The 115,343-nt window shown below is 52.9% G+C and carries 106 protein-coding genes, 4 tRNA genes, 1 riboswitch and 1 other annotated feature (2 of these 112 only partly in view); of the genes, 87 read left to right on the forward strand and 23 right to left on the reverse strand.

Going from position 1 to position 115,343, the window contains the following annotated elements; translation table 11 throughout:
- The 3 genes from MUB23_RS09260 to MUB23_RS09270 all read right to left on the reverse strand — a co-directional run.
- A protein-coding gene (locus tag MUB23_RS09260; RefSeq protein ID WP_244800209.1) for an aminotransferase class I/II-fold pyridoxal phosphate-dependent enzyme crosses the window boundary here: on the reverse strand, positions 1–101 show its 5' portion. Its footprint begins 1,378 nt before the window's first position; only the first 101 of its 1,479 coding nucleotides appear in the window; it begins with the start codon at positions 99–101; the stop codon falls past the left edge of the window.
- 19 nt (positions 102–120) lie between these two features.
- The gene (gene speD / locus MUB23_RS09265; protein ID WP_244800210.1) at positions 121–867 is read right to left on the reverse strand and encodes an adenosylmethionine decarboxylase; all 747 of its coding nucleotides are present in this window, start codon (positions 865–867) and stop codon (positions 121–123) included.
- Between the two features lie 576 nt (positions 868–1,443).
- On the reverse strand, positions 1,444–2,256 hold the full coding sequence (locus MUB23_RS09270) for an amidohydrolase family protein (protein ID WP_244800211.1): 813 nt from the start codon (positions 2,254–2,256) through the stop codon (positions 1,444–1,446).
- Positions 2,257–2,324: 68 nt separating this feature from the next.
- Between MUB23_RS09270 and MUB23_RS09275 the strand changes: the two genes are divergently transcribed.
- The 6 genes from MUB23_RS09275 (at position 2,325) to MUB23_RS09300 (ending at position 8,785) form a co-directional block, all read left to right on the forward strand.
- Positions 2,325–2,483 carry a hypothetical protein gene (locus MUB23_RS09275; protein WP_244800212.1) on the forward strand — a complete coding sequence of 53 codons (159 nt, stop codon included), beginning with the start codon at positions 2,325–2,327 and terminating at the stop codon, positions 2,481–2,483.
- On the forward strand, positions 2,480–3,463 hold the full coding sequence (locus MUB23_RS09280) for a diaminopimelate dehydrogenase (protein ID WP_244800213.1): 984 nt from the start codon (positions 2,480–2,482) through the stop codon (positions 3,461–3,463). Before MUB23_RS09275 ends, MUB23_RS09280 begins: the two co-directional genes overlap by 4 nt.
- Before the next feature lie 181 nt (positions 3,464–3,644).
- Positions 3,645–5,336, forward strand: a complete 1,692-nt coding sequence (locus MUB23_RS09285; protein ID WP_330641839.1) for a putative manganese-dependent inorganic diphosphatase — start codon at positions 3,645–3,647, stop codon at positions 5,334–5,336.
- Between the two features lie 174 nt (positions 5,337–5,510).
- Positions 5,511–6,836: an amidohydrolase gene (locus MUB23_RS09290; protein WP_244800214.1), complete on the forward strand. Its 1,326-nt coding sequence runs from the start codon at positions 5,511–5,513 to the stop codon at positions 6,834–6,836.
- Positions 6,837–6,924: 88 nt separating this feature from the next.
- The gene (gene vanR, locus MUB23_RS09295) at positions 6,925–7,620 is read left to right on the forward strand and encodes a VanR-ABDEGLN family response regulator transcription factor (protein WP_244801176.1); all 696 of its coding nucleotides are present in this window, start codon (positions 6,925–6,927) and stop codon (positions 7,618–7,620) included.
- Entirely contained in the window at positions 7,610–8,785 is a 1,176-nt protein-coding gene (locus tag MUB23_RS09300) for a sensor histidine kinase (RefSeq protein WP_244800215.1), read from the forward strand. The genes vanR and MUB23_RS09300 overlap by 11 nt, the downstream gene beginning before the upstream one ends.
- Here MUB23_RS09300 and MUB23_RS09305 read toward each other — a convergent pair.
- On the reverse strand, positions 8,676–9,548 hold the full coding sequence (locus tag MUB23_RS09305; RefSeq protein WP_244800216.1) for a YihY/virulence factor BrkB family protein: 873 nt from the start codon (positions 9,546–9,548) through the stop codon (positions 8,676–8,678). The genes MUB23_RS09300 and MUB23_RS09305 overlap by 110 nt on opposite strands.
- A gap of 493 nt (positions 9,549–10,041) precedes the next feature.
- Here MUB23_RS09305 and MUB23_RS09310 point away from each other — a divergent pair, with 493 nt between their 5' ends.
- The 5 genes from MUB23_RS09310 (at position 10,042) to pheT (ending at position 19,621) form a co-directional block, all read left to right on the forward strand.
- Positions 10,042–11,586: an extracellular solute-binding protein gene (locus MUB23_RS09310; RefSeq protein ID WP_244800217.1), complete on the forward strand. Its 1,545-nt coding sequence runs from the start codon at positions 10,042–10,044 to the stop codon at positions 11,584–11,586.
- A gap of 78 nt (positions 11,587–11,664) precedes the next feature.
- The gene (locus MUB23_RS09315) at positions 11,665–15,597 is read left to right on the forward strand and encodes an ATP-binding protein (RefSeq protein WP_244800218.1); all 3,933 of its coding nucleotides are present in this window, start codon (positions 11,665–11,667) and stop codon (positions 15,595–15,597) included.
- A 124-nt stretch (positions 15,598–15,721) separates the two neighbouring features.
- Positions 15,722–15,795: transfer RNA gene (locus MUB23_RS09320), tRNA-Arg, on the forward strand.
- A gap of 46 nt (positions 15,796–15,841) precedes the next feature.
- Positions 15,842–16,057, forward strand: a binding site (T-box leader).
- A gap of 99 nt (positions 16,058–16,156) precedes the next feature.
- The gene (gene pheS, locus MUB23_RS09325; RefSeq protein WP_244800219.1) at positions 16,157–17,176 is read left to right on the forward strand and encodes a phenylalanine--tRNA ligase subunit alpha; all 1,020 of its coding nucleotides are present in this window, start codon (positions 16,157–16,159) and stop codon (positions 17,174–17,176) included.
- Positions 17,177–17,200: 24 nt separating this feature from the next.
- On the forward strand, positions 17,201–19,621 hold the full coding sequence (pheT, locus tag MUB23_RS09330; protein ID WP_244800220.1) for a phenylalanine--tRNA ligase subunit beta: 2,421 nt from the start codon (positions 17,201–17,203) through the stop codon (positions 19,619–19,621).
- Between the two features lie 110 nt (positions 19,622–19,731).
- Here pheT and MUB23_RS09335 read toward each other — a convergent pair whose 3' ends face one another.
- Together MUB23_RS09335 and MUB23_RS09340 are read right to left on the reverse strand one after the other, a co-directional pair.
- Positions 19,732–20,286, reverse strand: coding sequence for a chromate transporter (locus tag MUB23_RS09335; RefSeq protein WP_244800221.1), 555 nt, complete (start codon positions 20,284–20,286; stop codon positions 19,732–19,734).
- Entirely contained in the window at positions 20,280–20,876 is a 597-nt protein-coding gene (locus MUB23_RS09340) for a chromate transporter (RefSeq protein WP_244800222.1), read from the reverse strand. Before MUB23_RS09340 ends, MUB23_RS09335 begins: the two co-directional genes overlap by 7 nt.
- 176 nt (positions 20,877–21,052) lie before the next feature.
- Here MUB23_RS09340 and MUB23_RS09345 point away from each other — a divergent pair, with 176 nt between their 5' ends.
- The 6 genes from MUB23_RS09345 (at position 21,053) to MUB23_RS09370 (ending at position 27,311) form a co-directional block, all read left to right on the forward strand.
- A complete protein-coding gene (locus MUB23_RS09345) occupies positions 21,053–21,964 on the forward strand; it encodes a LysR family transcriptional regulator (RefSeq protein ID WP_244800223.1) in 912 nt (303 codons plus the stop codon).
- 84 nt (positions 21,965–22,048) lie between these two features.
- Positions 22,049–22,291, forward strand: a complete 243-nt coding sequence (gene secG / locus MUB23_RS09350) for a preprotein translocase subunit SecG (protein ID WP_244800224.1) — start codon at positions 22,049–22,051, stop codon at positions 22,289–22,291.
- A 71-nt stretch (positions 22,292–22,362) separates the two neighbouring features.
- Positions 22,363–23,124, forward strand: coding sequence for an EFR1 family ferrodoxin (locus MUB23_RS09355; RefSeq protein ID WP_244800225.1), 762 nt, complete (start codon positions 22,363–22,365; stop codon positions 23,122–23,124).
- Between the two features lie 71 nt (positions 23,125–23,195).
- Positions 23,196–25,322 carry a ribonuclease R gene (gene rnr / locus MUB23_RS09360; protein ID WP_244800226.1) on the forward strand — a complete coding sequence of 709 codons (2,127 nt, stop codon included), beginning with the start codon at positions 23,196–23,198 and terminating at the stop codon, positions 25,320–25,322.
- Between the two features lie 2 nt (positions 25,323–25,324).
- Positions 25,325–25,789 carry an SsrA-binding protein SmpB gene (smpB, locus tag MUB23_RS09365; protein WP_244800227.1) on the forward strand — a complete coding sequence of 155 codons (465 nt, stop codon included), beginning with the start codon at positions 25,325–25,327 and terminating at the stop codon, positions 25,787–25,789.
- Between the two features lie 76 nt (positions 25,790–25,865).
- A complete protein-coding gene (locus MUB23_RS09370) occupies positions 25,866–27,311 on the forward strand; it encodes a spore germination protein (RefSeq protein WP_330641840.1) in 1,446 nt (481 codons plus the stop codon).
- 25 nt (positions 27,312–27,336) lie between these two features.
- Here MUB23_RS09370 and MUB23_RS09375 read toward each other — a convergent pair whose 3' ends face one another.
- Positions 27,337–28,230, reverse strand: a complete 894-nt coding sequence (locus MUB23_RS09375; protein ID WP_244800228.1) for a LysR family transcriptional regulator — start codon at positions 28,228–28,230, stop codon at positions 27,337–27,339.
- A 220-nt stretch (positions 28,231–28,450) separates the two neighbouring features.
- Here MUB23_RS09375 and MUB23_RS09380 point away from each other — a divergent pair, with 220 nt between their 5' ends.
- From MUB23_RS09380 to feoB, 6 genes are all read left to right on the forward strand, one after another.
- Positions 28,451–28,690, forward strand: coding sequence for a hypothetical protein (locus MUB23_RS09380; protein WP_244800229.1), 240 nt, complete (start codon positions 28,451–28,453; stop codon positions 28,688–28,690).
- Positions 28,691–28,714: 24 nt separating this feature from the next.
- Positions 28,715–29,587 carry a DUF3737 family protein gene (locus MUB23_RS09385; RefSeq protein WP_244800230.1) on the forward strand — a complete coding sequence of 291 codons (873 nt, stop codon included), beginning with the start codon at positions 28,715–28,717 and terminating at the stop codon, positions 29,585–29,587.
- Positions 29,588–29,726: 139 nt separating this feature from the next.
- Positions 29,727–29,900 carry a hypothetical protein gene (locus MUB23_RS09390; protein ID WP_244800231.1) on the forward strand — a complete coding sequence of 58 codons (174 nt, stop codon included), beginning with the start codon at positions 29,727–29,729 and terminating at the stop codon, positions 29,898–29,900.
- Positions 29,901–29,921: 21 nt separating this feature from the next.
- Positions 29,922–30,482: a cyclophilin-like fold protein gene (locus MUB23_RS09395; protein WP_244800232.1), complete on the forward strand. Its 561-nt coding sequence runs from the start codon at positions 29,922–29,924 to the stop codon at positions 30,480–30,482.
- Positions 30,483–30,801: 319 nt separating this feature from the next.
- Positions 30,802–31,029: a FeoA family protein gene (locus MUB23_RS09400; RefSeq protein WP_244800233.1), complete on the forward strand. Its 228-nt coding sequence runs from the start codon at positions 30,802–30,804 to the stop codon at positions 31,027–31,029.
- Entirely contained in the window at positions 31,026–33,020 is a 1,995-nt protein-coding gene (feoB, locus tag MUB23_RS09405; protein ID WP_244800234.1) for a ferrous iron transport protein B, read from the forward strand. The genes MUB23_RS09400 and feoB overlap by 4 nt, the downstream gene beginning before the upstream one ends.
- A 17-nt stretch (positions 33,021–33,037) precedes the next feature.
- Here the strand turns inward: feoB and MUB23_RS09410 are convergent, their stop codons facing one another.
- Positions 33,038–33,853, reverse strand: a complete 816-nt coding sequence (locus MUB23_RS09410) for a prolipoprotein diacylglyceryl transferase (RefSeq protein ID WP_280515720.1) — start codon at positions 33,851–33,853, stop codon at positions 33,038–33,040.
- Between the two features lie 6 nt (positions 33,854–33,859).
- Positions 33,860–34,210 carry a DUF4190 domain-containing protein gene (locus MUB23_RS09415; RefSeq protein WP_244800236.1) on the reverse strand — a complete coding sequence of 117 codons (351 nt, stop codon included), beginning with the start codon at positions 34,208–34,210 and terminating at the stop codon, positions 33,860–33,862.
- 170 nt (positions 34,211–34,380) lie between these two features.
- Here MUB23_RS09415 and MUB23_RS09420 point away from each other — a divergent pair, with 170 nt between their 5' ends.
- The 6 genes from MUB23_RS09420 to MUB23_RS09445 all read left to right on the forward strand — a co-directional run bounded on the left by MUB23_RS09420 (position 34,381) and on the right by MUB23_RS09445 (position 40,822).
- Positions 34,381–34,809, forward strand: coding sequence for a DMT family transporter (locus MUB23_RS09420; protein WP_244800237.1), 429 nt, complete (start codon positions 34,381–34,383; stop codon positions 34,807–34,809).
- An 83-nt stretch (positions 34,810–34,892) separates the two neighbouring features.
- Positions 34,893–35,501 (forward strand): helix-hairpin-helix domain-containing protein, encoded by a 609-nt coding sequence (locus tag MUB23_RS09425; RefSeq protein WP_244800238.1) that lies wholly within the window; start codon positions 34,893–34,895, stop codon positions 35,499–35,501.
- Complete coding sequence (locus tag MUB23_RS09430; protein ID WP_244800239.1) at positions 35,494–36,186, forward strand: response regulator transcription factor; 693 nt, start codon at positions 35,494–35,496, stop codon at positions 36,184–36,186. Before MUB23_RS09425 ends, MUB23_RS09430 begins: the two co-directional genes overlap by 8 nt.
- The gene (locus tag MUB23_RS09435) at positions 36,143–37,669 is read left to right on the forward strand and encodes a sensor histidine kinase (RefSeq protein ID WP_244800240.1); all 1,527 of its coding nucleotides are present in this window, start codon (positions 36,143–36,145) and stop codon (positions 37,667–37,669) included. Before MUB23_RS09430 ends, MUB23_RS09435 begins: the two co-directional genes overlap by 44 nt.
- Positions 37,670–37,671: 2 nt before the next feature.
- Positions 37,672–38,592, forward strand: coding sequence for a GerMN domain-containing protein (locus MUB23_RS09440; protein WP_244800241.1), 921 nt, complete (start codon positions 37,672–37,674; stop codon positions 38,590–38,592).
- A 19-nt stretch (positions 38,593–38,611) separates the two neighbouring features.
- Positions 38,612–40,822, forward strand: a complete 2,211-nt coding sequence (locus MUB23_RS09445; protein ID WP_244800242.1) for a DNA internalization-related competence protein ComEC/Rec2 — start codon at positions 38,612–38,614, stop codon at positions 40,820–40,822.
- Between the two features lie 20 nt (positions 40,823–40,842).
- Here MUB23_RS09445 and MUB23_RS09450 read toward each other — a convergent pair whose 3' ends face one another.
- Positions 40,843–41,595 (reverse strand): glycerophosphodiester phosphodiesterase family protein, encoded by a 753-nt coding sequence (locus tag MUB23_RS09450; RefSeq protein ID WP_244800243.1) that lies wholly within the window; start codon positions 41,593–41,595, stop codon positions 40,843–40,845.
- A 111-nt stretch (positions 41,596–41,706) separates the two neighbouring features.
- On the opposite strand from MUB23_RS09450, the gene MUB23_RS09455 reads away from it, so the two are divergent.
- Both MUB23_RS09455 and MUB23_RS09460 read left to right on the forward strand, forming a co-directional pair.
- Entirely contained in the window at positions 41,707–42,366 is a 660-nt protein-coding gene (locus MUB23_RS09455; protein ID WP_244800244.1) for a polysaccharide deacetylase family protein, read from the forward strand.
- Between the two features lie 156 nt (positions 42,367–42,522).
- Positions 42,523–42,605, forward strand: a tRNA-Leu gene (locus MUB23_RS09460).
- 156 nt (positions 42,606–42,761) lie between these two features.
- On the opposite strand, the gene MUB23_RS09465 is transcribed toward MUB23_RS09460, so the two are convergent.
- Positions 42,762–43,622: a GHKL domain-containing protein gene (locus MUB23_RS09465; protein ID WP_244800245.1), complete on the reverse strand. Its 861-nt coding sequence runs from the start codon at positions 43,620–43,622 to the stop codon at positions 42,762–42,764.
- Positions 43,619–44,230 carry a LytR/AlgR family response regulator transcription factor gene (locus MUB23_RS09470; RefSeq protein ID WP_244800246.1) on the reverse strand — a complete coding sequence of 204 codons (612 nt, stop codon included), beginning with the start codon at positions 44,228–44,230 and terminating at the stop codon, positions 43,619–43,621. Before MUB23_RS09470 ends, MUB23_RS09465 begins: the two co-directional genes overlap by 4 nt.
- Before the next feature lie 137 nt (positions 44,231–44,367).
- Between MUB23_RS09470 and MUB23_RS09475 the strand changes: the two genes are divergently transcribed.
- The 3 genes from MUB23_RS09475 (at position 44,368) to MUB23_RS09480 (ending at position 46,132) form a co-directional block, all read left to right on the forward strand.
- Complete coding sequence (locus MUB23_RS09475; RefSeq protein WP_244800247.1) at positions 44,368–44,661, forward strand: hypothetical protein; 294 nt, start codon at positions 44,368–44,370, stop codon at positions 44,659–44,661.
- Between the two features lie 112 nt (positions 44,662–44,773).
- Positions 44,774–44,896, forward strand: a complete 123-nt coding sequence (locus tag MUB23_RS19680; RefSeq protein ID WP_280515723.1) for a hypothetical protein — start codon at positions 44,774–44,776, stop codon at positions 44,894–44,896.
- Positions 44,897–45,031: 135 nt separating this feature from the next.
- Entirely contained in the window at positions 45,032–46,132 is a 1,101-nt protein-coding gene (locus MUB23_RS09480) for an ornithine cyclodeaminase family domain (protein ID WP_244800248.1), read from the forward strand.
- Positions 46,133–46,198: 66 nt separating this feature from the next.
- Here MUB23_RS09480 and MUB23_RS09485 read toward each other — a convergent pair whose 3' ends face one another.
- Positions 46,199–47,455, reverse strand: a complete 1,257-nt coding sequence (locus MUB23_RS09485) for a helix-turn-helix domain-containing protein (protein WP_244800249.1) — start codon at positions 47,453–47,455, stop codon at positions 46,199–46,201.
- 62 nt (positions 47,456–47,517) lie between these two features.
- The gene (locus MUB23_RS09490; protein WP_244800250.1) at positions 47,518–48,372 is read right to left on the reverse strand and encodes an AraC family transcriptional regulator; all 855 of its coding nucleotides are present in this window, start codon (positions 48,370–48,372) and stop codon (positions 47,518–47,520) included.
- Positions 48,373–48,573: 201 nt separating this feature from the next.
- Between MUB23_RS09490 and MUB23_RS09495 the strand changes: the two genes are divergently transcribed.
- The 18 genes from MUB23_RS09495 to MUB23_RS09580 all read left to right on the forward strand — a co-directional run bounded on the left by MUB23_RS09495 (position 48,574) and on the right by MUB23_RS09580 (position 64,305).
- Positions 48,574–49,377 (forward strand): gluconate 5-dehydrogenase, encoded by an 804-nt coding sequence (locus tag MUB23_RS09495; RefSeq protein WP_244800251.1) that lies wholly within the window; start codon positions 48,574–48,576, stop codon positions 49,375–49,377.
- Between the two features lie 87 nt (positions 49,378–49,464).
- Positions 49,465–50,106: an RpiB/LacA/LacB family sugar-phosphate isomerase gene (locus tag MUB23_RS09500; RefSeq protein WP_244800252.1), complete on the forward strand. Its 642-nt coding sequence runs from the start codon at positions 49,465–49,467 to the stop codon at positions 50,104–50,106.
- 159 nt (positions 50,107–50,265) lie between these two features.
- The gene (locus MUB23_RS09505; RefSeq protein WP_244800253.1) at positions 50,266–51,045 is read left to right on the forward strand and encodes a CehA/McbA family metallohydrolase; all 780 of its coding nucleotides are present in this window, start codon (positions 50,266–50,268) and stop codon (positions 51,043–51,045) included.
- A gap of 217 nt (positions 51,046–51,262) precedes the next feature.
- A complete protein-coding gene (locus MUB23_RS09510; RefSeq protein WP_244800254.1) occupies positions 51,263–51,946 on the forward strand; it encodes an ABC transporter ATP-binding protein in 684 nt (227 codons plus the stop codon).
- A complete protein-coding gene (locus MUB23_RS09515) occupies positions 51,943–54,543 on the forward strand; it encodes an ABC transporter permease (RefSeq protein WP_244800255.1) in 2,601 nt (866 codons plus the stop codon). The genes MUB23_RS09510 and MUB23_RS09515 overlap by 4 nt, the downstream gene beginning before the upstream one ends.
- A 126-nt stretch (positions 54,544–54,669) precedes the next feature.
- Positions 54,670–54,754: transfer RNA gene (locus tag MUB23_RS09520), tRNA-Leu, on the forward strand.
- Positions 54,755–55,059: 305 nt separating this feature from the next.
- A complete protein-coding gene (locus MUB23_RS09525) occupies positions 55,060–55,233 on the forward strand; it encodes a hypothetical protein (protein ID WP_244800256.1) in 174 nt (57 codons plus the stop codon).
- A 244-nt stretch (positions 55,234–55,477) separates the two neighbouring features.
- Positions 55,478–55,562 (forward strand) — tRNA-Leu (locus MUB23_RS09530).
- Between the two features lie 208 nt (positions 55,563–55,770).
- Entirely contained in the window at positions 55,771–56,346 is a 576-nt protein-coding gene (locus MUB23_RS09535; protein ID WP_244800257.1) for a xanthine phosphoribosyltransferase, read from the forward strand.
- 395 nt (positions 56,347–56,741) lie between these two features.
- Positions 56,742–57,431 carry a YggS family pyridoxal phosphate-dependent enzyme gene (locus MUB23_RS09540; protein WP_244800258.1) on the forward strand — a complete coding sequence of 230 codons (690 nt, stop codon included), beginning with the start codon at positions 56,742–56,744 and terminating at the stop codon, positions 57,429–57,431.
- 135 nt (positions 57,432–57,566) lie between these two features.
- Positions 57,567–58,016: an Lrp/AsnC family transcriptional regulator gene (locus MUB23_RS09545; RefSeq protein WP_244800259.1), complete on the forward strand. Its 450-nt coding sequence runs from the start codon at positions 57,567–57,569 to the stop codon at positions 58,014–58,016.
- A 241-nt stretch (positions 58,017–58,257) separates the two neighbouring features.
- Positions 58,258–58,710: an NUDIX hydrolase gene (locus MUB23_RS09550; RefSeq protein ID WP_244800260.1), complete on the forward strand. Its 453-nt coding sequence runs from the start codon at positions 58,258–58,260 to the stop codon at positions 58,708–58,710.
- 10 nt (positions 58,711–58,720) lie between these two features.
- Entirely contained in the window at positions 58,721–60,232 is a 1,512-nt protein-coding gene (locus tag MUB23_RS09555; protein ID WP_244800261.1) for a carboxypeptidase M32, read from the forward strand.
- A 54-nt stretch (positions 60,233–60,286) separates the two neighbouring features.
- Positions 60,287–60,835 carry a hypothetical protein gene (locus MUB23_RS09560; protein ID WP_244800262.1) on the forward strand — a complete coding sequence of 183 codons (549 nt, stop codon included), beginning with the start codon at positions 60,287–60,289 and terminating at the stop codon, positions 60,833–60,835.
- Between the two features lie 9 nt (positions 60,836–60,844).
- Positions 60,845–61,597, forward strand: coding sequence for a nickel pincer cofactor biosynthesis protein LarB (gene larB / locus MUB23_RS09565; protein ID WP_244801178.1), 753 nt, complete (start codon positions 60,845–60,847; stop codon positions 61,595–61,597).
- Positions 61,590–62,762 carry a nickel pincer cofactor biosynthesis protein LarC gene (larC, locus tag MUB23_RS09570; protein ID WP_244800263.1) on the forward strand — a complete coding sequence of 391 codons (1,173 nt, stop codon included), beginning with the start codon at positions 61,590–61,592 and terminating at the stop codon, positions 62,760–62,762. Before larB ends, larC begins: the two co-directional genes overlap by 8 nt.
- Positions 62,759–63,571 (forward strand): ATP-dependent sacrificial sulfur transferase LarE, encoded by an 813-nt coding sequence (larE, locus tag MUB23_RS09575; protein ID WP_244800264.1) that lies wholly within the window; start codon positions 62,759–62,761, stop codon positions 63,569–63,571. The genes larC and larE overlap by 4 nt, the downstream gene beginning before the upstream one ends.
- Positions 63,572–63,582: 11 nt before the next feature.
- Positions 63,583–64,305 carry an MBL fold metallo-hydrolase gene (locus MUB23_RS09580; RefSeq protein WP_244800265.1) on the forward strand — a complete coding sequence of 241 codons (723 nt, stop codon included), beginning with the start codon at positions 63,583–63,585 and terminating at the stop codon, positions 64,303–64,305.
- Positions 64,306–64,354: 49 nt separating this feature from the next.
- Here the strand turns inward: MUB23_RS09580 and hdhA are convergent, their stop codons facing one another.
- The gene (gene hdhA / locus MUB23_RS09585) at positions 64,355–65,167 is read right to left on the reverse strand and encodes a 7alpha-hydroxysteroid dehydrogenase (RefSeq protein ID WP_244800266.1); all 813 of its coding nucleotides are present in this window, start codon (positions 65,165–65,167) and stop codon (positions 64,355–64,357) included.
- Positions 65,168–65,453: 286 nt separating this feature from the next.
- Here hdhA and MUB23_RS09590 point away from each other — a divergent pair, with 286 nt between their 5' ends.
- Positions 65,454–66,713, forward strand: coding sequence for an MFS transporter (locus MUB23_RS09590; RefSeq protein WP_244800267.1), 1,260 nt, complete (start codon positions 65,454–65,456; stop codon positions 66,711–66,713).
- Positions 66,714–66,721: 8 nt separating this feature from the next.
- Here the strand turns inward: MUB23_RS09590 and MUB23_RS09595 are convergent, their stop codons facing one another.
- The 4 genes from MUB23_RS09595 to MUB23_RS09610 all read right to left on the reverse strand — a co-directional run bounded on the left by MUB23_RS09595 (position 66,722) and on the right by MUB23_RS09610 (position 70,388).
- Positions 66,722–67,612, reverse strand: coding sequence for a serine hydrolase domain-containing protein (locus MUB23_RS09595; protein ID WP_244800268.1), 891 nt, complete (start codon positions 67,610–67,612; stop codon positions 66,722–66,724).
- Between the two features lie 16 nt (positions 67,613–67,628).
- Positions 67,629–67,838: a hypothetical protein gene (locus tag MUB23_RS09600; RefSeq protein WP_244800269.1), complete on the reverse strand. Its 210-nt coding sequence runs from the start codon at positions 67,836–67,838 to the stop codon at positions 67,629–67,631.
- Positions 67,839–68,015: 177 nt separating this feature from the next.
- On the reverse strand, positions 68,016–69,125 hold the full coding sequence (locus MUB23_RS09605; RefSeq protein WP_244800270.1) for a 4Fe-4S dicluster-binding protein: 1,110 nt from the start codon (positions 69,123–69,125) through the stop codon (positions 68,016–68,018).
- Positions 69,126–69,392: 267 nt separating this feature from the next.
- A complete protein-coding gene (locus tag MUB23_RS09610; protein WP_244800271.1) occupies positions 69,393–70,388 on the reverse strand; it encodes an ABC transporter substrate-binding protein in 996 nt (331 codons plus the stop codon).
- A 174-nt stretch (positions 70,389–70,562) separates the two neighbouring features.
- Here MUB23_RS09610 and MUB23_RS09615 point away from each other — a divergent pair, with 174 nt between their 5' ends.
- From MUB23_RS09615 to MUB23_RS19685, 14 genes are all read left to right on the forward strand, one after another.
- Positions 70,563–72,248 carry a DUF975 family protein gene (locus MUB23_RS09615; RefSeq protein ID WP_244800272.1) on the forward strand — a complete coding sequence of 562 codons (1,686 nt, stop codon included), beginning with the start codon at positions 70,563–70,565 and terminating at the stop codon, positions 72,246–72,248.
- Between the two features lie 315 nt (positions 72,249–72,563).
- Positions 72,564–73,289, forward strand: a complete 726-nt coding sequence (gene nagB, locus MUB23_RS09620) for a glucosamine-6-phosphate deaminase (RefSeq protein ID WP_244800273.1) — start codon at positions 72,564–72,566, stop codon at positions 73,287–73,289.
- A 14-nt stretch (positions 73,290–73,303) separates the two neighbouring features.
- A complete protein-coding gene (nagA, locus tag MUB23_RS09625) occupies positions 73,304–74,404 on the forward strand; it encodes an N-acetylglucosamine-6-phosphate deacetylase (protein ID WP_244800274.1) in 1,101 nt (366 codons plus the stop codon).
- 239 nt (positions 74,405–74,643) lie between these two features.
- Complete coding sequence (locus MUB23_RS09630; RefSeq protein WP_244800275.1) at positions 74,644–74,946, forward strand: YerC/YecD family TrpR-related protein; 303 nt, start codon at positions 74,644–74,646, stop codon at positions 74,944–74,946.
- A 475-nt stretch (positions 74,947–75,421) separates the two neighbouring features.
- Positions 75,422–76,183: a formate/nitrite transporter family protein gene (locus MUB23_RS09635; protein ID WP_244800276.1), complete on the forward strand. Its 762-nt coding sequence runs from the start codon at positions 75,422–75,424 to the stop codon at positions 76,181–76,183.
- Between the two features lie 44 nt (positions 76,184–76,227).
- Positions 76,228–76,327: riboswitch (TPP riboswitch) on the forward strand.
- Positions 76,328–76,441: 114 nt separating this feature from the next.
- Positions 76,442–77,485, forward strand: coding sequence for an ABC transporter substrate-binding protein (locus MUB23_RS09640; protein WP_244800277.1), 1,044 nt, complete (start codon positions 76,442–76,444; stop codon positions 77,483–77,485).
- Positions 77,486–77,493: 8 nt separating this feature from the next.
- Entirely contained in the window at positions 77,494–78,681 is a 1,188-nt protein-coding gene (locus MUB23_RS09645) for a M20/M25/M40 family metallo-hydrolase (protein ID WP_244800278.1), read from the forward strand.
- Positions 78,678–79,346 (forward strand): thiaminase II, encoded by a 669-nt coding sequence (tenA, locus tag MUB23_RS09650; RefSeq protein ID WP_244800279.1) that lies wholly within the window; start codon positions 78,678–78,680, stop codon positions 79,344–79,346. The genes MUB23_RS09645 and tenA overlap by 4 nt, the downstream gene beginning before the upstream one ends.
- 13 nt (positions 79,347–79,359) lie before the next feature.
- Complete coding sequence (locus MUB23_RS09655; RefSeq protein ID WP_244800280.1) at positions 79,360–80,196, forward strand: deoxyribonuclease IV; 837 nt, start codon at positions 79,360–79,362, stop codon at positions 80,194–80,196.
- Positions 80,189–80,899: a DNA alkylation repair protein gene (locus tag MUB23_RS09660; protein WP_244800281.1), complete on the forward strand. Its 711-nt coding sequence runs from the start codon at positions 80,189–80,191 to the stop codon at positions 80,897–80,899. Before MUB23_RS09655 ends, MUB23_RS09660 begins: the two co-directional genes overlap by 8 nt.
- A gap of 112 nt (positions 80,900–81,011) precedes the next feature.
- Complete coding sequence (locus MUB23_RS09665; RefSeq protein ID WP_244800282.1) at positions 81,012–85,073, forward strand: efflux RND transporter permease subunit; 4,062 nt, start codon at positions 81,012–81,014, stop codon at positions 85,071–85,073.
- A 458-nt stretch (positions 85,074–85,531) separates the two neighbouring features.
- The gene (locus MUB23_RS09670; RefSeq protein ID WP_244800283.1) at positions 85,532–85,783 is read left to right on the forward strand and encodes a hypothetical protein; all 252 of its coding nucleotides are present in this window, start codon (positions 85,532–85,534) and stop codon (positions 85,781–85,783) included.
- Entirely contained in the window at positions 85,770–86,747 is a 978-nt protein-coding gene (holA, locus tag MUB23_RS09675) for a DNA polymerase III subunit delta (protein ID WP_244800284.1), read from the forward strand. Before MUB23_RS09670 ends, holA begins: the two co-directional genes overlap by 14 nt.
- Positions 86,748–86,813: 66 nt before the next feature.
- Positions 86,814–86,936: a hypothetical protein gene (locus MUB23_RS19685; RefSeq protein WP_280515725.1), complete on the forward strand. Its 123-nt coding sequence runs from the start codon at positions 86,814–86,816 to the stop codon at positions 86,934–86,936.
- Here MUB23_RS19685 and MUB23_RS09680 read toward each other — a convergent pair.
- Positions 86,923–87,201 (reverse strand): helix-turn-helix domain-containing protein, encoded by a 279-nt coding sequence (locus MUB23_RS09680; protein ID WP_244800285.1) that lies wholly within the window; start codon positions 87,199–87,201, stop codon positions 86,923–86,925. The two genes, MUB23_RS19685 and MUB23_RS09680, sit on opposite strands and share 14 nt — an antisense overlap.
- 102 nt (positions 87,202–87,303) lie before the next feature.
- Here MUB23_RS09680 and MUB23_RS09685 point away from each other — a divergent pair, with 102 nt between their 5' ends.
- A complete protein-coding gene (locus MUB23_RS09685; RefSeq protein WP_244800286.1) occupies positions 87,304–87,804 on the forward strand; it encodes a hypothetical protein in 501 nt (166 codons plus the stop codon).
- A 59-nt stretch (positions 87,805–87,863) separates the two neighbouring features.
- Here MUB23_RS09685 and rpsT read toward each other — a convergent pair whose 3' ends face one another.
- A complete protein-coding gene (rpsT, locus tag MUB23_RS09690) occupies positions 87,864–88,127 on the reverse strand; it encodes a 30S ribosomal protein S20 (RefSeq protein WP_244800287.1) in 264 nt (87 codons plus the stop codon).
- Positions 88,128–88,351: 224 nt separating this feature from the next.
- Between rpsT and gpr the strand changes: the two genes are divergently transcribed.
- The 8 genes from gpr to ppdK all read left to right on the forward strand — a co-directional run bounded on the left by gpr (position 88,352) and on the right by ppdK (position 103,118).
- A complete protein-coding gene (gene gpr, locus MUB23_RS09695) occupies positions 88,352–89,257 on the forward strand; it encodes a GPR endopeptidase (protein WP_244800288.1) in 906 nt (301 codons plus the stop codon).
- 11 nt (positions 89,258–89,268) lie between these two features.
- Entirely contained in the window at positions 89,269–90,450 is a 1,182-nt protein-coding gene (spoIIP, locus tag MUB23_RS09700) for a stage II sporulation protein P (protein ID WP_244800289.1), read from the forward strand.
- Positions 90,451–90,570: 120 nt separating this feature from the next.
- Positions 90,571–92,382, forward strand: coding sequence for a translation elongation factor 4 (gene lepA, locus MUB23_RS09705; protein ID WP_244800290.1), 1,812 nt, complete (start codon positions 90,571–90,573; stop codon positions 92,380–92,382).
- 11 nt (positions 92,383–92,393) lie between these two features.
- Complete coding sequence (gene hemW / locus MUB23_RS09710) at positions 92,394–93,542, forward strand: radical SAM family heme chaperone HemW (RefSeq protein WP_244800291.1); 1,149 nt, start codon at positions 92,394–92,396, stop codon at positions 93,540–93,542.
- A gap of 94 nt (positions 93,543–93,636) precedes the next feature.
- Positions 93,637–94,461, forward strand: a complete 825-nt coding sequence (locus MUB23_RS09715; RefSeq protein ID WP_244800292.1) for a sigma-70 domain-containing protein — start codon at positions 93,637–93,639, stop codon at positions 94,459–94,461.
- 40 nt (positions 94,462–94,501) lie between these two features.
- The gene (locus MUB23_RS09720) at positions 94,502–98,257 is read left to right on the forward strand and encodes a phosphoribosylformylglycinamidine synthase (protein ID WP_244800293.1); all 3,756 of its coding nucleotides are present in this window, start codon (positions 94,502–94,504) and stop codon (positions 98,255–98,257) included.
- A gap of 146 nt (positions 98,258–98,403) precedes the next feature.
- Positions 98,404–100,023, forward strand: a complete 1,620-nt coding sequence (locus tag MUB23_RS09725) for a CvpA family protein (protein ID WP_244801179.1) — start codon at positions 98,404–98,406, stop codon at positions 100,021–100,023.
- Positions 100,024–100,496: 473 nt separating this feature from the next.
- Positions 100,497–103,118 carry a pyruvate, phosphate dikinase gene (gene ppdK, locus MUB23_RS09730; protein ID WP_244800294.1) on the forward strand — a complete coding sequence of 874 codons (2,622 nt, stop codon included), beginning with the start codon at positions 100,497–100,499 and terminating at the stop codon, positions 103,116–103,118.
- A 250-nt stretch (positions 103,119–103,368) separates the two neighbouring features.
- Here the strand turns inward: ppdK and MUB23_RS09735 are convergent, their stop codons facing one another.
- Positions 103,369–104,568 carry an ATP-binding protein gene (locus MUB23_RS09735; RefSeq protein ID WP_244800295.1) on the reverse strand — a complete coding sequence of 400 codons (1,200 nt, stop codon included), beginning with the start codon at positions 104,566–104,568 and terminating at the stop codon, positions 103,369–103,371.
- 342 nt (positions 104,569–104,910) lie between these two features.
- On the opposite strand from MUB23_RS09735, the gene MUB23_RS09740 reads away from it, so the two are divergent.
- From MUB23_RS09740 to MUB23_RS09775, 8 genes are all read left to right on the forward strand, one after another.
- Positions 104,911–105,768: an SAM-dependent methyltransferase gene (locus MUB23_RS09740; protein ID WP_244800296.1), complete on the forward strand. Its 858-nt coding sequence runs from the start codon at positions 104,911–104,913 to the stop codon at positions 105,766–105,768.
- Positions 105,769–105,814: 46 nt separating this feature from the next.
- Positions 105,815–106,960, forward strand: coding sequence for an iron ABC transporter substrate-binding protein (locus MUB23_RS09745; protein WP_244800297.1), 1,146 nt, complete (start codon positions 105,815–105,817; stop codon positions 106,958–106,960).
- Complete coding sequence (locus MUB23_RS09750) at positions 106,929–107,984, forward strand: FecCD family ABC transporter permease (protein ID WP_244800298.1); 1,056 nt, start codon at positions 106,929–106,931, stop codon at positions 107,982–107,984. Before MUB23_RS09745 ends, MUB23_RS09750 begins: the two co-directional genes overlap by 32 nt.
- Positions 107,981–108,739 carry an ABC transporter ATP-binding protein gene (locus MUB23_RS09755; RefSeq protein ID WP_244800299.1) on the forward strand — a complete coding sequence of 253 codons (759 nt, stop codon included), beginning with the start codon at positions 107,981–107,983 and terminating at the stop codon, positions 108,737–108,739. The genes MUB23_RS09750 and MUB23_RS09755 overlap by 4 nt, the downstream gene beginning before the upstream one ends.
- A 14-nt stretch (positions 108,740–108,753) precedes the next feature.
- A complete protein-coding gene (locus tag MUB23_RS09760) occupies positions 108,754–109,284 on the forward strand; it encodes an FmdE family protein (protein ID WP_244800300.1) in 531 nt (176 codons plus the stop codon).
- A 207-nt stretch (positions 109,285–109,491) separates the two neighbouring features.
- Entirely contained in the window at positions 109,492–109,695 is a 204-nt protein-coding gene (locus MUB23_RS09765) for a tautomerase family protein (RefSeq protein WP_244800301.1), read from the forward strand.
- 121 nt (positions 109,696–109,816) lie between these two features.
- Complete coding sequence (locus tag MUB23_RS09770) at positions 109,817–111,025, forward strand: MFS transporter (protein WP_244800302.1); 1,209 nt, start codon at positions 109,817–109,819, stop codon at positions 111,023–111,025.
- Positions 111,026–111,073: 48 nt separating this feature from the next.
- Complete coding sequence (locus MUB23_RS09775) at positions 111,074–112,597, forward strand: carboxylesterase/lipase family protein (protein ID WP_244800303.1); 1,524 nt, start codon at positions 111,074–111,076, stop codon at positions 112,595–112,597.
- 30 nt (positions 112,598–112,627) lie between these two features.
- Here MUB23_RS09775 and MUB23_RS09780 read toward each other — a convergent pair whose 3' ends face one another.
- On the reverse strand, positions 112,628–113,494 hold the full coding sequence (locus tag MUB23_RS09780; RefSeq protein ID WP_244800304.1) for a prepilin-type N-terminal cleavage/methylation domain-containing protein: 867 nt from the start codon (positions 113,492–113,494) through the stop codon (positions 112,628–112,630).
- A gap of 260 nt (positions 113,495–113,754) precedes the next feature.
- Here MUB23_RS09780 and MUB23_RS09785 point away from each other — a divergent pair, with 260 nt between their 5' ends.
- The 3 genes in view from MUB23_RS09785 to moaA are tightly spaced (at most 3 nt apart) and all read left to right on the forward strand, a layout consistent with a single transcriptional unit that may run on beyond the window.
- Positions 113,755–114,780, forward strand: coding sequence for a molybdopterin-binding protein (locus tag MUB23_RS09785; RefSeq protein WP_244800305.1), 1,026 nt, complete (start codon positions 113,755–113,757; stop codon positions 114,778–114,780).
- Positions 114,781–114,783: 3 nt separating this feature from the next.
- On the forward strand, positions 114,784–115,278 hold the full coding sequence (gene moaC / locus MUB23_RS09790) for a cyclic pyranopterin monophosphate synthase MoaC (protein WP_244800306.1): 495 nt from the start codon (positions 114,784–114,786) through the stop codon (positions 115,276–115,278).
- Positions 115,271–115,343 carry the start of a GTP 3',8-cyclase MoaA gene (gene moaA, locus MUB23_RS09795; protein ID WP_244800307.1) on the forward strand. Its footprint extends 893 nt past the window's final position, so only the first 73 of its 966 coding nucleotides appear in the window; it begins with the start codon at positions 115,271–115,273; the stop codon falls past the right edge of the window. The genes moaC and moaA overlap by 8 nt, the downstream gene beginning before the upstream one ends.

Here is a 115,343-nt window from a genome sequence, read left to right on the forward strand (position 1 = left end):
CCGCGTTTGTGGCCGGGGACGTCGAAGGGGACGATCCGCATCCGTTTCAGATTCTCCAGGGCTTCGTAGATGGGAGCTCTTTCCTGCGTCAAAGCAGTCATCGCAGTACCTCCTTTTTGGTCAGCCGTTGAAAATTTCGATCATCTCACGGCGCAGGTTCGTCATGATTTCAAGCCTGGTCTGAGGCGGAAGTTCATAGACGTCGGTTTTAAACAGGTAATTTTGCAGATCGATCTCCTTGATCATCATCCTGGTGTGAAACAGGTTGGCGCTGTAGACATTCAGGTCCATGGCGTCGTACCGCCGCAGGGTAGCGGGATCGATATAGTTTTGGATCGAAGAGATCTTGTGATCCATGAAGAGCTTCTGCCCGTCTTCCGCACGGGTGAATCCCCGAACGCGGTAGTCGATGGTAATGATATCGGAGTCAAAGGATCCGATCAGATAATCCAACGTAGAGAGCGGCGTGATTTCTCCGCAGGTCGCCACGTCGATGTCGACCCGGAAGGTGGCCAGGCTGGTCTTCGGATGAAATTCCGGGTATGTGTGGACCGTGACATGGCTCTTATCGAGGTGGCCCAGCTGGACCTCTCCGCGGGGAAGCATCGGGGCTTCTGCGATCAGGAGCGTAACGGACGCGCCCTGGGGTTCATAGTCCTGACGGGCGATGTTCAGCACCTGAGCGCCGATTTGATCCGTCAGCGCGGTCAGAATATGGGTGAGGCGCTCGGAATTGTACTGTTCGTCGATGTAAGCAATGTAGTCTTGCTGTTCGCGGGCCGACTTGGCATAGCAGACATCGTAAATGTTAAAGCTGAGTGACTTGGTCAGGTTGTTGAAGCCATAGAGTTTTAATCTCTCCCCCATATTCGTTTCATCCTCTCTGTCGGTGTTGCGGTAGTCGGTAATGCGTCGCGTGGACGGCATTTCCTTGAAATAAAAAGCAAGCAAAGTGCCGGGCACTTTGCTTGCAAAAAATCAATTTTATTATGAAATAACCCATTGATGCCGCCTGCGCTTCGAAAAGCCGGCCGCAAAAAACGATCGAATAGCCGATAAATCAATTGGGATCGCAAAATGAGCTTCTCATCAGAGTCTATATAGCAAATACTTACTTTTACCACTCTTATTGACCGTTTTACAAGTTGATGTGTGCACATGCACCGGTTGTAAAGTAACCAACTTATAAAATTGAGCTTTTAACTCAATCAATAATGGCGGCTGCTGCACCGCCGATCGGCAGTTGACCCGGCTGTCCGTATGGCCTTAACCCCTGGGGTGGTCAGAGAAAATATTTGCATGGATACTCTGTGAAAACTCATATCTCATGACGTGTATCAGTATAGCTCAGGAACGGTGGTCTGTCAAGAAAAATCGCGCGGGATGCAGCCGCACGGGAACGCCGGGCCCAAGTTTAAGACCGTCGCTTTTAAAGTGCGGCCGTCAGTCTTTTAGCTGATAGATCCGGCGCGCATTTTCACAGAAGACTGCCTCCCAATATTTTTCCGGTATGATTGCCTTTGTGAAGGCCACGGTATCCCTTTCATTGGCGAGAGGCCAGTCCGTACCGTACATCAGCCGGTCGTAGGCTTCCGCATATTGGAGCCAGGTGCGGATGTGGGCCAGGTACCCCTCCTTTTCTTTTAGGAAGAGATCCATATCCTGCTTCCCCTCCAGAATGCCGGATAGATCCGCCGCCACATTGGGATTTTTGTCCATGACGGCCACGGCGTCGACGATCCACGGGTTCCCCAGATGGCAGAGGACGAACTGGACGCGGGGATGTTCCGCCGCCACATCGTCCATGGTCAGAGGATGGCTGTATTTCAGCCGCGCGCCGCTGGTTGCTGTGGCGCCCATATGAACAGCCACCGGTTTCTGGTATTGCTCCGCCAGTTGGTAGAAGGGAGAGTAGATTGGATCATTCAGATAAAAGGGACTGTAGCCGGGGTATAATTTAATTCCGACGCAGGAGTCCTTCCTCAGATTCTCTTCCACAAGGGCAATGGCTTCCTTGGGGTTCATTTCTGACAAGGTGCTTCCGTCCAGCCCGATACAGTAGTTCAGAAAATCCGGGTACTCATGGTCTTCCGGATACAGGCTCCGGTTCCCCATCACGATACCACGGCAGACTCCGGCATCCGCAAAATTTTTCCGAAGCCCTTCCTCCGTATTTTCATACCCAGCTTCTACGGCAATCTGGTTGAAATGTGGGTGATTCATGGTAAAATGGATATGAGCGTCAATGATTTTCATGGAAAATTCGCCTCCAGCCAATGTTCTTCTACCAAAGTCTATCACAAAACAGAAGAATAAGAGGCGAAATGCTTGAATACGAGAGAAAAGCAAGAGGCCGCTTACTTTTTGAAATTAAAATAAAGAAAAATTTAATAAAATTAGGGGTGGAAATTTCTAGTCGGATGGGTTACAATATGGCACAGAAGAAATGGCAGCAGAACTGCCGAAGGAGGAATGCAGAATGAAATCCATTCGAATTGGAATTGCAGGCTACGGAAATTTAGGCCGCGGCGTGGAGCTGGCGGTTCAGAAGAATAGCGACATGGAGCTGGCCGGGATTTTTACCCGCCGGGACCCGTCGGATGTAAAGCCGGCGACCGCCGGGGCAAAGGTTTATGCGCTGAAGGACGCGGCTGCTCACAAAGATGAGATTGACGTGATGATTCTCTGCGGCGGCAGTGCGACGGATCTGCCGGAGCAGACTCCGCAGATGGCTCAGTTGTTTTCCGTGATCGACAGTTTTGACACCCATGCGCGGATTCCGGAGCACTTTGCCGCGGTGGATGCAGCCTGCCGGAAGGCCGGTACCGTAGGCGTGATTTCCGTGGGCTGGGATCCGGGCCTGTTTTCCTTAAACCGCCTGTACGCAGAATCCATTTTGACGGAAGGCGGCACCTACACGTTCTGGGGCCGGGGCGTCAGCCAGGGGCATTCCGATGCGATCCGCCGGATTCCGGGAGTAAAACGCGCGATCCAATACACCGTGCCGGTGGAGGCTGCGATGGATGCGGTCCGCGCCGGAAAGAATCCGGAGCTGTCCACCAGAGAAAAGCATTTGAGAGAATGCTACGTGGTGGCGGAGGAAGGGGCGGATCAAGAAGCGATCCGCGAAGCGATTGTGACCATGCCCAACTATTTTTCGGACTATGACACCACGGTCACGTTTATGGAAGAAGAGGAATTTGTAAAAGAGCACAATCAGATGCCCCACGGCGGTTTTGTGATGCGCAGCGGCGTGACCGGTGAGGGCACTCATCAGATGATAGAATATTCGTTAAAATTGGGTTCCAACCCGGAATTCACGGCCAGTGTGCTGGTTGCCTATGCGAGAGCGGTTTCCCGGCTCAGCGCGGAAGGGCAGACCGGCGCGAGAACCGTCTTTGACATAGCGCCGGCCTATCTGTCGCCGCTTACCGGGGAGGAGCTGCGCAGCCACCTGCTGTAAGAAGGGAACGTTCCTATTATAAAGGCAGACGGGCTGCTCTTTGCCGTGAAGTCAGAATTTATCGGGACTGCTGGACAATCGCAGGGCCTGTCCAGGGGCTGTCCCCTGGGGTACAGCGGTATGAAAGATTTGGCGAGATCTTTTGGCAAATCAGGGAATGACCGAGAAGGAGGAGACTGACGTGAAAAAAGAAAATCCTGCCGCAGCAGCGGAGGAAACGGAAGAGAAAGTGCGGCCCGTCTATGTGGTAGGGCATATGAATCCGGACACAGATTCGATCTGTTCGGCCATCGCATATGCGAAGCTGAAAGAAAAATTGACCGGGAATCCTTATTATCCCAAGCGCGCGGGGCAGCTGAACCTGGAGACCCAATATGTGCTCCAGCGGTTCGGTTTCCCGCAGCCGTTCTTTATCAGCGATGTGCGGCGGCAGGTGAAGGATATGGACATCCGCCGGTTTAAGCGGGTCTTAAGCTGCCTGTCTCTGAAAAAGGCGTGGGAATGGATGGCGGACATGAATGTGGTGACGCTGCCGATCGTGGATGAGGAAGGGTATTTGACCGGGATCATCACCGAGGGCGATATCGCCGAATCCTACATGGGAATGTACGACAGCAAGGTGGTCTCCCAGGCCGGGACTTCCTACAAAAATCTGGTGGAAACCCTGGGCGGCGAGCTGGTGGTCGGAGACAAGGACCATGAGCTGACCGAGGGAAAAGTATTGATCGCGGCGGCGAACCCGGATACCATGGAGGAGTTCATCGACGATGGGGACATTGTGATCACCGGAAACCGCTATGAGTCTCAGCTCTGCGCCATCGAGATGAATGCCGCCTGTGTGATCGTGACCGGAGGCTCCAAGGTATCCCGGACCATCACCAAGCTGGCCCAGGAAAAGAACTGTTCGATCATTGAAACTCCCTACGATACGTTTACGGCGGCCCGCCTGATCAATCAGAGTATTCCGATTGACTTTTATATGAAGAAAGACAACCTGATCTCCTTCCACCCCAATGATTTTATCGACGACGTCAAAGACACAATGACCAAGCACCGGCACCGGGATTTTCCCGTGGTGGACAAGGACGGAAAACTCCTCGGTATGATCTCCCGCAGAAAGCTGCTGGGCGCAAAGAAAAAGCAGGTGATTCTCGTGGATCACAATGAGCGCTCCCAGGCTGTGGACGGCATCGAGGATGCGGAGATCCTGGAGATTATCGACCACCACCGGCTGGGCAGTTTGGAAACCATCAATCCGGTCTTTTTCCGGAATCAGCCCCTTGGCTGCACGGCGACGATTGTCTATCAGATGTACCGGGAAAATCAGGTGGAGGTGGAGCCGGGCATCGCGGGACTTTTGTGTTCGGCGATCCTCTCAGATACGTTGGTCTACCGTTCTCCGACCTGCACGCCCATGGACCGGCAGGCCGCCGAGGAGCTGGCTGCGATCGCCGGGATTTCCGTGGAGGAACACGCTCAGGCAATGTTTGCCGCCGGAAGTAATTTTGGAAGCCGGACCGCTGAGGAAATCTTCTATCAGGACTACAAGAAATTCAATGTCGGAGAGAGGACTCTTGGCATCGGCCAGGTGAACATGATGTCCCGGAAAGAGATGGAGGAGCTGGAAGTGCGTTTGCTGCCTTATATGAGCAAGGTGCTGAAAGAAAAAGCCGTGGATATGGTATTTTTTATGCTGACCAATATCATGGACGAGAGCACATTACTGCTTTGTCAGGGAGAAGGGGCCGCGGAGGTGGCCGCCGGAGCCTTCCACCAGGAACCCCAGGAGAGTATGTTCCTGCCTGGCGTGGTATCGAGGAAGAAACAGGTGGTGCCGTCCATCATGTCGGCGATGCAGAATGAAAATATTTGATGTGCCAGACGCGGCAGGCCTTATCCCGGACAAGAGAGATGTTGTCCGGGATAAGGCCTGCCGCGTTTTTGTCTTCTGGGAGACAAAGCGGCCCAGTGAAGTTTACACCATTGTAATTGCTTTCCGGTAGAATTACCTGGATATTTGTGATAAAATAAAAAACGATGGTAAAATATGAAGAAGGATGTTGGATCTTCCAAAAGAAAAATGACGAAAAAAATCGAAGAACTGGCCCGGACTTATTTCCCGGAGGCGGTTTCCCTGCGCCGCCTGCTCCACGAGAAGCCGGAATTGGGCTGGTGCGAATATGTTGCAACGTCGGTCGTTGCCGCTCAGCTGAAAGCGCTGGGCTACCAAGTGCAGACCGGGCCTTCCGTGTGCAAAGCGGATGCTCGGATGGGAGTTCCCTCCGAAGCGATCCTGGAGAGGGAATGGCTGAGAGCCCGATCCGAGGGCATTCCGGAACGGGAGCTGGAGCCGATGCGGGGAGGTTTTACCGGGTTAATTGCCGTGCTTCACCAGGGGCCCGGCCCGGTGGCTGCCCTGCGCCTGGACCTGGACGCGCTGCCGCTCACGGAGAAGACCGGGCTCCCCTTCGCCTCCTCACATCCTGGCGTCATGCACGCCTGCGGTCATGACGGTCATACGGCGATGGGCGTGGGAATCGCCCGTATCATGAAGGCGATGGGGGATCAGTGGCAGGGAACCTTGAAACTGATCTTTCAGCCGGCGGAGGAAGGCGTGCGCGGCGGCAGGGCGGTAGCCGAAGCCGGTCACGTGGACGATGTGGATTTTCTGCTGGGCGCGCATATTTTCGGCCGCTCCCGCCCGGAAGGAGACTGTGATCTGGTTCCCGGCGCGTCCGGTTCCTTCGCCACGACAAAGCTGGATGCGGAATTTACCGGCCGCGCCGCCCATGCCGGAAGTTTTCCGGAGAAAGGCCTCAGCGTAATGCCGGCCATGGCCGCCGCGGTCACGGCCCTCTACGGAATCCCGCGCCACAGCAAAGGGGCGACCCGGATCAACGTGGGGCGAATGGAAGCCGGAGGCGGCCGGAATGTGGTGGCGGATCACGGGATACTGGAATTGGAGATCCGCGGGGCTGGCACGGAGATCAATTCCTATATGGAAGAACAGGCTCGCCGGATTTTGCTGGGCGCGGCCAAGATGCACGGTGTGTCCTGCCGGATTCAAACCGCGGGCGGCGCGCCGTCGGTGGTGAGTAGCCTGTCCCTTTGTGAACGGATCCGGACTCTTTGCCTGGAACAGTTTCCACAAATCCGGCCGACCTCCTACCTGCAAGGGCCGTCCGAGGGAAGTGAAGATTTTTCCTGGCTGATGGAACGGGTAAAAGCACGCGGCGGCCAAGCGGCGTTTCCCCTGCTGTTAACGGATACGGCGGCGCCGGGCCATACCCCGGAATTTGACTTTCCGGAGACCGTGCTCCACACGGGAATGACGGTACTTAGCGGCGTACTCTTTGATATTTTGAAAAAGTAAGCGGGAACGTTTACAAATCTGATACAAAAATAGCGTATCCTATCCGTGGGAGGTGAGGCGGATGCGGAAACGCATGGGAGAACGAAAAATGAATGACCATATTTTAGTTGTGGACGATGAAAAGGAAATTGCAGATCTGATCGAGCTTTATCTGATGAACGAAGGTTTCACGATCCATAAATGCTATGACGGAAAAAGCGCCCTCAAAGTCATTGAGGAACAGCGCCTGGATCTTGCCATTTTGGATGTGATGCTGCCAGATACCGACGGATTTTCGATTTGCCGCACGATTCGCGAAAAGTTTAATTATCCGATTATTATGCTGACGGCAAAGATCGAGGATGTGGACAAAATCCGGGGCCTTACCATCGGGGCCGATGATTATATCACAAAACCTTTTAACCCGCTGGAAGTGATCGCGCGCGTAAAGGCTCAGCTTCGCCGGTATAAGAATTATAATGATATTTCTCAGGAGGAAGAACGGGACGTCTATGAAATCGGCGGGCTGGTGATCGACAATGAACGCCATGAGTGCACGCTCTATGGAAAACCCGTATCGCTGACTCCGATTGAGTTTAAAATTCTGTGGACACTTTGTGAGAATGATGGGAAGGTGGTTTCTTCCGAACAGCTTTTTGAGACGGTCTGGGGGGAAGAGTATTTGGACTGCAATAATACGGTGATGGTCCATATCAGACGTTTAAGGGAAAAGCTGGGAGAGCGGCCAAGAAACCCCAAGTACATCAAGACCGTTTGGGGAGTAGGGTATAAAATTGAAAAATAAGAAGGAAGATTTCCGGCTGGTCAAGCGCCGGTCCTTGAGCCGGATTCTGCGAAATCTGCTGATCTATACCTTATTTATGCTGCTTTTGATGGCAGGTTATTACCTGTTTTACCGGGGATCCATCTCGATCTGGGTTCAGGAACAACTGGGTTCCCAAACCATGCAGCTCTTAAGAGGAAAAAAAGAGCTCCTGTTTTCCATTGTCTATCTGGCGGGGGCTTTGATCATCTGTGTCCGGACGGCCCGGAGAAATCTGCGATATTTGGAGCTGGTGATCCATTCCTTGACTGCGCTGGTGGATGAAGGCGCGGCGATCGAGGCTTTTCCCGCGGATTTGAAAGAAGTGGAGATGGCGTTGGTGCGGCTGCGGGAGCAGCTGCAAAAGCGGGAGCAGGAGGCGAGGGAAGCGGAGCAGCAGAAAAATGATCTGCTGGCTTATCTGGCCCACGATTTGAAGACCCCGCTGACTTCGGTTATCGGATACCTCTCTTTGCTCCAGGAAAATCCGGCGCTGCCGGCGGAGCAAAGGGCAAAATACATTGATATTTCCGTGGAAAAAGCTTACCGGCTGGAACAGCTGATCAATGAATTTTTCGATATCACGCGGTTTAATACGCAGGGAATGGTGCTGGAAAAGAATCGGGTCGATTTGACCATGATGCTTTATCAGATTGCCGACGAGTTCTTCCCGGTCTTAGCGGAGAAAGGGATGACGGCTGTGATGGATATCGAAGCAGGGCTGAAGCTGGATGCCGATTCCGACAAGCTGGCCCGTGTCTTTGACAACCTGCTGCGGAATGCGGTGGGATATGGCTATGAAAATACTTGTCTGTGCATTGAGGCGGCGCGGGAACTGGGGGGAATCCGGGTCAGCGTACATAACCAAGGAGATCCGATTCCGCCGGAAAAACTGTCCATGATCTTTGAAAAGTTTTACCGGGCCGACAGTTCCCGCGGCACCAAGAACGGCGGAGCCGGTCTGGGACTTGCCATTGCTAAGGAGATCGTAGAGCTCCACGGCGGTACAATCCAGGTGACGAGCGAAGGGCACGAGATCACGTTTTTGATCCATCTTCCGGCTCATGAACCGCGGGAAGATGAGATTTATGATCCGGAGAGTGAGACTCTAAAAAAACGTTCAGCTCGGCGCCGGCGAGCAAAATAAGGATACAGAAGTACAGCCACAGCATCATCAGGATGATGGCGCCCAAGCTGCCGTAAATATACGTATAATTGGAAAAGTTCGTGATGTAATAAGCGTATCCCAAAGAGAAGATGGTCCAGCCCGCGGTGGAGAACAAAACACCGGGAAGCACCTGGAAAAAGCGGCGCTTAGCGCCGGAGAGCACCATATAAATTCCGCTGAACCCGGCGACGAAGACGGCAGTGGACATCAAAGAGCGGAGTCCGAAGATCAGCGGCGCGATTTTATTGAGCATCGGAAAATGCGCGCTGGCCGCCGCCTGGATTGAGTTACCGAAAACCAGCAGGCCCAAGGCCATGACCAGGACGACCAGGAAAAACAGGGTATAGAGAACCGCCCGCAGGCGCCTCAGGATAAAGTTCTGATGATCCGTGACCCGGTAGATGACGTGAAGGCAGCGCTCCAGGGCCAGCACGCCCTTTGAGGCACTCCAGACCGCCACCAGCAGCGAGATCGAGACGATGGACGGCGCCGAGTTGGTGAACAGGTCATCAATGGCGGATTCGACCGGCTGGCTCAAAGAGGCAGGAAGCAGATTCACCACATAGGATAACGCCTCCATCTTGCTGGCCGGAATGAAAAATTGAATCAAGGAGACCAACGCCATCGCAAAAGGGATGACGGAAACGACAATGAAAAAGGAAGCCTGGGCGCCGTAGACCGGAATCTGGTCCCCGCTGACTTTTTTCGATACTTCAAAAATTCTTTTCTGCCAGTCCTTCATGGCGTCCTCCTTTCTTGTGGTTTTCCCATCTTATCACGACTGGAAATATTTTTCAACGGGGCTTTTCAATAGCCAACCTTTTATTCTTTATTTTACATCAAACATCTTCCAATTAAAACGGAAATCACAAATTTTTCGGATTTTGTTCTGAAACGAATAGTAAAAGAGGATTTCTCGGCAATAGAAAAGGAGGGAAGCCATTGTTTCACGGCATCCTTCCTTTTTCGTGGGAGCAGAACCCTTTTATTCCTTGTTGGTTTCACAGATATGCTTATCATAGTGGCTGAACAGCAATTTCTGAACAGCGTCGTTGTCATGGGCCTTCCCTGCTGTAAGCAGGGCCATGGCCGCGATGAAGCTGTACTTGCATTGGGTGCGTCAGGTCTTTTTCACTTGGGGCGGTTGGCCTATATGTAAAATAGCCCAAGAATCAGGTTTTACTTGCAGGATTCGCGGAACTAGTATAAGATACAAGGAAAGAGGAGGAAAAATTATGAAAAAAACGATTGCGATGTTTCTGTCTGCCCTGCTGCTGTTTAGTGGCTGCTCTTCCCCGCAGACAAATGGTGAGAGCACTTCGGAAACGGCGGCCCAAGGGATGGAATCTCAGGGCGCGGAAACAACTGCCGCCACCGGGACAACGGCGGGAGAAAAGACAGCCGCTTCGGTGAAGCTGGATCCGAAAAACCCGGTGACGATTACGGTATGGCATTATTATAATGGTTCCCAGAAATCTGCCTTCGACGAGATGGTCAGCGAATTCAATCAGACCAAAGGCGCGGAAGAGGGGGTTTTTGTAGAAAGTTATAATCAGGGAAACGTGACACAGCTGGAGGACAGCGTGAAAGCGTCGATCAGCAAGGAGGTCGGCAGCAGCGAGGTACCGAATATCTTTGCCTCCTATGCGGATACGGCTTACGAAGTGGAAAAGATGGGATATCTCGTGGATCTCGGCCAGTATATGACTGAGGCGGAGATTGCCGAATATGTAGATTCTTATATAGAAGAAGGACGAATCGGCACAGGCGGAGAGCTGAAGATTTTTCCGACAGCCAAATCTTCGGAAATTTTCATGCTGAACAAGACCGAGTGGGATACCTTTTCCGCTGAGACGGGCGCTTCGATGGACGATTTGAAAACAAAAGAAGGCTTGGTGAAAGTGGCGGAACAGTATTATAACTGGACCGACGCCAAGACGCCGGAGCCTGGCGATGGGAAGGCTTTCTATGGCCGCGACGCCATGGCGAACCTGTTTATCGTCGGATCCATGCAGCTGGGCCATGAGATCTTCCATGTGGAAAATCAGACCGTGACTTTGGATGTGGACCGGGACGTCATGAAAAAGATCTGGGATTTCTACTATGTTCCCTATGTGAAAGGATATTTCTCAGCATATGCCAAGTTCCGCTCCGATGACGTGAAGATCGGAGAAATCATTGCGCTGACCGGTTCTACGACTTCTGCGACATATTTTCCGGATACTGTGGAAATGGAGGACGGTAGCAGCCATCCCATCGAGGCGGTCAGCTTGCCGACGCCTGTTTTTGAGGGCGGCGCCAATTATGAGGTGCAGCAGGGCGCGGGAATGGTAGTGACGAAGAGCACGCCGGAACAGGAATATGCGTCGGTCGTGTTCTTAAAGTGGTTTACCGAGGCGGACCGGAATCTGGAGTTTTCCAGCGGTTCGGGATACCTGCCTGTGAAAAAGGGCGTGGCGACCAAGGAAAACCTGGATCGTATTCTGGAAGAAAAGAAGATTGAGATCGGGCCCAAAGCCTATGATGCGTTATTGATCAGCTATGATCGGAGCAGCGAGGCGGCGCTCTATACCAACAAGGCGTTTGACGGCGGGGTGAAGGCCAGAAAGGTGCTGGAGTATAACCTTTCCGACAAAGCGGCTGCCGACCGGGAAGCCGTGCTCGCGGATCTTGCCGCCGGAAAGTCCGTGGAGGAGGCGCTGGCCCCCTATCTGACCGAGGAAAACTTTGAAACTTGGTTTGTCCAGTTTCAACAGGCCCTTGAGGATGCGGTAAAATAAATTTGTGATTTGGAAACTCTGCTCTGCATCCCGTTTGGGGAACCGGGATGCAGAGCCTTTGCCATAGAAGGAGCGTATATGCTTCACAGAAAAACCTCGATTTACCGGCGGTTGGTGTTGCCGCTGACCGTGCTGATCTTACTGCAGGCCCTTTTTTCCTACGCCAGCGTGTATGTCAGCGGAACGGCGGATATGATCAACCAAAATGCGGTGCATGTGCTGAATCAGACGGCAGAAAACCGGAAGATTATCCTGGAAAATGAAATGATTCAGCAGTGGTCGAATTTCCAGCTGGTGACCGGAACCATCAACCAAAAACTGACTTATTTTTTAAATGAAAAGAACGTGCAGATATCCGCTTTTCTGGAAGAAGACCGTTTACAGACAGAATTTGCCTCTCTGATCTCCGAGCAGGTAATCTCGGTTTTGCGAACCAATTCTGTTACTGGAGCGTTTCTTTTTTTGAGCGGCAGGACAGAGACAGACGGCAGTCTGGCTTTGCCGGGTGTTTATTTTCGTGATCCCAATCCAAAAAATAACCCTATGGATTATTCCGATTTGGTGATGGTGAGAGGAAATAAGAAAATATCTCATGATTTGGACATCCCCTTTGATGTGTTTTGGTCCACGGATCAGGAAGGAAATCAGGACAGCGAGTCCATGCGTTTTTTCAGTTACCCCTATCAGGAGGCATTGAAAGCGCCGGGCCTTGATTATCGGAATCTGGGATACTGGAGCCGCCCCTTTTCCCTGGGAGGGGAAGGGGATCCCTACCGGATGATTACGTATTCCGTTCCTTTGATCTACGACGATCAAACGGTCTATGGTGTATTAGGAATCGATATTTCCCAGGAATATCTTCAGGATTTGATTCCGGCAAAGGAATTGGAAGTAGAAGAAAAGGATCAGAGCGGCTATATCATGGCTTTGGAGCGCGAAGACGGCGTGTATGAACCCTTGCTGGCTTTCGGAGCCGCCGCCAGCCAGCTGTCCCAGGACAATACCAGACTGACTTTGCAGAAAGAAGAAAATGAATTATATCTCATTTCCGGCGCAGAGCTCTTTGGCAGCAAGGCTTATGCCACAGTGCAGGAATTTTCCCTCTACAATACCAACACTCCGTTCAGCGGGGACCGCTGGGTGCTGCTGGCCGTGACCAATTATCACCAGGTCTTCGGGCTCGGAGAGCGCCTCTTGTTCTTGGTCGGCATCGCCGTATGCCTGACTCTGGCAGTCGGCCTGTTGCTGACGAGCCTGACGGCGTCCTTTGTCACGAGGCCGATCCGCCGTTTGGCCCAGAATATCCAGGGCGGGCTTCCGGATGTGGAGGGGATGAAGGAAACCCGGATCGAGGAGATCGACAATTTAAGAAGGGTTCTGCAAAATCTGTTGGAGCAGCAAAAGAAAGCGGAAGAGCAGTTGTTGGAGGAGAAGGAACGCTATCTGGCGGCCCTGGACAGCAGCACCGGAATTTTATTTGAGTATGAGTATTCCTCTGATATGGTACGGTTTTATAATGTGCGGACAGAAGGAAACGAGGAAGCGGAAGAGGGACGGCTGACCCAGACAATCCATGGGTTTGAATCGTTTTTTGACAACGACGAGATTATCTATCAGCCCGATCGGGACCGCCTGACCGAGATCATCAAATCTGAGGAACAGTATAAGCGCTGCGAGTTTCGAAGCAGCATTTTCAGCCCCGGACAGTTCCGGTGGGTGGAGATGCGTGCCAAGCTGGTGCAAAATGCCGCCGGACAGGCGACCAAGATGATCGGAAGCCTCAGCGATATTGAAGAGCGTAAGAATAAGGAACTGGAGGAGCAGGAGAACGCCAAGCGGGACAGCCTGACCGGATTGTACAACCGGGAGGAAGGCTGGAACATTCTGCTGGAGGCGACCAGACGCGGCGGCTGTCTTTTGTTCTTTGACATCGACAATTTCCAGAGTGTCAACGATACGCTGGGCGTGATGGCAGGGAATGTTGTGCTGGAGGAAGCCGGACGCCTTTTCCGTTCTTTGATGAGGGAGCAGGATCTCGCCGTTCGCTACGGCGGAGATGAATTCGTCGTCTGGCTGCCGGAAGTCGGCCGGGAGGAAGGGAAGGCCTTTGGCCGGAAATTGGCGGAGGCGTTCGCACGGAACTGCGGAAGCGTAATGCCGGATATCGGGATCAGCATCGGCTGTATTGAGACCGAGGGAAATCAGCCCCTGCCGCTTTTGATTGAGCGGGCTGGTAACGCTTTGCAGGAAGCCAAACAAAAAGGCGGCCATATCATTGCTTACCGAGATATGGGCATGCAGAGAAAGGCAGAAGGCTCCATGGCGGGAAATGTGACGCCGATCACTGGCATCCCCTATGAGTCTAATCTCAGCATTGTGTCCATCGTGTTTCATATGTTTGAAAAAGCAGAGGACATGCGCCGGGTGATGCCTGTGCTGCTGATGAAGCTGGGCGCTTATTTTCAGCTCAGCGATTTGGTGATGACCACGGCGGAACGGGATTTCTATACGACGTATGTATACTGTCAGTGGCACCGGGATGGAGAGCCTGTATCGGATCAGGTTCAGCGGTATTCGGAGGCAGTCTACGACCATTGCGTGAATCGGATCCGGGAGAGCCGGATTTTGGAAACAGGCGGATCCAAGGGGGACTTGAGCGGGGAAGAAAAGCTCTTTTTCGCGGTTCCTGCCGGCCGGTGCGGACTTTGCATCCCGCTCTGGGCGCACGGGGATTATATCGGAAGCATCGGCTTTTTCGATCAGGATGAAGCGCGCGTTTGGACGCTGGAGGAGAAGTCCAGTCTCTCCGAGGTGGCGAAAATTATTGAGACCAATCTCAGCAAAGCGCGTTCGGATTCCGCGAGCCGCGCCAAGAGCGATTTCCTTTCGCGGATGTCCCATGAGATCCGGACGCCCATGAATGCCATCATTGGAATGACGGAGGTGGCGAAATCAGCTCCTGAACTTCCAGAGAAAGCGGCGGACTGTCTGGGCAAAATCGAGATTTCTTCCCGCTATCTCCTGTCTTTGATCAATGACATCCTGGATATGTCCCGGATTGAAAGCGGAAAAATGCAGCTGGCGGAGACGGATTTCGATCTGGATCAACAGTTATTGGAGATTGAAACCGTGATCCGTACCCAGGCGGAGGCAAAAAAACAGAATTTTCAGCTGGAAAAAGACCTGCCGCATCCCTGGGTGGTTGGGGATGGAATGCGCCTGAGCCAGGTTCTGGTGAACCTGCTCAGCAATGCCGTCAAGTTTACACCGGAAGGCGGAAGGGTTCGTCTTGTGGTGCGGCAGGAAATCCAAGCAGCAAAATGCAGTCTTTATTTCTCCGTCAAAGATAACGGAATCGGAGTCAGCGAGGCCAACCGGGAACGGATTTTCCACGCTTTTGAGCAGGAAAGCGACACGACAGCCAGCCAGTTCGGAGGGACCGGACTGGGCCTTGCGATCAGCAACAGCCTGGTTCAGATGATGGGCGGTAATCCCATTCATCTGGAAAGCGAGGAGGGAAAGGGAAGCGAATTCACCTTCTCCCTGCGGCTGAATCTTGCGGAGGGGGTCCGAAAATCCGCTCATGTGGAGGAAACGATCTTCCACTTTGACGGACGGCGGGTTCTTTTGGTCGAGGACAATGATCTGAACGTGGAGATTGCCAAGACACTTTTAGAGATGCACGGATTTCAGGTGGAGACGGCGGAAAACGGCAAGGTCGCTGTGGAACGGTTTGGATCGTCTCCGGCCGGTTACTATGATGCGGTGCTGATGGATATCCGGATGCCGGTTATGGATGGGTTGGAAGCGACCAGAAGGATTCGAAAACTGAACCGGGAGGACGCCCGGCAGGTGCCGATTATCGCCATGACGGCCAATGCCTTCGACGAGGACATGAAAAAGTCGGTGGAAAGCGGAATGAACGGCCACCTGACAAAGCCGGTGGATTTTGAAAAACTGAGCCGGATGCTTCAGGAGCTGTTTGAAAAAAGAGAAAGACGAGATACATAAGAGCATAGGAATCTTGCCGCTCAAAAATATGCGGCAAGATTCCATACTTTTTTTCGAAAGCCCTTGACTTTATATGAAAAGTGATGTAAAATCTAGTTTCAGATGCGGGAAGTTCCCGTGATAAGTGCGTGTAGCTCAGCTGGATAGAGCGTCTGACTACGGATCAGAAGGCCGGGAGTTCGAATCTTCTCACGCACGTTTTACCGTGAATCAAACAGTTTCCAGAATTTATAATCTATCAAAGAAAAAGGCGCAGATGGCGCACAGTAGCATTGGAATTTCCGACAGAGAGGGAGAATCACCGGCTGTAAGTTTTCCCAGGTTCCTTTCCAAGAGCGAATTTCCCGCCGGAGCCGCGTCCCCGAACTAGAATTAAGGGGCGACGTATCTGCACGTTACGCAGCGAGAGAGCCTGTGAGAACAGGAATTAGGGTGGTACCGCGATGACCTCGTCCCTTTTGGGATGGAGGTTTTTTTATTTCCTATTATATCAAAAATTGAGACGGTAAGAATTTTTCTGGGAAGGCGCTGCTTCCCAAAAATCCTAAAGGAGGAAGTCATGAAGGAAAAATTAGAAAAAATACGGCAGGAAGCGCTGGCAAAGATGGAGGACCTGGGCAACATGGAGGCCCTCAATGAGATCCGCGTCGCCTACCTGGGCAAAAAAGGACAGCTGACCGAACTCTTAAAGAGTATGAAGGAAGTCGCGCCGGAAGACCGCCCGAAGGTGGGTCAGATGGTAAACGAAGCCCGCGCCGAGCTGGAGGGAAAGCTGGAGGCAAAAAAGGCGGAGCTGGCGGCCAAGGCCAGAGAGCTGCAGCTTCGCTCCGAAGTCATTGATGTGACCCTGCCTGCGAAGAGAAACCGCGTCGGCCACCGTCACCCCAACACCATCGCCCTCGAAGAGGTGGAGCGGATCTTTATCGGCATGGGCTACGAGGTCGTGGAAGGCCCGGAGGTGGAGTACGATTACTATAACTTTGAAGCGCTGAACATTCCTGCCAATCATCCGGCCAAAGATGAGCAGGATACCTTCTATATTAATAAGGATATTGTTCTGCGGACCCAGACGTCGCCGGTGCAGGTGCGTGTGATGGAGCAGCAAAAGCCCCCGATTCGTGTGATTGCGCCGGGCCGCGTGTTCCGTTCCGATGAGGTGGACGCCACCCACTCCCCTTCATTTCATCAGATCGAGGGCTTGGTCATCGACAAGGGGATTACCTTCTCCGACTTGAAGGGAACGCTGCAGCAGTTCGCCCGCGAGCTGTTCGGGCCGGAAACCCGCGTGAAATTCCGCCCTCACCATTTCCCGTTCACCGAGCCGTCTGCGGAGGTGGATGTCTCCTGCTTTAAGTGCGGCGGTAAGGGCTGCCGGATGTGCAAGGGTTCCGGCTGGATCGAGATCCTAGGCTGCGGCATGGTGCATCCGAAGGTGCTGCGGATGAGCGGAATTGATCCCGACGTTTATTCCGGCTTTGCCTTTGGCGTAGGCCTGGAGCGGATCGCCCTGCTGAAATATGAGATTGACGACATGAGACTTCTCTATGAGAACGACGACCGCTTCTTAAAGCAGTTCTAACACCGGAAAAGAAAGGAAACGGAAATGAATACAGCATATTCTTGGATTAAAGCATATATTCCGGATCTGGACGTGGCACCGCAGGAGTATACGGATGCGATGACGCTGACCGGAACGAAGGTAGAAGGATTTACCAAACTGGACAAGAACCTGGAGAAAATTGTGGCCGGCGAGATTACCTCGATCGAGCCTCACCCTGACGCTGATAAGCTGATCATTTGCCGGGTGGATGTTGGAAATGAGATTCTCCAGATCGTCACGGGCGCAAAGAATATAAAAGTCGGCGACAAGGTGCCGGTGGTTCAAGACGGCGGCCGTGTGGCCGGCGGCCATGACGGCGGCCCGATGCCGGAAGAAGGAATTAAGATTAAAAAAGGAAAGCTCCGCGGAGTCATGTCCTACGGTATGCTCTGCTCCATCGAGGAGCTGGGCTCTTCCCGTGACATGTATCCGGACGCGCCGGAGGAAGGGATCTACATCCTTCCGGAGGATGTGGAGGTAGGCGCTGATGCTGTGGAAATCCTGGGGCTCCACGATACGGTATTTGAATATGAAATCACCTCCAACCGGGTGGACTGCTACAGCGTGCTTGGAATCGCCAGGGAAGCGGCGGCCACGTTCCGCAAAGAATTTGTTCCTCCGGAAGTCCGTGAAGTCGGAAATAAGGAAGATGTGAACGACTATATCAAGGTGGAAGTAAAAGACGGTAATCTCTGCCCCCGCTACTGCGCCAGGGTCGTGAAAAACATCAAGCTGGGGCCGTCGCCCGAATGGATGCAGCGCCGTCTGGCGGCCAGCGGCATCCGGCCGATCAACAATATCGTGGATATCACCAACTATGTGATGGAAGAATACGGCCAGCCGATGCACGCCTATGATCTGGATCAGGTGGCGGATCACAAGATCGTGGTAAAGCGCGCCGAGGACGGCCAGGAATTCCAGACGCTGGACGGCCAGATCCGGAAATTGGATCACAATATTTTAACCATATGCGACGGGGAGAAGGCTGTCGGCATCGCCGGAATCATGGGCGGGGAAAATTCCAAGATCACCGACGACGTGCAGACCATGCTCTTTGAGGCGGCCTGCTTCGACGGGACCAACATCCGGCTCTCGGCCAAACGTCTGGGCCTTCGGACCGAAGCATCCGGCAAATTTGAAAAGGGACTGGATCCCAACAACGCCGAAGCGGCGATCAACCGCGCCTGCCAGCTGATCGAGGAGCTGGGCTGCGGGGAAGTGGTCGGCGGCATCGTAGACGTTTACACGACGGCTCTGGGGCCGAAGCGCATTGCCTTCCGCCCGGACTGGGCCAATGAATTCCTGGGAACGCAGATTTCCAAGGGAGAGATGCTGAAATATTTTGAGAAAATTGATCTGGAATACGATGATATCACCGAGGAGGTCATTGTTCCTTCGTTCCGCCAGGACCTGGAATGCGAAGCGGATCTGGCCGAGGAAGTGGCCCGTTTCTATGGATACGATAAAATTCCGACCACTCTGCCCCGCGGCGAGGCGACCACCGGAAAGCTTTCCTTCAAGCTCCGGATCGAGGAAGTGGCCAGGGATGTGGCCGAATTCTGCGGATTCAGTCAGGGGATGACGTATTCTTTTGAGAGCCCGAAGGTATTTGACAAGCTGCTTTTGCCGGAAGATTCGCCTCTGCGCCGGACCGTGACGATTTTAAATCCGCTGGGCGAGGATTTCAGCATCATGCGGACGCTGCCCTTGAACGGAATGCTGACGTCCCTCTCCACCAACTATAACCGGAGAAATAAAGATGTCCGTCTGTATGAGCTGGCCAACATCTATCTGCCGAAGGCGCTGCCCCTGACCGAGCTGCCGGAGGAGCGGATGCAGTTTACCCTTGGTTTTTACGGGGACGGCGATTTCTTTACGATGAAGGGCGTCATCGAGGAGTTTTTTGAGAAGATCGGCCTGCACGAAAAGATTCATTATAATCCGGAAGGCGGCAAGCCGTTCCTGCATCCGGGACGTCAGGCAGAGCTTTCCTACGGGGATATCGTGGTCGGCTATATGGGCGAGCTTCATCCCCAGGCGGCGGATAACTACGGCATCGGAGAGCGGACTTATGTGGCGGTCATCGATATGCCGGCCGTGATTCCGATGGCGACCTTTGACCGGAAATACGATGGGATCGCCAAATTCCCGGCTGTGACCCGCGATATCAGCATGGTGATGAAGAAGGACATCAGAGTCGGGCAGATCGAAGAGATCCTGGAGAAGAAGGGAGGCAAGCTTCTGGAGAGCTATCGAATGTTCGATCTCTACGAGGGAGCTCAGATCAAGGCGGGCTACAAATCCGTGGCCTACAGCGTCACCTTCCGGGCGAAGGACCGGACCCTGGAAGATAAGGATGTCAATGAGGTGATGAATAAGATTCTGGGCGCTCTGAAAGATTTGGGGGTAGAGCTTCGCTCCTGATTTTGAACGAAAACGGCATCCCAGCGCGAAAGTCTGGATACCGGAGATGAATGGAGAATAGAAAAACGCTTTGGCATAGAAGATATCTTCTGTCAAAGCGTTTTTTTCGATTAAATCAAGGAGAGCAGTCCTCCGGCCGCTCCGCACAACGTCATCAGCAAAATGGGATTGGCGCGGAATTTCCTTAGACAAAAGAAGGTCCCGGAGAACAGCAGTACGGCGGGAAGATCCAGCTGGGAGAGAACCGGAAGCCCATCGCTCCCAAAAAAGGTTAAGAGCAGAATGGTTCCGGCTGCGGAGGCAATCAGGCCCAGGGAGGCTGATTTCAGGCCGCACAGCAATTCAAAAATTATTTTGGAATCCCGGTGTCTCTGAAAAAAGCGGTACAGAGACAGGGAGATCACAATACCGCAGATGACGCACCCGGCCGTGGCTGCCACGGCTCCGGCGACTCCGGCCATCCGCATGCCGACAAAGGTGGACGTATTGACTGCCAGGGGGCCGGGCGTCATCTGGGAGATGGCAATGATGTCGGTAAAGGCCTGCTCAGAAAGCCAGCCTTGATTTTTTACGATTTCGGTCTGAATCATCGGAATGATGGCATAGCCGCCTCCGATACTGAGAAGGCCGATTCGGACGAAGAGGAAAAATAAGGTGATCAGCATTTCGGGATCTTTTCCTCCTTTTTCATTTTTTGTGCCCGGATGTTCCGCCCCCAGGTCCGCAGAAGACAGAGAGCGCAGGAAAACAGCAGAATCCAGACCGCTCCAATCTCAAAAATAAAATTGGCGGCAAAGCAGGCGGGTGCCAGCAATGTCAGAAAGCGGGAGTGTTCTCCGGTGATGATCCGGTACATATCCACAACGTAATCCACCATCAAAGCCGCGGCCCCGGCCTGCATCCCGGCCAATACCGCGGAGACCACCGGGTTCGAGGCAAAGGCGTCATACCAGACCGAGACGGCGGAAAGGATGAGGAGGGGAGGGAGCACGGCAGACACACAGCTGACCGCGGCTCCGGCGGCCCCGGCTGTCCGGTAACCGGCCAGGGCGGACAGATTGATGGCGATGGCTCCGGGGGAAGACTGGGCGGTGGCAGCCATCTCCACCAGCTCTTCCTCGGAAAAAAGTTCCTTTTTCCGGACAAAATATTTCCGCACCATGGGAACGACCACGTAACCGCCTCCAAAGGTAAAGGCGCTCAAGAAAAAATTGATGCCGAACAGCCAGGCGCAGAGCTTCCATTTTTTTGGCATGGGAAATCCTCCGTTTAGAAATCATATTCCGCAGAGAGTCCCCGTTTTGATCTGTCTGCGGGCCGCCTCCCTGCCGGTTTGCCTGCCTGTGATTATACCTCTTGCCATGCCATATGTAAAATGATATAATTTTGTATAAACCATGAATAAAACTAATGACAAAGGCGGTTGTCACCATGAATCTCAGGCACTACGAGGTATTCCAGGCTGTGGCGGAAACAGGAAGCCTCACCCAGGCGGCCGAGCGTCTGGCCGTCACCCAATCGGCGGTTTCCCATGCGATCCGGGAGCTGGAGGAGGGGGCCGGCACCATTTTGGTGGAGCGGCGCCCCAGAGGGATCCGGCTGACCCGCGCGGGAATTTTGCTTTTGGAGGATGCGGTTCCTTTTCTCGCATCCTGGGAAAGGCTGTCGGAAAAACTGCCGAAGCTGGAGCAGCAGGCTCCGCTGCGGCTTGCATCCAGCATCACGATAGCAGTGCATTTTTCCCCCTATTTCTTAAAACAGTTTGCCCGGATCTTTCCAGAGACGCCGGTGGAAACCCAGGTGGTCAGCGCTTCCTGCGCGGCGGATCTGTTGAGAGAAGGAAAAGCAGACTTGGCGCTGCTGGAAGGAGTGATGCCGGAGGGGCCGTTTATCGGGAGGGTGTTTGGCTCCTATGGGATCCGGGCCTTTGGCTCGCCGGAGTTTTTTACGCGGACTGAACCGATGTCCATGGAGGAACTCTGCCGGCAGCCGCTGCTTCTCCGGGAGACCGGGAGCGCAATCAGGGATACGGTGGACAGCGCTCTCTTATTAAAAGGGTTTACCGTGCGCCCGAAGATCACAAGCGTCAATTCCCAGGCGCTGATCGAGGCCGCCAAGGCAGGGCTTGGCATCACGGTGCTGCCGGAGCTTCTGGTTCAGAAGGAGTTGAGCGAGGGAACCTTGGCGTCTGTGGAGGCGGAAGGCTTTCCTCTGTCAAACGCCATGTCGGCGGTTTACCGGTCCGATAGCCGGGTGACTGCGGTTTTGGAGGGCTTTTTGCAGGTGATCGGACGGTTGGGGGAGAAACGGGAAGAAGGATGGAGCGGCGAAAGCGTGCAATAGAGAATAGATTTTAATGGAAAAAGCTTGTATTTCACTGCTGTTTATGCTATAATCTTTAACGTATGACCATTAGGAGGAACGGACATGGACGTGTTGAAAATTATTCTGACCCTGGTTTTAGTTGTCGTTTGCATTGTTATGACTGTAGTGATCTTAGCGCAGGAGGGGAGATCCTCCGGCCTCAGCGGCTCCATCGCAGGCAGCTCTTCGGAGACCTATGTGAGCAAGAACAAAGGCCGCACGCCGGAAGGAAAGATGGAAAAGTGGACGAAGATTATGATTGCCGCTTTTATGATCCTGGCGTTGTTGTTAAATATTTTAAACTGAGAGAATACAGCCCATGGTTTTGCAAAAGAATAAACCATGGGCTCCTTTTTATCCTTTTGGAGGTGGTTGCGATGATTTTTTACTTTACCGGCACAGGGAATTCTTTGGCGGCGGCGGAATATCTGGCGGAAGAGACTGGGGAGCGGCTGATTGATATGGCGCAGGCTCTGCGGGACCGGGACTTTCAGTATCAGGCCGGAGCAGGGGAAAGCGTAGGGTTTGTCTTTCCCGTTTACTATTGGGGAATTCCGACTCTGGTCGGAAGCTTTTTAAAGCATCTTCAGGTGAACACTGAGGAAAATGGGTATTTCTGGGCGGTGATCACCTGCGGCGGCAGCATTGGGGGAGCGGATCAGCAGCTGCGCTCGCTGATGAGTCAGAAGGGATATCCGCTTAAAGCCGTTTATCCGCTGGTGATGCCGGAAAATTATATCTTAATGCCGAAGGTGATGCCGCTTTCCACCCCGGAAGAGGAAAAAAAGATCCTGGAGCAGGCGGAATCCACCCTGGAAGAGATCGGCGCTGCGATCCGCGGGCGGGAAGAACGAAAATTCTCAGGACCGAAAGCGCGGATTGCCAGCAAGCTGGCCTGGACCGTTTACCGGAAGGGCAGAAAAACCGCGCCTTTTTGGGCGGATGAGGGCTGTATTGGCTGCGGCCGCTGCGAACGGATCTGCCCGGTCGGAGCAATCGAATGTAAGGAAGGAAAGCCAGTGTGGGTCAAGGAGAGGTGCGTCCTGTGTTTGGCCTGCATCAACCGCTGTCCGGTCCAGGCGATCCAATATGGAAGCCGGACGAAAGACTGCGGCCGGTATCATCATCCTTCCTTGTAACGTGGGAAAGTCCGGGCTTTCCCAATGTCTTAAAATAGGAAAGAACGAAAAGCGTTTAACAGAAAGGTTTTATGGAAGAAAAGGAACTGGAAATAAAAAAGAAACATGTGGAGGCGTTGATTTTTGACCCCCACTATCATCCCATGAAGGTGAAGGAGCTGGCGATTTTGCTGGGTGTTCCGAGGGAGCAGCGAGATGAGCTGAAAACCGTCCTCGACTCGCTGCTGACGGAAGGCCGGATCGGCCTCTCAAAGCGGGGAAAATACGGGCGGCCGGAGGAGACTGCGCTGACCGGTATTTTTTCCGGTACTTCGCGGGGATTTGGATTCGTGACCGTGGATGGCTGGCCGGAAGATATTTATATTCCGGAAAAGAATGTGAACGGGGCCATTCACGGAGATAAGGTGAAAATCGCCGCCCTGGAGGGCCGCCGCGGCCGGAGAGCGGAAGGGACGGTGTTAAAGGTTCTGGAACGGAACACCACAACTGTGGTGGGGATGTACCAGAAAAAGAAGCATTTTGGTTTTGTGATCCCGGACAACAGCCGGATGACGGAGGATGTGTTTATCCCGGAAGGAAAAGATCTGGGCGCGGTCTCCGGCCATAAGGTTGTGGCGGAGCTGACGAAATACGGAGAAAAGGGGCATCAGCCCGAAGGAAAAATCACCGAAATCCTAGGGCATCGGAGCGATCCCGGCGTAGATGTGCTCTCCGTGCTGCGGGCCTACGGGATTCCGGAAGAGTTCCCGCCGGAAGTGATGGAACAGGCGGCTTCGGTCGGGGAGACGGTGGATCCCTCCTTGTTTCCGAATCGTGTGGATCTTCGGGACCTGCAAACCGTCACCATCGACGGGGAGGACGCCAAGGATCTGGACGATGCGGTTACTCTTACCCGGACGGAAAATGGGTACCGTCTGGGAGTGCATATCGCGGATGTCAGCCATTATGTGACTGAGGGATCCCCGATGGATCAGGAGGCGAAAAAGCGGGGAACCAGCGTCTATGTTACGGACCGTGTGGTGCCGATGCTGCCGAGGCGCCTCTCCAACGGTATCTGCTCCCTGAATCAGGGGGAGGACCGGCTGGCTCTCAGCTGTCTGATGGAGTTTGATCCATCGGGAACCGTGACCGGGCATCGGATCGAAGAGACCTTGATCCGGGTGGATCGTAGAATGACTTATACAGCGGTGGAGGCCGTTTTGACCGGCGATGAGGCGGCCCTTGCGGAACACGCCGAATTTGTGGAGCTGTTCCGGCTGATGAAAGAGCTGGCCGAAAAACTCCGCGCAAAGAGGCGCAGGCGGGGCTCCGTGGACTTTGATCTGCCGGAGACGAAAATCCGGCTGGATGAGAAAGGGCATCCGGTGGAAATTTGTCCCTACACGCGGAATACGGCCACCGATATCATCGAAGATTTTATGCTGATCGCCAATGAAACCGTGGCGGAGGACGCCTTTTGGCAGGAGCTCCCCTTTGTCTACCGGGTTCACGAGGAGCCGGATCCGGACAAGATCCTGGAGCTGACCGCTCTGATCCGGGGGATGGGGGGAAGGCTTCGCAGCGAGAACGGGAAAGTCCACCCCAAGGATCTCCAGAAGATGCTGGCGGCCATGGAAGATTCCCCGGAAGAAGCCTTTGTCAGCCGGCTGGCCCTGCGTTCGATGAAGCAGGCCCGCTACAGTCCGGTCTGCACTGGGCATTTCGGACTGGCGGCGAAGTATTACTGCCACTTTACTTCACCGATCCGCCGCTACCCGGATCTTGAGATTCACCGGATTTTGAAAGAAAACCGGAACGGAAGACTTGACGAGAACCGGATTGCCCATTATCATAGTATCTTACAGGAGGTGGCAAGCCTCTCCTCCTTGACAGAGCGGCGGGCTACAGATGCGGAGCGCGCCGTGAACAAGCAGAAAATGGCCCAGTTTATGCGGGGGCATATCGGGGAAGTTTTTGACGGACTGGTTTCCGGCGTCACCCGCTGGGGGCTCTATGTGGAGCTGCCCAATACGGTGGAGGGGCTTGTCCATGTGAACCAGATGGACCGCGATTATTTCCGGCTGGATGAGAAGAATCATCAGCTGACCGGTGAGAGGACCGGGCGTGTTTACCGGATGGGACAGCCGGTTCGGGTCTCTGTCACCGGCGTGGATCCGGATACGGGCACCATTGATTTTCGGATAGAGGAGCAGGAATAGCGATGGGAAAAGAGAGCATCAAACTGATTTCCAACAACAAAAAAGCGCGCCATGATTATTTTATTGAAGATACCTATGAGGCGGGAATCTCTTTGGCCGGCACGGAGGTGAAATCTCTGCGCATGGGTAAGTGCAGCCTAAAGGAGTCATTCATCAAGGACAGCAAAGGCGAGCTCTTTATCTACAACATGCACATCAGCCCCTATGAGAAGGGGAATATTTTCAATAAAGATCCCCTCCGCGTCCGGAAGCTGCTGCTTCACCGCTTTGAGATCAATAAGCTTTTGGGCAAGGCGACGGCCAAGGGGTATACCATCGTGCCTTTGCAGGTGTATTTCAAAGGCAGCCTGGTGAAGGTGCAGATCGGCCTGGCCAAGGGCAAAAAGCTCTACGACAAGCGGGAGGATATTGCAAAGAAGGACCTGCGCCGCGAAGCGGAGCGTGACTTCAAGGTGAAGAATCTATAAGGGACTGCGTATAAAACACGAGCGCCTGGCTCATCCTAATCGGGGAAACCCGAAGGGAAGAGCGAGGTGCTTTTTTATGGCGAAAAATTTGAGCGGCAAAGGGGCGCAGGATTTTGCATCCATGCGTCAGGTATTGCAGCCGGATGTCAATTTTGACATCGTGGAGCGGGAGCTCTTGATCGGCGGCAAACAAGCGTATTTTTATGATATCAATGGATTTGTCTCGGATGAGAATGTACAGAAAATCATTCAGTTTTTTCTGGGAGTGAAAGCGGAACAGATGCCGTCGGACCCGGAACTTTTTTTGGAGGGCTTTACGGCGTTCGGCGATGTGAAGCTGGAAAAAGAGGTGGAAAAGCTGGTGACCGCGGTGCTGTCCGGCCTGGGCGCCTTGATCATCGACGGATTTGATCAGGGGTTCGTCTTTGATATCCGGAATTATCCGAGCCGCGGAGTGCAGGAGCCGGATAAGGACCGGGTGCTCCGGGGATCCAGGGATGGATTCTCCGAAACCATCATTTCTAACACCGCATTGATCCGCCGGAGGATCCGGGATCCCAAGCTGCGCTTGGAGATTTATCAGGCCGGACAGGCGTCCAAGACGGATATCGCGTTGATTTATATGGAAGGACGGGTGGATGAACCGCTGCTGGCCAAGATTCAAAATCGGATTCAGAATCTGAAAGTGGACGCTCTGACGATGAACCAGGAAAGCCTGGCCGAGTGCCTGTACACCCATAAATGGTATAATCCCTTTCCAAAATTTAAATATACCGAGCGCCCGGACACGGCGGCGGCCTGCCTGCTGGAAGGAAATCTGGTAATCCTGGTGGATAATTCCCCGGCGGCAATGATCCTGCCGTCCTCGGTGTTTGATATTGCAGAAGCGCCCGACGATTACTATTTTCCTCCGATCACCGGCACCTACCTGCGTCTGACCCGGATTTTGACCGCGCTTGTGGCACTGTTTTTGATTCCGATTTATCTGCTTTTGATGCAGAATACCCACTGGCTTCCGGAATGGCTGGACTTTATCCGGCCGGCGGAGAATGTAAACGTCCCTTTAATCTTTCAGATCTTGATTCTGGAGCTTGCGGTAGACGGCCTGCGGCTGGCCTCGGTCAATACGCCCAGCATGCTTTCGACGCCGCTCAGTATTATTGCCGGTATCGTAATGGGAGACTTTTCCGTGCAGTCCGGATGGTTTAACTCGGAGATCATGCTGTATATGGCCTTTGTCACAGTGGCCAATTATACGCAGACCAGTTACGAGCTGGGCTACGCCATCAAATTTCTGCGGCTGTCTTTGGTGATTTTAACATCCCTCTTCAATGTGTGGGGATTTGCCGCCGGGATGGCGCTGGTGCTTGTGGCGATCGTGACGAACCGGACCATCGCCGGGACCAGCTATCTGTACCCTCTGATTCCGTTCCGTTGGCGGGAGGTAAAAAATCGCTTCTTCCGGCCGCGGCTCTCCCATGAGATCGATGGGAAAAAACAGAATAAAAACGGGGCGAAATAGAAGAGAATCCACCGGCAGATTCTCTCTATATCATTTCGGAAGAGCGCTGTAACTGCTGCAAGAATTGGTCAGCCGCCTTTGAAAAGACCTGATACCTTTTCCAGATGACATACATCCCGAATTCTACTTTGGGATAAAGAGGACGGAAGCAGAGCCTGCTGTTTCCGCTGGTGTTGATGATTTTGTCTAGGCAAAGGGCATATCCCAGCCCTTCCTCAACCATCAGGGAACCGTTGAATAGCAAACTGTAGGTGGCAACCTTGTTGATCTGGTCCCAATCTTTCTGCAACCAGGGAAGAAGAATTCCCTGGAAGTATTCCTGCCGGGATAAAATCAAGGGTTTGTCCCACAGGTCTTCCGGTTCAATCCAGTCCTTTTCGGCCAAGGGCGAGTCACGGCGCATCAAAACGCCCCAGGTATCCCGGTACGGAATCTTCAAACTATCATATTTTGTGTGATCTACTTCCCCAAGGATCAGACCGAAATCGCTGAGGCCCCGGTCCAGGGATTCCAGGATATCCTTTCTGTCCCCGCTCTGCATATGAAAGCAGATCAACGGATATTTCTTTTGCAATTCGTGCTGCGCTTGGATTAAATAGCGGACGCCGTCCGTTTCCCCGGCGCCGATAAAAACATTTCCTGCAACCGTTTCATCCGACAGAGTGATTTCATCCTCTGTCTTTTTTACGAGCTGAAGGATTTCTTCCGCCCGTTTTCGGAGGATCATTCCTTCTTCGGTCAAAGTCACCTTGCGGGAACCTTTTGTCCCGCGGATCAAAAGCTGTTTGCCGAGTTCCTCCTCCATTGCTTTGAGCTGGGTGGAAAGAGTGGGCTGGGATAAATGCAGGGATTCCGCGGCCGCTGAAATATTTTGTTCTCTCGCCACGGCCAAAAAGTATTGTAAAACGCGCAGTTCCATTCGGGATACCTCCTTTGATTTTGTGCTGGGAATGCTGCGGCAGGGCTTTTCGTTCAGTATAGCAGGAAAAGGCATAGCTTTCAACTATTCATTTTTATTAAGAATAAGTATTTGCTATCAAAAGAGTGAAGGCATATACTGAGTTTGTAAATTCTCTGAGGCCAATCGTTTCTTTATTATTTGTCCGCTAAAAATCAAGCAAGGAAGAGAGGAAAGACGTATGCAAAACAGAGATTCTGTTCAAGCAGCTACCCAGAATCTAAAAGACGCCGGATGTGATTCAGAGACAATCGAACAGTATTTTCTTTTGGATGAGAGCGGGGAAATACAGGAACAGCTGGAACTGCTGTCAGCCCACAGGGGGCTGATTTTAGAAAACATCCATAAGGAAGAAAAACAGATAGGCTGTCTGGATTATTTGGTTTATCAACTGGGTAAAAAGATGAAAACAACAAAATGAGTCATAGACAAGGAGGAAAAGTGAATGGATTTGATTCAAAATCAAAGGTTTGATGAAGAGCGCGCCCTTTACGGCAGAGGACATATGATAGTAAGGAACTGCATATTTGACGGCCCTGCCGATGGGGAGAGCGCCTTGAAGGAATGCACGGATGTGCAGGCGGATCAATGTTATTTTAACCTGCGCTATCCCTTCTGGCACGATCACCAACTGACAATCAGCGAATCGGAAATGACCGGGCTCTGCCGGGCGGCGCTGTGGTATTCCGATCATATCACGATCACCAATACAAAGCTGCATGGAATCAAAGCATTGCGGGAATGCGGACAGGTGAAGCTGCAAGGATGCGATATCCTCTCCCAGGAATTTGGATGGTCGGTGCGCGGCATGGAAATGGAGGCGTGTACGGTTCAGAGCGAATACTTTATGATGCGCTCCGATCATCTGCATTTAAAAAATGTGCGGATGAAAGGGAAATATTCTTTCCAGTACATTGAGGATTCCGTCTTTGAGAACTGTGAGTTCGATACAAAAGATGCCTTCTGGCATGCGAAAAACATTTTGGTTCGGGACAGCGTGGTCAAAGGAGAGTATCTGGCCTGGTACTGCGAGAACGTTACCTTCGAACGCTGCAAAATTGTCGGTACACAGCCGCTTTGTTATTGTAAAAACCTGAAGCTGATCAACTGTGAGATGATGGATACGGATCTGGCCTTTGAAAAATCGCAGGTGGAGGCGACTGTCACGACGCCGGTTCTCAGCATCAAAAATCCCCTTTCCGGCCGTATCACGGTTCCCTCCGTGGGAGAAATCATCCGGGATGATGCGGAGGCAAAGGGAGAAGTCGTGGTAACGGAAGCATCCCCGGAGAACGCGTCGGATATCGCCTGCGCGTAATCGCTGCACCAAAAAAGGGACGAACGGCCGGCCCCTCTTGGTTTAGCAGCAACCTTACCGGCATTAGAGGGTAATCCGATGTTCGTATTCGGAAAGCGTCTTATAACCGAATAAATCATACGCAACAGGGAGAACAAACATGAAAAAACATATTTTAAAACTTTCCACAAGCCTCCGGAAAAACAGCAATTCGGAGGCGCTGGCGGATACGTTTCAAAGAGGCGCCGTGTTCGCTGGCGGCGTAAACGAGGAAGGAGAGATCAAAGATCATCCGGCGCTGCAAGAAGCTTATGAGATGGGAAAAACGGTTTGATGGCAGGAAGGAGGCAGCGAATTGAAACACTTGTTTGTTTTTGCCGCCGGTGTCTGCCTTATACTCTCTTTGACCGCCTGCGGCAGCCCGGAACCGTCACAAGAGGGAGCGATCCATCCGCCTGAAAATATAGAGGCTCAGGCCGTTACCGCGCCTGAGCGAACCGCCGGTCCGGAAGAGTTATCTGCACAGGCTTCGAAAAGGACGGAAAATTCCGATGAGGCAGAAGGAAGAAGAAAAGGGAACCTTCGGATTGGAGAGCGCATGTTCACTGCAACTTTGGAGGAGAATGAGGCGGTGAACGCTTTGGTTAAGAGGATGGAACAAGCGCCGGTCGTGGTTCAGATGAGAGACTATTCCGGTTTTGAAAAGGTGGGGGCGCTGGAAAAAAGTCTACCGGTAAGCGATAGCCAGATCACCGCACAAGCGGGCGACATTGTCTTGTACAATGGGGATCAGATTGTCCTTTTTTATGGTTCCAATACCTGGAGCTATACCCGAATCGGGAAAATCGACGATTTGTCCGGCTGGGAAGAGGCGCTGGGAAGCGGCGATGTAACGGTAACCTTTTCCGTGGAGTAGTTCATCACCTGGGACGGGGTGGTATTATCAGCTTGGCAGCGCTCCGCTAAAGATGTCCGTTTTATTCTCTTCTTTTTTCCCTTCATTCTTGAGTGAACAATCCGGCGGCTATGATGAAATGAAAATTCCGCACATACAATGATAAGGAACGGTAAGCTTCCTGAAACGGCATGGGAGACCATCCATCCGAGCAGTGTTTTGTGTATGATCGATATGGTTTCATTCCGTTTTCTGTGGGGAGATGCTGTTGACAAAGACGGGAAAAGGTGATACATTACTAACGAAAAAGTTAGAAGTATCTAACTTGGGGAGAGATGAAATGAAATTATCGGATGGAGTCATGGGAAAGACTTACCTGGTGGTACGGGTGGAGGTGGCGGAGCGCATCACCCGGCGTCTGGAGGCTTTGGGAATCAACGAAGGAATTCCGGTGCTGGTCATGAACCGGAAAAAGAACGGCACGGTGATTATTAAAGTGCGGGGAACTTGGCTGGCGCTCGGAACCAAAATCGCGTCAGGAATAGAGGTAAAGGAGGCAGCGGAATGAGCGAACAGGTCATCACGGTTGGCTTTGTCGGAAATCCGAACTGCGGAAAGACAACCTTGTTCAATGCCTACACCGGCGCAAATTTAAAGGTGGCCAACTGGCCCGGCGTTACGGTAGAGCGCATGGAAGGCGCAGCCTATTATAAAGGCCACAAGCTGCGGCTGATCGATTTGCCCGGCATCTACAGCCTGACCTCCTATTCCATCGAAGAGCGGGTGGCGCGGAAATGTATTATGGAAGAGGAGATCGACGTGATCGTGAACATCGTGGACGCCTCTTCCCTGGAACGGAATCTTTACCTGACCATGCAGCTTTTGGAATTTCGAAAACCCGTGGTTCTGGCGCTCAACATGATGGATATTGTGCAGGAACGAGGCATGGAGATCGACACCCACAGACTTCCGGAAATGCTGGGCGGGATCCCTGTCGTACCGGTGTCCGCCCGAAAGCGGATGGGGTTGGATGTGCTGCTGCACGCGGTGGTCCACCATTATGAAGAAGGCCCCCACGAAAAGGTGGTAACCTACACCAAAGGCATCGAAGCGAAGCTGGAAAAGGTCGAAAAGGCCCTGGCGGATAGGTATGGGGAAGTGTCCAACCCTCGCTGGGTGGCGATCAAACTTTTGGAGCAGGACGAGGAGATCGGGAAGCTCTATCCTCTGGATCTGCCGGATGTATTGGATAAAAGCTATGAAAAACGGATCATCAATGAAAAATATGCGTACATAGAAGAGGTGGTGGACGAATGCCTGTTTAACCGGGAAAGCGCCGCGGCGTCTACGGAGAAAGCAGACCGTTACCTGACGCACCGGATTTTCGGGATCCCGATTTTTCTTGGCATTTTAGCGGTCGTATTTTTCCTGACCTTTACAGTCGGCGATTTTTTAAAGGGATATTTTGAGATGGGGCTGGAATGGTTTTCCGGCAGCCTGATGAATGTCCTCGGCGGAATCGGTGTCTCGGACTGGCTGATTTCCCTGGTGGTGGACGGCATCGTGGCCGGAGTCGGGGGGATTTTGACCTTCCTTCCCAACATTGTGATTTTGTTTTTGGCGCTGGCCTTTTTGGAGGACAGCGGATATATGGCCAGAGTGGCTTATGTGATGAATGAGGTGATGGGATCGGTCGGCCTGTCCGGAAAAGCGTTTTTGCCGATGATCTTGGGCTTTGGATGTACGGTGCCCGCCATCATGGCAAGCCGCGGGCTGGAAAATGAGAAAGACCGGAGGCGGACTATGATGGTAACACCTTTTATGTCCTGCTCGGCGAGACTTCCGATCTACGTCCTGTTTGCCCATATCTTTTTTGGAAAGTATGCAATGATCGCCGCTTACTCCTTGTACGTCATCGGGGTGCTGGTAGCGATTTTGGTGGCAAAGATCGCCAATAAGCTGTATCCGCTTCCGGAAGAAAATGCGCTTTTGATCGAGCTTCCGGCTTACAAGATGCCGAATCCCCATACGGTTTTCATCTATGTCTGGGAGAAGGTGAAGGATTATCTGACCAAGGCGGGAACCGTGATTTTCGTGGTATCTATTTTCCTGTGGTTCCTGCTGAATTATAACCTCCATGGACCGGCGGAGGACGTGTCGGTCAGTTTCGGCGCATATTTGGGACGTATCCTGGTTCCTTTGTTAAAACCGGCGGGGCTCGGTATGTGGCAGATCGCCGTGGCGCTGCTGTGCGGTCTGTCGGCAAAGGAGGTCGTGGTCTCCAGCTGCGCTGTATTGTTTGCCGTCAGCAACATCAATTCCAGCGCCGGGATGGCGGAGCTGGGAGCGGCCTTGGGGGCCGGGGGCTTCGGCCCGGTCAATGCCTATGCCTTCCTGGTCTTTTGCCTGCTGTACACTCCGTGCGCAGCGGCGATCGGCACGATCCAGAGGGAAAGCCATTCCTGGAAGTTTACCGTCAAACAGGTCCTATTCCAGCTGGCGCTGGCTTGGGCGGCGGCTGTCCTTGTATTCCAGGCAGGGAGTTTGATCTTTGGATAAGAAAAAAGCAGCGTGTGTCACAGCCTAACCGGGCATGACGCACGCTGCTTTTTCGTCCTTGACCTGAATAAGAAAACCAACGCGGCTCCCGCTGTCAGGACCGCAATCCATTGGGAAGTGGAGAGGCCGAAAAAGATTTTCCGAAGGTCATCGTCACCCCGCAGGAATTCCAGGAAAAACCGAGCGATCCCGTAGAGGAGGAGATAAAGGGCCAAGAGCCTGCCCTTTTCTTTCTTCCTCTGGTACAAGGTGTATAAAAAGAAAAAAAGAAGCAGTTCGGACAGGGCTTCTGCCAGCTGAACCGGAAAACGGTTTACTCCGTTGGCGCCTGGGATCAGAGACCGGCGGAACGTGATGCCGAAGGAACATTCGGCCCCGTAACAGCAACCGGCCAGAAAACAGCCGATTCTTGCCACGGAATGAAATAAGGGAATCGAACAGGCGGCAATGTCCAGAAACAAAACACGGTCATAATCCGGTTTTCGTTTCAAAAACAAAAGACCGGCTGCCATACCGCCCAGGAGGCCGCCATAGAAGACGGAGCCGCCGAAAATGGCGATCAGGTACGGCAGTAAGTTTCCGGAGGAGAGAATCTGCCCGATATGCCGGACGGTAAAACGGATTTCCTCCCAGTGAATCAAACCGTAGAGCAGGTGGCTCCCGATCAGGACGCCGGTTGCGGACCAGAGCAGAAATTCAATCATGTAGAAGGCGTGCACGCCCTGCTTTCTCGCCAGGCGGTCGGCGAACAGCAAGGTCAAAATAGCGCCGGCCGCCGCCGTCAGCGGGTACATCTCAATGGTTTTTCCAAACAGAGTGAACGAAGGGAACATGACTGCTTAATAGAACAGGGCCAGGCTGCTGAGACCGGCGCAAGCACAGGCGGCGCAGGCAAAGACCAGGCCGCAGAGAACCGTCCCGATGATTCCCAGAACCAGGCCCGCGGTGGCCATTCCGTTTCTCTGAGGGCCGGTGGCCATTTTGCCGGACCGGATGGAAAACACAATCGCGACGAGGCCGAGAACCAGGCCGACGAAAGCGCCGTAGCTGAGGAAACAGCAAACGACACTGATGATGCCGCAGACCAGAGAAGTGACGGCGGGGCCGCGGGAAGGATCATCCTGCGGGCTGCCGTATGGCGGCTTGCCGCCGTTTAAGGGAGCTCCGGTTTGAGGGTCAAAATTTGCCATAGCATTTCTCCTTTTTTCTCACAAAATGGTGGACTTTCCTTGATTATCGTAGCATTTTGGTCAGAAAAAGTCAATCCGATTCTATCTGTGGTTCCTTATCGGCCTAAGACGCAGAAAAGCATAAAATAACATAAAAGGGAAACAATGAAAGAAAACAGAAGGAGTTTTTTATGTGGGGAATTTTGATTTCTATGCTTTCCGGCGCGCTGATGAGTATCCAGGGCGTCTTTAACACAGGTGTGACGGAGAAAACAAGCGTCTGGGTTGCGGCCGGTTGGGTGCAGCTGACAGCTTTTCTGGCCTGCGTGGTGGCCTGGTTTGTGACCGGACGGCCTTCGGTCGGCGCGATTACCGGTGTGCATCCCAGGTATTTGCTTCTGGGAGGTATTTTTGGGGCTGCCATCACATATACCGTTATACAGGGAATGTCGGCGCTGGGACCGGCCAAAGCCGTACTCCTGATCGTGGTGGCGCAGCTGGCGGTCGCCTACCTGATCGAACTGTTCGGCTTGTTTGGATCCGACAAGGTGGAATTCCAGCTCCATAAGCTGATCGGCCTGGCGATTGCCGTAGCTGGAATTATTATTTTTCAAAAGTAAGGGTTGTAAAAATCGTAATAATTTTGTAAAATATTGATAGGCAGAAGAGAATCCGGCCTCCGTCAATCGTCAGGAGGCGCAGGATGATCGAAAAAAAGAAATGGTTACAATGGTTGGGCGGACTGCTGATGCTGGCGGCAGGAATTCTTTACAGCTGCGGGAATCAGCAGTCGGAAGAGTTTGTGATACCGGACCCAATATCAAGTGAATGCGAAGAGACACAGGGGGGCACAAAAGCCGGCGCAGAGCAAGAGACGGTATTTGTCCATGTGTGCGGCGCGGTGAATGCTCCCGGTGTGTATGAACTTCCGGCCGGCAGCCGGTACCAGGATGCGGTCCAGGCGGCCGGCGGGTTTTCCGGTGAGGCGGATTCCACTTATTTGAATTTGGCTACGGTGATTTCCGATGGAGAACAGTTAGCGGTGCCGACAGTCCAGGAGGCAGCCTCCCGGCGGGAGGGCGGGCCGCGGCCGGCCGAGGATGACGGCCGGGTGGATCTAAACCAGGCCGGGAAAGAGGAGCTGATGACACTCCCTGGGATCGGGGAAGTGCGGGCGGAGGCTATCCTTTCCTACCGGAATGCCCACGGGCCCTTTTCGAGCGTGGAAGAGTTGATGAAGGTCTCCGGGATCAAGGCGAGTACCTTCGAGAAAATAAAAGAGAAAGTTAAAGTGGGGAGTAGCGATGGCTAGCAAGGTTTTGGTGGTGGACGATGAAAAACTGATCGTCAAAGGGATCCGCTTCAGTCTGGAACAGGACGGGATGGAAGTCGACTGCGCTTACGACGGGGAAGAAGCGCTGAAGATGGCGAAGCAGACCGAGTACGATGTGGTTTTGCTGGATCTGATGCTGCCGGTGATGGACGGTCTGGAGGTATGCCAGCAGATCCGGGAATTTTCGGATATGCCGATTATCATGCTGACCGCAAAAAGCGATGACATGGATAAAATTATGGGATTGGAATACGGGGCGGACGATTATATCACCAAGCCCTTTAATATCCTTGAGGTGAAAGCTAGGATCAAGGCGATTATCCGCCGGAATTCAAAAAATAAGCAGAAAGAGGCGGCGAGCAGCAAGAAGATCTCGGCCGGCGACCTGGAGCTCGACATCGACAGCCGCCGGGTTTTTTCCAAAGGAAAAGAAATCAATCTGACGGCGAAGGAATTCGATCTGTTGGAGCTTCTCTTGACGAATCCCGGAAAGGTTTACAGCAGAGAGCAGTTGTTGAATATCGTGTGGGGTTTTGAGTATCCAGGGGATGTTCGGACCGTGGACGTACACGTGCGGCGTCTGCGGGAGAAGATCGAGGAGAATCCAAGTGATCCGCACTATGTCTATACGAAGTGGGGTGTCGGTTATTTCTACAAAAACTAGGACAAAAAAAAGACGGTCCGCCAGCCTGCGGGTCCGTCTCTTTCTTATTATGCTGTTTCTGGCCTGCGCGCCGTTTTTGGTGATCAATGTTGTGATGATGGTATCCGCCGACGAGATCGAAGTGGAGACGGAGGTCAGCGAGATGAAGGGACAGGCATTGATCCTGGCCAACCAGCTCTCCACCGTGGATTACATAAATAATCCTTACAATGCGACGATGAACGCGGTGCTAAAGCAGGCGGCGGACATGTGGGGCGGAAGAATTTTGATCGTCAATGATTCCTACCGGGTGGTGAGGGATACCTACATCAGCGACGAGGGGAAATACAATATCTCCGAGCTGGTGATGAAGGGGATGGCCGGACAGAGCAGCAGCGTGTTCAACAAGGACAAGCAGTTTGTGGAATTTACCCAGCCGATTGTGGTCCGGGAGGAACAGACCGTGACGTTTTCCGGTTCGGAGGATACCTTGGTCACCGTGAAAAACTCGGATGCCGGGACACGTACCGTCGGAGTCCTTTTGGTGATGGTGGATGCCAGGCCGATCCAGGCGCCGGTTGAGCAGCTGGGGGAAAAGGTGGTGCTGATGACCTTGATCGCAGCTTGCCTGATCATTCCGCTGGTTCTGATTTTTTCCGGGCATTTGACCAAACCGCTGCAAAAGCTGGCAAAGGACATTGAAAAAGCAGCCTCAGGCGGGCTGAACTCTCAGGTGGCCGGCGGCCGCTTTGCGGAGACGAAACGGATCAGCGACGCGTTCAACCACACGCTGAACCGACTGCAGGTGCTGGATCAGTCCCGGCAGGATTTCGTCTCCAATGTGTCCCATGAGTTGAAGACGCCGATTACCTCAATCCGGGTGCTGGCGGATTCTCTGATGAGCATGGAGGGCGCTCCGGTGGAACTCTATCAGGAGTTTATGGAAGATATCTCCACGGAGATCGATCGGGAAAGCAAGATTATCGACGACCTCCTTTCCCTGACACGCCTGGAGAACAAGGCCCAGGGCCTTCATATCGCCCAGGTCAATGTCAATGATATGATGGAGCTGATCTTAAAAAGGCTGCGTCCCATCGCAAAGACAAGAAATATTGAACTTTTGCTTGAAAGTTTCCGGCCTGTGACGGCGGAGATCGACGAAGTCAAGCTTTCCCTTGCGATTTCCAATCTGGTGGAAAATGCAATCAAGTACAACCGGGATTCCGGCTGGGTGAAGGTTTCTCTGAACGCGGATTACAAATATTTTTACATTAAAGTTTCGGATTCCGGCTGCGGGATTCCGGAGGATGCGCAGGCCCACATTTTTGAACGTTTTTACCGGGTGGACAAGGCGCGGTCGCGGGAGACCGGGGGAACAGGGCTCGGACTCTCCATCACAAAGTCCATTGTCACGCTGCACCATGGAGCCATCAAAGTTTACAGCAAAGAAGGGGATGGAACAACTTTTGTGGTTCGGATTCCTCTGATCTATATCAAGGAGTAGGAATGAAAAAGGTAGGGATTTTTCTGCTGATTCTCCTGCTGATTCCCGGCTGCCGGAAGACGGTGACGGAGGAGCAGATGGGGGACGACTCGGTATTGGCGTATTATGTGAATGCAGCGATGACCCGGCTGACTGGGGACGCCCACAAGCTGCAGGCTGCGGATTTGAGCGGGCGGATCGAAGAGCTGTATGCCGTCCTCCAGGAAAGCGGCCACGGCGAGACCGTCGCGGCGGTGCCGGAATCGTTGAAGCTGATCTCCCAGAATGTGGACAGCCGGATTTTGAGCCTGGATTTGGAAGGCCCCTATTATGAGATGTCCACCGCGTCCCAGGTGATGTGTCTGGCAGCGCTGACAAAAACCATGACCCAGCTGGAGGAAGTGGATTATATCCGTCTGTCCGTGAACGGCTCTCCGGTGACACAGGGGGAAACGGAGGTCGGCATCCTCCGTTCCGGAATGTTCATGGACGATATCAAGGACAATCCGGATTCTTATATCGATACGGAGCTGGTTTTGTATTTTGCCAGTGAAGACGGACGCCAGTTGGTCAAGACCACATTGAGCGTCGGCTATCAGTCCGGCAGTTCCTTGGAACGGATCGTCGTGGAACAGCTGCTGCGCGGGCCCCAGGTCAGCGGCGTCAAGGCGACGCTTCCCTCCACCAGCAGCCTGCTTGGGGTGAACGTGCGGGACGGCATCTGTTATGTGAACTTTGACGATAAATTCATCTCGGATTCTCTCAGCGGAGGATACGATTATATTCCGGTCTATTCTCTGGTCAATTCACTGACCGAGCTGCCGACGGTGCAGAAGGTACAGTTGATGATCAACAGTAAGACCGACGTCAGTTACAGCGACAACATTTCATTCGCAGCGCCGTTGGAGCGCAATATGGACTATGTAGGAGGGGAAATCGATTAAACGACCACTTCTGTGGGTCTTGGGGATATGGATCGCAGGAGAGGCAATTCTCTGGCAGCTGGGATTTTTTACGCTTCCGGCGGCCGTCTATGACGATTGGCTTAGGGAAAACGACCGTTTAGCGGTATCGGCGACCGGAACGGTGGAAAAATTAGAAAACACAGCCTATGGAATCCGGCTGGTTCTAAAAGACAATTCAGTGAGCTGCCGGGGCATCGTGAGGGTCCCCCGGCGTCTGCTCGTTTCTCTGAAAGAAACAAAGGAATGGAAAATTGGAAACCGAGTGAGAGTGACCGGGGAGCTCTCACATTTTTCGCTGCCCGGAAATCCGGGGGAATTCGATGTCCGGGGGTATTACCGCTCCCAGGGAATCGATTATATGGTGGAAGGGGAGAACGCCGAGATGGTGGAAGCCTCGGTGGATTTGCCCAGGGAATTTTTGGCGGGGCTCCGCCGGACCGGAAGGGAGAATATCAGCCGGGTGACCGGGGAAGAGGACGCCGGTGTTTTTGCCGCGGTATTTCTCGGCGATACCTCGCTTTTGCCGGAGGAGACCAAGAAACTTTACCAGGAAGGCGGCATCGCCCATATTCTGGCGGTCAGCGGCCTGCATGTTTCCTTGTTGGGTATGGGATTGTTCCGTCTTCTTCTGCGGCTCCCTCTGCCGAAGCGGGTTCCGGAGATCATGAGCGCGGTTCTGATGACCGGGTATGTGGCGGTGGCCGGAGCCTCGGTTTCCTCCCGGAGGGCTTTGATCCTGTTCCTTGCGCTGCTGCTTTCAAGAATTTTGGGCCGGTCCTATGACACACTGTCCGCCCTGGGGCTGGCTGGCCTTTTTATTCTGGCCGCTCAGCCGATGCAGCTGTTTCAGGCGGGATTTCAGCTCTCTTTCGGCACGGTCGTCGGTCTCGGACTCTTGGGCCCGGAGCTGGAACGCTGGGGCAGGCCGAAGCGGCCGTGGGAGAAAGCGCTTTTGTCTTCCCTCTGCGCGACCGCCGGGACCATGCCGGTTGCCGCCTGGCACTATTTCCAGGTGGCGGTATCCGGGATCTGGCTTAATCTCCTGGTGCTGCCGCTGTCCTCCCTTTTGCTTTTGTCCGCAGTTTTGACAGCGGTAAGTTCCGGAATGTTTCCGGTGCTCGGCGCATTTTTTGCCGGAACCGGCCATTATATCCTGGTCTTATACCGGTTTTTGTGCGAGTGCGGCGGAAAGTCGGTGCGCACGGGAAGACCGGACGGATGGCAGATCGCAGCCTTCTATGGTTTGCTGTTTCTCTTCATGATGGCGGGAAGGATCCTGCGAAAGCGGGAGGCGGCGCGGCGGGAAAGGGGATTTTGCAGCAAAGACGAGGTTGCCCCAGGGAAAAAGGCGGCGCGATGGGCTGTCCTTGGGGCGGTTTTTCTGATGCTTTTGTGCGTTCTGCTGCCGTTTCCGGACAGGGGGCTTACGGTGGTGAACTTGGACGTCGGGCAGGGAGACAGTACCTTTCTCCGTACGCCGGACGGAACCTGCTGGCTGATCGATGGAGGAAGCAGCAGCGTTTCTGAGGTTGGAAAAAAGCGGATCCTTCCCTTTTTGAAATCGGAAGGGGTGGGAGAATTAAGAGGCGTTATATTAAGCCACAGTGATGAGGACCATATCAATGGGGTGGAAGACTTGCTGGAATCCGGGGAAGTCAGGATCGGCTCTCTGATCCTGCCGAAAGCTTCCCGGAGAGAAGGCGCCTGGGATCATATTCTTAATTTGGCTTCCGCCGTCGGAGTCCCGGTCTTGGAGATGGAGGCAGGGCAGCGATTTTCAGAAGGAGCCGTCTCTTTTGCCTGCCTTCATCCTGCGTCTCAATTTACCGGAACGGACGCCAACAGCCTTTCCCTGGTTTTGGAGATCCAGGCGGAGGGCTTTCGGGAATTATTTCCAGGTGATTTAGGGCAGGCGGAGGAGTTTTTGTTTCAGGAGGCATGGGAACCGCTGACTGTTCTGAAAGTCGGGCATCATGGTTCCCGCGGCTCATCCGGCGAGGAATTTTTACGAGCGGTCCGCCCGGTCTATGCCGTTATTTCCTGCGGGAAAAAGAATTCCTACGGACATCCTCACCAAGAAACCTTGGACCGGCTAAAGGAAGCGGGCAGCCATGTTTACCGGACGGACGAGAACGGAGCGGTCCGTTTTTTCCTCCGTTCCGGGAAACTGGCCGTGACGCCATTTCGGCAAGAAAAAAAGACAGGGTAGTTCCGTCCGGACGGATTGCGTCAGGAAGAGGGCCTTTGTTCAAAAATATAAGCGTCGAACGCTCCCTTCGCCGCCTGCATTTCTTCCTCGGAGCGGAACGTCCATCCGAAAACCGGCCGGTGGGCGGCCAGAAAGCGGAAAAACAGGGTATTCCGGTATCTCCGGTCCAGCGAGAAGAAATTCGGCCGGGTCCAGACATTAGAGATCAATGGTTTCATCAGCCATTTTTGCCAGCGGGGCATAGAGGGGCACTCGCGGAAAAAGTCGGTGACCAGCTGGCCCCGCGGCACCAAGGGACGGTTGCGGCGAAACCAGTATAAGGCGTAGGGGTGGAAGGATTCCACGCAGTACGCGCCGCCGTAGCCGTCCAGCGCCTTTGCGGTCAGCTCGCACAGTTTGGGATCCACGCCTTCCATCTTGATCTCCACCAAAAGCGGAACTTGTCCGTGAACCAGATCCAATACTTCCGAAAACAAGGGAATCTTCTGGCCGGAATCATAGAGCGGGGCCCGGCGGATTTCCTCCAGAGTCATTTCTTCAATGGTCCCCTTTTGACCGCAGACGCGGATCAGGGAACTGTCGTGAAAAACCACCAGGGCATCGTCGGCCGTGCGGCGCACGTCCAGCTCAATGCCAAAGCCGCGCCGGACCGCCAGCGAAAAAGCGGCCAGTGAATTTTCAGGGGCCGCGCTGTGGCCTTGGTGCAGCCCGCGGTGGGCAAAATAGGGGGTGGAAAAGGACAGCATAATGCTCCTTTCTGTAATTGCGCCCATCTTCTCAGGGCATCCAGGTAAACCTTGCGGTATTTCTGCTGTTGTCAGCCTTGTCTTCCATTCTAACAAATTTGTCCGGCAAATACAATAGAAGAAGCAGGAGGAATTGCGATGAGAAAACAAAAGGTTTTGGTTGTATTTTTGTGCGGACTGGTATTGCTTACGGGAATGTGGAGAAACGAAAAAGTACAGGAAGCTTCCGCCCAGGCGGAAAAGGCCGGAACCATTGCCTTGACTTTTGATGACGGCCCTCATTGTACCTACACGAAAGAGCTTTTGGACGGCCTGCGGGAACGAGGGGTAAAAGCCACCTTTTTCCTGATCGGCAAAAATATCGAAGGGAATGAGGATCTGGTCCGCCAGATGTCGGAAGACGGGCATTTGATCGGATGTCATACATATAGTCATGTGGATCTGACCAAGTGCACGCTTTCCGAGGCGCTCTGCGAGGTGGAGATGACGGATGATCTGATTACGGGGATTACCGGAAAGGTTGTGGAATACGTGCGCCCGCCGTTCGGAAATTGGAAGGATTCCCTGGCCGAGGCCCTGCCTTTGACTGTTGTCCGCTGGACCGTGGATCCGGAGGATTGGAAGGATCAGAACCGGGAGCACGTGGTGGCGAAGGTGAAGAAAAATGTGAAGGACGGCAGTATTATCCTGCTTCACGACAATTACCGTACTTCCGTGGAGGCCGCGCTGGACATTGTCGACGATCTTCAAAAAGAGGGGTATGAGTTTGTGACAATGGATGAGCTGCTGCTGGATTAAAGGGCAGGCGGCAAAAACGCTCCGCGATGGAGGCACAGGGCTGCCCCCTTGGGGCCCCGCGCAAAGCGCACACTTTGTTCGAAGGAAAACAAATCTTGGAAATTTTTGAAAAATCACTTGAAATTTCAAAAACACCGTGCTATAATACCATAGCACGCGGGAATGCTGGAATTGGCAGACAGGCATGACTAAGGATCATGTGGTCGAAGACCGTGAGGGTTCAAGTCCCTTTTCCCGCAGAATCTTTTGAATAAGAGAACTGAAACGCACGAAACTCCCGATTGGATCGGGAGTTTCGTGCGTTTTCGGGTAAATTTTAAACTTCAATTCCCAATCCGTCCGCCCGGTTCCCTATAGCGGTATGAAATTCAGCAGGATACAGCCGAAAATCATCCCTATTTCAGAGGGATCATGACCTTCAGGGAAAAGATACCGCTGTTTGCGGAAAACAAAGCCTGACCGCCGTGGAGCTCTGCAATGGCGGAAATGCTGCGGGTGCCGTACCCATGTTCTTTCCTGTCCGTCCGCGGCAGGCCTTCCCGAAGCACCACATTCCCCACATAAGGATTTACTACCGATAACAGCAGCTTTTTTTTATAGACGCTGATCTGTATCGACACAATTCTCTCCTCGGATCTCGGTACCGCGGAGGCGGCAGTGATTGCATTTTCCAGACTGATGGAAAACATGGAAGGGATAAATTGTACTGCTGCCTTGGAACCGCTATACAGCCAATCGGTGTAGATGGTGGAGACATAGTCGAAACCATAATACAAAAACGGAACTGCGCCAAACAGTAAACAGGATTTTTTGGACTGGGTGATGATCCGGTTGACCGGCGCGGCCATCTGCCGGCATAGAAAGGACAAGCAAAGCAAGATTGCCGGTATGTAGCTGAGGCAGTAAGCAAGCGGCGTCCGAAATAATATCTCGGCCGTTAATCCAAACCATTTGGGGATCTGGCAGCATAAGTAGGCGGAAAATACGCTTGACAGTGATACCAGCCATGGGCGTTTATTATAAAAGACTAAGAACAAAACAAGCGGCAAGTGAACGATGAGCGGATATAGTTCTTTGGTTCGTTCCATGCCGGCAAGCTGTAAGGCAATAATCTGCAAAGATAAGGTCAAAAGGAAAACACCGCCGGTGCCAACCATGTTTTTTCTGCTTGGTTCAACGCCCGAAAAGGATACGGACACGGCAATGCCGAACAGCAGCACCAAACCATAGCATAACAGATCAAGCAGCTGGATCATTCGATTTTCCCTCTGTTGCAGCCGGCCGCTCTCACGTCCTCAAATAAAAACTCCGTATAAGTGGTCCGAACCTGCTGGTAGACGGAACGGGCAATGGGAACCTGGCGGCCGGACGCGGTTAGCAGTTCTTTTTGGCATACCTCGGTCACCCATCTCAGATTGACCAGGTAAGAGCGGTGAATTTTGCAAAAGCCAGGGCGGGCAAGCAGCGCTGGCTCGTATTCGGACAAGCTGCCGCGTACTTCTTTGGTACTGCCGTCTGATAAATGAAAATAAAGGATCTTTGACATGACTTCGATATACTCAATTTTTTTGTAAGGCAGGCGGAGTACGCTCCCCTGGGTCCGTATGACCAGCGCTTCCTCAGGTTTACGCAGCAAGTCGGCAATCTGATCCAGAATCGGAAAAAGCCGTTCCTCAGTAGCCGGTTTCAACAGATAATTGGTAGCCTGTACGCTGTAGCTTTCCACTGCGTATTCCGGGGAAGAAGTCAAAAATACAATTTTTATATTCTCGTTTTTTTGGCGGATTTCGCGGGCGGCCTGGATTCCGCTCAGACCGGGCATCAGCACATCCAAAAACCGAAGATCAAAATTTTCACGATCCATTGACTGAATCGGGGAACATCGACGAAGGAAACGAATAAAAATCAAAGGAGAGTATGATGATGAAAAAAATGTTTCGTGTAGTCCTGATCGGACTTCTTTGCCTGACCATGGTAGCCGGGCTTGCCGCCTGAGGAGGAGTGGATAAGAAACCGCTGAAGGAGTTCTACAATAAAGCTGCGGCTGCATTCAACGAATTGGCCGAGCTGGTGAACGCAAATTCAGAGTATATTGACAGCAGTATGATTGATACGTTCAAGGAAATGTCCGATTTACTGCTTCAGTACAAAGAAAAGGCCGAAAATGATGAGGAGCTGACGCAGGAGCAGATGGATAAAATGATCAACTGGCTGGACAATGACCTGACCAATTACTGCAAAACAACCAAGGAAGAGCTCCAGGCCGCATTGGATTCTCTTGCCGCAGAGGGCTGAGAAATATAGCCTTTCCGTCTCCGGTATCGATCGAACAGCTGCGGATCTTTCGGAAAACAAATTGTGAAGAAAAACCTCATCAGCAGATGGTGTATCAGACTGGAAGAAGTCCATGGCGTTGACCGTGGACTTTTTTGTTGTGGATGAGCACACGGGAGATGGCACCCGGATTGGCGGCCTGGCTCCGGTTGGTCCGCCGGCTGGCTGGGCATACGAGTTCAGCCAGCTTTTTTAATATTATCATAAAATACAGGGAAAGCAGCGCGCCATGTCCGACGCGCTTTCCTGTTTCAAGGTAAAATAGTTTTAGCGGGCGGGAAAAAAGGAAGTGCTGCGCCGGCCGCTGCCAGTGATGAAAGGAGGAGACAATATGCTTTTTAAAATGCCGGAATATCATGCCCCGGATTTCACTCTGCCGCAGTTCCGGGACGCCCCGGATGTCAGGGTTGAGGAAGTGGAAAAAGACGGTGTGGCGCCGGAGTATTTTCACAGCACCTCCATGTATCCGGAATATTTTAAAATAAATGGCGAGTGGCGTTTGGCCAAAGAAAGCCGTATGGATTCCAGCGTGGTGATCGGCGAGAACGGACACCTGTCGGTGGTGGAGAACCGGAACTTAAAAAAAGGCGATAAGGTCATTCTGGGCCGCAGCGAGAAGTGTGAGGAAGGCATCTACATGCACTGTCTGGGTTTCTGGGATGAAGAGCAGAAGCCGGGTGACCAGTTTGTGTTTCGCCAGGGGAGGAGCCGGGAAACCTCTTACGCCAGAGACTATGATCATTTAATGGAGCTGCTGCGGTATGAACGGGAGCATGGGAATATCGTATGGGTAATGGGGCCGGCATTTTCCTTCGACCATGACGCTCGGTCGGCCATGGAAGCTTTGGTGGAAAATGGGTATGCCCATGGCTTGATGGCAGGAAACGCGCTGGCAACCCATGATTTGGAAGGGGCGCTGCTGCATACCGCGTTGGGGCAGGATATTTATACGCAAAAGTCGCAGCCAAATGGCCACTATAACCATCTGGATGTGATCAATCAGGTTCGCCGCAGCGGATCGATCCGGCAATTTATCCGGGATGAGAAGATTGACAATGGAATCATCTATAGCTGTGTGAAGAACCAGGTGCCTTTTGTGCTGACAGGGTCGATCCGTGACGACGGACCGCTCCCTGAGGTGATCGGCGATGCCTACAGGGGCCAGAGTGAGATGAGAAACCTGGTGCGCAAGGCAACGACGGTGATTTGTTTGGCAACAATGCTGCACACCATCGCGGCGGGGAATATGACACCGTCTTTCCGAGTGATGCCAGACGGTAAAATTCGGCCGGTATACTTGTACACGGTGGATGCAGATGAGTTTGTAGTGAATAAATTGCTGGATCGCGGAAGCTTGTCTGCCAAGACGATTGTGACCAATGTACAGGACTTTATATCGATTGTAGCCAAAGGCCTGGGCGTGATAAAATAAGTCCGGCAGTGGCCAAATTCAGTTGCGGTAAGAATAAGATAAATAAAAAAGCGCTTCAGCGCTTTTTTACTGTGTTAATGTATTTTTTTGTATCTCAATATTTTTGCGGAAAGCTCCGGGGGTCATCCTGCGAAAACGCAGGAAGTTGCGGGTTAGGGTTTTCGCATTGTTGTAGCCCACATCGACGGCGATCTGAGTGACGGACCAATCGGTATCCTTCAATCGCTCGCAGGCCCGGTTAACCCGCACAAAGTTTAAAAAATCAGAGAAATTTTTCTCCACCTGGTACAGCAGGATGGTGTTCAGCTCTTTGACAGAGATGTGAAATTGATCGGCTGTTTTTCGGGCCGTCAGGTCTTCGGTGTAATTGTGGTAAAGAAAGGACACGATCTCATAGGCGTCGCGGTTCATCGGGATATTGCATATATTGACCACATCCTGATACGTTTTGCGGAAAGCATTGGCCTTCATACCAATTCGGGCGGCAAACACTTTACAAATATGGGAACTGTCCACAAAGCCCAAAATTTCCGCTAGTTCCTCCATCGTCAGGTTGGTATAGAGCAAGAAATTGATGGTTTTTCCCACCCGCATCTCATTCAGCAGGTCAAAGAAGGAAAGGCCGGTGGTCTGAACGATGTAGGCGCGGATGGATGATTCACTCATGAAAAATAATTTAGACAGGTTGGCTAACGTCAGTTTCTGGCTCAGATGATTATACATATAGCGAAGAATATCACTCTTTTGGATTTCCGTGCGTGACGGGGGCAAAGGCATAAGGCTGCGGTCCGCGGCACGGCGGAACAGAACAACCAGCTCAATCAGTTTGTTTTTCAGATAAAGCGTGTGCAATTCATCGCAGTTTTCCGTGGGGCTGACGGACTCTACTCCCAGCTCTGCGCGCAGTTGTTCGAAAATGACGCGGACGGACGCATATTCTTCTTCATCGCAGTATACGACCGGAGTCTCCTCCAGCTTTTCAATCAGATTCACCGGCTTCCCATCCCCATAACAGACGGATTTGATCGTGTCATTGATACGATCGAAGCAATAGGCCAAAAGATAGTATTGAAGAGGAGCGTCGACCTGGATTACTTCGGAAATCTGCCATGGAAGGACGGACACAAGGGCGCCCGGCTGTAGTTTATACTCCCGGTCTTGCAGCTTGAAAATACCGTGTCCTTCATTGATCAGCCAAAAACGGGACATTTGATGGATAAGAGGCGAGGTGGGCGCATCGATGATTTCTGTATCGATACTGCAAATTTTAAGGTAATCCTGATTGGAACAGCAGGCATTTTGAATGGGTAGTGTTTTATTCATAATCGTATTATAACGGGATCTATGATCGGAGGCAAGCCCCGAAAGGGACGGATGGCTGTTTTCTAGGAGTTAAAATGGGAGTACTTCTTCGGCGAAAGCCCGGTCGCCTTGGTAAATGCTTTAAAGAAATTGCTGTAATCCCCAAATCCGCTCTGCGCACAGGCTTCCATGACCGGATAACCCTGGTTTAACAGCGATTTCGCCAGAGTGATCCGCTTGGCGGTCACATATTTATGGATCGTCGTGCCGGTGGAGGATTTAAAAATCCGGCATAGGTAGGAGGAACTGAGAAAAAAATGGGCGGCCAGATCGTCCAGGCTGAAGGGATCCTGAATATGCTGGTGGAGGTACGAGAGGATTTCATCCACCACCTGCGGACGGCTTCCCTTTTCCGCCTCCGGCTCCTCCTGGTGGTTTTGAAAGCGTTTATTCAAAAAAACCATCATCTCCAAAAAGGCGGCCTGTTCCAGGAGATCGGAGCCGTACCCTTCGGAGCCGGTGATCCGGCGCACGTAATAGAGAAAACGGTTTTGATCCTCCGCGGAAAGAGAGACGCGGTGGGAAAAGCCTCCCCCCCTCTCCCGGAAGCAGGCTTCCAGATCCGTGGAAGGCGTGCAGAGGGATTTCAGATAGTCCGGATGGATGGACAGGACAATCCGTTCATGGATCTCGGTATCGATTTTGGTTAGGCAGTGGCTTTCATAGGGATTGATGAAAAAAAGATCGCCGGGGGAGATGGAGTAAAAACGGTTGTCGATCAGATACTGACGCCCTCCGGAGATGGAATAATAGATTTCACAGCAGTCATGGATGTGGATGTCCATGGTTTTGTCGTCGCTGTACAGGTGACCGCAGGCAAAATATTTTTGATTGAGACAATGTTCGATGGCTTCGTGACAGGAATTTAGGATTTGCATTGGTTTCCTCCTGGTTGTTGGATGAATCTATTCTTAGTATAGAAAATCGGTTCAAGATTTGCAAGGTTTTGGTCAATAAAATCAGAGAAAAGGAAAAGTCCTTCTGCTATAATAGAATTGCCGGTAGCACCGGTGTTGGTTTTAGTAAAAAGAATCAGTGGGAGCCAGAAAGAAGAAAAGAGACAGACAGGAGGATACAGGATGGATATCGCCAAATGTTTTTCTTTGGAAGGAAAGGTAGCGTTGGTGACTGGCGCGGCTTATGGGATCGGATTTGCAATTGCGGAGGCATACGCCAAAGCCGGAGCCAAGATTGCCTTTAATTGCCGGAAGCCGGAGCACATGGAGAGTGCTCTTGCGGCGTACCGGGAAAGAGGGATCGATGCCAAGGGATATTTATGTGATGTCACGGAGGAAGACCAGGTGGCCAGGATGGTCGCGGACATCAAATCGTCCTTGGGACCGATCGACATCCTGGTGAACAATGCAGGGATCATCAAGCGAATTCCGATGACGGAGATGAAGCTGGAGGAGTTCCGCCAGGTGGTGGATATTGACCTGACCGCTCCGTTTCTTGTCTCCAAGGCCGTGATCCCGGATATGATCGGGCAGGGACACGGGAAAATCATCAACATCTGCTCCATGATGAGCGAACTGGGACGTGAGACCGTGTCCGCCTACGCGGCGGCCAAGGGCGGCCTAAAAATGCTAACCAGGAATATTGCCTCAGAATACGGGGAGTACAATATTCAGTGCAACGGGATCGGGCCGGGATATATTGCGACGGATCAGACGGCGCCGCTTCGGGAAATTCAGCCGGACGGGTCGAAGCATCCCTTTGACCGGTTTATTCTCTCTAAGACGCCGGCCGCCCGCTGGGGAACGCCGGAGGACCTGATGGGGCCCGCGGTATTTCTGGCCTCGGAGGCATCAGACTTTGTCAACGGACAGATTCTTTATGTGGACGGGGGAATCCTGGCCTATCTGGGGAAAATGCCGCAGTAGTAAGAAAAAAGGAATGTTATAGCAGAGACACGGAAGGATGCGTGTCTGAAAGAAAAATAACCATAACGGATATAGGAGGAATTGAAAATGAGAATCGCACTGATCAATGAAAACAGCCAGGCCGCCAAGAACGCAGTGATTGAGAATGCTTTGAAAAAAGTGGTGGAGCCCATGGGTTTCACGGTGGATAACTATGGGATGTACACGCCGGAGGATGAGGCGCAGCTGACCTACGTGCAGATCGGGATCCTTGCGGCCGTACTTTTAAATTCCGGGGCCGCGGACTATGTCATCACCGGGTGCGGAACCGGAGAAGGGGCGATGTTAGCCTGCAATTCGTTCCCCGGCGTCATCTGCGGACATGTGGAGGATGCGCTGGACGCCTATACCTTTGCGCAGATCAACGACGGCAACGCGATTTCCATTCCCTTTGCCAAGGGCTTCGGCTGGGGCGGCGATCTGAACCTGGAATACATCTTCGAAAAGCTGTTCTGCGAGGAGAGCGGCCAGGGCTATCCCAGAGAGCGGGCTGTGCCGGAAAAGAGGAATAAGCAAATTCTGGATCAGGTAAAGGCGGTGACTTACCGGGATCTTTGTTCCATTCTAAAAGAACTGGATCGTGAACTGGTCAGAGGGGCCCTGTCCGGCGCGCATTTTCAGGAATATTTCTTTGCCAACTGCAAGTGCGGCGACATTTTGGCGTGCGTAAAAGAGATTTTGGGCGAATAAAAAAACTAATCAGCGGGAAAACATTTTTTCTTTATGCCTGTAGGTTTCCTTTCTAAGATCCTTTACTCAGGAAATAAATTCTAGTAGCCGCTCTAAGGGAAGTGTGATATACTGGATAACGGAGAGGGAAGGACCTGTTTTAGAGAGGAAGTAGATAATTTGAAGTTTGATATGCACTGTCACACCAGCAATGGTTCTCTGGATTCTCGCGTGGACATTGAGGAGTATATTTGCCTTCTGCGCAGTCAGGGCTTCCATGGGATGCTGGTGACCGACCACAATACCTATAACGGGTACCGTGCCTGGAAAGAAATTAAGAAACAGACCCGCGAGTACGAAGATTTTGTCGTTCTGAAAGGGGTAGAATACGATACAAGAGACGCCGGACATATTTTGGTTATCATGCCGGATGATGTGAAGCTGAAAGTTTTGGAGATGCGGGGAATGCCTCTCCGGCAGCTGATCCATACGGTACACGCGTTCGGCGGAATCCTGGGACCGGCGCACCCCTACGGCGCCGCTTACCTGAGCGCGCTCCGCTGCCGCCGCCTGAAGCTTCAGGCAGAGCTGATCCATGAATTTGACTTTGTGGAAGCTTTTAATACCTGTGAGACCAAAGAATCCAACAGCAGCGCCAAGAAACTGGTGGAGTCCCACGGAAAGGTCGGCTTCGGCGGTTCGGATTCCCACCGTCCCCAGGACGTCGGGCTGGCGTTTACGGAGGTGGAAGGGGATATCCGCTGCAATAATGATTTGATCCGCGCCGTGAAGACCGGCAAGGTGATCAGCTGGGGCGGCATAGAACGGGAAAAGCAGAAAAACGTGATGGTGCAGAAGGCGCTGAGCGTTCCCTTCCGCATGTACAACCGCAGCCTTTGGGCGGCGAAGGCGGTTTCCCGCCGCAACAATTTAAAGCATTTATTCCAGCACGGCGCATAGGGCAAAACGGCGCTGTCCAGGCTTTGCCGGGGCGCGTTGGTTATCGCTGTGCGGCATAGGAGGAACAAAGACGCTGCAGTCCCGAACGTGGAGACAGCAGCGTTTTTTGTTTTCTATTTTATGACAAAACTGTCACCGGAGAGTCACCGGAGAGTCACCCGCGGAATGTAAACTAAGAAAAACGAAAAGCCTGCAATGCGGGGGACAGGAGGAAAAGATGGAATTATTGCGGGTGGAGCACCTGTGTAAAACGTATGGAAAAGGGGAAAACCGGGTGGATGCGCTGAGGGACGTCTCCTTTTCCGTGGAAAAAGGAGAGTTTGTTGCGATCGTCGGCCCGTCCGGCTCCGGAAAGTCAACCTTGATTCATCTGCTGGGAGGCGTGGACGTACCCTCTTCCGGCAAGATTTATCTGGACGGCACGGACGTGTACGCGCAGAATGCAGAACAGCTGGCCATCTTCCGGAGGCGTCAGGTGGGACTGATTTATCAGTTTTACAACCTGATTCCCGTCTTAAACGTGGAAGAAAATATTACGTTGCCGCTCCTGATGGATGGGAGAAAGGTAAATCAAAAGCGTCTGGAAGAGATGCTGAATACTTTGGGGCTTTCCAAACGGCGTTATCATCTGCCGAACCAGCTTTCCGGAGGACAGCAGCAGCGCGTCTCCATCGGACGCGCTTTGATCAATGCGCCTTCCCTGGTTCTGGCTGATGAGCCCACCGGGAATCTGGACAGCAAAAACAGCCAGGAAATCGTAGAGCTTTTGAAGTTTTCCAACCGGGAATATCATCAGACTTTGATCGTGATCACCCATGACGAGAACATTGCTCTGCAGGCCGACCGGGTGCTGGCGGTGGAGGACGGCCAGATCGCAAGAGATGAGGTGATCCGCCGGTGAATGTGCTGAATCGGGTTACCTTGGAAACGCTGAAAAAAAATAAGGTGCGGACCGCCGTGACCGTTATCGGAGTAATCCTCTCGGCGGCAATGATCACGGCGGTGGCGTCCCTGGTCACCAGTATGCAGAATTACATGGTGGAATATGAGATTTCCCACAGCGGGAACTGGCATGTGTCCCTAGACAACCTGGACGATGCCAGCATCGCCCGGCTGGAGTCAGATGACCGGGTGGAGCGGTTGGACTGGGTTCAAAACATCGGATTTGCCGAGCTGGATAAAAACGACAGCAGCTGGCGTCCTTATCTGAAAGTGATTGGATTTTCGGATCAGGCCTTTGAGACGCTGCCGGTGCGGGTCACGCGGGGAAGGCTCCCGGAAAACGATCGGGAGATCGTGATTTCGGACTATGTCTCAAGAATTGCACGGGTGCAGTATGAGCTGGGAGAAGAAATCACCCTGACGCTGGGACAGAGAAAAGATGAGAACGGCGAACTCTTGAAGGTAAGAAACACTTACACGGAAGGGGAAGTTTTGACAGCGGATGAGACCAGGACCTACACGGTGGTAGGTTACTGTGAGAATCCGGACTATGAGCCGTCCGATACCCCCGGATATGCGGCGATCACCTTTGCGGATGCAGACGCCGTTTCTCACCAGGAGGACTTGAGCCTTTATCTGCGCTTGAAATCACCGAAAGAGGCGTATACGCTTTTGCGAGACTATGGAAATTCCGGGGATGTCAATTCTAGTTTACTGCTTTACCTGAACGTTTCCAGGCATAATGGCTTTTATCAGGTGCTCTACGGGATGGGCTCCATTCTGATGATATTGATTTTGATTGGCTCCGTCTCCCTGATCTACAATGCTTTTTCCATCTCGATCAGTGAGAGGACCAGGCAGTTCGGCATTCTCTCCTCTGTGGGGGCGACGAAAAAGCAACTGGCGGCGAGCGTTCGCTTTGAAGCCTTTGCGGTTGGACTGATCGGGGTTCCGCTGGGGATCGGTTCCGGGCTGTTTGGAGCCTGGGTGACGCTGACATTGCTCAGTGACAAGTTCACATATCTGGCCGGGGAAGGGACCATGCACCTGCATGTGACCTGGCAGGGGTTGGTGATCGCCCTGTTGATCACGTGTCTGTCCCTGATCCTTTCCGCCTGGGCGCCGGCCCGGAGAGCTTCCCGCATGTCGGCCATGGACGCGATCCGGCAGACCCAGGATATTGTGGTCCGCCCCCAGAAGAGAAAAACCGGCCGGCTGGCTTACCGTCTGTTCGGCCTGCCGGGAATGCTGGCGGCCAAAAATTTCAAGAGAAACCGGAGGAGCTACCGGAGCACGGTGATTTCTTTGTTCCTCAGTGTTGTTTTATTCCTTTCCGCCAGCTCCTTTGTCCAGTATCTGGGTGCAGGAGTCACAAGAGGGACCGGGACCTCCAACTATGATTTGGAATACTATTCGGAGCCGGGGGAGAATGCGGACGCTATCTACCAGTCTTTGCGGACGGTTCCCGGCGTGAAGGCAAGCAGCAGCTATTTGTCCGGCTATTTCACTGTCTGGCTGGATCAGGAGATCTTAGATCCGGGTCTGGCGGAGCAGCTGGACCGGGCCGGCTCCTGGGATCTGGGGGGATCCGAATATGGCGCGGCCCATCCGGATCAGGCGCACTGGAATCTGCGCGCCGTATTTTTGGAAGACGGACCTTTTCAGAAGTATGCAGAGGAGCAGGGACTGGATCCGGCGCTGTTTTTGGATCCGGAAAACCCGCAGGGAATCGCGGTTAACCAATACACCTACTATGACGGGGAGAATGACGTTTACCGGAATTTGCAGGTGCTGGACGGTCAGACGCCCCTAAACGCCTCCATTCAGGTGGAACGTTATACTAAAGAAGGAAAACCTCTGGAGAATGAGGAGTGGACGCTTACCATAGGTGCGTTCGTCGAAACGCCTCCTTTTGGGATCAATGTGTCTTCGTACACTCGAACTGTTTTTGTCCTCTACCCAGAATCAGTGCGGGAAGCCGTGGTCCCGCAGAATTTGATGAGCTCTTTCGGCAGCCGCACCATGCAGTTTACGGCGGATGACGCGGATAAGGTTTACGATGAGATGAACAAAGTCCTGGAGCAGCAGCATGGTCGGGGCTCGATCTATAACCGGGCGGCAGATGAGAAATCGATGCGGGATATGCTGGAGATCATCAATGTGTTCTCCTATGGTTTTATCGTACTGATCTCTCTGATCGCAGTGGCCAATGTGTTCCATACGATCTCAACGAATCTGCATCTGCGCAGGCGGGAATTTGCGATGCTGGAGTCGGTGGGAATGACCGAGAAGGGCCTTCGGAAAATGATGTATTATGAATGCCTCTGCTACGGGGGAAAATCCCTGCTCTATGGTTTGCCGGCGGCATTTTGCATCAATTACCTTTTGTATCTCAGCATGGGAAATGGGGTGGAAGTCGGTTTTAAGATCCCCTGGGGGAGCCTTGCGGTCAGTGTCGGAAGCGTATTCCTGGTGGTGATCGCTACGATGCTGTACGCGATGGGCAAACTGAAAAAGGAGAGCACGGTCGAGATATTAAAGCAGGAGAATGGATAAAATACCTCGCGGAATTGTGGCTGTGAACCGTAACAATTTAGAACTATTTTTTTGAAAAAAGGACTTGACAATTTTGCTTCCATGCGTTATCCTATAAAAGCGCTCGTGAGAGTGCGCTGGAAAAGCGCAGTTGTGGCGGAATTGGCATACGCGCATGATTCAGGTTCATGTCCATATTACTTGGGTGCGGGTTCAAGTCCCGCCAACTGCAGACAATCAAAGAATGAGCTTTGAACGAAGATAGCTTCCTGGATGGGAAGCTATTTTTGTATCTTTGCGCTGACCGGAAATCTTTATGTGTGATGTTCAGAACGAAGTCACCGGAAAAATGGGCGGATCACCAATCGGCCTTTGCATTTTGCGGATAAATGAAGGAACTTCTTGAATACAGCCGGAAGAATGGACTGTTTGAATTTTTCAACGTAAAACTCTTGTTTTTTCTTAAGATAAGGCTATAATAAAACTAGTTAGATAATAACTGCTTGGCGGTTGAAGAGCCGGAAGGAGGATACGAGAATGGCAATTTTGGAAAGCTGTGAGGAGTCCAGGAAAAATATCACCATCAAAGAAGTGGAATGCCCCCAATGCAAAGCGGTAATAGAGGTGTTCCTGCGGGAGGGCGCGACCACCGAAGATGCCAAGTGCGAGAAATGCGGGTATGTAATCCCAGCTGGAACCCATTTTGAGTAAGCGCACAAGAAAGAAGCGGTTGTATAGTGCCAGGCTGACAAGCCGGGTATAAAAGGCACACTCCGGCGGTACATACCATGTATCTGAGATTATGGATATGTCAGTAAAAACTCTGGGGTTTGACATCTTTATTTTCGGGGTCGTTGTAAGTGTAATAAAGGTTAAAAAATCGGCAAAAAAGTCTTGACTTTTTTGCCGATGTGCGTTATCCTATAGAAGCGCTTGAGAGAGCGCACTGGAAAGCGCAGTTGTGGCGGAATTGGCATACGCGCATGATTCAGGTTCATGTCCATATTACTTGGGTGCGGGTTCAAGTCCCGCCAACTGCATGAAAAAGAGACAAGCTTGTTTGAGACAGGCCTGTCTCTTTTTTTCGCGGATAAACATTGCTCGTCTTATTTTTTCTATTACCTTCTGATTCCGTTTAAATTTTGGAATCAACAAAAAATCCGTTCAGGACTTGCGATTCTATCAGCGGTGGAGTATAGTAATACTACGATTATTTTGACATCCTTACATACAGAGAGGAAAAAACCAATGAAGCTGCTAGAAGAGAGAATCCGGAAAGATGGCTTGGTAAAGCCGGGCAATGTTCTGAAGGTAGACAACTTTCTGAATCACCAGATGGACGTGGAACTGTTTGATCAGATGGGAGAGGAGTTTAAGCGTTTGTTTGCGGACCGGCCGATCAATAAGATTTTAACCATTGAGGCGTCGGGGATCGGCATCGCCTGTATTACCGCCCGCCACTTCCATGTGCCGGTGGTGTTTGCCAAGAAGACCCAGAGCATCAACCTGGACGGGGAATCCTACGTGACAAAGGTGGAATCCTTTACCCATAAGCGCACCTACGACGTGATCGTATCCAAAAAATACCTGGGACCGGAGGATCATGTGCTGATTATCGATGACTTTCTGGCCAACGGCTGCGCCGTGGACGGGCTGATCGACCTGATCCAGAGCGCCGGGGCTACGGTGGAAGGCGTTGGAATCGCCATTGAAAAAGGATTCCAGAGCGGCGGAGAGATGATCAGGAACAAGGGAGTCCGTGTGGAATCCCTGGCGATTGTGGAGCAGATGAATCCGGAGACAGGGGAGATTGTGTTCCGGTAATAGCAGAGAAAAATTTTGAATTTGAGGATTTTTGTTTCTATGCGGGACGAAAAATAAAATATTGGCTGTGGCCAAAAGAAATAGGAGCTGCCGCGGGTGCAATTTAGAACGCCGAATTGCATTCCGCGGCAATCTTTTTGTCGGATCCCGGCGGCGGCGGAGTCGAAAAAGAGGGTGGGATTTCGATCTGTGAAAAATTTTGATAAGTAATAAAAGAATGGTGCAAAATAAATGACACAAATTTTCGTATTCCGCTTAAGAAAATTTTGAACAAGAATTCCGGATGGATTCTTGAAAGTTCCGGGAAAACATGTTATACTACGGGACGGAAAGTAAGATCCCAGAGTCATGGAAGATGGATGTATTTCACAAAGTCGTTTTGAAAGGCAGAAAAGATGGTAGCGGAAAATTACCGGGAAGTGGAAGCCAGAGTTGCCGCCGCTTGTAAACGGAGCGGCAGGAAACGGGAAGATGTGACCTTGATTGCGGTCAGCAAGACAAAGCCCGTGGAGATGATTCGGGAATTGATGGCGATCGGCGTAAAAGACTTTGGGGAGAATAAGCCTCAGGAGCTGAAGACCAAAACCGAGGAGATCACCGAACCCTTGCGTTGGCATCTGATCGGCAACCTCCAGACCAACAAGGTGAAATATGTGGTGGGCAGAGCCTGTCTGATCCATTCTGTCTCTTCCCTTCATCTGGCGGAAGCCTTGCAGAAGGAAGCGGCCAAAAAAGATTTGGTCTGCCGGGTTCTGGTGGAAGTGAACATCGCCGGGGAGGAGACCAAGTCCGGAGTGTCCCCGGAGGAAGCCGCCGGACTGGCGCGCCAGATCGCAGCGCTTCCGAATCTTGAGGTTTGCGGACTAATGGCAATCGCTCCCCCGGTGGAATCGCCGGAAGAAAACCGCGGGTATTTCCGGTCTATGAGACTACTGAAAGAAAAGATTGCGTCCATGGGGCTGGACCGCGTTTCTATGGACGAGCTGTCGATGGGAATGACCGGAGATTTTGAGGTGGCGATTGAAGAGGGGGCGACCCTGGTTCGGGTGGGCACCGCCATCTTTGGTTCCCGTGCGGCGCGTTGATTGCCGGGATAGCGAAAAAATCGCGGGGGATGCTCTTACTCTCGATGAGTAGGAATAAAAACAAAGGAATTTTCAAATTGAACTTTTAAATATAACGTGTTATAATTATTATATTAAGTTAAAGGAAGGTTTGTCATGGACAGAATCGACAAAAAGTTATTGCGGCTTCTTCAGGAAAACGCCAGATACTCTCTGAAACAGCTGTCGGAGAAGGTATTCCTGTCGTCGCCGGCGGTAGCGGCCCGCATTCAGAAGCTGGAAGATGACGGAATCATTTCCGGCTACCATGCGGATATCAGCCTGGACAAGATGGGGTATCACATCACGGCTTTTATTAATTTGGAAATGACACCGAAGCAGAAGGCTGAGTTCCTGCCTTTTATCTCAAGGGTTCCCAATGTGATCGAGTGCAATACCGTTTCCGGGAACTACTCCATGCTGATGAAAGTAAGCTTCCCTTCCACGACAGACTTGGACGTGTTTATCGGCCAGCTTCAAAAATTCGGGCATACGGAGACTCAGATTGTATTTTCCGTCCCGGTCCCTCACCGTGGGATTGTGGTGACCGGCGTGGATGAGGACTGAGAAGTGTCGAACATATGGAAAGCCTTTTCTTTTTGCGTCTTAAAATCAAAGCGTAAGGAGAAAAGGTTTTTTTATTGCACTCCTCTGCCCCGCGATCGATAACGGCGGACGACAGATCCGCGACTGTTTTTTTAGCCTGGAAGCGCCGTTCATTTTGTAACCTTGACGCTTTTTCCAGGAGAGAGTATACTATATACTAATATAGACAAGATACTGTTCCAGCCGGACAGGAGGGATTGCAATGACAGAGGCAACGAGCTGTGGCGGTGTGGTAATTTTTCGCGGAAAGATTCTGCTTTTGTATAAGAATGTCAGAAACAAATACGAGGGCTGGGTACTTCCGAAGGGAACGGTGGAAGAAGGCGAAGAGCATTCGGAAACCGCCCTGCGGGAAGTCATGGAGGAGACCGGGGTCAAGGCGTCAATTATCAAATACATCGGGAAAAGCCAATATACATTTTCAACCTTGAAAGAAGAAGTCGTAAAGGATGTCCACTGGTTTCTGATGATGTCGGACAGCTATTACAGCAAACCGCAGAGGGAAGAGTTCTTTGTGGATTCCGGTTATTATAAATACCATGAAGCGTATCACTTGCTGAAGTTTTCCAATGAGAAACAAATACTGGAAATGGCTTACAATGAATATTTAAACCTGAAAAAGAAGAACCTATGGGGGAATAAAAAATATTTCTAGGTGGTGGAACATGAATCAGCTCTATGAAAAATTAACCCCGTATCTGGAACAGCGGAGGATGATCCAGACCTCCCTGACACTTTTTGAATGGGATTTGGAGACCATGGCTCCGGATCGCGCAGTGGAGCGCACGGCGACGGTGATGGAGCTTCTTCAAGACGGGCTTCGGAAAGCGATTCTGGAACCGGAGACCAAGCAAACGATAGAAGCCTTAAAAGAAGCTGCTGATTTGACCCCGGAGGAAGAAGCCGTGGTCCGGGAGCTTTCTCTTGAATTGGAGAAGATGGAGGCGATTCCGGCCGAGGAGTACCGGGCCTATGCCAATCTCCAGGCCAAAGCCGCGTCCATTTGGTCGGATGCGAAGGAAAAAAACGATTTTTCCGCCTTTGCCCCTACGCTGGAAAAGGTGGTGGATATGACCCGCCGGTTTGCCGAGGCGCGGGCCAATGGGAAGAAAAAGCCGTACGACGTCCTGCTGGAGGACTATGAGAAAGGATTCACGGAAGAAAAGCTGGATCCTTTTTTTGAAAAATTAGAAGAAGAATTGCCGCCTTTGGTGCAGGAAGTGGTAAAGGCCCAGGAAGGCCTGGATGATTTCTTCCTGCATCAGTCATACCCCATCGGAAAACAGCGGGAATTCAATGAGTACCTGGCAGATTATATGGGGTTGGATAAAAAACGCGTGGCGATGGCGGAGAGCGCCCATCCTTTTACCACGAACCTGCACTGCGACGATGTGCGGATTACAACCCATTATTACGAAAAACTTCCGGTCAGCGCGATCTTTTCTACGATCCACGAAGGCGGCCATGCTCTGTATGAATTGGGCGTGGCGCCGGAACTGACCCTGACGCCGGTGGGAATGGGGGCGTCCTGCGGCATGCACGAATCCCAGTCCCGCTTTTATGAAAACATGCTGGGAAGACGGAAAGAATTCTGGATTCCCCTCTACGGAAAGCTCCAGGAGTTGTTTGAGGACCAGTTGGGGGAGATCTCTCTGGATCAATTCATGGCTGCCGTCAACCGGGTGCAGCCGGGGCCTGTGCGGATCGAGGCCGACGAACTGACTTACAGCCTGCACATCCTGGTGCGCTACCGGCTGGAGAAGGAGCTCTTTGGCGGCGAGCTGAAGGTGAAGGAGCTGCCGGAGCGCTGGGAAGAGCTATATGAAAAATATCTGGGAATCCGGCCGAAGGATGCCGCCGAAGGAGTGCTCCAGGATATTCATTGGGCCCAGGGTTCCTTTGGGTATTTTCCTTCCTACGCGCTGGGCAATGCTTTTGCAGCTCAGATCGACAGGCGGATGGAAGAGGAAATCCCGGTGGGGGAGATTCTCGCTGAGGGAAGACTATCGGAGATTACGGATTGGCTGAGAGAAAAAATTCACCGATTCGGCGCGGTAAAGCCGGTTCCGGAGCTGCTGCGCGAGGCAACCGGAGAGGATTTTTGCCCGGATTATTATCTGGAATACTTGAAGAATAAGGCTCATTCCATCACTTCTCTTTCAAAGAAAGTGAAATAGAAGCGGTTGGTTTTCCAGGATACAAAAGCATACTTTACAAAGGAGAAAATCAAAATGGATCTGCTGTCTTCGATCGATTGGAAATCCGGTTTGTCTCTGGGCATCAGCCTTGTGGCGGCGGCCTGCAACGGGCTGTTTGGATATCGGCTTAGAAAGTTGTGGGTTTCGGTCTTCGGTTTTATCCTCGGCGGCTTTTTGGGGATGCTGGTGACCGGATGGGTGACAGAGCAGGCGGCCGTGATTGCCGGAGTCGGTCTGCTGGTCGCCATAATCGGCGCGCTGGTCGCATATAAGCTGTATCTGGCCGGGATTTTTTGCATCTGTTTTCTCTGCACGGCCTCGCTGTTCCTCTTGTTTTTGGGGACGGATGTCTGGTGGAAAATCGTGCTTCTTGTGGCCGGCGGCATCCTGGTGGGTGTCATAGGAGTTCAGTTTGTGAAGCCGGTGCTGATTATTTCAACCAGTCTGAGCGCGGGCATGACAATTGCAAATTCTGTGCTGGAGTGGTTTCACGTCAGTGAAAATATATGGTATTCCGCGCTGGGAGCGGCGCTGGCCGTGGCGTTTCTGATTTTTCAGTTTAAAAACACAAAAGGGAGCTGAATGGAATCGATGGATGTGGAAAAATTATTGTATCAGGTGAAGGAGGGAAGTCTGAGTATCGAGGAAGCCCAAAAGATGCTCAGGCTTCTTCCCTATGAGGATCTAGGCTGCGCCAGGCTGGACCACCACCGGCGCCTACGGACCGGTTTTTCGGAAGTGGTTTTCTGTCAGGGCAAAGAGCCGGAGCATTTAAAACGAATCTGGCGGAACTTCCGGGACCGGAAAGAAAATGCCATGGGCACCCGCGCATCAAAGGAGCAAGCAGAACTTTTGCTGGGAGAAATCCCGGAACTCATGTATGATCCGGTGTCCCGGATATTAAAATTAGTATATCAAAAACCGGAGCCGATCGGGCGGATTGCCGTCTGTTCGGCCGGGACCGCGGATATTCCCGTGGCCGAGGAAGCCGCCCAGACCGTGGAGTTTTTCGGCGGCAGGGCCGAACGGTATTTTGACATCGGCGTGGCTGGAATCCACCGGCTTCTTGCGGTCAGGGAAGAGCTGGACACCGCCAACTGCATCATCGCGGTGGCCGGTATGGAGGGAGCGCTTGCAAGCGTCCTGGCCGGTCTGGTGGATAAGCCGGTGGTGGCCGTGCCGACCTCCGTCGGCTACGGGGCAAGTTTCGGCGGCGTTTCCGCCCTGCTTACCATGATCAATTCCTGCGCCAACGGTATTTCCGTGGTAAATATCGACAATGGATATGGAGCCGGTTATGTCGCTTCCCAGATCAACCGGCTGGTGGAGAAAAAAGATGAATAAGAATTGCTTGTATTTGGAATGTTATTCCGGCATCAGCGGCGACATGACGGCCGCGGCGCTGCTGGATCTGGGCGCGGATGCGGCCGGTTTGACGCGTCTTCTTTCGTCCCTGCCGGTGGACGGATTTCGCGTGGTCCACGGAAAAACAAAAAAGCAGGGGATCGCGGCAAGAGACTTTGATGTACTTGTGGAAAAAGATCAGCCTCACCGGCATCTGGCAGACCTGCTTGCTCTGCTTGACGGACTGCCGGCGGAACCGGAGGTTTTGGAGATGGCGGGAGAAATGTTCCGGCGTCTCGGCGAGGCGGAAGCAAAAGCCCACGGAATTCCGCTGGAAGAAGTTCATTTTCATGAGGTGGGAGCAGTGGATTCCATCGTGGACGTATTGACCGCGGCCTACTGTTTTCATCAGTTACATATCGGAGAGGTGATTCTGTCGCCGATCTATGAGGGACAGGGACATGTGAAATGCGCCCATGGCCTTTTGCCGGTTCCGGTGCCCGCCGTACGAAATCTGGCGGAGGCTTACGGCCTTCCCGTCAGTATCCAAAATGTGGAAGGCGAGATGGTGACGCCCACCGGCGCGGCGATCGCCTCTTTGCTGTGGCAGGGCAGGATCGGCCTTCCGCCGTGCCGGATTTTGAAAACCGGTATAGGCGCTGGAAAAAAAGATTTTCCCCATGCCAATGTGCTGCGGGCCAGCCTGATCGAGCCTTTGGCTGCACGGGAAGATGTCTGGGTATTGGAGACCAACTTGGACGACTGTTCTGGGGAAGCGATGGGCTACACGCTGGAAAAACTGGGGCAGGCCGGAGTGCGGGATGCGTTTTTTACTCCTGTGTTTATGAAGAAAAACCGTCCGGGCGTGCTTTTGACCGTTGTGTGCGACCGTGAGAAGATTCCGGATGTGGAGCGGGTTGTCTTTACCCATACCACGACCATTGGAATCCGCCGGTATCCGGTGGAGCGGAGCTGCCTGGACCGTACGATCAAAAAGCTGGAGACGCCTTGGGGGACGGCACGGGTCAAACAGTGCCGTGCCGGCGATAAAACCTGGAATTATCCGGAATACGAGGACGTCAGGCGGATCTGTGACGAGAGCGGGGAGAACTTCGGCGGGATTTACCGGCTGATTCAAAATTTAGCGGAAGAGGAAAGATCATGAGCGGGAAAACGAAAGCTCTGAAAGAAAGAATCCGGGAGCTGGCGTCAAGCGACGTCTGCCTGGCATTTTCCGGAGGCGTGGACAGCGGCCTTTTGATGAAGCTGTTTGCGGAGGCCGGCGCGAAGCTTCACGCCGTGATGCTTGACACGAGGCTTCATCCGAGAGCGGATATCGAGGGAGCCCGGCGTCTGGCGGCGGAGTGCGGATTGAATTTGACACTTTTAAAAGTGGATGAGAGCGAAGAGCCTTTCGTCTACCAAAACACACCGGAGCGCTGCTATTATTGTAAAAAGAGAATGTTTTTAGAACTGAAAAGCTGGGCGGCGGAGCGGGGGATTTCCCAGGTGGTGGAGGGAACCAATGCCGACGATCTCTCCGCGTACCGGCCGGGAATCCGCGCACTGAAAGAACTGCAAGTGATCAGCCCGCTGGCGGAATGCGGCCTGACCAAGGCGGAAATCCGGCGGCTGGCCGCTGAGATGGGACTATCGGCGGCGGAGAAACCGTCCGCTCCGTGTTTGGCCACAAGACTTCCCTATGGAACTCCTTTGGACCCAGAACTGCTGGGCCGTCTGGAAATGGGGGAAGAGTGGCTGAGAAACCGTGGGCTGCGTCAGGTGCGTATGCGCTTCCATGAGCCGATTATCCGGATTGAGGTGGGAGCGGAGGAGATGGAGCGGCTGTTTGTCCTCCGAAAAGAAGTGACGGAGGAGCTGAAACGCTTGGGCTTTTTCTATATTACCATGGATTTGGAGGGGTTTCGTTCCGGCAGCATGGACATTGGGCGGGATGGAATGAAAGAAGAATAGGAGTAAAATGTATGAGAGTTACTTATATTGGGCACAGCGGGTTTTCTGTGGAACTGGATCATTTTGTCCTGCTCTTTGATTACTATCAGGGCACGCTTCCGGATTTTCCGAGGGGAAAGCAGTTGGTGATTTTCGTCAGCCACAAGCATCACGATCATTTTAACCCCAAGATTTTTTCTCTGGTGGATGCAAATCCGGGAGCGGTCTATCTGCTGTCGCGGGAAATCCGGATTCCGGCCCGCGGCATGGAAAAAGGGGAAATCCACTACCTGGGCCGGAGGGCGATGTACGATTATACCTTCGGCGGCCATCGGATATCCGTGGTGACGCTGCGCTCCACGGATATCGGAACCGCCTTTTTAGTCCGGGCCGACGGAAAGCTGATCTACCATGGCGGCGACCTGAACTGGTGGGCCTGGAAGGGATCCGCAAAAAGTTCTCTAACGAGTATGGCTTCCCGGTATCAGGATGAAATTCACTATCTGGAGGAGCAGGAGCCCAAGAAACATCATGTGGACGTGGCGTTTATTCCCCTGGATCCCCGGCTGGAGGAGTACGCTTGCCTGGGCATGGACTATTTTCTCGCGCATATGGATCCAGACTACGTGTTTCCGATGCACTTTTGGGAGAAGTACGAGGTGATCCGGGATTATAAGGAGCGCCAAGAGGCCCAGGAGTGGAAAGATAAAATCGTAGAGATCGAGCGGCAGGGGCAGGAATTTATTCTGCCGTAGGGCCCGCAGGGAATCTTCCCGGATCAAGGAAGATTCCCTGTAGCGGAGCTTATTCGGCTGCCTCTGATTGGGCGGCGCGGCCGGCCATTTCTGCATACTGCGGCGTGCCGAGGCCGTAGCCCCCGGCTAAATAGAGGATATTTCCGGTGACATAGGATGCCTCGTCGCTGGCGAGATAGGCGACGGCGCCTGCAATGTCTTCCGGCGTGGCCATTCGCTTAAGGGGCACATGGGAGAGAAACGAGCGGATGAAGGATTCCGGCATGTTTTTTAGCGCCGCGTCCGTGGCGGTCAGGCCGGGGAGAACCGCATTGCAGCGGACATTGCTTTGTGCATATTGAAGGGCGATCTGCTTCGTGATGTTGTTGACGGCGGCTTTGGATACCCCGTAGCCGATCCGGGTGACATCGGGGATCGCGCCGCCGATGGAGGAGATATTGACGATGCTGCCTCCGCCTTGCCGGATCATGTGGGGAACCGCCAGTTTGCTGATCCGGTACACGCTTCCCAGATTCATTTCCAGAATTTCAAAGAACGCTTCTTCTTTTCCTCTTACCAGGTCCAGATCTTCCGCGGGTTTTCCCATCCCAAAATTATTCACCAGAATATCAAGACGGCCTGCCTTTAAGACGGTGTCTTCCACCATGGAAGAATAGCTGTCTCGTTTGGTGGCGTCAAAATAAACCGGGGTCATCCGAAAGCCCTCTTTCCGATAGCGGTCGCAAATTTCCTGGGCTGCTTCCATCCGGCGGACGCCAAGATACACATCCGCGCCGTTTTCCGCGAGTTTCAGGGCGCAGGCCAGGCCGATCCCCTTGGTGGCGGAGGTCACGAGCGCGGCCTTGTTTTCTAATCCGTTCATATCATATCCCTTTCTTTTTGGTTTCTTCTGCGTTTTCATTTCTGATTCCATATCTTTGTTATCAGTATCCGGCTTATCCTGGATTTTTATTCCTTCCCGCGACGAAACGGCCCACGGCAAGAGAGAGGAAAACGTGTCGGAAAGAGGCGGCCGGGAGAACAGGCGGATCAGGAATAATTTGGCGGAACGCGCAGAAACTAGGGATAAGAGAATGATTGGAAAATAATTGTTTTTCCATTAATTTCAGGAAAAGCGAGAAGGGGAAACAGAGATGGGAGGGATTTCAATGAATAAAAAAAGGATCCATTTTGCCTGGCTGATTTTGCTGGGCGTGATCCTGATCCGCGGTTTTGCCGGCGGGGGCATCAATATGACTTCGGGTCTCTTTTTATCCCCGGTATCCGAGGAAATCGGGGTGGGAATCGGGAGCTTGTCGATTTACTTTAGTATCACTTCGATTGTGATGGTGTTGTTTCTGCCCCTGGCCGGACGGATCATCAACCGGCTCGATATCCGGCTGACCGCTCTGCTCGGCGCTGCCCTGCAAGCGCTTTCCTTTGCCGCGTTCGGACTGCTTCACCATGTAGCCGGATGGTATCTCCTGTCTATCCCCCATGCGATGGGGGCGGCCTTGCTGGTAAATTTGATGGGGCCCATTTTAATTAATCGGTGGTTTGCCAGGAAGGCAGGGACCATGATGGGAATTCAGATGGCGTTCGTCGGTCTGTTCGGCGCAGTGCTGCAGCCTTTGACTTCCCGGATCATCCATCAAAGCGGCTGGCGGAACGCCTATTTTTTTATCGGCGGCCTGACCTTTTTGGCTGTGGTTCTGACTGCATTTTTTCTGCTTCGGAACCGGCCGTCTGATCTGGGGATCGAGCCGTACGGCGCGGACCGGCTCGATCCCCCGCAGGCTTCTAAAAATGCAGAGGAAGCGGTGGAGATTCCGGAGAGCACGGCTCTTCACTCCGCTTCCTTTTATCTCCTTTTGTTGTTCATGATTGCGATCACCGGCGTCGGCGTCTTCACCCAGCACATCCCCACCTATGGGACCGCTATGGGGTATTCGGTAAGCTCCACCGGCACGGCGCTGGCTTTCGCCTCGGTGGGCAGCGCCATCGGCTCCATCGCCATCGGCGTCGTCAGCGATAAGATCGGCGGTCTTTTGACCTGCTACGGCATGATCGGAATCGGGATTGCGGAAATCATCGGCTTCTGGTTCAGCCCCCGCAGTTTTCTTCTCTTTACGGCTTCCACCTTTCTGCACGGGCTGGTCAGCTCCGGGATCATGGTACTGGCCCCGATCCTGACAATCAAATTTTTCGGTCAGAAGGATTATGAAAAGATTTTCGCCAAAGTTTCGATGGGCGCGCCTCTTGCCTCTATCCTCCTGATTCCGGCCTATGGTTTTGTCTATGACTGGAGGAAGGATTATTCGCTGGTGCTGCTGTTGATGCTGGGAATGCTGATCGCCGCAGCGTTTTGTATTGCGGTCGGCTGGAGAAAACGCTGCACGGCCGAAGGCTGCCCCCGCTGGCGGGAATAAGCCGTCCCTTACAGATAAGGGTACAGGTAAGTCCAGACGTATTCCAGCAGATTGTTCTCCCCGGTATCGTATCCGTTCAGCACGATCACCGCATTTTTTTCCTTGACAATCGTACAATACTGACCGAACCGGCCGACGGCGCTGATGGAATCGTACCGGCCCCGCCAGAACAGCATTCCGTAATCCCGGATTCCATCTGGAACAGGAATGACGGTTCGGTCCACCAGGCGGATCCAGCTTTTCGGAAGCACCTGCTTCCCATTCCAAATCCCATCGTCCAAGTAGAGCTGGCCGAAATGGGAGACCTCGGTGGAGGTAAGCCAGATGCCGCCGGCCCCGAAGGTGTTTCCCAGAGGATCGCACTCCCATTCGGGAAGCGGAATCCCCAGCGGCTCAAAGAGACGGGGAAGCAGGTATTCCGGCAGGCGCATCCCGCTTTTTTGTTCCAGGATGACGCCGGCCAGATAGGGGCCGGCATTGCTGTAGAGAAACGAGTTTCCGGGCTCTTCCTCAAACGGGCGGGAGAGGGCGAAGCGAATGTAATCGTTCTCCTTCATCGTCCGGCGCTGATCCCCCATCAGATAAGGCTTTTTTTGGCCCAATGTCATGGTCAGAAGGTGGCGCAGAGTCAGCCGTTTGAGATTTGGTTCGACCTGCGGAGGAAGGTAATCCGCAAGCAGATCCGTGACGAAATCATCCAGATGGAGGAGTCCTTCCTCCAGAGCAAACCCGACGGCAGTGCCGGTGATGCTTTTGCTCAGAGAAAATTGGTTCTGCCGGATCTCCGGGACAAAGTCGTGCCGCGCCAGTTCCTTTCCGCCCTGCCTTATGATCACGTGATCCACCCCAAACTGAGAGACGGCGCGGCAGAAGAAATCAAAGCGGTCTTGTGTCAACATGTCTGCCTCATCCTCCTCACTGCTTGTCCTCATTGCCGTCCTTGGGGCCTTCCTTGGAAACGGCCTGGGCAATGTAAAGGGCAATAACCAGGAAGACAATATTGATGACCATCAGCAGCGTACCTCCCAGATGCAGGACTCTTTCCAGGAAGAAATACTTGGCCAGCAGGTAGAGAACCACCAATCCGAGCAGCACCGCAGTGATTTTTGTACGGTTATACTTCATGCTAATCTCCATTCTCAATCGGATTCCGGTTTCGTTTTTTCATCGGAAATTCTTTTCAACCGGTTTTATTCCATTCTATTCGTTTTCTCCGGGCTTGTCAATTCGTCAGATACTCGCCTGCCGGAATTCGATGGATGCTCTTTGGGGTTGATCTCAAGGGCTTTGACCGTTTGAAAATCAATGGATGGGGGCGGGGAAGGTAATATTTCCCTCCTCGTCGGAGTTTTTAAATTTGTGGTGGATTTTCTGGAGCGTGATGGCTCCGGAAGGACATGCGCTGGAACAGATGGTGCAGCCCCAGCAGCGTTCTTCGTCGAATTCAATCCGATTATTCCACCCAAAGTGGAAGGCGTCGAAGTTACAGACCTTTGTACACTTTCCGCATTGGATACATTGGGCCGGATTGTAGAAAGTCTTCCAGTTGGAGCGGGGGAAAGTCAGACGCGCCCCCATGCGGCGGCTCACTTCGATGGGGAAACAGCACTGAGAATCACAGTTGCACATGCTGTAGCCCTCGCCGCACTGCATCAGCCCGCTCTTCCGGTATTTCAACACAAGTTCCTTCGCCTCCTCCAAGGTGATTCTCCGGCCGTGTCCCCGGTCAAACTCGGTATTGGGCCCTCCGTAAAACCGGACGCATACTTCATCCAATTTATCGTGGTCATAGACCATTCGTTTACAGTTACAGGGAATCAGATAAATGAAGTCCTGGTTCTTTTCCAAGACTGCCATCGCCTCTTCCAGGTTCAGCCAGTCATTTTGGTGCATTTTTTCCTCATAACCGTCCATCTTGCTGAGAATCACGGCTTCGTAGTCTTTTTGATAGTTCTGCAGGTCCCACTCGTTCAGAGCCTGTTTTTTCTTTTTCGGAATCGGAGCGTACTGCTCCGGCTCAAACTGGGCGAAATACGGCAGCCTGGTGTAAAAATTGGTCACTCGATAGGAGGCTTTTCGATTGGATTCTTCATCCACTGTCCGCTGTACTTGATTGAAATCAAAATCCTCGCCCACCGGATTGCCGAAAAGTCCCCGAACCGGGTCCACAAAACCGGGAATCTGTTTTTCGATGATGGCCCGATGATAGAGACTGTGGATCATTTCCTCCGGCTGATCGCTGAGGCCATGTTCTGTGATCAGCTTTTTCATCTCATCCTGACTCAGTACCTGACGGCCCGCCAAGGCGATATACGAGAGTTCCGGTTCCGTCAGCATGAGCTTCGCTTCCTCCCAAAATTCCTGCGGTGTCTCGAAAACTTCCATGGCTTTTTCAAAAACGGCTGTGTTCATCCCATCCTCCTCCTGTTGTCGTTGCAACGTCTTTTCCTTAATTATATCAGCAAGTTCCATGCCATTTTTTGAAGGGAAGGCGTTCCGCTCTGGGGGCGGTTTCTTTTTGCTGCATTTTTCCTGACGCCATTTTTCTTGGCGCTCTGCCGTTTTTCTTTGCATATGAGAGGGGAGCAAAACAATCTGCGGGCTCGTCTTCGCTGAGTTTCATGGTAAACGGCAGGCCGCCCGCAAAAGTGCGGTCCTGGCCTGCCGTTTGAAAGAGTTTTATTTTGCCGCTTCTTCCGCGTATTTTGTGGTGACCAGTTTCTCGTAGGGAGCTCTCGCCGTCAGTTCTCCGGCTTCATCCAGGATATCTTCCAGCAGATTGAAACTGCTCTCCTCAAAAATCATGTCGTTTTTCCAGGTATCCTGCTCTTTGTAACGATCGACGATCGTGGCAATCGTGGATTCCTCGGTTTCCGGGAACTGAGGCTTGATGGTTTTTGCAATCTCTTCGGACGAATGGCTGTTCACATATTCAATCCCTTTTTGCATGGCATTGGTGAATTTTTGAATAATATCACCGTGTTTTTCCATATAGCTGGCCTGGGCGCAATAAGCCGTGTAGGGGACATAGCCGGAATCTACGCCGAGGGATGCGACCACATGACCGGAGCCTTCCAGTTCCAGGCTGGTGGCGAAGGGTTCAAACTCTACGGTATAGTCGGCGTCCCCGCTGGTAAAGGCCGCTGCTGTCAGGCCAAACTGAATACTTTGATCAATGCTCAGATCTTTGGCCGGGTCGATCCCGTTCTGTTTCAGGATATACTCGAACACCATCTGAGGCATGCCGCCCTTCCGGCCGCCAAGCACAGTGGAACCTTTGAGGTCATCCCAAGTGAAGTTCTCCATCGGTTCTCTGGCGACCAGGAAATTTCCGGCCCGCTGGGTCAGCTGGGCGAAATTGACAAAGTAATCATCCGCGCCCTGATTATAGACGTAGATCGAAGATTCGCTTCCCATGAAGCCGATATCGGCGTCTCCGACAATCAGCGAGGTCATTACATTGTCTGCACCTGCGCCGTTGACCAGAGTCAGGTCAATTCCTTCCTCCTTAAAATATCCGAGCTCGATCGCCGCGTACTGAGGCGCATAGAAAATGGAGTGGGCGACTTCGTTCAGGGTGACTTTTGTCAGCTCCTCCTCTTTCTGGCCGCAGCCGGCGGCGCATAGGCCGAAGAGCAGAACCACCGCGAGGAAAGATGGCAAAATTTTTTTCATGGAAATCCTCCTATAAATTTTCATACTATAACATATGGGGAAAGAAAGAAACGGTGCGTATGGCTGGGCTGAAAAATGAGGAAGCAGCGGGTGAGAGTATGTTTTTGTTGACAGCCTGCCCCGCAGCCGCTAGACTGAAAGTAGACTATTTGCGAACAGATAAGGAAGAAGATGATGTGGAAACGAAAAACACTGAAGAACAAGGCCAAGGGAATTCTGAAACAGAAGTATTGGCGTGTGATTGCGGTCTGCTTTTTTCTGGCTTTTGTGGCGGGAGAGTATTCCAATACCCTGACGTTGGTCCAATCTTACAATTCTTCCAAGGTGGAAGAGGCGGTGGAGACCAACCGGAAAACCAATAAGAAGACCAACTCGGAGGTGGTCAATGAGCTGCTGAATCAGGGGGAGCCGCCGGACGTCTCTCAGAGCAAATACACGGAAGGCGTTTTTGCATATATCTTCAACAACGTGACGCAGTCCGGCTCGTTTCTTTTTGGCATACTAAATGTTTTTAACCAGGCGATCTTTCACGACTCGGTGGGCGTCAGTATCGTCTTGGGGATCGGAATGCTGATCCTGGGGCTCTATTGGATCTTTGTACAAAATGTATTGAAAGTGGCGGGCTGCCGTTTTTTTCTGGAATCGTCCTCTTATCCGGACACCCCGGCCAGCCGTCTGCTGTTTCTGGTCCGAGTGCGGAAGGTCTGCAACACTGCTGGCGCCATGTTTCGGACGGCCCTCTATCAATGGCTATGGGACCTGACGATCATCGGAGGGTTCGTCAAGGAATATTCTTATCGGATGGTCCCCTATATCCTGGCGGAAAATCCGTCGGTGAGCGGAAGGAAAGCGATCGCCCTGTCCCGGAAAATGATGAAAGGCCATAAGTGGAGGGCATTTCTGCTGGATCTGTCCTATTTCCCTTGGGTGCTTTTGAATCTGTTGACTGGAGGCCTTCTCAATATATTTTTTCTGAATCCTTACCGCACGGCGGCCAATGCGGAACTCTATTTGGAGCTGCGGAGGCAGGCGCAGGAGAAAGACCTCCCTGGTTCGGAGTATCTGGCCGACCAATATTTAGCCGGCCCGCCCCCGTTTACTGTGGAACAGGAAACTCCTCCTACCGAATATCCGTCTCACCTGTTTTTGATACCGGAACGGGAGAGACGCCAGTGGATCCAAGTGGATTGGAGGAGGAGCTATTCGCTGGGAAATCTGATCCTGCTGTTTTTCACCTTTTCGCTGATCGGCTGGCTCTGGGAGGTCAGCCTGCATCTTTCCACCGACGGCTTTGTAAATCGCGGGGTGCTTCACGGACCCTGGCTTCCGATTTACGGAACGGGCGGCGTTTTGATTTTGGTGCTGCTGCAAAAAGTCCGGGAGAAGCCATGGGTGACATTCTGCCTTACGATCGTGATCTGTGGTGTGGTGGAGTATTTTACCGCGTGGTACCTGGAAGTGACGAAGGGGACCAAGTGGTGGGATTACAGCGGATATCTGCTGAATCTGGACGGACGGATCTGCGCGGAAGGGCTCCTGGTCTTTGGCATCGGCGGCATGGCGATCATCTATCTGGGAGCGCCTTTGTTTGACGAACTGTACAAAAAGATCCCGAAAAAGTTGAAGTGGATTCTCTGCGCGGTATTGATTGTGGTATTTGCTGTGGACGCCGCGTATTCCAGCGCCCACCCCAATACGGGAAAGGGAATCACGGATTACGGGAGGAAGACAGCGGAATATGAACAGGTCTGCCGGATCGAGGAAAACGGGTCCGGCCGGATGCAGCCATTGAACTACGGCGAAAAAGAGGGCCTGGCCCCGCGGGCGGCGAGCAAAAAGAGGGCCAGTGGTTCGGCCTGAAACGTGAGCAGCGTTACATACGGCTCATGGATGTATGGAAAGTGGGAGAATTGCCAAGGATAGAAGTAGACCTCCTTCAAGTCCGGAATGAATTTCAGGGCATGAGTGTTTTCTGTTTTCCGGCACCGGCGGGCATTGGAAACCCGGCAGCTCCGGGCACGAAATTGGAAATAAAACTTGACAAAGAGGGGAGATAATTCTATTCTGAATTCAGCAAGAATTGCTCTCCCGCAAGGGTGAAATCACAAAACGGTTTTGCAGAAATTCCGGCAAGCCGGAGACGGCAGAAAATTTTAAGAATTTTAGGAGGAGAATATGAGGATTTATCGTGCAAAGGATTATGAGGAGATGAGCCGTAAGGCGGCGAATCTGATTGCCGCTCAGGTGATCATGAAGCCCGACTGTGTGCTGGGACTTGCCACCGGGACGACGCCGGTCGGAACCTACCGGCAGTTGGTGGAAGGCTATGAAAAAGGAGATCTGGACTTTTCCGCGGTCAAGACCGTGAATTTAGACGAGTACAAGGGACTGTCTCCGGAAAATAACCAGAGTTACCGGTATTTCATGAACGAGAATTTGTTCCGCCATGTGAATATCTGTCTGGAGAACACAAATGTTCCCAATGGCCTGGCCGAGGACGCCGAAGCGGAATGCGCCCGTTACAATCAGGTGATCCGCGATCTGGGCGGGATTGATCTTCAGCTTTTAGGGCTCGGCGTGAACGGTCACATTGGTTTCAATGAGCCGGATGACGCCTTTGCCAAGGAAACACATCTGGTCACGCTGACGCAGAGCACCATCGACGCGAACTCCCGCCTGTTTGACCGGATCGAGGATGTTCCCCATTATGCGTTTACAATGGGAATCCGGTCGATCATGCAGGCGAGGAAGATTCTGGTGGTGGCCAACGGAGAAAACAAAGCGGATATTATCAAAAAAGCATTTTTCGGTCCGGTGACGCCTCAGGTGCCTGCTTCTATTTTACAGATGCACCCGGATGTGATTCTGGTGGGCGATGAGGCGGCGCTTGGCAAGATTTAAAGAGAGGAAAAGGTATGCGAATTCGAGGCGGAAAGGTTTACTGTCCTGACGGGAAGTTCCATGACCGGGACATTTTCATCCAAGAGGGGAGATTTACCGAGTCGAGCAGCGATGGAATGGAATGCGACGCATCCGGCTATTATTTGATACCGGGTCTGACGGATCTGCATTTTCATGGCTGCGTCGGGGCGGATTTCTGCGATGCGACGCCGGAATCCCTGCTAAAAATTGCCGGGTACGAGGCGGCCAACGGCATCGCCAATATCTGTCCGGCTTCGATGACGCTGCCGGAGGAAACGCTGGCCCGCATTTATCGGAACGCAGCGGCCTATGAGCGGCAGGGTGGTTCCTATCTGGTCGGGATTAATATGGAAGGCCCCTTCTTTTCCTACGAAAAGCGCGGCGCCCAGAATCCGGCTTACCTAAGAGCGCCGGACGTGCAGATGGTCCGCCGCCTGCAAAAAGAGGCGGGCGGCCTGATTAAACTGGTGGACGTTGCGCCAGAGACAGAGGGGGCCCTGCCGTTTATCGAAGAGCTGAAAGGAGAGTTCCGGCTTTCCCTGGCCCACACCAACGCGGATTATGATCAGGCGGTGGAAGGATTCCGGGCGGGAGCGACTCAGGTGACTCACCTTTATAACGCGATGTCCGGCATGAGCCATCGGGCTCCCGGCGTGGTGGGAGCGGCGCTGGAAAACGGAGAATGTTATGTGGAATTAATCTGCGACGGCGTGCACATAGTTCCCCCGATGATCCGAAATACGTTTCAAATGTTCGGGGAGGACCGGATTATTCTGATCAGCGACAGCTTAAGCGCCACCGGGATGCCCGACGGCCTCTATGAGCTGGGCGGTCAGGCGGTTCGGGTCGTCGACGGAAAGGCCACCATCGCGGACACCGGGGCGATCGCCGGTTCCACTTCAAATTTGATGGATTGTCTAAAATTTGCGGTGAAAAAGGCGAAGATACCGCTGGAATCCGCGGTGAAATGCGCGACGATCAACCCGGCAAAAAGCCTGGGGATCGATGATGAGTACGGAAGTATCGAACCGGGGAAGCGGGCGCAGTTGGTTTTCCTGGACGAAAACCTGGAGGTTACCGCCGTCTGGCTCTGATTGTAGTCTCAATTTCTTTTTCAGGAAATTCTTCGGGATTCTAGTTGACAGTAAAACTTTACAGTGCTAAACTAATGCTTGTAAAAAGTGTCCCCTCAAGGGCATGTGTGAATTCAGATGCTTCGTATAGGAAGGCTGTGTCCGATGAGGCGCGCTTCTTGGGTGCGTGTGAATTCAGATGTTTCGCGTACGCGGGCTGCGCTCAATGAGGTGTGAACTCAAGTTCAGGGGGAATTCTCATGAATAAGAAATTGAAGACGGAGGCCGTTGACGGACTCTTTAAAGCGGTGCTTCATCTGCAGAATATCGATGAGTGCTATGCTTTTTTTGAGGACGTATGTACGGTGAATGAATTGCTTTCCTTTGCCCAGCGCTATGAGGTGGCAAGGATGCTCCGCAGCGGAAACACCTATCTGGAAATTGCGGAAAAGACAGGAGCGTCCACTGCGACGATCAGCCGGGTCAATCGTTCCCTGAATTATGGAAACGACGGATACGATATGATTTTCGAGAGATTGGAAAAGGAAAATAACGAGAAGTAAAGCCATCAGATTGACCAAAAGTCCATGGGCGGTGCGGGGATTGTCTTTCGGATGAGGGATGGCATACGAAGGTACGGACAGAAGGGAGTCATGGATCGGAATGACTCCTTTTTTATTACACCGCCGGGCAAGGCCAAGATTGTTGGACAATTCCAGGAATTTGGCATTGATTTATAAACGAAATAAAGCAAAAGAAGAAGGAAAAGTAATTGACTTTATAACGATAACGTGATAAATTTAACATATTCAACAAAGACAGTCCGAAACACGGTGGAAAAAAGTAAGGCTAGGCGGCTTGCCGTGAGATTCTGGACTTGAAAAATGCCGGTCGTTAGGGCAACATTTGTATTCCAGTGCAGATGTTGCTTTTTTGCTCTGGGGAGTATGTTTTGTCGGAACTGCCGGAGGAAAAAAGCACTGCGTGGGAAGAGGAAAAGGTTGCGGGCAAAGGCAAAATCTAGGGAGGAGAGAGATTATGTTCAAAGACGAGTTCCAGGCAGTGTGTAATGCGGGGGTTTCCAAGGTGAACCTGATGAAGAAGAACCCGCTGGGTTACTTTGTTTCTTCGATGGTGGCAGGAATGTTCATCTCATTTGGCAGCTTTGTAGCCTTCGTGTTCGGATGCGTGATTTTTAATGGCGATTCCGCCTGCTGGACCAAAGGGGCCCAGGCATTTGCCTTCGCAGCGGCGCTGAGTTTGGTGATTGCCGCCGGTTCGGAGCTGTTTACCGGAAACAATTTCGTTTTGGGTTCGGCTGCGATCCGAAAGTCCGTGTCCTGGGGCGACGCCTGCAAGCTTTGGATCTTTTGCTGGATCGGAAATCTGATCGGGTCCCTGCTTTCGGTTCTGGTGTTCTACCTGACCAAGATCCCGACCGGCGCCACCGGAGAATATTTTACGCAAATCTCAGCCGGAAAAGTCGGATTAGGTCCGGTGGAGCTGCTGGCAAGAGCGGTCCTCTGCAATATCCTCGTCTGTCTGGCGGTTTGGTGCAGCATTAAGATGAAATCCGAGTCCGGAAAACTGATCATGGTCTTTTGGTGTATCTTTGTCTTCATGGTCTGCGGTTTTGAACATAGTGTGGCGAACATGAGTATTGAGGGCGTGGCGCTGTTTAACGGCGGTATTTCCGTTGGACAGTATCTCTACAGCGTTCTGATGGCTACGGTAGGAAACCTGATCGGCGGCGTGGTGTTCGTAGCCTTGCCGTATCATTTGATTTCCCAGGAAAAATAAGGGCTTGCACCGCGGAAAACTTCATGCTATAATTCCTACATATTCATACCGGCTGGGGGTGCCGCGAGGCTGAGAGGACGAAAGGTCCAACCCTTTGAACTTGATTTGGTTAACACCAACGTAGGGAAGCAAAGAAAAACACAGGGACTTTCCATGATTTGGGAAGTCCTTTTTGGTTCATAGGAAACTCCTCTGGAATTTACTATGAGATAGGGGCTGCGGCCTCCCCAGCGGAAAAAGGACAAGCAGGAGGTAAAGATGAAGAGAAACAAAAGTGTGGCCGTCTTATTGGCCGCGGTGATGACGGTAGCCGGCTGTTCCCAGAATGGCCCTGCCCCCGTCGGGACAGAGGCGGCAAAGCCCGAAGGGCAGACAGAGGCGAAGGCAGAGCTGACAAAGCTCGATGTGGTGCTGGATTGGTATCCCAATGCGGTTCACTCGTTCCTCTACATTGCCCAGGAAAAAGGGTATTTTGAGGAGGAGGGCTTGGAGGTCAATGTGCTTTACCCGGTCAATGGAAATGACGCGGTGGCCCTGACTGCGGCGGGGAAGGCAGATATTGGTTTTTACTATCAGGAGGATACGATCATCACTAAGACCAACGAGGCTGTCCCGGTAAAATCCATCGGCACCGTGGTGCAGGGACCGGTCAGCATCTTTGCGGCTCTAGAAGAGACGGGAATCCAGACGCCCGCGGATTTTAAAGGGAAAACCATTGGCTACAGCAGCACGGAATTCGGAAAAAAAGCCATTGAAACCGTGGTGAAAAACGCCGGCCTGTCCCTGGACGATATCGAGCTGATCGACGTGGGCTTTGACTTGACCAGCGCCATGACCACCGGCAACGTGGACGCCACTTACGGCTGTTTTCTGAACCATGAAGTACCGGCTTTGGAGGAAAAGGGATTTTCCGTCAATTATTTTTCCCCGACCGAATACGGGGTGCCGGAATATTATTCTTTGATTTTGGTGGCCGGAGAGCAGAACCTTTCGGAGAAACGGGAATCCTATACCGCTTTCCTGCGGGCATGCAAAAAGGGCTTTGACGATATGAAAGCAGACCCCGCCGAAGCGCTGGAAATTTTGATGGCCAACCAGAGCGTGGACAATTTTCCTCTGTCCGAGTATGTGGAAACACGGAGTTTTGAAGTCCTGCTCCCTCTGATGGAACAGGAGGGATCCCCATTTTTGACTCAGGACAAGGAGATTTGGCAGAACAGTATCGACTGGCTGACCAAGGAAGGGATCACTGAAAAATCTCTGACGCCTGACGATTTCGTCGAAGACCTTTTGGCAAAGTAGGAGCATCGATGGAGAGAGAAAGACAGCTTTTAGAGGCGGCACGTCGGGGAGCCGAGGCCGCGCTTCCGGCTCAGATGCGGATGCTGGAAGTTTTTTCCGGCATTGACTGCGGCACCGGCAACCGGGAAGGAAACCGGAAAGTGGCGGAGCTTGTGACCGATTGCTTAAAGACTTTGGGCGCTGCGGTGGAATGGAAGGAGGATCCAGACCTTGGCATTCATGTGATCGGGCGGATTCGGCCGGAGCGCCCGGCGGGCAAAGTAATCCTGGCTGCCCATCTGGATACGGTGTTCGGAGAAGGTTTTGTGAAGAAGCATCCTTTTCGCTTGGAAGGGGACTGGGCCTATGGGCTTGGGATCAGCGACTGTAAAAGCGGCGTAGTGATTGCCCTTGGGGCCGCAGGGATCCTGGAGCGGGCCGGCCTTTTGCCGGACTGGGAGATCACGTTCTTGTTTAACTGCGACGAGGAAATCGGCTCTCCGTCCGGTTCCCGGTGGATGGAGCGGGAGGCGGCGGACGCGGACTGCGCCTTTGTGCTGGAGGGAGGCCGGGAAAAGGACGGCGTGATGCGGCTGATCACCGCCCGGCGCGGCGTGATTTTGGGAAGCATCGATGTGACCGGGCGGGAAGCCCATGCCGGGAAAGATTATAGGAACGGCCGGAGCGCGGTCAAAGAGCTGGCCCACAAGATTTTAGACCTCTACGACTGCAATGATGAGGAAAAGAAAATTTATTACAATGTGGCCCCGATTTCCGGAGGACGGCCCAACGGGGTCGTGGCCGGGGAAGCCCACGCAGAATTTTGCTGCGCCGGCCTTCCCGCCAACCGCGACTTCGCGGCGGAGCGCAGAAAAATCCATGGGCTGGCGGGGACCTCCTACACGGACGGATGTGTGACTGTGGTAGAAGAACATACTCTGTTTCCCGCCATGGAGCGATCGGAAAAGAATCATCTGGCCTACCTGCGCCTGGAGCGGGCGGCCAAGGCCCTGGGGATTCCCGTCGAGGAAGCGGAAGACCCTTCCGCCACCGACGCCTGCTATTACAGCTCTTTTGGAGTCCCCTGTGTGGACGCCCTGTCCGCAATCGGCGCAGAAATCCATACGGTGAAGGAACACGTATTCATCCCTTCCATCCGCCGGAGAACAGAGTTTCTGGCGGTGGCTCTGGGATTGCTGAAAGGAAAAGAAGAATGAAAAAACAATTTACCGAAGAATTGAAGGAAGCCGCAGGGGAAATCTGGTCTTCCTATCACAATCACCCTTTTGTAAGAGCCCTGGGGGACGGCACGCTGCCAGTTGAAAAATTTCGGTTTTTTATGATCCAGGACTACCTGTATCTGTTTGAGTACGCCCGCCTGTTTGCCCTGGGGGTGGCGAAATCCAGGGGAAGGAAGTGGATGCAGATGTTTTCCGAGATGGAGCACTCCACCCTGAACGGAGAGATGAACATTCACCGCTCTTATATGCAGCGCCTGGGAATCACGGAGCAGGAATTGGACGCGACGGAGGTCTCCTTAGCCAATCTCTCCTACACCAACTATATGCTGGCGGTAGGCTACCGCGGGGACGCTTTGGATATTCTGACTGCGGTTTTGGCTTGTGCCTGGAGCTACCAGGAGATTGCAGGGGAAATGCTGCGCAGAAACCCACTCGCCGCAGACCATGAACTCTACGGCGAGTGGGTCCGGGGTTACGTTTCGGAGGAATACCGGGACATCGTGAAGGAAAACCTGGACGGCGTGAATGAGCTGGCCGAGGGAATCCCGGATGAAAGAAAAGAGTATTTGAAGGAGGTTTTTGTCAACTGCAGCCGGTACGAGGCAGGGTTTTGGGACATGGCGGATCAGATGGCGCCATAAAGGAGGAACAACGATGCTGATGATTGGAAGCCATATATCCTCAGCCAAGGGCTACGAGGCCATGGGAAAACAGGCGTTAAAACTGGGGGCCAACACTTTTGCTTTTTTTACGAGAAACCCCAGAGGGGGATCGGCGAAGGCTCTGGATCCGGAAGATGTGAAACGCTTCCTGGCCATTGCTAAGGAGCACCAATTTGGAACGTTGGTGGCCCACGCTCCCTATACCCTGAATCCCTGCGCGGCAAAGCCGGAGGTCCTGGAGTTTACCGAGCGGGCGATGAGGGAGGATTTGATCCGCATGGAAGAGACGCCGGGGAATTATTACAATTTCCACCCCGGCAGCCATGTGGGCCAGGGGGTGGAGACAGGGATCCGGCTGATCGCCGGTCTTTTGAACCGGATATTGACGCCGGAGCAGCACACCACTGTTTTGCTGGAAACAATGGCCGGCAAAGGCAGCGAGGTCGGCGGAAGGTTTGAGGAACTTGCGGCAATCCGGGAGCTGGTGACCAGAAAAGAAAAACTGGGCGTCTGCCTGGATACCTGCCATGTCTGGGACGGCGGCTATGATATCGTCCATGATCTGGACGGCGTATTGGCGGAGTTCGACCGTGTGATCGGTCTGGAGCACCTGAAAGCAATCCACTTAAATGACAGCCAGAATCCCATGGGAAGCCGCAAGGACCGGCATGCCAAGATCGGAGAAGGAACCATCGGACTTCCGGCGCTTTCGGCCGTGACCAATCATCCGCTTCTTCGGACGCTTCCCTTTGTTTTGGAGACGCCCAACGACGAGGAGGGCTATGCCAGGGAGATCCGCATTCTGCGGGAGAGGTACCGGGATGAGTGAGACGAGAAAGATCCGAGAACAGTTGGAGGCGCTGGCGGAACCGGCTTACCGGGATTTTTCCAGCCGCCTGATTCCAAACCTGCCGGAAGGGGAGATGCTTGGCGTCCGTCTGCCGGCTCTGCGAAAAATCGCAAAGGGACTGGTAAAAGAGCACGGGATCGAAGCGCTTGACCGGATCGGAAGGGAATATTTTGAGGAAACAATGCTTCGGGGGATGGTCATTGGCTGTGCCCCGATTCCCTTTTCAGAGAAGATTCCTTATATAAAAGCTTTTCTGCCGGAGATTGCAAACTGGTCGGTCTGCGACAGCTTTTGCGCGGGGCTGAAAGGGGCCGCCACGGAGAAGGAAGCCGCCTGGCGGCTGGTGGAGGAGTGTCTCGCGGACAGGAGGCCGTACTACCGGCGCTTTGGGCTGGTGATGGAGATGGACTATTTTTTAGACGGTGGTCATATGGAAAGAGTGCTGGAAAGTGCCGTGAGCGTCGGGGAGGAAGATTACTATGTGAAAATGGCCGCGGGCTGGTGCCTGGCCGAATGCTATGCGGCTGATCCGGAAAAAACGGACCGGATCCTCCGTTCCGGTAGGCTGCATCCCGATGTGCTGAGGCTGGCGCAAAAAAAGATCCGGGAGTCCCGCAAAATCGGGGAAACATGGCAGGAAAATGCAAGAAAAATCGGGGCTGCTTTGGAAAAGCAAGTATAATTATGAAAAGAGTATAAATTGTGATGGGAAACTTGACATTCCCTGCAAAACGGAATAAACTGAATCCGTTAACTTGACAAATAGTTTACCTGGTTATCTAAGGGGAAGAAAAATGTTATCACGTTTCAGCGTAAAAAAGCCCTACACGGTTCTGGTGGGGGTCATTCTAGCCATTATTCTCGGCGTTGTATCCCTCACTCATATGACGGCGGATCTGCTGCCCAGCATGAACATGCCCTACGCCGTGGTCTACACCACCTACATAGGCGCAAGCCCGGAGGAAGTGGAGAGCACGGTGACGCAGCCGGTGGAAAGTGCCATGGCTACGGTCAGCAATATTGAGAATATTCAGTCTGTTTCCTCGGAAAATGTTTCCATGGTGATTTTGGAGTTCGGGCAGACTGCGAACATGGATTCCGTTTCCATCGAGATGAGGGAAAGCCTGGATCAGATCTCTTCCATGTGGCCGGATTCCGTGGGAAACCCGATCATCATGAAGCTGAACCCGGATATGATGCCGGTTATGGTAGCCGCTGTGGCCAAAGACGGACTGACCGGCGGGGATCTGACGGATTACGTGGAAAACGAATTGCTGTCGGATATTGAAAGTATCGAGGGCGTGGCGTCCGTGGCGACCAGCGGGGAGATCTCCGAGTCGGTCCAGGTCATCTTGTCCCCGGATAAGATCGCAGCCAAAAACCAGGAGATACGGGATGCCCTGGCCGATAAGTTTTCCGACGCCAGGGATGAGCTGAATGATGCCCGCCAGGAAATTGAGGACGGCCTGGATCAGATTGAAGAAGGTTCCAGCCAGATGGAGGCGGGGAAGGCCACCATCCAGGAACAGCAGCAGGCCTTAGCCACTCAGATCGCACAGGCCCGCGCTGAGATGGATACGAAAAAGACCGAGCTTTTGGAGATGAAGCTCCAACTGACGGACCAGATCTCGAAGCTGACTGATCAGCTGTCGGTTCTGGAACAGACGGAAAAGAGCTTGCAGGAGCTGAAAACGCAGCGGGATGCCCTGGCAGGCCAGAAAGCGCAGTTGGAAGAGGCCATAGGAGCCTACCAGCAGCTGGCGGAAGAGTACGCGGCGGCAGCCGCGGCAGCCGGGATTTTTGAGGAGCAGATCGCTGCGATAGAGAATAATCCGGATCTGAGCGATGAGGAAAAACAGGCCCAGATCACTGCGATCCAGGCCAGCGAGGACTACCAGCAGGCGCAGAAGGATCTGGCGGCGGCTCAGATGAAACTGAACGCCTTGGGGATTACGGCGGATCAGATCGAAGGAAAAATCAGCGAGCTGTCCACGGCCCTGCAGACGATTTCCGGTGCGCTGGCCCAGTTGGACGGCATGATAACGGCTGCCGGGCAGGATCCGGAAAAGCTGGAAGAAGCGCTGGCTGAGATAGCGGCGGCAAAGCAGCAGATCCAGGATGGGATCAAACAGCTGGAGGATACGATTGCTCAGCTGGAGAGCGGGCAGATTGCACTGAGCGAAGCCGAGACCCAGTTGAATGTCGGCGAGGCCACCGGAAATATGCAGATATACAGCGCCCTGGCGGAGCTGATCGCCGGAAAGCAAGGGCTGGCCGGAACGAAAACCCAGCTGGAAAGCGGATTAAAGCAGCTGGACAGTGCGGAAGAACAGGTGGATGATCAGGAGGAAAGCGCTTATGAGAAATCCGATCTGACGGATATCCTGACGAGGGATATGGTCTCGAAGATGCTGACCGCGCAGAATTTTTCCATGCCCGCCGGGTATATCACCGAGGGCGACAGCGAAATTCTAGTCCGGGTCGGGGATAAGTTTTCTTCCCAGGAGGATATTGAAAATCTGGTCCTGATGGATATGGGATTCGACGATGTGGAACCGATCCGGATCGGCGAGGTGGCGGACGTGGTCACGGTCAACAATTCGGCCGACGTCTACGCCAGCATCAACGGGGAGCCGGGAATTCTTTTGACCATGCAGAAACAGACCGGCTACTCCACCGGAGAGGTCAGCGACCGGATTCAGGAGACCTTTGACTCCCTCTCGGCAGAAGAGAACGGGCCCCATTTTACGATTCTCATGGACCAGGGAATCTACATGGATATGATCATCAACTCCGTGGTGGAGAACATGCTTTTCGGCGCTCTCCTCGCCATTTTGGTGTTGATCGTGTTTATGAAGAGCCTGCGGCCTACGATTATGATCGCCTGTTCCATCCCGCTCAGTATTCTGACGGCCATTTTGCTGATGTATTTCAGCGGCATTTCCATCAATATTATTTCCCTGTCGGGGCTGGCGCTCGGCATCGGCATGTTGGTGGATAACTCGATCGTTGTCATCGAAAATATTTACCGGATGCGCTCAGAGGGATTGACGGCCAGAAAGGCCGCGGTGGAAGGCGCCCGTCAGGTGGCCGGCGCGATTACGGCCTCCACTTTGACGACGATCTGCGTGTTCCTGCCGATTGTGTTTACAGAAGGAATCACAAGACAGCTCTTTGTGGATATGGGCCTGACCATTGCTTACTCACTGCTCGCCAGCCTGTTCGTAGCGCTGACGCTGGTGCCGGCCATGTCCTCCGGGCTTTTGATGCGGGGACAGCTCAAACCGAACCGGACCTTTGAGCGGATTCAGAATGCCTACAGCAAGAGCATTGTCTGGATTTTGAAACGCCGGGCCCTGGTGCTGGTGGCGTCTTTAGCCATGCTGGTCATCAGCATTGTGGCGGCGTTTTCCAACGGAACTTCCTTTATGCCGAAGACCGAGAGCACCCAGATGTCGGTGACGCTGGAGACCGAGAAAGGCAGCACGCTGGAAGAGACCGCGGCGGTTTCGGAGGAAGTGATCACCCGGATCCAGACCTTAACGGACGTGGAGGCGGTCGGAGCCATGGCCGGTTCTTCCGGAATGATGTCTATGGGCAGCTCCAACACGGAACAGGTGACCATGTACCTGATCTTGAAGGAAGATAAGGATCTGACCAATGAACAGTTGAAGGCAAAGATTTTGGATCTGACCGCGGACCTGCCCTGCGAGATCAAGGTGGAAACTTCCATGATGGATATGTCGGCGCTGGGAGGCAGTGGCGTCTCCATCGAGATCAAAGGCAAGGAACTAGATAAGCTGAAAGCCATGGCAAAAGAGGTTGCCGCCCTGGTGGAAGGCGTCGACGGCACAGAGGAAGTATCCGACGGCATGGACGAACAGACGCAGGAACTTCGCATCTCCGTCAACAAAGAGAAAGCCTCCGAGCATAACTTGACCGTAGCGCAGGTCTATGCGGCCATCTACGCCAAGCTTTCCGAAGCCAAGGAAGATACGACTTTGGTGACCGAGAGCAAGGATTATCCGGTTTACGTGATGGACGGGGAGGCAAAAACGCTGACCCGCGACGAGATTGGGGATCTGACGATTTCCGTGACGAACACCGAAGGGGAGAAAGAGGACGTGGCGATCCGCGACGTGGCGGACTTTACCGCGGATGTGGGCCTTCCTTCCATCCGCCGGAACAATCAGCAGCGGACTCTCAATGTGACCGCCGTGGTGTCCGACGGTTATAACGTTGGCCTGGTCGGCGAGGAAGTGCAGAAAAAATTGGATTCCTATCAGGTTCCAAACGGATATTCCGTGGCGCTCCGCGGAGAGAATGAGACGATCAATGAGTCGATGACAGAAATGATGAAGATGCTGGCTTTGGCCGTTGCTTTCGTCTATCTGGTCATGGTGGCTCAGTTCCAGTCCCTGCTCTCGCCGTTTATCATCATGTTTACGATTCCTCTGGCCTTTACCGGCGGCTTCCTGGCTCTGTTCCTGGCGGGTTTTGAGGTCAGCGTCATTTCGATGATCGGTTTCGTCATGCTGGCCGGTGTTATCGTAAACAATGGTATTGTAATGGTGGATTATATCAACCAGCTGAGAAGAGGCGGCATGGACAAAAAGTCGGCCATCGCCGAAGCCGGAAGAACCCGTCTGCGCCCGATTTTGATGACCGCGGTCACCACGATCTTCGGCCTTTTGACCATGGCGTTCGGCATGGGCATGGGAGCCGATATGGTACAGCCGATGGCCATCGTGACGATCGGCGGCATGGTTTACGGTACGCTTTTGACTCTCTGGGTGGTGCCTTGTATCTACGATCTTTTGAATCGGGAAACGGATATGACCGAGGAAGAGGTCTGATAAAAAAATTCGTTCTGCGCACATTCCGCTCTAAAATATTCCTGAATGAAAAAGGATCTGTTTGGGGCAAAATAAGGGACGCGCCGCAAGGAAAGAATTCTTGCTTTTGACAGCGCCGGGTCATGCCGGAAAGCGATCGGAAGCGGAACGTACGCTTTCCCGGCGCGTCTTTTTACGGCCATCGCCGGAAAAGACTTGATTTTTGTCTATGACCATCGTAGAATAGGAACGAACGATCAGGGGCAGTGATATAAATATTTGTTGTAGGCAAATAAACAGATGAGGACTTACCAGGATTGCGAAGCAATCGTGGGGCCCGCCCGGCAGTGGCATAAAAATATTTGCCGTAGGCAAATAAACAGATGAGGACTTACCAGGATTGCGAAGCAATCGTGGGGCCCGCCCGGCAGTGGCATAAAAATATTTGCCGTAGGCAAATAAACAGATGAGGATTTTATATGAAATATCGATTTGTGGTAGAAAATATAGCGGCGGACAGGGGAAAGCTTCCGCGGGATGAACGGCACGACATTGTGCAGTATTTTTCAGAGATGGTGATCGAGGCCGAAGATGGGAAGAAGGCGGCGAAGATGCTGGCAAAGCAGTCGGCGGGCCGTCTGGCCAGGGAGAGCACGGATGAGGCGGTTATGATTACTCTGCCGGATTATGGGAACTGTCAGGTGACGGTGAAGGTGCATGCAGAAGATTAACAGTGATATTAAAAGCGGAAGCTTTGACCCGGTTTATCTGTTGTTCGGGGAGGAAGCGTATCTGCGGCGCAGCTATAAAAACCGTCTGCGCCAAGCGATGGTCGGCGACGATACGATGAACTATACTTACTATGAGGGCAAGGATTTTTCGGCAACGGAATTGATGGGCATCGCGGAAACCCTGCCTTTTTTTGCGGATCGCAGGCTGATCATCGCGGAGAACACCGGACTGTTTAAAAAAGAGGCGGGAGAGCTGGCGGATTATCTGGACCGAATGCCGGATACGACGCACTTGATCTTTGTCGAAGAGGAAATCGACAAGCGGAATAAGCTCTATAAGCGGGTGACAAAGCTGGGGCATGCCCTGGAATGCAAGCGTCAGACCGCCGGTGAGCTGAAAAAATGGGCGGCCAAAGGCTTGGCCCAGTCCGGGAAAAAAATCACCGAAAAAACCCTGGAGCTTTTTTTGACAAAGACCGGCGACGATATGGAGAACATTCACCGGGAACTGGATAAGTTGATCAGCTACACGGAGGGCCGGGAGATTGTGACGGCTGAGGACGTGGAGGCGATCACCACCACCCAGCTCTCCAACCGGATTTTTGACATGATCCATGCCATTGCCGCTGGGGAGAGAAAAAAAGCCCTGGATCTTTACTCCGATCTTCTTGCGCTGAAAGAGCCGCCGATGCGAATCCTGTTTCTTCTGGCCCGCCAGTTCCACGGACTGCTCCAAGTGAAGGAGCTGAGGGAACAGGGGGCCGGGAAAGATGAGATCGCGTCCAAATGCCGGCTGCAGCCTTTTGTGGTCAGCCGCTATATGGGCCAGGCGTCCCGGTTTACCAAAGAACAGCTGGAGGAATACGTACGGCTGGCGGTGGAGACCGAGGAGGCTGTGAAGAAGGGAAATCTAAAAGATAACCTGGCGGTTGAGCTGCTGATCGTACAGTTCAGCGAGAAATAAGCTTATGGGGAAGGCGTTGCAAAAGAAAAAACTCCTCCATTCTACCAAGGGCCGGAAGGCCGGAGAATGGCGGATAAGTTCTTTTGCAGCGCCTTTTTTGCGGAATCCGAGGAGCCCGCGGTTGCTATCCGGGGGGCTCTCCTGCGCATGGCGGGGAAGCAGATTCCCCGCGGTTTTACGGGCGTCTAATGTCGTTGATGATCTGCTGGATATGGGCCACCTGTTCCATCGTCATGCCGGAAACCTCGATATAGGTCCGGGTGTCCTCGCCCAGCAGATAGTCGGTGCTGACGGAAAAATAGCGGGCTAGGCGAATCAGCATATCAACTGACGGAAGTATGTTATTATTTTCCCAATTTGAAACGGTCTGCTTGGATACGCCAAGCTTTCCGGCCAGTTGAATTTGGCTGAGACTGTAGGAAATTCGCAGTTTCTTTAAATTTTCTCCAAACATCGTTTTGATTCTCCCTCTGTATGAAGAGTACAATGCGGAAAAAGTATTTACAAAATACAAAAGTATTGTTATAATGGACAATCATAAGGGGGAAACGAGCATATGAGAAAATGGGCGGGTGGAATTTTGGGGGCGGTCCTTTTGATCCTGCTGGCCGCCTCCTGCGCTCCCCGTTATTTTTGTTCCAACTGTGGAAAAATATTCACCGGAACCACATACTGTGATGCCGGAGGGGAGAAAATTCTCTGCCTGGATTGCGCGGTCCGCTATTATTCACCGCTGGCTCCCCAAAAGGAGGAATGGAGCAGGGGAAGGGGGGAGGGAAGGCGTCAGAGAGAGGCATTTGCGGCAGAGGAGGGCGGAAGAACCGGCTGCTTCCGGCGCAAACATGTGAAACAAGAGATCTGCGGGATCGAATCCACGCCGGAGTGTGGTTGCGCCTACAGCTATTTTCCTTGGTGCAAAGGTTTCAAAGGGGCGGTCTTGCAGGAGCTTTCCCGGCGGAGCGCGGCTGCGTCAGCAGCCATTTTCCTTTGCGCGGAGTGCGCTTCCACAGCGGAGTGTTTTTTGTTTCATAGGGAATTCCAAAGGAATTTTCTATGAAGTAAAAAAGAGCTGTCCCCACACCTTGGGACAGCTCTTTTTTATGATTCAATCTTCAATTAAGAAATCTTGTTGACAGCTTGGGTTAATCTGGAAATCTTTCTGGAAGACGTATTCTTGTGAAATACTCCCTTGGAAGTAGCCCTATCGATCTCAGAGATCGCCTTCACCAGGCAGGCCTTTGCAGTCGCTGCATCGCCGGCGGCGATCGCAGAGTCGACTTTCTTCACATAGGTTTTTACTTTGGAACGGATCGCTTTATTGCGGTCTGCGTTCTTCTGTGCCACAAGAATTCTCTTCTTTGCAGACTTGATGTTTGCCAATTTGTACACCTCCACAACGCATGAATGATTTGACGGTATTAGCATGGTTGTTTACACTCGAATCGGACACGGACGATGATGTAAACATACTTTTTCATTCTACTGGAAATTTGTCCCGCTGTCAATACATATTTCGGTGATTTTTGGAAGAAACTACGGGTATTCCAAGGAAACTTACGGCCGGACGCTCTGGCGGCCGGTCTTATCGAATAAGGAGGAGTGTTATGCCAAACCGTTTTCCGATCCGCACCGACCTGGCCGTGGAAGCCAGGGAAACCACCCTTTCCGGTTCCGAAGCCGAATCGATCTCCGGCGTTGTCTATCAGCAGCAGGAGGAGGACGGCGGCCGGATCCATATCTCCCGTGTCTTGGTAAAGAATGAAAAAGGAGCGAAGGCGCTTGGAAAGCCGAAAGGAAATTATCTGACCGTGGAGGCCCAGGATATGTGGAAAAACGAGGGGGGCATTCACCGGGAAGTCTCAGAGGCGCTGGCCCATCAAATCCGGGCGCTGTTAAAAGAAGCCGGGCTGAAAAAATCCTCCTCGGTTTTGGTGGTCGGGCTGGGAAACCCGGAGGTGACCTCGGATTCCCTGGGCCCCCAAGTGCTGGGGAATCTTCGGATCACCCGCACGCTGTACGCAGACGGAAAAATCAGCGGCATTGTCCCCGGCGTCATGGCTCAGACCGGGATGGAGGCGGCTGAGATTGTAAAAGGCATCGTGGGAGAGACAAAGCCGGAGGCCGTCATCGTGATCGACGCCCTGGCGGCCCGCAGCGTGAAACGGCTCGGAACCACGATTCAGCTGACCGACACCGGGATCCATCCGGGCTCCGGAGTCGGAAACCGCAGGAGCCGGCTGGATGCCGAGACCATGGGGATCCCTGTCATTGCCATTGGGGCTCCGACCGTGGTGGGAGCGGCAGCCATTGTCTACGACGCGGTGGAAAGCCTGATGGAGGAAGTTGACGAGGCCGAGCGCTATCAGATGGTCAAGGATCTGGTGGAGCCGAAGCTTGGCCCCATGATCGTGACGCCGAAGGATATTGACGACAGGGTGCGGCGCCTCAGTTTTGTAATTTCCGAGGGTCTGAACATAGCCCTCCTTCACGACGCATATACTGGAGCATGAGAGTTTTAATTTTGCTTTTATGGATCCTGGTATCCTTATTTCTTTCGCCTGCCTCCCTGACTGTGAACCGGGAGGAGGCTCTGCCGAGGCTATTGATGAAAGCAGCCGAATCCATTGTGGATCCGGGCTTTACCATGGACTATGAGGCGCAGATGATGGCGAAGGAGGAAAATCTGGAGATCACCGGCGGCCTCGGAGCAGACAGCATCCGGGGCCAAATGTTGGAAAATGGAGATTCGTCCGGCAATGGAAAGGAGACCGGCGAAGCGCCGGAGAGCACGGCCGGGGAGACGGAGAGCAGCGAGGAGACCACTTCGGAATCCCAGGCGGGGAATAATTCGGTGACTGCGGGCGGGGAGATTGTTTCTCCCAGCGAGGCGGTTTCCGCCCAGGTGCTGGCGGAAAACTTTTATTCCAAGGAGCAGCTGAATGATGTCCAGTATCTTTTGGATCATGTCTTCTGTCTGGATCCCACCTGCACGGTGGGCGGGGATATTCTAAACGGAGAAACGTTCCTGAACAAGGACTTGAAGCTGACCGGCACGGACGCGCCCCAGGTTCTGATTTACCACACCCATTCCCAGGAAGAATACGCGGACTCCACGCCGGGAGATCCGTCTATGACTGTCCAGGGGGTCGGTGATGAACTGGCGCGGATTTTGACTGAAAAATACGGGCTTTCGGTGCTCCACAATACAACCCATTTCGATATGATGGAAGGGGAGCTGGAGAGGAGCCGGGCTTATTCCTATGCAAAACAGGAAATTAGTCAGATTCTGGAAGAGAATCCTACGATTCAGGTGGTCATCGACCTGCACCGGGACGGTGTGCCGGATGACCTGCACCTTGCCACGGAGGTAAACGGAAAGTCCACGGCCAAGATTATGTTCTTCAACGGTCTGTCCCAGGATCTGGATGGACCGATTGAGCGGCTGCCGAACCCTTACCGGGAGGATAATCTGGCTTTCAGTTTTCAGATGTACTTACAGGCCAAAGCGGCCTATCCTGGATTCTGCCGGGACATTTACTTAAAAGGCTACCGATACAACCTTCACTTCCGGCCGCGGTCGGTTTTGCTGGAGGTGGGAGCCCAGACCAACACCTACGAGGAGGCGGTCAATGCCATGGAGCCTTTTGCGGATATTCTGACCAAGGTGATTCTGCCCGCAGAAACGGGAAATGGGGAAGATTAGTGGGCGGTGTCTGGAATTAGCGCGGCGCAGGGTCTTGTAGGAACAAGAGTTTTGTGCTACACTATATACGGAAAAATGGGGCATTGTTGGATCTTTCTGGTGCCCCGCAGGAGGAAATACATGGCAGCAGACCAGAGCAAGATACGGAATTTTTGCATCATTGCCCATATCGACCACGGAAAATCCACGCTGGCGGACCGGATCATCGAGGCCACCGGCACGCTGACCGAACGGGAGATGCAGGCCCAGGTGTTAGATAATATGGAATTAGAGCGGGAGCGGGGGATCACGATTAAATCCCAGGCGGTCCGCGTGATTTATAAGGCAAAGGACGGGGAAGAATATATCTTTAACCTGATCGATACCCCCGGCCACGTCGATTTTAACTATGAGGTATCCCGGAGCCTCGCCGCCTGTGACGGGGCTATTCTCGTTGTGGATGCGGCTCAGGGGGTGGAGGCCCAGACGCTGGCGAACGTCTACCTTGCCCTGGATCACGACCTGGACGTATTCCCAGTCATCAATAAAATCGATCTGCCCAGCGCCGAGCCTGCACGGGTCATCGAGGAGATCGAGGATGTGATCGGCATCGAAGCCCAGGACGCGCCCCAGATTTCGGCTAAAAACGGCATCAACATCGACCAGGTATTGGAAGCGGTGGTGGAGAAAATCCCGGCCCCGGCCGGGGATTCCGAGGCGCCGTTACAGGCCTTGATTTTTGATTCCCTGTATGACTCTTACCGCGGCGTCATCGTGTTCTTCCGGGTAAAGGAAGGCACGGTGCGCAGGGGGATGAGTATCCGGATGATGGCCACCGGAGCGGAATTCGACGTGGTGGAGGTGGGCTATTTCGGAGCGGGTCAGTTTATTCCCTGCGATGAGCTCTCCGCAGGAATGGTCGGCTATCTGACGGCCAGCATCAAAAACGTCAAGGATACCAGAGTCGGCGATACGATCACCGAGGCGGACAGGCCCTGCGCCGAACCGCTCCCCGGCTACAAGAAGGTGCAGCCCATGGTGTACTGCGGCCTGTATCCGGCGGACAACGCCAAGTATCCGGAACTGCGGGACGCCCTGGAGAAATTGCAAATCAATGATGCGTCGCTTCAGTACGAGCCGGAGACTTCGGTGGCGTTGGGATTTGGTTTCCGCTGCGGCTTTTTGGGACTGCTGCATCTGGAAATTATTGAAGAGCGCCTGGAGCGGGAGTACAACTTAGACCTTGTGACCACGGCGCCCAGCGTTATCTACAAGGTATACAAGACCGACGGGACCATGATGGATCTGACCAACCCGACCAACATGCCGGATCCCTCGGAGATCGAATATATGGAAGAGCCGGTTGTATCGGCGGAGATCATGGTGACCACCGAGTTTATCGGCGCGATTATGGGACTCTGCCAGGAACGCCGCGGCTTATACCTTGGCACCGAGTATATCGAGTCGGCGCGGGCGCTTTTGCGTTATGAACTTCCTTTGAATGAGATTATCTATGATTTCTTTGACGCGCTGAAATCCCGTTCCCGCGGGTATGCGTCTTTTGATTATGAGATGAAGGGATATGAGAAGTCGGATCTGGTTAAGCTGGATATCTTGATCAACCGGGAGCCAGTGGACGCCCTTTCCTTTATTCTGCACGCCAGCACCGCCTATGAGCGGGGCCGGAAGATGTGTGAAAAGCTGAAGGAAGAGATTCCGCGCCATCTGTTTGAGATTCCGATCCAGGCGGCGATCGGCAGTAAGATTATTGCAAGAGAGACGGTAAAAGCGGTCCGCAAGGACGTGCTGGCCAAGTGCTACGGCGGCGATATTTCCCGAAAGAGAAAGCTTCTGGAAAAGCAAAAGGAAGGAAAGAAGCGAATGCGCCAGATCGGAAACGTCGAGGTGCCTCAGAAAGCGTTTATGAGCGTGCTGAAGCTGGATGAAGAGTAAGAGGTGAGCGTATGACGAAAACGGATTTAGGGATATATGTACATATCCCTTTCTGTGTAAGGAAATGTGACTACTGCGACTTTGTTTCCATGGTGGGATCGCCGGACGAGCAGGCCTACTATATCCGGGTGCTGAAAAAGGAGATCCGAAGCTTTGAAGCTTTGGGAAACCTGTATCTGGTCCGCACGGTATTTTTCGGCGGGGGGACCCCGTCCATCACGGATGTGTCCCAGCTGGAACGGATCATGGAGCAGTTAAAGGAGCAGTATGAGTTCGCCGAAGATGCGGAGATTACGATCGAGTGTAATCCGGGGACTCTGACCGAGGAAAAACTGGTGCGGTACAAGGAGATGGGGATCAACCGTCTCAGCATTGGCCTCCAGTCCACCCACAATGAAGAACTGAAAGTTCTGGGAAGAATTCACTCTTATGAAGATTTTCTGGAGAGCTACCGGCTGGCCAGAAAAGTTGGCTTTACCAATATCAATGTGGATTTGATGACGGCCCTGCCCGGCCAAAGTGTGGAAGCCTGGGAGGATGTGCTGCGCACGGTCGTGGCCCTTGCCCCGGAGCATATTTCCGCATACAGCCTGAGTATCGAGGAAGGAACGCCGTTTTACGAGAGATACGGATCCACCAAAGGGCGCCTGCTGCTTCCGAAAGAGTCGGAGGACCGGCAGATGTACCGCCTGACCAAGGAGATTTTGGGGGAAGCCGGTTACCGGCGCTACGAAATCTCCAACTATGCAAAAAAAGGGAAAGAGTGCCGGCACAACATCACCTACTGGAACGGCGGGGAATATGTCGGTTTTGGCCTCGGCGCGTCTTCCTACCTGGGAGGAAAGCGGTTCAGCAATCCGCGGGACAAGCAGGAGTATTGGGAGTTTGCGCGAAATGCCTATCACCACTATAAAGAGCTGACGCCTCAGGACCAGAAGGCCACGATGGAAGAATTTATGTTTTTGGGACTGCGGATGATGGATGGCATCTCGATGAGAGAATTTGAAGAAAAGTTCCATGTCCCGTTCACGGAAGTCTATGGGACGCCGGTCCGCCGCATGGTCACCCAGGGGTATCTGGAGGAAGATGGAAACCGGCTGCGGTTTACCGACAAGGGGATTGACGTCAGCAATCAGCTGCTGGTGGAATTTTTACTATGAAACTCAGCGAAGCAGAGCCGGCAGGGCGACAGACGAGCTTAGCAGAGTCGTTTACTGGGCTGATTGAGGCCGGAAAAGAGAATGGAGTTTTTTTATGGCAGAAAAGGAAGCTTGGAAACAGGGATTGGCCGCGGTGCGTGAAAAGGCGGCGGCCAATGGAAATCATATCACGGTCGGGGAAATTTTGTCCTGTTTTTCGAATATGGAATTGGATGAAGAGCAGATCCGGCTGATCTACCGCTATGTGGAGGACGAGCATATCGAGATCGAGGACTACGAACCCCACGATACCCGGACGGTTGCGGTAGGTTCTGCGCCCCTCTCCGGGGAGGAAAAGGCGTATTTCCAGATGTATCTGAAAGATCTGGAAGGAGTCGCTCCCTGTGAGGAGGCAGAGGAGGCGATCCTCGTAAAAAATCTGCTGGGCGGCGATGAGAGCGCCCAGAACCGTCTGATCGAAGGCAATCTCCACCGGGTGCTGGCACTGGCGAGAAACCGGGCCGGTCAGGGCGTCCTGATCGGGGATTTGGTTCAGGAGGGAAACATGACATTGGTCACGGCCATCGAGGAATACCGGAATGCCGGAGTCCGTCTTCTCGGAGAGCCGATGGCGGAATTCCTGGAGCGGAAGATCGATGCGGCCATGGAGGCTTTGGTTCATGAGCAGAGCGGCTTTGCGCGCACGGCGGAGCGGATGGCGGCCGACGCCAACCGGCTGCTGGAACTGACGAAAGAGCTGGAGGAAGAGCTGGGACGGGAGGCCACGCTGGCCGAGCTGGCCGGGCGGATGCAGCTTCCCGCGGAGTATGTGGAGGAAGTGGTCCGCGTCTCCTACCATGCGATGAAAAACGGGGACGGAAAAGAGTCTGGAGAAGAACAACCGGAAGGGCCTGGGTCCGGATGGGATTTAAAATATTAAATTACGATGGAAAAGAGAAAACCTATTTTAGGAGGAAACCATGAGCGTTAGACGTATTTACGTGGAGAAAAAGCCGGAATATGCGGTCGCAGCCAAGGGGCTTTTGGAGGAGATTGAAAATTTCCTCGGAATCCAGACCGTGACGAATCTGCGGGTGCTGAACCGTTACGATATGGAGCACATCAGCGACGCCACCTACGAGGCGGCCAAGGGGCTGATTTTTTCCGAGCCGCCGGTGGACCTGCTTTTTGAAGGCAGCTTTCCCCGCGCCGAAGGCTCCCGCGTCTTCTCCGTGGAATATCTGCCGGGTCAGTTTGACCAGCGGGCGGATTCTGCCGAGCAATGCGTGAAGCTTCTGAACGAGAAAGAAGAGCCGATTATCCGCTCCGCCACCACCTATGTGATCGAGGGGGAGATCAGCGACGGGCAGTTTGCCGCAATCCAGTCTCTGTGCATCAATCCGGTGGACTCCAGGCTTTCCGACGGCGGCGTGCCGGAAACCTTGGAGGATCAGTTCGAGGAGCCGGCCGATGTGAAGATTTTCGACGGCTTCTGCGGGATGGCGGAGGCCCCGTTAAAGGAACTCTATGAATCCCTGAGCCTTGCCATGACCTTCGACGATTTCAAATTCATTCAGCATTACTTTGCCGAAGAAGAAAAGCGCGACCCGTCCATGACGGAGATCCGCGTGCTGGATACCTACTGGTCGGATCATTGCCGCCACACCACGTTCCAGACCGAACTGACCGACATCTCTTTCGGCGAAGGCGACTACCGGGAAGAGATGGAGAAGACCTATCAGGAGTACCTGGCGGACCGGGCCGAAGTCTTCGCAGGCCGGAAAGATAAGTATGTCTGCCTGATGGATCTGGCTTTGATGGCCATGCGTAAGCTGAAAAAAGAAGGAAAGCTGAACGACCAGGAAGAGTCCGACGAGATCAACGCCTGCAGCATCGTGGTCCCGGTGACCATCGACGGCGTGGAGGAAGAGTGGCTGATCAGCTTTAAGAATGAGACCCACAATCACCCGACGGAGATCGAACCCTTCGGCGGCGCCGCCACCTGTCTCGGCGGAGCCATAAGAGATCCGCTGTCGGGCCGTTCCTATGTTTATCAGGCCATGCGTGTGACCGGAGCTGCGGACCCGACCGTGCCGGTCTCCGAAACATTGAAAGGGAAACTGCCCCAGAGAAAGATCGTAATCGACGCAGCCCACGGCTACAGCTCCTACGGAAATCAGATTGGTCTTGCCACCGGCTACGTGAAAGAGCTGTACCATCCGAACTATGTGGCAAAGCGCATGGAAATCGGCGCCGTCATGGGAGCCGCGCCCAGAAAGAACGTGATCCGGGCGACCTCGGATCCGGGCGACATGATCCTTTTGGTCGGCGGCCGTACCGGCCGCGACGGCTGCGGCGGGGCCACCGGTTCCTCCAAGTCCCACACGGAGGCGTCCATCGCCACCTGCGGGGCGGAGGTGCAAAAGGGAAATGCTCCGACCGAGCGGAAAATCCAGCGGCTGTTCCGCCGCCCGGAGGTCAGCCGTCTGATCAAGAAGTGCAATGACTTCGGCGCCGGCGGCGTTTCGGTCGCCATCGGAGAGCTGGCGGACGGCCTGCGCATCGATCTGAACATGGTCCCGAAGAAGTATGCCGGCCTGGACGGCACGGAAATCGCAATCTCCGAGTCCCAGGAGCGGATGGCGATCGTCATTGATCCCGGAAGCTTGGTGGAGATCATGAAATACATCAACGAGGAAAATCTGGAGGCCGTGGTGGTGGCCGAGGTCATGGAAGAAAAGCGCCTGATCATGTACTGGCGCGACAAAGTGATCGTCAACATCAGCCGCGCTTTCTTAGACACCAACGGAGCCCATCAGGAGGCAAAGGTGGAAGTGAACGTGCCGAAGAGGGAGGGAAATCCCTTTGACGGCTGTGCGGCAGTGGGTCAGCCGGTGAAAGAGGCCTGGCTGAATACGCTGAAGGACCTGAATGTCTGCTCCCAAAAGGGATTGGTGGAGATGTTTGACTCCACGATCGGAGCCGGAAGCGTCCTGATGCCCTTTGGCGGCACTTACCAGCTGACCGAGACCCAGGCCATGGTGGCAAAGCTGCCGGTTCTCTCCGGAGAGACCGACGCCGTGACCATGATGAGCTACGGTTTTGATCCTTACCTTTCTTCCTGGAGCCCGTATCATGGCGCGATCTACGCCGTTATCTCTTCCGTCGCCAAAATCGTGGCGGCCGGAGGCGACTACCGGAAGATCCGTTTTACTTTCCAGGAATACTTCCGCAAGCTGGGCCAGGATCCCAAACGCTGGGGCGATCCTTTTGCGGCGCTGCTGGGCGCTTACAACGCGCAGATGGGGTTTGGACTTCCTTCCATCGGCGGGAAAGACAGTATGTCCGGAAGTTTCAATGAGATCGACGTTCCTCCGACTCTGGTGTCCTTTGCGGTGGACACCGGCTCTTACCGCCATGTGATCAGCCCGGAGCTGAAGCAGGCGGGGAATAAATTGGTGCTGTTCCGGATCCGGAAGGATGAGAAGGCTCTGCCGGATTACGCTCAGATTATGGATCTCTATGGAAAGATCCACGAGGATATCGCGGAAGGAAATATTCTCTCCGCCTATGAGATCGAGCGCCACGGACTGGCTGAGGCTCTGGCGAAGATGGCGTTTGGCAACAAACTGGGGATTTCGGTCTCTCATACTGTGGACAGCGAAGAATTTTTTGGCGCCGGCTGGGGAAATCTGGTGGCGGAAGTGCCGGCAAACCGGGTAGCCGCTCTCCACGCAGAGGGCGAGGTGATCGGCGAAGTGACCGACGAGGGCAAGTTTATCTACGGCGGGGCGGAGCTTTCCATGGAGGAAGCTCTGGCGGCCTGGACGGGCACTCTGGATTCGGTCTTCCCGGCGAAAGCAGCTTCCCAGGCGGAGAGCGCGGAGCGGCCTTTGTACGAGAAGGGAAGCGTAGCGGTCTGCACCCACAAATTGGCAAGGCCCACAGTATTTATTCCTGCCTTCCCCGGCACCAACTGTGAGATCGACAGCAAAAAGGCCATGGAAGCGGCGGGCGCCAATGTGATCGTCCAGGTGATGCGCAACCTGACCGCCGAGGATATCCGCAATTCCGTGGAGGATTTCGCCAAGGGAATCCGCCGGGCTCAGATCATCATGTTCCCCGGAGGCTTTTCCGCAGGCGACGAGCCGGACGGTTCCGCCAAGTTCTTTGCCACGGCTTTCCGGAATGCAAAGATCAAGGAGGAAGTGGAGAAGCTCTTGAATGAGAGAGACGGACTGGCCCTCGGCATCTGCAATGGCTTCCAGGCATTGATCAAGCTGGGTCTGGTGCCTCATGGGAAGATCGTGCCCCAGGAAGCGGATGCGCCGACTCTGACCTTTAACACGGTGGGCCGCCACATTTCCCGGATGAACTACGTGAAAGTGGTCAGCAACAAGTCCCCCTGGCTGCAACTGGCGGATCTCGGCGGCGTGTACTGCAATCCGGCGTCCCACGGGGAAGGCCGTTTTGTGGCGAACGAGGAGTGGTTGAAAAAACTGTTTGAAAACGGGCAGGTGGCCACCCAGTATTGCAGCCCTCAGGGTGAAGTGACCATGGATGCGGAGTGGAACTCCAACGGCTCTTATCTTGCCGTCGAGGGGATCACCAGTCCTGACGGCCGTGTGCTCGGAAAAATGCTCCACTGCGAGCGGAGCGGCAAGGCGCTGGGAATCAATATTTATGGCAACCAGGATATGCAGCTGTTTGAGGCGGGCGTGAAATATTTCCGGTAAAAACCGGAGGAAAATGAAACACGAAACTCTGTCGATGATGAAGTGGACAGGAAATGCTGAGCCTGTAGGCGGAGGTTCGGATTTGCATCATTTCAGGATTCTTCTGCTTGTAGCAGGCGGAGGAATCCTGTGTGGAAAGGGAGTATATGAAGAAAAAATTTAAGTTACTTACTGTTATCGCCGTGATCTTGGCGGCCGCTCTTTACTATTATATTGCGCTGCCTCCGATCAATATCCACGCAGCAGGATTCTGGTGGTTCCTGATCCTGCTTGTGGCGGCGATCACTTTGGCCTATGGCTGGAAGCGGGTGGAGCGCACCGGAGACGCGCGCCATCCCCTGGATTTCAGCGATCTGAAGAATGACACAGGTGTGAAGATCGGCGTCGGCGCGGTGGTTTTAATCATCGCCGTGTACCTGATCGGCTCCCTGCTTTCCTCGCCGATCATCAATGCGTCCAAGTATCAGCAGCTCTTGACGGTGGAGACCGGAGAGTTTACGAGAGACATTGAACAGGTAAACTACAGCCAGATTCCTCTGCTGGACAAGGACTCGGCGGCGATCCTTGGAAACCGGAAAATGGGAAGCCTGGTGGATCTGACTTCTCAGTTCGTGGTCAGCGACATGTACTCTCAGATCAATTATAATGCAAAGCCGGTAAGAGTGACCCCTCTGGCCTACGCCAGCCTGATCAAATGGTTTACCAACATGAAGGAAGGCATTCCGGGTTATATCAAAATTGATATGGCAACCCAGGATACGGAGCTGGTGCGGCTGGATCAGGGGATGAAATACACGCCCTACGACCATTTTAACCGATATTTAGAGAGGCATCTCCGTTTCAAATATCCGACCTACATTTTTGACAATATCAATTTTGAGATCGACGACGAGGGAACGCCTTACTGGGTTTGCAGTGTGAAGAAATTCAACATCGGCCTGTTCGGTGGCCAGACCATCGGCCGGGTGGTGCTCTGCAATGCAATCACCGGCGAGTGTGAGGATTATGCCATCGAGGATGCGCCGACCTGGATCGATCAGGCTTATTCGGCCGGCATGCTGATTCAGCTCTATGATTACTATGGAACGTTGAAGCACGGCTTCATCAACAGCGTTCTGGGTCAGAAGGACTGCCTGAAGACCACCAACGGATACAATTACCTGGCCTTGGAGGACGATGTCTGGGTTTACACCGGCGTCACTTCCATCACCAGTGACCAGAGTAACGTTGGTTTCGTGCTGATGAACCAGAGAACCATGGAGACCAAGTATTATCAGATCGAGGGAGCGATCGAGGATTCCGCCATGTCCTCGGCGGAAGGCCAGGTGCAAAACCTGGGATACGACGCAACCTTCCCTCTTCTGCTCAACATCGCCAACGAGCCGACTTACTTCATCGCACTGAAAGATGAGGCGGGGCTGGTGAAAAAGTACGCGATGGTGAATGTGCAGAAATATCAGGTGGTTGCCATCGGCGATACGGTCAGCGACTGTGAGAAGAATTATGTGGCGCTCCTGAAAAACAATGGAATTTCCAATGAAAGCGGGGCCGCAACCCAGCAGATCAGCGGAAAGATCGCAAAAATGTTTAACGCTGTGGTGGATGGAAACTCCCACTGTTACCTGATGTTAGAGGGCTCGGATGTGATCTACGACGTATCCGTGGCCGAGTATCTGCCGATCGTGAAGTACGGCGTCGGGGATACGATTACGATGGAGTATCTGGAGGGCGAGCAGTCCTGCACGGTGCTGGGGATTGTGGAGTAGAGATGTAACGCAAATGCCGGGGAACTGGGCCGAAAGCGCACGCAGGAACGTTCGGGCGCCTGCGGAACCGGCAGTGTGAGTAGAATCGAAGGGCGGCTGTTTTTGACCAAGAAAATCCGAGGTCAAGGCAGCCGTCCTTTTTTACCGGTAAAGATTCCACCACTTTTGTTAAGCACTTTAAGAGATGAATTTCGGTGTTTTCTGTCGGGAAAAGAAGGCTGGAACGTGTCTTACTTTACAAAAATAAGAAAATAAGTCTAAAATTTTTGCTTTTTTTAACTGCTTTTGGAATAAGAAGTAAAAATCCTGTTAATGTTTTGACAGTGGATAGACAAACAAAAAAGGCCATGTTATAATGTCAGTTGGGTTTGCGGAAAACGCTGGAAATAAGCGTGTTCGCGGCCTCTGACACTCGATTTCTCACCCCGCTTTCCAGGCGGGCGAAGAGAACAAATATAGGAGGAGATTAAGAAATGGCAAAATGGGTGTATTTGTTCAAAGAAGGGAACGCGGACATGCGCAACCTTCTTGGCGGAAAAGGTGCCAACCTGGCCGAAATGACCAATCTGGGCCTTCCGATACCGCAGGGCTTTACGGTGACGACCGAAGCTTGTACGGATTATTACAACAATGGAAAGCAGATCTCGGAGGAAATCCAGGGACAGATTTTCGATTATATGAAAACTCTGGAGGAAATCCAGGGCAAGAGTTTTGGTGACACGGAGGATCCGCTGCTGGTTTCCGTCCGTTCCGGCGCACGCGCTTCCATGCCTGGTATGATGGACACGATCCTGAACCTGGGCCTGAACGACGTGGCGGTGGAAGGCTTCGCGAAGAAGACCGGGAATCCCCGTTTCGCCTACGATTCCTATCGCCGCTTTATCCAGATGTTCTCGGATGTTGTGATGGAGATTGCAAAGCCGAAATTTGAGGCGATTTTGGACGAGGTTAAGGAGTCCAAGGGTGCGAAGTATGACACCGATCTGGATGCCAATGACCTGAAGGAAGTCATCGCAAAATATAAAGAGCTGTACAAAAAAGAAATCGGTTCCGATTTCCCGCAGGATCCCAAGGATCAGCTGATGGAGTCCGTCAAAGCAGTATTCCGTTCCTGGGACAACCCTCGTGCGATCGTATACCGCCGGATGAATGATATCCCTGGTGATTGGGGAACCGCTGTCAACGTGCAGGCCATGGTATTCGGCAATATGGGCAATACCTCCGGCACTGGCGTTGCTTTCACCCGCAACCCGTCCACCGGCGCCAAGGGCATTTACGGAGAATATCTGATCAATGCGCAGGGCGAAGACGTGGTAGCAGGTATCCGTACTCCTCAGCCGATCACCAAGCTGGAGCAGGATCTGCCGGAGTGCTATAAGCAGTTCATGGAGATCGCCCACAAGCTGGAGACCCATTACCGCGATATGCAGGATATGGAATTCACGATCCAGGAAGGCAAGCTGTATTTCCTGCAGACCAGAAACGGCAAGAGAACCGCTCAGGCCGCTCTGCAGATTGCCTGCGATCTGGTGGATGAAGGCATGATCACGCCGGAAGAGGCGGTTTGCCGGATCGACGCCAAGTCTCTGGATCAGCTGCTGCATCCGACCTTTGACAAGGATGCCCTGAAGGCAGGCAAGGTTCTGGGCGAGGCTCTGCCCGCTTCCCCTGGCGCTGCCGCTGGTAAAGTATATTTCACCGCAGAGGATGCGAAAGCTCATCACGAAGCCGGTGAGAGAGTGATTTTGGTTCGTCTGGAGACCTCTCCGGAGGATATCGAAGGCATGCACGCGGCTGAGGGTATTCTGACTGTCCGCGGCGGCATGACGAGCCACGCTGCTGTTGTGGCCCGTGGCATGGGCACGGCTTGTGTATCCGGCTGCGGCGCAATCAATATCAATGAAGAAGCCAAGGTGTTCAGCCTGGGCGGCGAGACCATCCACGAGGGCGATTACATTTCCCTGGACGGTTCCACCGGTAAGATCTATCTGGGCGACATCCAGACGGTTCCGGCTTCCGTCAGCGGAAACTTTGGCCGCATCATGGAGTGGGCCGACCAGTTCCGCCGCCTGAAAGTCCGCACCAACGCCGACAACCCCACCGACACGGCAAACGCTGTTCGTCTGGGTGCCGAAGGCATTGGCCTTTGCCGTACCGAGCATATGTTCTTTGAGCCGGAGAGAATTCCGAAGATCCGCAAGATGATCCTCTCCAAGACCCAGGAAGCCCGCGAGGCTGCTCTGATGGAGCTGCTTCCGTTCCAGAAGGCCGACTTCAAGGCGATGTACGAGGTTCTGGAAGGACGGCCCATGACCGTTCGTTACCTGGATCCGCCGCTGCATGAGTTCGTTCCGACTGATCCGCAGGATATCGCGGACCTGGCCAGAGATATGAATATGACTCCGGAAGAAGTGAAGGCGGTCTGCGACGGCCTCCACGAGTTCAACCCGATGATGGGCCATCGCGGCTGCCGTCTGTGCGTGACCTATCCGGAAATCGCAAGGATGCAGACCCGCGCCGTCATGGAAGCTGCCATTGAAGTCAAGGCGGAGAAGGGCTACGATATCATTCCTGAAATCATGATCCCGCTGGTAGGCGAGAAGAAGGAACTGAAGTTTGTCAAGGATATCGTGGTTGAGACTGCGGAGCAGGTGAAGAAAGAAAAGGGTTCCGATATGGAATACCACATCGGCACGATGATCGAGATCCCTCGCGCGGCTCTGACCGCGGATCAGGTAGCGGAGGAAGCGGAGTTCTTCTCCTTCGGAACCAACGATCTGACCCAGATGACCTTCGGCTTCTCCCGTGATGACGCCGGCAAGTTCCTGGATTCCTACTACAAGGCCAAGATCTACGAGTCCGATCCTTTTGCGAAGCTGGATCAGACCGGTGTCGGCCAGTTGGTGGAGATGGGCGCTAAGAAGGGCCGCGCCACCCGCCCGAACCTGAAGCTGGGTATCTGCGGCGAGCACGGCGGCGATCCGTCTTCCGTAGAGTTCTGCCACAAGGTGGGCCTGGACTATGTGTCCTGCTCCCCGTTCCGTGTGCCGATCGCAAGACTTGCGGCAGCACAGGCGGCTCTGAACAATAAATAAGAATAAGGATTCGGTTGTTACGATGCAAAGGCGATTATTCTGCCGCTGCAAAAATCAGTATCCAACTAAAGAAATAAAAAAAGACCTTTGGCCTAACCGCCAAGGGTCTTTTTTTAACCCGCATAGCACCTGAAAAGCCTTGAAAAGCAAGGGCAGGCAAGGCGGATACATTCAAACAATGCGGTCTATTGGCGTTGATCGTTCAAAGTGATACTTGCTTTCTGGCATTCTTGCCGCACCCTTTCTATCTTTAATACTCCTTATTCAACAGAAAATCCGCCATATGCACAATCTTAACGCCATTGATATTTCCAGCGGCCAGTTCGTCCAGCGTCACCACATATTTCGGGTAGTGGTCTTTAATTTCAAGAAGATTGGCAACCTCCCGATCGGATTCCTCCGGGAGCCGCCGGCACACCTGAACATAAATACGCTCATCACGACGCACCGCTACGAAATCTATCTCTTTCGTTTCATTCTTGCCGATATAGACATCGTAGCCTTTCCGGCGCAGTTCAAAATAAACAATGTTTTCGAGCATAGCTGCAATAGACTTCGGGTTAAATCCCATTATGCAGTATTTGAGAGAAGGATCTGCCAGATAGAATTTTTCCTGTGTTTTCAGAACAGATTTTCCCTGCAAATCGTACCGCTGGCAGCGATAGATGATAAAAGCCTTTTCCAGCCAACTCAGATAGTTGTAAACCGCCTCGACTGACAGGGAACGACCCTCGCTTTTCAGAAACTTAACGATTGCGTTTGCAGAAAAGGTCTTGCCTACATTTTCAACGATATAGCGAACAACACGGTTAAACAAATCAAAATTCGCTATGTTGTGCCGTTTTGTAATGTCGCTTGTTATGACAGAGTTATAAATGCCCTCTATGATCTGATAAGCAGAACGCTCATCAAAGCTGCCGAGCGCAACAATAGGGAAACCGCCCATACGGATATATTCATTCAAAAGTTCTCTCGGTGAATGACCGCTCTGTTTTTTGAACTCTAAATATTCGGCGAAAGACAAGGTATAGACCGGGATAGAAATATACCGCCCCGTCAAATAGGTTGAAATTTCGCTGGCCATCAGTTTGGAATTGGAGCCGGTCACATAAATATCTGAGTGTGTATCTTCAAGCAGACTGTTCACAGCCTTTTCCCAACCGTCTATTTCCTGTACTTCATCAAGGAGAAGATAATACCATCCGTCGCCAGTCATCTGCTCCTTAATACCTTTATACATATCTTTATCGGTCATACCGTCTTCAAAATCTTCCGAGGTATAGCGCATACGGATAATGTGATCTGCGGCAACACCGTTTTTCAGCAGATCGTCCCGCAGCATTTCTAAAAGGGTGGATTTTCCGCAGCGACGGATTCCGGCCAATATTTTCACCAGAGGTACATCACGATAGGTTTTCAGCAATTCCATATAATGGGGTCTTAAAATCATAATATTGCCTCCTTTTCCTTACTGATAGTATAGCCAAAAACCATAATGCTATCAATAGTTTTTACTGTGAAAACCTAAAAACTTATCTTTAATCAGCACTTTTAAGCTTAATCTTTAGATGCTGCAACTTTTCGTGTCCACACTTATATACTGACACCATGCCGCTGTTTATCGAAATACAGATGGGTGGTATGCCATACAAAAAATTGCCAGTATGACCTCAAAATATCCCCCCAGGGGGCTTATATTATTTCTGAATTATGATATATTGGATTTATGCTTGAATAAAAATGAGTTGTGATCGCGGAATCCAAAAAGATCCAACAGAAGGAGAAGATGGAGATGGATTACCGGGCAAAAGAAGCCGGGCATGGCGTGGACTGGGATGCCTTTCGCAAAAAATGGAGCCGCGCTATCGTAAATTCGGAGGCCAATGTAACAGTATGGAACGAGATGGCCGCTTCCTTTCAAAAACATGCGGCTCCGGAATGGGACAGCGATCCTTTTCTCCGGGAAGTGGCGCGCCGGGTTCATTTTGAGAAGGGGATGCGTACCTTGGATATCGGATGCGGTACCGGTATGTATTCCATACGGATGGCAGAAAGGGCAGAAGAAGCGGTGGGAGTGGATGTTTCCGCCAATATGATCGCGTTTGCCGAGGCGAACAGGCAGGAGGCCGGGCGTGATCATGTGAAATTTCTCTGCATGGACTGGCCCAATGCCGGAGAGGAAGAGATCGAAAACCTCGGAACCTTTGACGTGGTTTTTGCAAAAATGACGCCGGCAGTATCAGACGGGGAAAGTTTTATCCGGCTGCTGCGGGCCGCGAAAAAGCATTGTTTTTTCGTAAAGCCTACTCGCAGGACCGATTCGGTGCTGGATCGGCTGAAAGCGGCGGTGGGAGCAAGGTCTGGGGAAAACAGCTTTGATCAGAGTATTCCTTCTGTCTTCGAAGTTCTCTGGCAGATGGGAATGCGGCCGGAATTTTCCTACCGAGAGGATTGCTGGGAATCCGAACGTCCGCTGGACGAGGCAAAACGGTGGTATGGCAATAAACTCCTCACGTACCGTCCGATTGGAGCGGAGGAGACCGCGGTGATCTCCCGTATCCTGGAGGAGGCGGCCATCGATGGGATGGTTCGGGAGAAAACCCATACGACGGTTACCACGTTGTATTGGAATATGGAGGAAGCAGATTGATCGTGATTCCAGGATAAAAAATAAAAAGTGCGAAAGGAAAATGATGATGAAAAAGAGCCTATCCTTGTTGTTGCTGAGTACACTGGTGCTGTCCCTTTGCTCCTGCGGGAGCCAGACGGCGAATACCACCGCGGCTTCATCCGCAGAAAGTTCACAGGCCGTGGCACAGTCTGCTTCAGCGGCAGAGAATACGGGGAAAACACGTACCCTGGTGGATTCCAGGAGCCGGGAAGTGACAGTGCCGGAGAAAGTGGAACGCATCGTCTGCGTCGGCGTGGGAGCCCTGCGCTACAGTTGTTATGTGGGAGCGGCGGACTTGGTTGTCGGAGTTGAGGACTATGAGACAAAGCCTGGAATGTCCCGTCTTTACAATTACGTAAATTATGACAAATTTAAGGATTTGCCGGTGACCGGCACCAACGGGGAACCGAACAATGAACAGATCATCCAGGTGGGGCCTCAGGTGATTGTAATGTCCGCCTATGCCAGTGTGGACGCGGATGAACTGCAGGCCAAGACAGGAATTCCGGTGGTTGTAGTTCCGGGCAGCGATACCACGCTGGATGACGGCGCCTATGAGACCATCCGTATTCTGGGCGAGCTGTATGGAAAAGAAGACAGGGCGGAAGAACTGACCGCTTATCTGCAGGGCGTTCAAAAAGATTTAGACGATCGCACGGTGAATATTCCGGAGGAGGGCAAACCGAGCGTTTATGTGGCCGGCGTTTCCTTTAAAGGAGCCCATGGCTTTGAAGGCACGGAAGCTTTATACGGCCCGTTTGAATTGATTCATGCTAAAAATCTGGCCAACGAGACTGGCCAGACCGGCCCGTTTGACATTGACACGGAGCAGGTTCTCAGCTGGGATCCGGACATCATTTTCCTGGACTTCAACGGGATGAGCCTGATCAACGAGGATTATGCCAAAAATCCTGACTTCTACAATGGTTTGACTGCGGTAAAGGAAGGCAAAGTGTATTCCCAGATTTCCTTCCGGTCCTCCGCCTCCAACCTGGAAACTGCATTGGCGGATGCCTACTATGCCGCCACTGTGATCTATCCGGAGCAGTTTTCCGATATCGATCCGGTGGAGAAGGCTGGGGAGATTTTTCAAATGCTGTTGGGGGCGAATCCTTACGGGGCTTTAAAGGAGGCCGGATATGAGTTCCGCCAGATCAAGCTTGGTGAATGAAAATCAAAATTCGGCGTACCGGCGCAGGCAAAGGAAAAGTATCCTGTTTCTGGCGATTATGGCGTGTATTTTGCTGGTCGCCTGTATTTTGGCACTGCGGGCCGGATCCTATGAGACGCCGGTCATTGAGCTGGTGAAGGGGATATTCGGACAGTCCTCCGATTCCAAGATCAATATCGTCGTCCAAAATAACCGGCTTCCGCGCATCTGTACGGCGATTGCGGCAGGAGCCGGTCTGGGTCTGTCCGGCTGTATCCTTCAGGCAATCCTGAGGAATCCGCTGGCATCCGCGTCAACCCTCGGCGTTTCCCAGGGGGCGAGCTTTGGGGCGGCGATTGCGATCGTCGTGCTGGGCTTAGGGAATAACATGGGCTTAGGCGTGCCGGTCTGCGCCTTTGCCGGATCCATTGCAGTGGCACTGATTATCTTGGGCCTGTCCCGTTTCCGCAGAATTTCCCCGGAAGGGATTGTGCTGGCCGGAGTGGCCATCAGCGCGATGTTCACGGGCGCGACGACGCTGATTCAGTATTTTGCCGATGAGGTGGAGCTGGCGACCCTGGTATTTTGGACGTTCGGCGATTTGGGCAGCACCGGCTGGGGTGACGTGGGCTTTATGGCGGTTATTGTTCTGGTGTTTGTGATCTATTGTGTGTTTCACCGCTGGGATTATAACGCCCTGATGAGCGGATCGGAGACTGCGGTCAGCCTGGGGATTCATGTACAGCGGCTGACCCTTGTGAACATGCTGCTGTGCTGCCTGGTCAGCTCCGTGATCGTCTCTTATGTGGGCCTGATCAATTTTATCGGGCTGATTGCACCTCACATCGTCCGCATGGTTGTGGGCAATAACCATGTTTATCTGATTCCAGGCTCTCTTTTAACCGGAGCGACGGTGCTGCTTTTGGGGGATCTGTTTGCCAGGACGGTGATCCGGCCTGTGATCCTTCCGATCGGAGCAATCACTTCCTTTTTGGGAGGCCCTTTGTTTTTGTATCTTTTGTTCAAAGGCGGAAAACAAAAATGATACGTGTGGAAAATATCTGTTATCACTACCGCGGCTGCCCGGAGCTTCTTCAGGATATCAGTTTTCATCTGGAAAAAGGAAAGTTTTTAGCCATCCTGGGAAACAACGGAGCCGGAAAAAGCACGCTGCTGAAATGTTTCAATCATATTTTTCCGGCGGATTCCGGAAAGGTTATGCTGGATGGAACCGATCTGCTGGCCTTATCCCACAGGGAGGTGGCAAAGCGGGTTGCCTTTGTCTCCCAGAGCGTGCCAAGTACGCAGATGACGGTGCGGGATGTGGTTATGCTGGGCCGCCGTCCTTATATGCGCTGGGGATTTACGGAAAAGGACGATCAAATTGTCCGGGAGGTCATGGAGCGGCTGGATCTGACCGGGGAGATACAGGGCCGTTTCCTGAATCAGCTCAGCGGCGGGGAACAGCAAAAAGTTATGCTGGCCAGGGCCCTTGCCCAGCAGCCTCAGGTTTTGCTTCTGGATGAGCCCACCAGCAGTCTGGACATTCGAAATCAATATCAGGTTCTAAAGATCGTGCAGGATATTTGCCGCAAGGACGAAATTTCTGCAATCATAGTCATTCACGATTTAAATTTGGCACTGCGGTTTTGCGACCGCTTTCTGCTGATGCGGCAGGGGCGGATCTACCGGTACGGAGACCGCTCGGTTTTAGACTCGGCTGCGCTCAATGATGTGTACGGCGTTGACGCAAAGGTTGTGGAAATCGAGGGACATTATTCCGTGCTGGTGAATCAATAATAGGGAGGATACAGATGGATAAGAAATTGATTTGGGAGAAATGCGTGGCTTTTCACGGGCATGAGTGCGGAGGCCTGACCATTGGATATCAGGCGGCGTTATATGCCATCCAGCTGCTGGAACTTGCATTTTCTGAGGATGAACAGGTGGTGTGCATTTCGGAAAACGATGCCTGCGGTGTGGATGCCATACAAGTGATCCTTGGCTGCTCGGTGGGAAAAGGAAATCTATTGTTTCATATGACGGGAAAACAGGCGTTTTCCTTTTACAACCGGACTGCAGGAAAATCTGTGCGGCTGGTCCTGAAAAAGAAGCCGGAGGCCATGACAAAGGAAGAATCTTTTGCGTACTATCAGAGCCTGGAACCCAAGGATATGTTTGACGTGAAGGAAACGAAGCTTACGCTGCCGGAGGAGGCGCGTCTGTTTGATTCCTATATATGCGAGTGCTGCGGGGAAACCACCGGGGCAAATTGGATTCGCCTTCAGGGGGGGAAGAAGCTCTGTATTGACTGTTATGCCTCTTATAATCGGTTTGACGTTTAGAGGAGCTATAAAGGACAAAATCAGCAGATTAAGGGGATCATATCGATTCATTCGGAGCGGTATGGTCTCCTTTTTTGTACGTGAGAAATTCCTTTTAGGCATATTTCACTATTCCTTTTAGGCGTTAGACATTCCAGCCTTTTTTTTATAAAATGGAAGTATCCAAAGCGGGAAGCTGTTTTCCGTAAATCAAAAGGAGGATTGGTCATGCCACATGTCGATATTACTATGATTCCCGGCAGAAATGACGCTGAGAAACAAGACATTGCCCGAAAAGTGCAAGAGTTTCTGGCCGGAGAACTGGGGATTGAGGAAAGATTTGTATCCGTCTCCATCGAGGATGTCCCGCTGGAAGCGTGGAATGCTCATATGGAAGGGATGAAAGGAAAAAAAATGTTTGTCGAACCATAAGAGCGGTTTGCCCCGGAGGAGCGACTTCCGCATCAAAGAGGCAGGGATAGCAGAAAATTGATCGGCGGAAGGGATATCTCGATGCGTCTTGTCTGCACTTTAGAAGAAATGAGTTTGGTTTATGAAAAAAATAGATCGGGTTAATGGGCGCAAAGAAAAGAAAAAATGGGGGGTTCTGATCAGCTGCTGCGGTATGATCGTATCCTCCGTCGGGCTATGTACCAATGCCTACGGTGTTTTTTATCTTTCCCTCTGCGAAAAAATGAACAGCACGAGCGGCGCGGTAGCGCTGCATGCCACGATAGCAGGGCTGCTGACCGGGCTTTTGAATCCGTTGATTGTTTTTTTATTAAAACATATCCCGGTTCGCAGATTAGTCGGAACCGGGGCTCTTCTTTCCGCCCTTTCTTTTGTATGGATGGCCTTTGCCGGTAACATGTTTGAGCTCTATCTGCTGGCTGTTTTGCGGGGAATCGGCACCAGCTGCTTTTACATGCCGGTGGCAACGATTCTTCTGGGAAACTGGTTTCCGGAAAAAAGCGGAGTCGCCACAGGTATCGTGATGAGCTTTGCCGGGGTGGCGGGCGCTGCTTTAAGCCCCCTGCTGACATGGCTGCTGGAACAGACCGGTCTTGCCAAAACCAGCCTGTTGTGCGCGGTTTTCATCCTTGTGACGGTATTGCCGGGGTGTTTTCTGATAGAACTGGAACCTCAGACAGGGCAAAAGAGGCTTAAGACAGTGCAGGGGGAGGAGCTGACGGCAAACTTTTCTTATGGATCGGCGGCGTTTATCACCTTTGCCGCAATGTGCTTTCTGATCACGGCCTCCACCGGGCTGACATCTTACTTTTCTAAGCTAACGGAACAGATGGGGCTGGGCGCCATGGTGGGAGCGGGAATGATTTCGGCGGCTATGATCGGAAATGTGGCGGCAAAGCTGGCGATTGGAGTGCTCAGCGACCGGGCTGGTGTTTATAGGGCGTCTATGACAATGATGGGGCTGGCGCTTTTGGGATTGCTGCTGATTCTTTTTTCTTGTTTTTTCTCCCCATTCCTTTATTTGGGGGCGTTCCTTTTCGGTATCATCTATTCGGTGAGCAGCGTGGGGATGTCCCTGATCGCAAGACATATCTATGGAACCAAAGGATATGGGAAAGCTTATGCGGCTGTCAGCGCAATCGGATGCGGAGCGGCGGCGCTAGCTCTGACCATCCTGGGGATAGTGTCCGATATCACAAACTCTGCTTATCTGGTGGTTGGCTTTGTACTGCTTCTCTCCATTGCCGGAACCGGCTTATTGTATCGAATGAGAAGCATACGCCAGCAATAACATTTCTATTTTGTAGTGTTGAAAAACTTTAGAATCAGGAGGATGAAGATGGCTTTGCTGCAGGTTAAGACAGAACAGGGTATTGTGGAAGGAATGCCGGCGGGAAACCAGGCGGTCAGCATTTTTCGAGGGATTCCCTTTGCAAAAGCACCGGTCGGGGATCTTCGATGGCGTGCCCCTCAGCCGCCGGATCATTGGGAAGGAGTGCGGAAGGCCTATACCTTTGCACCGATTGCCATGCAGGAACGCTTTTCCTCAGAGGGAGGAGGAAATACCCTGGCGGCGCAGGAATTTTATTGCAGAGAATACCCGATGAGCGAAGATTGTCTGTATTTGAATGTATGGACGCCTGCCGAGTCTGCGTCGGAAAAGCTGCCGGTGGCAATTTACTTTCACGGCGGGGCCTTTGAGACCGGTTACAGCTACCTGAACGCTTATGATGGGGAAGGATTTGCAAAGCGTGGGATCATCATGGTTTCCGTGGCCTATCGTTTGGGCGTATTCGGTTATTTGGCTTTGCCGGAGCTGGCGGAGGAGGACGAAGAACATCATTCCACCGGGAACTATGGCACGATGGATCAAATTGCGGCGATCCAATGGATAAAAAGAAATGTCGAGGCTTTTGGCGGTGATCCGTCTAATATCACCTTGTTCGGCCAGTCCGCCGGAGGCTTGAGCGTGCAGAATTTGTGCGCGACGCCTTTGGTTTACGGCGATTTCCAGCATGCAATCATGCAGAGCGCCGGAGGCTTGAGCAAAGGAGGGGTGCCGGACCATCTAACTTTGGAGCAAGCGTTTCTCTATGGGGCGGAGTATAAGGATCAGCTGCATGCCGCCACCTTGGAGGAGGCCCGCGCGCTGGATGCACAGACGCTGATTCAGGCTTACTCTGAAATGAAAGGGGGGCCGGGATATTTAGAGCACTACCGTCCGTGCGTGGACGGCTATGTCCACCCGGAGCCGCCGGATCAATATTTTCGGAAGGGCAGGCATCCGGATATTGATACGATGATCGGCTGCACCGCCGCAGAGTTTCGTCAATACGGAAAACCGTCCCCGGAGTATGAGGAAATCCAGCGAATGGCAAAAGCGCGGTACGGCGCATATGCGGAACAATATTTGAGAGCAATTCATGCGGACCAGCCGGAGCTTTGCCAGCCTTGCTTCGAGGATATCATTGGAGATGATGTGCTGGCGTCGAATTTGGCCTGGTGCGAAAATCAAAACCTTCTGGGAAGGAAGCCGGCTTATCTGTACTATTTTACCTATGTTCCGCCGGGAGCCGAGAAAGCGCACCATTCGGCAGAACACCATTATGTTTTTCAAACTTTGGTGCGGTCAAAGCGGCCGTATACCGGTTTTGACTATGATCTGTCCAATGAATTGGCGGACTACTGGGCCAATTTTATGAAGACGGGAAATCCCAATGGCGGTCAGGAAACATGGACTCCCTTCACAGAATTTGCTCCCAAGGCATTGATCATCGATCGGCAACGCTATATGGATATCATTCCGCGCCGGGCAAACGTGGCTTTTCATGTGGAGTTTTCTTTGGGAAAGTTGCTCGGTTAAAACAAAAAAGGCCGTCAAAACGGGCAGCCTCTAATTTTTCATTTCCGGCTGCGCCGGCATCTTGTTGAAAACGCCGTAAATCGAAGAATAGTTCTTCTTGTCAGCGTCGGACTGAGAGACTTCATCGGTCTTGTACTCGGAGAAACTGCGGTCTCCCCGGCCGATGACGTTGTACTTGTGACTTTTCCCGTCCGTGGAGTCGGAGGCGGACAGGGTCTCCTCCGTGACGGAGACAAAACCGGCCGTGTAAGTTCCGCGGGCCGAATTATAACGCATCACTTTCACCTGATCCCCCACCTTTTTGGACGCAATGTCCTCGGTGGTCCAATAAAAATAGTAGTTTCCGGAGCCGATTCCCTGGAGGGACCAGGTCTGCACCCCTTGTTTCGATACATTGAATCCCGCGATATTCAAAGCTTCCAGAATCTGCGAGTAGGCCTTGCCGGTATTGGAGGCCGAATCGATCTTTTTTCCTTCGTTGGCATATTTTTTGATCAGTTCCGCGACCTCCTCGGAGGTTCCCATCACATGTTCCAGCGCTTCGTTCATATTAAAATTATAATCCGTATCATGCTCTTTGCAAACGACGGCGATGCTGCCGTCACCGGCCCGGCTGACCTGATACGGCCCGGCTTGCGCGCACTTGTATTCAGACTGATTGGAAAGCTCCTGGAGCTTGACGGCGTCATAGCTGCTGTCTTTTCTCCAGTCGTAGACCTCCTCCATGGTTAGATCCCGGAGAAGCCCCGCTTTATTGAGCTCACAGACCTTTTTGTGGGTCTTGTCGATATATTTTACCAAAGCCGGAAAAATCAAGGCCATCAGGATCGCCAGGATAACTAAAACTACGATCAGCTCCACCAGAGTAAAACCTTTCTTCTTTTGTGATTGTTCCATCGGGATCCCCCGCCTTCCTGCGCTATGTCGTGTAATGATATTATAGCGCAGAGGCCATGGGAATGCCAGAGATTTTTCGGGAGATCCGGATGAAATTAAGAATTATGGGTAATTTGGAATTTTTGAAGAAAATTATTTATTTTTGCGAAAGTATAATTATTGACTTCGCATTTTGATTGGATTATACTAATAAAGAAATAACGTTCTGGCGCGGGGCCGGATCTTACAGGCGAAAAGAAACAGGGAATAGGGAGAAAGAGATGAAACTGATTCGTACACAGGATGCAGTCGGCCATATACTCTGCCATGATATGACGCAGATCATCAAAGGGGTGACGAAAGACGCGGCGTTTCGCAAAGGGCATGTGGTGACGGAGGCGGATATTCCGGTACTGCTCTCCATGGGAAAAGAGAACCTCTATGTCTGGGAAATGGAGCCGGGGATGCTCCATGAAAATGAGGCGGCAGAAATCCTTTACCGGATCTGCGCCGGAGAAAAGATGCGTCCGACGCCGGTAAAGGAAGGAAAAATCGAGGTGATTGCCGAGGAAGACGGCCTTCTCCTGGTGGACGATGCGCGCCTTCGGGCCATCAACGGTATGGGAGAGATCATGATTGCGACCAGGCACGGCCACTGTCCGGTGAAAAAAGGGGACAAGCTGGCCGGAACCCGGATCATACCTCTGATCATCCGCGAAGAAAAAATGCGGGAGGCGGAGGCGATCGGCGGGGATACGCCGCTTTTGACCCTAAAGCCCTTCCGGAAGAAAAAGGTGGGGATTGTGACCACCGGCAGCGAGGTGTTTCATGGCCGGATCACCGATACCTTTACGCCGGTGATTGAAGAAAAATTAGCGGAATATGGCTCGGAGATGGGCATGCACGAGATCTTAGACGATGATAAAGAAGCCATTGCCGCGGCGGTCCGCCGAATGCTGGATGCCGGGATGGATCTCATCCTCTGCACCGGCGGTATGAGCGTGGATCCGGATGATCGGACTCCGGCCGCGATCCGCGACAGCGGCGCCCGGGTGGTCAGCTATGGGGCGCCGGTGCTTCCCGGAGCCATGCTTATGGTGGCGTATGCCGGTGGCGGCCGCCCGGTGGCAGGGCTTCCCGGCTGCGTCATGTACGCAAAGCGGACGGTGTTTGATCTGGTGCTGCCGCTGTTTCTGGCCGACGTGCCGGTGACGGCGGAGGATCTGGCTGCCATGGGACAGGGCGGGCTATGTCTGGGATGCCCGGTCTGCACCTATCCCAACTGTGGGTTTGGGAAAGGGTGGTGACGTATGGGGCTGACTCATTTTGATTCCCAGGGAAACGCCGTGATGGTTGACGTGGGAGAAAAAGAAGCGACAGAGCGGGAGGCCCGCGCCAGAGGGCGGATCCGAATGACGGAGGAGGCGTTTCAGGCAGTGGCGGAAGGAACCGCCAAAAAAGGGGACGTGCTGGGCGTGGCGAGGGTAGCCGGAATCATGGCGGCCAAGCGGACGCCGGATTTGATCCCGCTGTGCCACCTTCTGGCGCTGACCAAAGTCGCGGTGGATTTTAACCTTCACCCGGAAAGCTGGGAGGTGGAGGCGGTCTGTACGGTGCGGTGCAGCGGGAAAACCGGTGTGGAGATGGAAGCATTGACCGGCGCGTCCGTAGCCTTGCTGACCGTGTATGATATGTGCAAAGCAGTGGATAAGGCCATGGTGATCTCGGAAATTTACCTGGAAGAAAAGCGCGGGGGGAAAAGCGGTGAGATCCATAATCCGCCGCCGGGAGAAACGTATGATTGATGGTTATCACAGAACGATTGACTATCTTAGGATTTCGATCACGGACCGCTGCAATCTGCGCTGCC

The sequence above is a fragment of the Cuneatibacter sp. NSJ-177 genome, from assembly GCF_022867805.1.
Taxonomy (GTDB): domain Bacteria; phylum Bacillota; class Clostridia; order Lachnospirales; family Lachnospiraceae; genus Pseudolachnospira.

Excerpts from the sequence above, each read along its gene's own strand:
- MUB23_RS09415 (WP_244800236.1), bottom strand. The coding sequence starts at position 34,210 with ATGGCAAATTTTGACCCTCAAACCGGAGCTCCCTTAAACGGCGGCAAG.
- hdhA (WP_244800266.1), bottom strand. The coding sequence starts at position 65,167 with ATGAACGGATTAGAAAACAAGGCCGCGCTCGTGACCTCCGCCACCAAG.
- MUB23_RS09510 (WP_244800254.1), top strand. The coding sequence starts at position 51,263 with ATGGAATTATTGCGGGTGGAGCACCTGTGTAAAACGTATGGAAAAGGG.
- MUB23_RS09640 (WP_244800277.1), top strand. The coding sequence starts at position 76,442 with ATGAAGAGAAACAAAAGTGTGGCCGTCTTATTGGCCGCGGTGATGACG.
- MUB23_RS09715 (WP_244800292.1), top strand. The coding sequence starts at position 93,637 with ATGGCAGAAAAGGAAGCTTGGAAACAGGGATTGGCCGCGGTGCGTGAA.
- MUB23_RS09485 (WP_244800249.1), bottom strand. The coding sequence starts at position 47,455 with ATGAATAAAACACTACCCATTCAAAATGCCTGCTGTTCCAATCAGGAT.
- hemW (WP_244800291.1), top strand. The coding sequence starts at position 92,394 with ATGACGAAAACGGATTTAGGGATATATGTACATATCCCTTTCTGTGTA.
- MUB23_RS09465 (WP_244800245.1), bottom strand. The coding sequence starts at position 43,622 with ATGATCCAGCTGCTTGATCTGTTATGCTATGGTTTGGTGCTGCTGTTC.
- pheS (WP_244800219.1), top strand. The coding sequence starts at position 16,157 with ATGAAGGAAAAATTAGAAAAAATACGGCAGGAAGCGCTGGCAAAGATG.
- vanR (WP_244801176.1), top strand. The coding sequence starts at position 6,925 with ATGAATGACCATATTTTAGTTGTGGACGATGAAAAGGAAATTGCAGAT.
- MUB23_RS09420 (WP_244800237.1), top strand. The coding sequence starts at position 34,381 with ATGTGGGGAATTTTGATTTCTATGCTTTCCGGCGCGCTGATGAGTATC.
- MUB23_RS09370 (WP_330641840.1), top strand. The coding sequence starts at position 25,866 with ATGGCGAAAAATTTGAGCGGCAAAGGGGCGCAGGATTTTGCATCCATG.
- holA (WP_244800284.1), top strand. The coding sequence starts at position 85,770 with ATGCAGAAGATTAACAGTGATATTAAAAGCGGAAGCTTTGACCCGGTT.
- lepA (WP_244800290.1), top strand. The coding sequence starts at position 90,571 with ATGGCAGCAGACCAGAGCAAGATACGGAATTTTTGCATCATTGCCCAT.
- MUB23_RS09490 (WP_244800250.1), bottom strand. The coding sequence starts at position 48,372 with ATGCAAATCCTAAATTCCTGTCACGAAGCCATCGAACATTGTCTCAAT.
- MUB23_RS09610 (WP_244800271.1), bottom strand. The coding sequence starts at position 70,388 with ATGAAAAAAATTTTGCCATCTTTCCTCGCGGTGGTTCTGCTCTTCGGC.
- MUB23_RS09665 (WP_244800282.1), top strand. The coding sequence starts at position 81,012 with ATGTTATCACGTTTCAGCGTAAAAAAGCCCTACACGGTTCTGGTGGGG.
- MUB23_RS09770 (WP_244800302.1), top strand. The coding sequence starts at position 109,817 with ATGAAAAAAATAGATCGGGTTAATGGGCGCAAAGAAAAGAAAAAATGG.
- MUB23_RS09725 (WP_244801179.1), top strand. The coding sequence starts at position 98,404 with ATGAAGAAAAAATTTAAGTTACTTACTGTTATCGCCGTGATCTTGGCG.
- MUB23_RS09390 (WP_244800231.1), top strand. The coding sequence starts at position 29,727 with ATGAAAAAACATATTTTAAAACTTTCCACAAGCCTCCGGAAAAACAGC.
- MUB23_RS09480 (WP_244800248.1), top strand. The coding sequence starts at position 45,032 with ATGCTTTTTAAAATGCCGGAATATCATGCCCCGGATTTCACTCTGCCG.
- larC (WP_244800263.1), top strand. The coding sequence starts at position 61,590 with ATGAATAAGAATTGCTTGTATTTGGAATGTTATTCCGGCATCAGCGGC.
- MUB23_RS09540 (WP_244800258.1), top strand. The coding sequence starts at position 56,742 with ATGGTAGCGGAAAATTACCGGGAAGTGGAAGCCAGAGTTGCCGCCGCT.
- MUB23_RS09345 (WP_244800223.1), top strand. The coding sequence starts at position 21,053 with ATGAATCTCAGGCACTACGAGGTATTCCAGGCTGTGGCGGAAACAGGA.
- MUB23_RS09425 (WP_244800238.1), top strand. The coding sequence starts at position 34,893 with ATGATCGAAAAAAAGAAATGGTTACAATGGTTGGGCGGACTGCTGATG.
- MUB23_RS09670 (WP_244800283.1), top strand. The coding sequence starts at position 85,532 with ATGAAATATCGATTTGTGGTAGAAAATATAGCGGCGGACAGGGGAAAG.
- larE (WP_244800264.1), top strand. The coding sequence starts at position 62,759 with ATGAGCGGGAAAACGAAAGCTCTGAAAGAAAGAATCCGGGAGCTGGCG.
- MUB23_RS09785 (WP_244800305.1), top strand. The coding sequence starts at position 113,755 with ATGAAACTGATTCGTACACAGGATGCAGTCGGCCATATACTCTGCCAT.
- pheT (WP_244800220.1), top strand. The coding sequence starts at position 17,201 with ATGAATACAGCATATTCTTGGATTAAAGCATATATTCCGGATCTGGAC.
- tenA (WP_244800279.1), top strand. The coding sequence starts at position 78,678 with ATGAAAAAACAATTTACCGAAGAATTGAAGGAAGCCGCAGGGGAAATC.
- MUB23_RS09270 (WP_244800211.1), bottom strand. The coding sequence starts at position 2,256 with ATGAAAATCATTGACGCTCATATCCATTTTACCATGAATCACCCACAT.
- MUB23_RS09755 (WP_244800299.1), top strand. The coding sequence starts at position 107,981 with ATGATACGTGTGGAAAATATCTGTTATCACTACCGCGGCTGCCCGGAG.
- MUB23_RS09655 (WP_244800280.1), top strand. The coding sequence starts at position 79,360 with ATGCTGATGATTGGAAGCCATATATCCTCAGCCAAGGGCTACGAGGCC.
- rnr (WP_244800226.1), top strand. The coding sequence starts at position 23,196 with ATGGAAGAAAAGGAACTGGAAATAAAAAAGAAACATGTGGAGGCGTTG.
- MUB23_RS09470 (WP_244800246.1), bottom strand. The coding sequence starts at position 44,230 with ATGGATCGTGAAAATTTTGATCTTCGGTTTTTGGATGTGCTGATGCCC.
- MUB23_RS09605 (WP_244800270.1), bottom strand. The coding sequence starts at position 69,125 with ATGAACACAGCCGTTTTTGAAAAAGCCATGGAAGTTTTCGAGACACCG.
- ppdK (WP_244800294.1), top strand. The coding sequence starts at position 100,497 with ATGGCAAAATGGGTGTATTTGTTCAAAGAAGGGAACGCGGACATGCGC.
- MUB23_RS09680 (WP_244800285.1), bottom strand. The coding sequence starts at position 87,201 with ATGTTTGGAGAAAATTTAAAGAAACTGCGAATTTCCTACAGTCTCAGC.
- MUB23_RS09380 (WP_244800229.1), top strand. The coding sequence starts at position 28,451 with ATGCAAAACAGAGATTCTGTTCAAGCAGCTACCCAGAATCTAAAAGAC.
- MUB23_RS19680 (WP_280515723.1), top strand. The coding sequence starts at position 44,774 with ATGGCGTTGACCGTGGACTTTTTTGTTGTGGATGAGCACACGGGAGAT.
- MUB23_RS09630 (WP_244800275.1), top strand. The coding sequence starts at position 74,644 with ATGAATAAGAAATTGAAGACGGAGGCCGTTGACGGACTCTTTAAAGCG.
- speD (WP_244800210.1), bottom strand. The coding sequence starts at position 867 with ATGGGGGAGAGATTAAAACTCTATGGCTTCAACAACCTGACCAAGTCA.
- MUB23_RS09535 (WP_244800257.1), top strand. The coding sequence starts at position 55,771 with ATGAAGCTGCTAGAAGAGAGAATCCGGAAAGATGGCTTGGTAAAGCCG.
- MUB23_RS09775 (WP_244800303.1), top strand. The coding sequence starts at position 111,074 with ATGGCTTTGCTGCAGGTTAAGACAGAACAGGGTATTGTGGAAGGAATG.
- MUB23_RS09500 (WP_244800252.1), top strand. The coding sequence starts at position 49,465 with ATGAGAATCGCACTGATCAATGAAAACAGCCAGGCCGCCAAGAACGCA.
- moaC (WP_244800306.1), top strand. The coding sequence starts at position 114,784 with ATGGGGCTGACTCATTTTGATTCCCAGGGAAACGCCGTGATGGTTGAC.
- MUB23_RS09495 (WP_244800251.1), top strand. The coding sequence starts at position 48,574 with ATGGATATCGCCAAATGTTTTTCTTTGGAAGGAAAGGTAGCGTTGGTG.
- smpB (WP_244800227.1), top strand. The coding sequence starts at position 25,325 with ATGGGAAAAGAGAGCATCAAACTGATTTCCAACAACAAAAAAGCGCGC.
- MUB23_RS09280 (WP_244800213.1), top strand. The coding sequence starts at position 2,480 with ATGAAATCCATTCGAATTGGAATTGCAGGCTACGGAAATTTAGGCCGC.
- MUB23_RS09560 (WP_244800262.1), top strand. The coding sequence starts at position 60,287 with ATGGATCTGCTGTCTTCGATCGATTGGAAATCCGGTTTGTCTCTGGGC.
- MUB23_RS09635 (WP_244800276.1), top strand. The coding sequence starts at position 75,422 with ATGTTCAAAGACGAGTTCCAGGCAGTGTGTAATGCGGGGGTTTCCAAG.
- MUB23_RS09555 (WP_244800261.1), top strand. The coding sequence starts at position 58,721 with ATGAATCAGCTCTATGAAAAATTAACCCCGTATCTGGAACAGCGGAGG.
- gpr (WP_244800288.1), top strand. The coding sequence starts at position 88,352 with ATGCCAAACCGTTTTCCGATCCGCACCGACCTGGCCGTGGAAGCCAGG.
- MUB23_RS09275 (WP_244800212.1), top strand. The coding sequence starts at position 2,325 with ATGCTTGAATACGAGAGAAAAGCAAGAGGCCGCTTACTTTTTGAAATT.
- MUB23_RS09550 (WP_244800260.1), top strand. The coding sequence starts at position 58,258 with ATGACAGAGGCAACGAGCTGTGGCGGTGTGGTAATTTTTCGCGGAAAG.
- MUB23_RS09355 (WP_244800225.1), top strand. The coding sequence starts at position 22,363 with ATGATTTTTTACTTTACCGGCACAGGGAATTCTTTGGCGGCGGCGGAA.
- MUB23_RS09450 (WP_244800243.1), bottom strand. The coding sequence starts at position 41,595 with ATGGGCGCAATTACAGAAAGGAGCATTATGCTGTCCTTTTCCACCCCC.
- MUB23_RS09760 (WP_244800300.1), top strand. The coding sequence starts at position 108,754 with ATGGATAAGAAATTGATTTGGGAGAAATGCGTGGCTTTTCACGGGCAT.
- MUB23_RS09765 (WP_244800301.1), top strand. The coding sequence starts at position 109,492 with ATGCCACATGTCGATATTACTATGATTCCCGGCAGAAATGACGCTGAG.
- MUB23_RS09455 (WP_244800244.1), top strand. The coding sequence starts at position 41,707 with ATGAGAAAACAAAAGGTTTTGGTTGTATTTTTGTGCGGACTGGTATTG.
- MUB23_RS09660 (WP_244800281.1), top strand. The coding sequence starts at position 80,189 with ATGAGTGAGACGAGAAAGATCCGAGAACAGTTGGAGGCGCTGGCGGAA.
- MUB23_RS09310 (WP_244800217.1), top strand. The coding sequence starts at position 10,042 with ATGAAAAAAACGATTGCGATGTTTCTGTCTGCCCTGCTGCTGTTTAGT.
- nagA (WP_244800274.1), top strand. The coding sequence starts at position 73,304 with ATGCGAATTCGAGGCGGAAAGGTTTACTGTCCTGACGGGAAGTTCCAT.
- MUB23_RS09750 (WP_244800298.1), top strand. The coding sequence starts at position 106,929 with ATGAGTTCCGCCAGATCAAGCTTGGTGAATGAAAATCAAAATTCGGCG.
- MUB23_RS09720 (WP_244800293.1), top strand. The coding sequence starts at position 94,502 with ATGAGCGTTAGACGTATTTACGTGGAGAAAAAGCCGGAATATGCGGTC.
- MUB23_RS09440 (WP_244800241.1), top strand. The coding sequence starts at position 37,672 with ATGAAAAAGGTAGGGATTTTTCTGCTGATTCTCCTGCTGATTCCCGGC.
- MUB23_RS09315 (WP_244800218.1), top strand. The coding sequence starts at position 11,665 with ATGCTTCACAGAAAAACCTCGATTTACCGGCGGTTGGTGTTGCCGCTG.
- MUB23_RS09430 (WP_244800239.1), top strand. The coding sequence starts at position 35,494 with ATGGCTAGCAAGGTTTTGGTGGTGGACGATGAAAAACTGATCGTCAAA.
- MUB23_RS09685 (WP_244800286.1), top strand. The coding sequence starts at position 87,304 with ATGAGAAAATGGGCGGGTGGAATTTTGGGGGCGGTCCTTTTGATCCTG.
- MUB23_RS09305 (WP_244800216.1), bottom strand. The coding sequence starts at position 9,548 with ATGAAGGACTGGCAGAAAAGAATTTTTGAAGTATCGAAAAAAGTCAGC.
- MUB23_RS09385 (WP_244800230.1), top strand. The coding sequence starts at position 28,715 with ATGGATTTGATTCAAAATCAAAGGTTTGATGAAGAGCGCGCCCTTTAC.
- MUB23_RS09525 (WP_244800256.1), top strand. The coding sequence starts at position 55,060 with ATGGCAATTTTGGAAAGCTGTGAGGAGTCCAGGAAAAATATCACCATC.
- MUB23_RS09735 (WP_244800295.1), bottom strand. The coding sequence starts at position 104,568 with ATGATTTTAAGACCCCATTATATGGAATTGCTGAAAACCTATCGTGAT.
- MUB23_RS09740 (WP_244800296.1), top strand. The coding sequence starts at position 104,911 with ATGGATTACCGGGCAAAAGAAGCCGGGCATGGCGTGGACTGGGATGCC.
- MUB23_RS09615 (WP_244800272.1), top strand. The coding sequence starts at position 70,563 with ATGTGGAAACGAAAAACACTGAAGAACAAGGCCAAGGGAATTCTGAAA.
- MUB23_RS09580 (WP_244800265.1), top strand. The coding sequence starts at position 63,583 with ATGAGAGTTACTTATATTGGGCACAGCGGGTTTTCTGTGGAACTGGAT.
- MUB23_RS09645 (WP_244800278.1), top strand. The coding sequence starts at position 77,494 with ATGGAGAGAGAAAGACAGCTTTTAGAGGCGGCACGTCGGGGAGCCGAG.
- MUB23_RS09400 (WP_244800233.1), top strand. The coding sequence starts at position 30,802 with ATGAAATTATCGGATGGAGTCATGGGAAAGACTTACCTGGTGGTACGG.
- MUB23_RS09600 (WP_244800269.1), bottom strand. The coding sequence starts at position 67,838 with ATGAAGTATAACCGTACAAAAATCACTGCGGTGCTGCTCGGATTGGTG.
- MUB23_RS09410 (WP_280515720.1), bottom strand. The coding sequence starts at position 33,853 with ATGTTCCCTTCGTTCACTCTGTTTGGAAAAACCATTGAGATGTACCCG.
- feoB (WP_244800234.1), top strand. The coding sequence starts at position 31,026 with ATGAGCGAACAGGTCATCACGGTTGGCTTTGTCGGAAATCCGAACTGC.
- secG (WP_244800224.1), top strand. The coding sequence starts at position 22,049 with ATGGACGTGTTGAAAATTATTCTGACCCTGGTTTTAGTTGTCGTTTGC.
- MUB23_RS09545 (WP_244800259.1), top strand. The coding sequence starts at position 57,567 with ATGGACAGAATCGACAAAAAGTTATTGCGGCTTCTTCAGGAAAACGCC.
- nagB (WP_244800273.1), top strand. The coding sequence starts at position 72,564 with ATGAGGATTTATCGTGCAAAGGATTATGAGGAGATGAGCCGTAAGGCG.
- MUB23_RS09335 (WP_244800221.1), bottom strand. The coding sequence starts at position 20,286 with ATGCTGATCACCTTATTTTTCCTCTTCGTCCGAATCGGCCTTCTCAGT.
- MUB23_RS09340 (WP_244800222.1), bottom strand. The coding sequence starts at position 20,876 with ATGCCAAAAAAATGGAAGCTCTGCGCCTGGCTGTTCGGCATCAATTTT.
- MUB23_RS09375 (WP_244800228.1), bottom strand. The coding sequence starts at position 28,230 with ATGGAACTGCGCGTTTTACAATACTTTTTGGCCGTGGCGAGAGAACAA.
- MUB23_RS19685 (WP_280515725.1), top strand. The coding sequence starts at position 86,814 with ATGGCGGATAAGTTCTTTTGCAGCGCCTTTTTTGCGGAATCCGAGGAG.
- MUB23_RS09780 (WP_244800304.1), bottom strand. The coding sequence starts at position 113,494 with ATGGAACAATCACAAAAGAAGAAAGGTTTTACTCTGGTGGAGCTGATC.
- MUB23_RS09745 (WP_244800297.1), top strand. The coding sequence starts at position 105,815 with ATGAAAAAGAGCCTATCCTTGTTGTTGCTGAGTACACTGGTGCTGTCC.
- MUB23_RS09290 (WP_244800214.1), top strand. The coding sequence starts at position 5,511 with ATGAAGAAGGATGTTGGATCTTCCAAAAGAAAAATGACGAAAAAAATC.
- MUB23_RS09590 (WP_244800267.1), top strand. The coding sequence starts at position 65,454 with ATGAATAAAAAAAGGATCCATTTTGCCTGGCTGATTTTGCTGGGCGTG.
- MUB23_RS09595 (WP_244800268.1), bottom strand. The coding sequence starts at position 67,612 with ATGTTGACACAAGACCGCTTTGATTTCTTCTGCCGCGCCGTCTCTCAG.
- larB (WP_244801178.1), top strand. The coding sequence starts at position 60,845 with ATGGATGTGGAAAAATTATTGTATCAGGTGAAGGAGGGAAGTCTGAGT.
- MUB23_RS09435 (WP_244800240.1), top strand. The coding sequence starts at position 36,143 with ATGTCTATACGAAGTGGGGTGTCGGTTATTTCTACAAAAACTAGGACA.